Consider the following 112,584-nt stretch of genomic DNA (forward strand, 5'->3'; position numbering starts at 1 on the left):
ACCGCGACACCGAGCCCACGGACAGCATTGTTCAAAGCCGACATGAATTTCCTACTTCCAGAACGACCCCTGCACGGGTCAAAATCACAGCCCGACGCGGACACAGTAAACGAACGAGCCCCCCTCGTTCTCGTCTTTCGCGAAATAGCTACCGCCGGGTTCGACGGGCCCCACTCAACGCTTGCGGACCAGCCGGCGCTCGGCCTCCTCGATTGCCTGACCGGTCGATTCGCCGAGGATCGGCGTGGCCGCGAACATCTCGAGAGAGACGCCCTGACTGTCGAGGCGGTCGGCGTCCCAGTAGTCGAGCACCTCCGGCATGAGGCCGCTCAGATACAAGCGGCCCCCGAGTCGATCGAGCCTGCCCGCATAGTCGGCGACCACCTTGAAGAAGGTGGCACCCAACGTGGTTCGGCCCCGCAGCCGCAGGATGACCTCGGGTGAGCGGGCGTTGCCCGGGTCCGGCAGATGCACCTGCAGCGTCCTCGCGCCCGCGTAGAAGAGGCTGCCGTACACGTCGAGCACGACGACCTCCCCGCTCGCCAGCGTCTTCGGGGCATCAGCCTCCTCGAGCAGCCCGCCATCGGTCGGCCGCAACCGAACGACCTTGAGATCGACGGCCTCCTGGTTGAGCTGCAGCAGGATCGAGAGCGCGACGCCGATCCCGACCGCAGCGGTGACCGGGAGCAGCAGGGTCGCGATGAAGGTGGTCACCAGCGCGATGACCGAGCTGGGTCCGCTGCGCAGGATCGATGCGATCTGTTCGGGGCGGATGGAGCCAACGGCGGCGAAGATCAGCACCGCCGCCAGTGTCGGATCGGGACCTTGCCGACGAGCCCCGAGAACAGCACCAGGATCACGAGCATCCAGATCCCGGAGAAGACCGCGCCCCAGCGGCTGCGCGCGCCTGCGGTGGCGTTCAACGCCGTCTGGCCGACCGATCCGCCGACCGGCATCCCGCCGAACAGTGCGGAACCGATGTTGCCGATGCCCTGCGCAGAGAAATCCTGGTTCGGCAGGGCCCGGGAGCCGTCCCGGTTGGGCGAGGCCTCCGCGACGCCGGCACCTTGCACCAGCACGATCGCGGCCACGGCGAATCCGGCCCCGATCAGCGACGGCGACAGGAGTCCGAGGTCGGGGATCTGCGGTAGCGGGATCCCGGTCGGGATCGCGCCCACGTCCGCCACCCGGGCCACGCTGTCGAGGACGATCACGATCACGATCATGCAGGGCACCACCAGCGCGATCAGGGCGCAAACAACGCCAGCCTGGTGTGCGCGAGGACGATGAGCAGCACGAGGGCCAGCAGCCCGGTCAGCAATGACGGCAGATCGATGTGCGTCGGGTTCGTGACCAGGTCGAAGGCCTTGGCAAGGGCGACGGACCCCGACACGGTCGCCCCGGTCAGGTCGACGAGCTGCCCGAGCACGATGTTGACGGCGATCCCGGTGAGGAAGCCGGTCATCACCGAATGCGAGACGAAGCGGGTGTAGCGCCCCAGCCGGAGCACGGCGGCCGCGACCATCACGGCGCCCGCGATCAGGGTGAGCAGGATCAGGGCACCTGGTCGCTCCGCCTCCGGCACCTGTGCGAGGGCCGAACCGGCGGCGAGCGCCGAGGCGCTGGTCGTGGTGATCACCATCAGCTTGGTGCTGGTCTGCATCCCACCGAACAGCGGTCCGGCGAAACTCGCGTAGAGGCCGTGCACCGGGCTGACCCCGGCCAGCACCCCGGACGCCATCCCGTCCGGGACGCTGCTGATCGCACCGGGGATCGCCGCGACGAGGTCCGCCTTGAGGAACCTGCGCTCGGGGATCCTCGAACGCACCCAACCGCGGACCGCGGACACTGTCGACACCATCCCGCCAGCCTCACGGCCCCGCGATCGACGGGCATCACTCCCGACGGGTGAGATCCTGCGGGATTGCCGAGGCAGGTAGACTCTTCCTCATGCAGCGGGCGCTCCTTCTTCACCGCCGCGACGGGGTCTGATCCAGACTGGCCTCCCGTCGCGGGGTTCAGACGCGCCGGTCGACACCATCGGACCAACAGTCCCCTTCATCTCGGAGAATCGTCAATGTCATCCGCCGACGCTTTTACTTCCGGATCGCGCACCATCACGCCGCCGTCGAAGCCCGCACCTGCCGACCAGCCCGTCTGGAATCAGCAGAAGAACTCCTCCATGCCGACCTACCGGTACCGGCCGTTCGCCGAGGAGGTCGAGCCCATCTCCCTCCCGGACCGCACCTGGCCGGACAAGATCATCGACCGCGCCCCGCTGTGGTGTGCGGTCGATCTGCGTGACGGCAACCAGGCCCTCATCGACCCGATGAGCCCTGCCCGTAAGCGCCGCATGTTCGACCTGTTGGTGCGGATGGGCTACAAGGAGATCGAGGTCGGCTTCCCGTCGGCCAGCCAGACCGATTTCGACTTCGTCCGCGAGATCATCGAGGACGGGGCGATCCCCGACGACGTGACCATCCAGGTCCTCACCCAGTGCCGCGACGAGCTCATCGAGCGCACGTTCGCCGCCTGCGACGGCGCCCGCAGCGTCATCGTGCACTTCTACAACTCCACCTCGATCCTGCAGCGACGGGTGGTGTTCCGGGCCGAGCGCGAGGCGATCAAGAAGATCGCCACCGCGGGCGCCCGCAAGTGCCTGCAGGAAGCGGCGAAATACCCCGACACCAACTGGCGGTACGAGTACTCCCCCGAGTCGTACACCGGCACCGAGCTGGAGTACGCGAAGGAGGTGTGCGACGCCGTCACCGAGGTGATTGCGCCGACCCCCGAGAACCCGATCATCCTGAACCTGCCCGCCACCGTCGAGATGGCGACGCCGAACGTGTACGCCGACTCCATCGAGTGGATGAGCCGTAACCTGGCCCGCCGCGACTCCGTGATCCTGTCGCTGCACCCGCACAACGACCGCGGCACCGGCGTCGCGGCTGCGGAGCTCGGCTTCCAGGCCGGGGCGGATCGCATCGAGGGCTGCCTGTTCGGCAACGGCGAGCGCACCGGCAACGTCTGCCTGGTCACCCTCGGCCTGAACATGTTCACCCGCGGCGTGGACCCGCAGATCGACTTCTCCAGCATCGACGAGATCCGCCGCACCGTGGAGTACTGCAACCAGCTGCCCGTCGCGGAGCGGCACCCGTACGGCGGCGACCTGGTGTACACCGCCTTCTCCGGCAGCCACCAGGACGCCATCAACAAGGGCCTCGACCAGATGAAGATCTCGGCGGACGCGCAGGACGCCGACGTCGACGACATCATCTGGGCGGTCCCCTACCTGCCGATCGACCCCAAGGATGTGGGCCGCAGCTACGAGGCCGTGATCCGGGTGAACTCGCAGTCCGGCAAGGGCGGCGTCGCCTACATCATGAAGGCCGACCACGGCCTGGTGCTGCCGCGCCGCCTGCAGATGGAGTTCTCCTCCGCCGTCCAGAGGATCACCGACGGCGAGGGCGGCGAGGTCTCCCCCAAGGAGATGTGGGACGTCTTCAACGAGGAGTACCTGGCCCCGATCAGCCCGCTGGAGCGGATCCGCCAGAAGGTGACCGCGTCCGAGGAGGACGGCGGCACCGACGCCATCACCGCAGTGGTGAAGGCGAACGGCAAGGAACACGAGATCACCGGCTCTGGCAACGGCCCGCTGGCCGCGTTCGTCGATGCGATCGGGACCATCGGCTTCGACGTCCGGGTGCTGGACTACAGCGAGCACGCCATGTCCGCGGGCGACGACGCGCAGGCCGCGGCCTACGTGGAGTGCGCGGTCACCCGGCCCGACGGCGTCACCAAGACGGTGTGGGGCGTCGGCATCGCGACCTCCATCACCACCGCCTCGCTGCGCGGCGTGGTCTCCGCGGTCAACCGCGCCTACTAGGCGCCGACGCACTTGTGCGCGCGTCGTACCCCGATTGGGGTACGACGCGCGCACACCAGTACCAGCTTCGCGTGCCATGTCCACCCCCGCACACGACTTGTCAGGTTTGCATCCGGTGGGTTGCGGGTATTCGGATCACGGTGCAATTCGCGGCAGTGTTTCTGTTGACTCGCGAGCACTGTGACCGAAGTGAGGCGTACCTGTCATGATCATTCTTGGACTCATCCTGCTGCTTGTCGGCTTTCTTCTCAGCATCCCGATCCTGTGGACGATCGGAATCGTCCTTGTGGTGGTCGGTGCGGTGCTGTACCTACTCGGCTCGATGGGGCACGCCGTAGGTGGACGGGCCCATTACTACTGAGCTGCACCGTGATTTGCGCAGGTCCATGGACAGAAGCCGGTTGGTCGGTTTCGAGATCCGGGACCGGGGTACTCGAACGTCATGACGCATCAGGCGAGTTCGAGGGCGAGGACAGCGGGCGGCCACACCGCAGGCTCTGTCGGCTTCGGCGGCGCTGCCGGTCACCCTCGTGTCTGGCGGCCCCCCGGAGTGTACCGGCCGCAGGAGGACACGTGGATGCTTGCGTCGGCGCTCGCGGCGTCAGTCACCCCGGAGGCAGAGGTTCTCGATTTCTGTTGTGGTAGCGGAGCATTGGCGATGGTTGCTGCCAGAGCAGGGGCCGCAAAGGTCACCGCGGTCGATTGTTCGTCGCTGGCCACCGGGGTGGCATGGGCCAACGCGCGCGGGCGCGGACTGCCGATCAGAGTCAGGCGCGGAGGTCTCACGGTTGCCGTCTCAGAAGGACCCTTCGACGTCGTGGTGTCCAATCCCCCCTACGTACCGAGCCCCCCGATCCGGCTCGTGGGTCCTGCAGGACACTCGCATCGCTGGGACGGCGGCCCGGATGGGCGCGCGGTCCTCGGGCCACTGTGCTCGGCGTCGTTCGAGCTGCTGAGCCCCGGCGGCGCACTGCTCCTCGTACAGTCGGCGGTATCGGGGGTGGAGCTGACGCTGCGTGAATTGACATCGACGGGGCTTCGGGCCGCGGTGGTGCGGCGCGAGCGCATTTCGTTCGGACCGGTGATGCGCAGGCGTTCGAGATACCTGGAGTCCGCGGGATACTGCGGGCGCGGCCAGCACGAGGAGGAGTTGGTGGTCATCCGTGCGGACAGGCCCACCGGTGTCCGGGGGTGAGCAGGGCCTCGACAACGGGGAGCAGCCGCCGGAATGGGACGGCCCCGAATCCGAGTGCCTCCGCCTGGTGCGCGGAGGCCCTGCGCTCGTGCGTGGGCCGGTGCGAATCACCCTGGGCGACGGTCGGGTTGTGATCTCGGATCGGTTCGTCGTGGCGGTGTGCCGCTGCCGACTCAGTGCGCTGTACCCGTTGTGCGATGCCAGCCACCGGAGCCGCGCTGTCCGGCGTCGCGATTCCGGCTAGGGATCCGCCGAAGTACCCCGTGAGACTGCAGGTGCGGTGCGGTTCACTGGGAAATCATGGACGGCCGGTAGGGAACTGGCACCGGCGCGCCAGTGGCGTGTCAGATGGTCGGACAGTCGATTCTCCACGAGTTCGGTGGCCTGGATCCCGAAGACGACGTCGCCGGCGAGATTCGGTTCCTGACCGAGGAGGGCGCCGACCACATCGTGGCGAAGTACCTGCTCGTGAACGGCGTCTGCTTCGATGTGTTCGGCATAGAAATGCACGCACTCGCTGGGCGCATTCATGCGCTTCAGGGCACTGACCATCCGGCGCGCGGCAGGCGGAGTGGTGATCTCCGCTGCCGCGAAGTGGCCGACCAGCGCGCCGCGCAGGTTCCGGTGCAATCCGAAGAGCGACATCAGATTCACGGTCGCCAGCGTCTCCGGTGGGACGTCGTCGAGGTAGCCGAGATACTGGTGGTCGAGTCCGGCGGCCCGGAGTAGATCCTCGAACAGCCTGGCGTGCATCCGTTCCGGTCGGCCCCCGCCGTATTCGTCGTATTCGACAGCGACGAATGCGCATTTCACGCTCCCCTCAAGCCTCGGAATCGCCCAGGCGTGCGGATCGGCCTCCTTGAGGTGATAGATAGATCGGTGAGCCAGGAACTCGCACATCTGGTCCCAGGTGCCGTGCTCGAGAAGGTACTTCGACGCGCCCGCACCGCCGTCCGGCTCATGTGCCGCGGAGGCCAGCGCGCCTTCGGCGTCGGCGCCCCCAGAGACCTCAGCGCGTAGTCGATCGAGGAAGCGGCGTTCCATCGCCCCGCGCGCACGGATGAGGTCCGGATCCCACTCCCACTCGGGATCAACGGCCTCGAACCCGCGGTAGTGCAACTCGTAACAGATCTGGAGGGCGAGTTGGAGGTCGCCTCCGAACGCGTCGGATTGGCCCAGGTGCGGAAATGTGTTGAGGGAACCGCGGCGACCCTGCGACAGGGCGGTCACGAGTGCGTATGAGATCGGACCTCGTGGCAACGGTAGGGCTGCAGTCATGGTGACTGGATACCGCGGCGGCATCCGCTCGAAACCTCCAGCCTGTCGATGCCTGTGCCCGCTTCACATGCTGCGCCGCACCAGGCCGATCTCAGTCGGGAGTGACGATCGCGAAATCCGGGTCGGGCGCATCGAGATAGCCGGCGAGCTCGACCAGCTTCGCGACGTCTCCCTCCGCGACGACGGTGCCGTCGGCGATCGCCTTCGTGATGTCCGCGCCGCCGACCAGCACCCCAAGGAGCACCGGACGGGCGAGTGTGAGAGTGGCATCGGCGCCGGCGGGTTCGCCGTCGAGGTCGAAGTGGACCAGCAGCCCGTTGCTGAGTTGCGTCCGGTGCACCAGGTCCTCGTCGGTGACCCGCCAGTCGATCACGATGCGCGCCGACCAGGCCCGCGGTCCGTCGATCCGCAGGGACACCGCGTCGAAGACCTGCTCGACCGACAGCGCTGCCGCGATGTCCGGGGCGTCGGCCTTGGTCGGTGTTCCCACCGACCCGTTCCGCAGCTCGTAGGCCCCGGTGAGATAGAAGTTCCGCCAGGTTCCGTTCTCGGCGCCGTAACCGAGCTGTTCGAAGGTGTCGGCCTGCAGCGCCTTCGCCTCCGCGTTGTCGGGTTCGGCGAAGATCACGTAGTTGACCACCTGCGCGACCCAACGGAAGTCACCGGCCGCGAACGACTCCCTGGCCTTGCGCAGCACCTCGGCCGAGCCGCCCATGAACTCCACGTGCCTCGTGGCCGACTCCACGGGCGGATGTTCCCAGAGGTGCGCCGGGTTCCCGTCGAACCAGCCCATGTAGCGCTGGTAGATCGCCTTGACGTTGTGGCTGACCGAGCCGTAATAGCCGCGAGTGTGCCAGGCGTCTGCCAGCGCGGGCGGCAGCTCGATCTCCTCCGCGATCTCGATTCCGGTGTGGCCCTGATTGATCCGACGAAGAGTCTGATCGTGCAAGTAGCCGTAGAGGTCCCGCTGCAGCGACAGGAACTCGGTGAGACGCTCGGACCCCCACGTCGGCCAGTGATGTGAGGCGAACAGCACATCGGACTTCGAGGCGTACCGGTTGATCGACTCGGTGAGGTACTTGGACCACACGTGCGGATCCCGCACCAGCGCGCCGCGCAGGGTCAGCAGATTGTGCAGGGTGTGGGTCGCGTTCTCCGCCATGCACAGCGCCCGCAGATCCGGGAAGTAGAAGTTCATCTCGGACGGCGCCTCGGTGCCCGGCGTCATCTGGAACTCGATACGGACCCCGTCGACGGTCTCCACCTGCCCGGTCGCGGAGACGTACAGCGTCGGCATGATCAGGGTCGGCGTGCCGGTGGACGTCGTCTGGCCCAGCCCGGCGCCGACCCCGCCACGGGGTCCCCTTGGCAGCGCAGCGCCGTACATGTAAGCGGCCCGCCGGGCCATCGCAGTGCCCGCGTATACGTTCTCCTCGACGGCGTGTTCCACGAAGCCGACCGGCGCGAGGATCGGGCATCGCCCCGCGGCCACGTCCTCCTCCGTCGTGACGCCCTTGACGCCACCGAAGTGGTCGATGTGCGAGTGCGTGTAGATGACGCCGGTGACGGGCCGATCGCCGCGGTGCTCGTGGTAGAGCGCGAGTCCGGCGGCCGCGGTCTCCCGCGAGATCAGCGGGTCGATCACCACCACGCCGGTCTCGCCCTCGATCAGCGTCATGTTCGACAGGTCGAGACCGCGGACCTGGTACACCCGCTCACGCACCTCGAACAGGCCCTGCTTCGCGACCAGCCCCGACTGGCGCCACAGGCTCGGGTTCACGGTCGGCGGGCAGGTCCCCTCGAGGAACGCGTAGGAATCGTTGTCCCACACCACCGTTCCGTCGGCACCGGTCACCACCCCCGGGTTCAATGCCGCGATGAACCCGCGCTCGGCGTCGGCCAGATCGGTGTCGTCGGCAAACGGGAGGGTGTGAGCGGCCCGCTCGTTGGCCGCCGCGATCGTCGCGGTCGCGTCCTCGGAAGTCGTCATGGAACCGGTGATCCTCTCGTCGATGCCGGCAGAGACCTTGAGCCGTGAGTACTTGTGGCCCGCCTGGGGACCACAAGTACTCACGGGCGGCGAAGCCGCCTAACCGAGCAGCTGGGCCTTCGCGGCGGCAAACTCCTCGTCGGAGAGTGCCCCCGACTCGTGCAGCTGAGCGAGCTGCTGCAGCTTGGTGATGAGGTCGTCACCCGCGGGCGCGGCCTGCGGCGCCTGAACCTGCGGTGCGTACGCGGCCTGAGCCTGGGCCTGCTGCGCGTAGGCGGCCTGCTGCTGCGCCGCCTGCTGGTCTGCATAGGCCTGCTGCTCAGCGGCCTTCTGCTGGGACCGACGGTTCATCGCGTTGGACGTCGCCTGGGCCGTGCCCGCGATGACGGCGGTGCGCGCAACGGTGCCGAGCAATCCTGGACGGCCCCTGCGGCCGGCTCTGAAAACCATGTGACTCTCCTGTGCTGGTGCGGAATTCCTACAGTGCGGCCACGACGGCCGCAACGACGGCATCGCGGGGAATCTGAACGTGCAGGGCGACCTCGCCACCCGCGCCGCGGACGGACGCAGCGATCTGGCGCGCCCACGTCTCCTCATAGACGATCACCGCGGCCGAGGTGCCCGGCTCCAGCGAGTCGCGAACCACGTCGAGGTCCTCGTCGCTGATCAGCGCCTTCGCCTCGATCGACAGGATGGCGAGGCCGACCTCGTCGAGATCCTCGTCAACGTCCACCTGGGTGATGGTCCCGTCGGTGTCCTTCGCGATGTAGACGAGGTCGAGCAGCGTGACGTAGCCCCGTTCGACCACATCCTGGAGCGCAGCGATGGTTCCGGGATCAACTTGCGCCCCGGGAAAGGTCAGCACGACCAGCTCCACCGGGCCGATGTTCAGTGAGTCGCTCATGCCGCCCAGACTGCCCCCTCCCCCCACACGTCGCCTCACCCCGCACGGATGAATCGCAACTCACCTGCAAAGGATGAAGCCCGCGGCACCCCGGCTCTGGGATCCTCAGACGAACAGTCAGATCCTTAGGTGAATGGAGCTTTTGATGAACGACGTGAACTCGTTTTGGGATTTCCTGTGGCTGATCATCATCACCTTCGCCTTCGTGGCGTACCTGATGCTGCTCTTCTCGATCATCGGAGACCTCTTCCGTGACCACAAGCTGTCCGGTTGGTGGAAGGCGGTGTGGGTCTTCTTCCTGATCTTCGTGCCGTTCCTCACGGCTCTGATCTACCTCATCGCCCGCGGTGACAGCATGACCAAGCGGTCCATCGCTCAGGCGCAGCAGTACAAGGAACAGCAGGACGCGTACATCAAGACCGTCGCGGGCGGAAAGTCCCCGGCGGACCAGATCGCGGACGCGAAGGCACTGCTGGACAGCGGCGCCATCACGGAGGCCGAGTTCACGGCACTCAAGAGCAAGGCGCTCTCCTAGCCTTCTCCCGCTTCACCGACGAAACTCCGGGCACCCCTGCGGTGGCCGGAGTTTCGTCGTCTGTGCCTCACCCGTTCACGTGTGCCGCTTCCTCCCGGAAGGCGGCGAGCACCGCCCCGACCGCGGGCCGGTCCGTCGCCGCGGGCCTGGTCGCCAACTCGTAGATTCGGGCCGCCCGGACACCGGCGAGACGCTTGCCCACCAGCCCCGGGTGCGCGAGCGCATATCGCGGCATCAGCGCCACCCCGTGGCCGGCCGCGACCAGCTCCTCTATCACCCGGAAGTCGTTGATGCGCTGGACCACCCGCGGCTGGACCCCGGTGGCGGCGGCCACCGACTGCAACACATCGTCGACGGGGAACCCGCCGCGCACGCTGATCCAACTCTCGTCCGCCAGCTCGTCGAGCCCGACTTCGGACCTGTCGGCCAGCGGATGCCCCGGGCCGAGGAGCAGGTCGATGGGCTCGCGCATCAGCGCCTCCGTCCGCACCCGCGGCGAGATCAGCGAGGGAGCACGCTCGTCGCGGTGGGTGAGAACCACGTCGAAATCGGCCAACAACTGCGGCACCGCCGATGCCGGCTCGTCCACGTCCTGAGCCTCGATCTCCACCCCGAGCTCGGAGATCCGGGCGAGCACGCCCGGCAGCAGCAGCGCTGCCCCGGAGGGGAACAGCGCGACCCGGACCCGCCCGCGCGGTGACCCCCGATAGGAGGCCATCTCCGCACTTGCCCGGTCCAGGGCGGCCAGCACATCCTCCGCGCGCAGGACCAGCGCGTGCCCGGCATCGGTGAGCCGCAGGCGACGGCCGTCCGGTTCCAGGATCGCGACCCCCGCCTCGCGGGCGAGGATCTTGAGTTGCTGGGACACCGCCGACGGGGTCATCGAGAGAGCGGCCGCGGCCGCGGACACCGTGCCCCGGTCGGCCAGCTCACGCAGCACACGGAGGCGTTCGGCGTCCATGCAGGAAAGCTACTCTGTCCGGCAACAACTTCGCCCGCCGCGCACGCGTTGGGGACGCGGACCGGGCCACACCATCAGGGAGCAGCAATGGGCTATGCATCGTTCACGAACTGGCGACTGCTTGAGGGTGACCCTGACGTCATCTGGCACGCCTTCACCCATCCGACGGAATCGGGGCTGTACGAGGAGCACAAGACGGAGACGGTGCTCGGGCCGGACTTCGCGATGGCCGCGGGGCACGGCTGGGACGCCAAGCACGGCGAGGAATGCGACTTCGACGTCGTCCGCTGGACCATCACCCGGCACGAGCCGAACAGGGTGTTCGAGTTCTCCGGTAAGCAACGGGGCATTCGGCAGGATGTGGTGCTCACCATGGAGCCGGCGGACGGCGGCCACATCGTCACCGAGACCATTCGCTTCCGCCCGGCGTTCGCGGGAAAGCCGGGCGCGCAGGTGCTGTCCTGGCTGCTCCTGGCCACCGGCCTGCTGGCCAAGGTGGGCGACGACCACGGCGAGTCGCTCGATCTACTCGAGGAGCACGTTGCGGCCGGATAACTCCGATCGGAGGGCCGGTCATCCCGCCTGTTGGCACGAATCCGCAATGGCGGGCGAACGGCACGGTAACAACGAGTAACCTTCAACAGATTCACATGGCGAGGGCCTGCCTCGGTGGGCCCTCGCTGTGTTGCGTCATCGACCAACCCAGCGGGGGCAGGCATCGGTCGGCCTCTCCTGCCACGATTCAAAGGAGTTCGGCCCCGTGTGTTCGATCCTCGGCATTTTCGGTCTGCAGTCCGGCGACGATCTGGCCGCGCTGCGCGTTCAGGCCGTGGAACTGTCGCGCAGGCAACGGCACCGCGGGCCCGACTGGAGCGGTGTGTTCGTCGGTGACGGCGCGATCCTGGTGCACGAGCGCCTGGCGATCGTGGACCCGGCCAGCGGGTCGCAGCCGCTGCGCTCGCGGGACGGTCACCTCGCGTTGGCGGTCAACGGGGAGATCTACAACCACCGTGAGCTGCGCGAGGCCAGCGACTACGACTTCACCACCGGCTCCGACTGCGAGGTGATCAGCGCCCTCTACCGCGAGGGGGACACCGATTTCGTGAACCGGCTCAACGGCATCTTCGCGTTCGCGTTGTTCGACGCCGAGCAGCAGCGGTTCCTGATCGCCCGCGACCCGATCGGGGTGATCCCGCTGTACTGGGGCCACGACAGTGCCGGCCGCATCCTGGTCGCGTCGGAGATGAAGGCACTGGTCGGGGTGTGCGAGGACGTGGCCGCGTTCCCGCCGGGCCACCTCTACGACAGCGCGACCGGCGAGCTGCGCCGCTACTACGACAAGCCGTGGCGTGAACACTCCGCCACCGTCGGCACCCAGGTGGCGCCGCAGGAGCTGCGGGCCGCGTTCGAGCAGGCGGTGCACCGGCAGATGATGACCGACGTCCCCTACGGCGTGCTGCTCTCCGGTGGTCTCGACTCGTCACTGGTGGCCGCGTGCGCGGCCCGGTTCGCCCGCGACCGCGTCGAGGACGACGACCGCAGCGAGGCGTGGTGGCCGCACCTGCATTCGTTCGCGATCGGGTTGGAGGGCTCGCCGGACCTGGCGGCCGCCCAGCTCGCCGCTGATTCCCTCGGCACCGAGCACCACGGCTTCGTCTACACCTTTGCCGAGGGCCTCGACGCGTTGCCGGAGGTGATCCGGCACATCGAGACCTACGACGTCACCACCATCCGGGCCTCGACCCCGATGTTCCTGCTGGCGCGTCGGATCAAGGCGATGGGCGTGAAGATGGTCCTGTCCGGGGAGGGCGCCGACGAGATGTTCGGCGGTTACCTGTACTTCCACAAGGCGCCGTCCGCGCAGGCCTTCCACGAGGAGACCGTCGCCAAGCTCGACGCCCTGCACAGCTACGACTGCCTGCGCGCGAACAAGTCGATGATGGCCTGGGGTGTGGAGGCGCGGGTGCCGTTCCTGGACCTGGAGTTCCTCGACACCGCGATGAGCATGGACGCCACCCACAAGATGGCAGGCGGCCGCCGGATCGAGAAGGCCGTGATCCGCGAGGCATTCGAGGGTGCGCTGCCCGAGCAGATCCTGTGGCGGCAGAAGGAGCAGTTCAGCGACGGCGTCGGCTACGGCTGGATCGACGGCCTCAAGGACCACGCCGAGGCCGCGGTCACCGACGCCGAACTCGCGTCCGCCGCGCAGCTGTTCCCGCACAACACGCCGGAAACCAAGGAGGCCTACCTCTACCGGCGGATCTTCGCCCAGCACTTCCCCGGCGAGGCCTGCGCGGCCACAGTGCCGGGCGGCAAGTCCATCGCCTGCTCCACCCCCGCCGCACTCGAGTGGGACCCGGAATTCGCCGCGATGGCCGACCCCTCCGGCCGCGCCGTCCAGGGCGTGCACGAACAGGCACTCGCGCGGTAACGAACAGCCGCACCATCGATGGACGGTTGATGTAGAAGATCTACATCAACCGTCCATTTTTATTCGATTGTTCTGATGCTTTCGCTCGCTCACGATTAACGCCATGACCAACCGTGACCGAGCCCTCGGACTGACCGTCGCGCTGCTGTGGGGACTGAACTTCCTCGCGATCCGCGCCGGGCTCGACCACTTCCCGCCGTTCTTCTTCGCGGCCCTGCGGTTCCTGGTCATCGCGATCCCGGTGGTGCTGTTCGTGCCGCGGCCGAATGTGCCGGTGCGCTGGCTGCTGCTGTACGGGTTCGGATTCGGCGTGGCGCAGTTCGGGTTCCTGTTCTGGGCGATGAAGACCGGCATGCCGACCGGACTGGCCTCCCTCGTGCTGCAGGCCTCGGCGCCCTTCACCGTGCTGCTCGGCGCGCTGCTCTTGCGCGAGCACGTGAGCCGCCGCCAACTCCTCGGGATCGCGGTCGCGGTGTGCGGGATGTCGATGATCGGCTGGGATCGCGCCCAGCACGCGGCGCTACTGCCGGTGCTGCTCACCCTGCTCGCCGCTCTCGGCTGGGCCTTCGGCAACCTCGGCAACCGGCTCGCCCGCGCGGACAACCCGCTGCGGCTGACGCTGTGGATGACCGTGGTGGCGCCGCTTCCCATGCTGGCGCTCTCCGCCGCGGTCGAGGGCCCCACGACCGGCTGGTCCGCCCTCGGCGACTCCTTCAGCGCCGACGGCTGGCCCGCGCTCGCCGGACTCGCGTACATCGTCCTGCTCGGCACCATCGCCGGCTCGGGGCTGTGGTCCGCGTTGATGAGCCGCTACCCGGCGGGCGTCGTCGCGCCGTTCTCGCTGCTGGTCCCGGTCGTCGGGATCGGTGCCGCCTGGCTGGTGCTGGGCGAGCGACCCAGCGCCCTGTCGCTGGTCGGCGCGGTGGTGGTGGTCGGCGGGTGCCTCGGCGGCATGGCGCGGGCGGGCGCACCGTCCGCCACGCGTGAGCCCGCGTCGACGATGCAGGCGACGCCCGGTCCAGTGACGATGCCCACCCCGCAACCGGCACGAATCTGACCATGGCCGCGGGTGTGGAAAACTCTGCCCGTGTCTACTCGTCATGATGGGGCCACCCGCCCGGGCAATTCCGGGGCGACCGGCCCGGCCACCCGATTCTCCGTGCGCGGCCGCCTCGCGCTGCGCGCCGCGGCCGCGGCCGCCTGGGCCTCGCAGAAGGCGGGCCGGGGCAAGGGCTCGATGATCGGCGGCCTGATCGCCCTCAAGATCGACCCCACCCTGATGAGCCAGCTCGGCAGCGGCAAGCGCACCGTCGTGATCACCGGGACCAACGGCAAGTCGACGACAACGCGGATGACGGCGGCGGCGCTGGCCACCATCGGCGACGTCGCGACCCAGGCCGACGGCGCGAACATGGACGCGGGCATCGTCGCCGCGCTCAGCTCCCACGTGGACGCGTCGCTGGCCGCCATCGAGGTCGACGAGCTGCACGTCCCGCACGTCAGCGACGCCCTGCAGCCCCAGGCGATCGTGCTGCTCAACCTCAGCCGCGACCAGCTCGACCGGGTCGGCGAGATCAACATGATCGAGCGCAAACTGCGGGCCGGCCTGGCCAGGCATCCCGACGCCGTGGTGATCGCGAACTGCGATGACGTTCTGGTCGCCTCCGCGGCCTACGACGCACCGAACGTCGTGTGGGTCGCGGCGGGCGGCGGCTGGGCGGGCGACTCGGTGAGCTGCCCTCGCAGCGGCGAGCCGATCGTCTGGGAGGAGCGCACGGGCGACGCGACGGGCATCGCCTACAACCACTGGCGCAGCACCGGCACCGACTTCGAGCGGCCGACCCCCGACTGGTGGCTCGACGACGACCACCTCTACGGCCCGGACGGTTCGAAGATCCCGATGTCGCTGACGCTGCCGGGAAAGGCGAACCGCGGCAACGCCGCCCAGGCCGTCGCGGCGGCGGTCACGCTTGGCGCGCGCGCGGAGGACGCCGTCGCCGCGGCCGCCTCGGTCCGCGAGATCGCCGGTCGCTACAGCTCCGTCCAGGTCGGTGCGCACACGCTGCGGATGCTCCTGGCCAAGAATCCGGCCGGCTGGCAGGAGGCGCTGTCGATGATCGACCACGATGTCGACGGGCTGGTCATCGCGGTCAACGGCCAGGTGCCCGACGGTGAGGACCTGTCCTGGCTGTGGGACGTTCGGTTCGAGCATTTCGAGGGCGTCAAGGTGGTGGCGTCCGGCGAGCGGGCGACGGACCTCGCGGTCCGCCTGACCTACGCCGGCGTCGAACACACACTGGAGCCGAACCCGCTGCGCGCCATCGCATCCTGTCCGCCCGGGCGGGTCGAGGTGCTGGCCAACTACACGGCGTTCCGTGACCTGAACACGGCCATCGCGAAGGAGAACAGGGATGCCTGAGTCGACGGTCCGGATCGGACTGGTGCTGCCCGATGTGATGGGGACCTACGGCGACAGCGGCAACGCGCTGATCCTGCGCCAGCGGCTGCGGATGCGTGGCATCGACGCGGAGATCGTCGAGATCACACTGTCCGATCCGGTGCCCGAGTCGTTGGACGTCTACACCCTCGGCGGCGCGGAGGACTCGGCGCAGCGCCTGGCGACCCGGCACCTGGCCCGCTACCCGGGCCTGCAGAAGGCGGCCGGGCGCGGCGCCCCCGTGCTGGCGATCTGCGCGGCCATCCAGGTGCTCGGGCACTGGTACGAGACCTCGGCGGGCGAACGCGTCGAGGGCGTGTCGCTGCTCGACGTCACCACCTCGCCGCAGGCCGAGCGCTCGATCGGCGAGGTCATCACCCGACCCGCGCTCGACGGGCTGACCCAGCCGCTCACCGGGTTCGAGAACCATCGCGGCGGCACCAGCCTCGGCGCGGACGCGATGCCGCTCGGCCGGGTCACGCACGGTGTCGGCAACGGCGTCGGCGACGGCCTGGAGGGCGTGGTGCAGGGCTCGGTGATCAGCACCTACATGCACGGCCCCGCTCTTGCCCGCAACCCGGAGCTGGCGGACCTGCTGCTTGCCCGTGCGCTGGGCGTCGACGCCCTCGAGCCGCTGGAGCTCGAGGAGGTCGACCGGCTGCGCCGGGAACGCCTCGCGGTCGGCCGCTAGACCGCCTCGGTGGGGCGGCGGCTGCAATTACAATCCGTATTTTAACGAAATACCCCTCTCTCGATCCGGCGCGGCGCTAGCCTCGGAGCCATTCGAGCTCGAGCACCATGCCAATGTCACCTCGATCGAAAGAGGAGAACCCTCCGTGTCCCACCGCACCCTCATCCGGACCAAGTCGGCGGCGGCTCTCGCCCTGACCGCCGGCCTCCTGCTCGCTCCCGTCCCGTCGATCGCCGCGGCCGCACCGACAACGGTCGTCGCGCCCGCCGCCGTCGATCACTCGCTGCACCTGACGGGCGCCCCGAACGCCCGCGACCTGGGCGGCTACACCACCACCGACGGGAAGACCGTCCGGTCCGGGCTCGTGCTGCGCAGCGACGCGCTCAACGCCCTCACCGCGGACGACCTGGCCAAGCTCGTGCAGCTCAACGTAAAGACGGTCGAAGACCTGCGGACCGGCTACGAGCAGGCGCTCGAGAAGGACAAGATCCCCGCGGGCGCCACCGTGTACCACCGCGACGTGTTCGGCGGCAGCGGCGACCCGCTCGCCATCGTGGATCTGGGGCGGGCCTACAAGTTCATGGCCAGCGATCCCGCCGCCTACGCCGCGTTCAAGGCCGTCCTGCTGGACATCAAGAACTCCCCCGACCCGGTGCTCTACCACTGCACGAGCGGCAAGGATCGGACCGGCTTCCTGTCGGCTGTGCTGCTCACGATCCTCGGCGTCCCTCGCGAGACCGTGAACGAGGACTTCATGCTCAGCAACGAGTACCTCGCCGGTGAGGGTGGCGGGTCGAGCGTCACCGGGAGCATCCAGTCCAACACCGTGGAGCAGGCCTGGCTCGATTCCGCCTTCGCCACGGCGAACGAGAAGTTCGGCAGCTTCGACAACTACGTGAGCCAGGGGCTCGGTCTGACGAGCCAGGACATCGCCGACCTCAAGGCCAAGCTGCTCAGCTGATCGGGGCCAAGGTCTCGAACCTCCCCCAGACAGGGGTTCGGCCGGGGATGTAGCGATTAATCGCATCCTCGGCCGGATCTCTGCTTCTCAAGTTCCCGACCGTTACCGGCCTCTCTTCTTGATCCGCACTCTTGAGGGTACGCCCGGCTCCGCACCCTCTGCAATAGTTCTGACCTGCGAATCAGGGGTTGTTTCTGCGGCGACGCGACCTGCCGGCGATTGCGAAATCGGGCGGCGAGGACGATCGTCAGAAGTACCGATACGACAGCGTCGGTAGCCGTTCCGGGAGGCACCATGGCAGCACCCAGCCCGTGGCCCACGATTCACGCCGAGCGGTCGGCCCTCGCCGACGACCTCGCCTCGCTCACCGAGGAGCAATGGTCCACCCCGTCGCTGTGCGGGCAGTGGTCGGTGTGGGAGACGCTCGGTCACATGACCGCGACCGCGAAGATGACGCGCCCGCGATTCCTCCGCAAGATGGCGGGGACCGGGTTCCGGTTCGAACCGATGTTCGCGAAGGAGATCGCACGGGAGACCGCGGGCACGCCCGCCGACACCCTTGCCGAGTTTCGCGCCGTCATGGGTGCGTCCACCGGCCCACCCGGCCCGGTCGACACCTGGCTGGGCGAGACGATCGTGCATGCCGAGGACATCCGGCGCCCCCTCGGCATCACGCACGAGTACCCGCCGGACGCACTGATCCGCGTTGCGGACTTCTTCAAGGGCTCGAACCTGCTCATCGGCACGAAGACCCGCATTTCCGGACTCACGCTCCGTGCCGAGGACGCCGACTGGTCGACGGGGTCCGGGCCGGAGGTGACCGGACCGATGCTCTCCCTCGTCCTCGCGATGACGGGACGGCCCGCCGGACTGGTGGACCTTTCCGGTGACGGCCTGGCCACGCTCACCGAACGGGTCTGACCCGGCACGCCGTCCCGACGCCGCTACTGCTCCTGGATCGAGGAGATCTGGAAGTTCGCGCCCAGCGGATCGGCCACCGCCGCCAACCGGCCGAACGGCGTGTCCTCCGCCGGGCGGACGACCGTGCCACCGAGTTCGACCACCTTCTCGAGCGCCAGATCCGTGTCCTGCACCCCGATGTAGAACTGCCAGAACGACGGCACACCCTCGGGCAGGAATCCGGATGCGTCCATCGCGCCAGCCACCATCTCGTCGCCGATCTTGGCCTGGGAGTAGCGGAACTCGTCGCCGTCGCCGATCGCGTCGTACCTCCAGCCGAACACGCTCTCGTAGAACGGCAACGCGGCCGCGTAGTCGCGGGACATCGTCTCGAACCAGACCGGGGCGCCCGCCTCGTCCACCAGACCGAATCCACGGTGCTGATCGGCCTGCCAGACACCGACCACGGCGCCTGCCGGGTCACCGATGATCGCCATCGTGCCCTGGTCCCCGACCACCATCGCGGGCATCATCACCTGACCTCCCGCGGCCGCTGCCTTGTCCGCGGTCGCCGCCGCGTCCTCGGACGCGAGGTAGACGGTCCAGACGTTGCCGTACGGATTGCCCTCCTGCTGCGGCCCGAGGCCCGCGATGGGCTTGCCGTCCTTGCTGAAGATCGAGTAGCCGCCGTACTGCGGGTCCTCGTTGGTGTCGGCCGCCCACCCGAAGAGACCGGAGTAGAAGGGGATGACGCGCTGCGGATCCGAACTGGTCAGGTCCACCCAACAGGGTGCGCCGACGATGGATTTGGGTTCAGGCACTGCTGTCTCCTATGGCCGAGGTATGGCTGCTGACGGTGTGCGGTGCCGAACCTACGCTCCTGCACCGACATCCGCGTGGTCATGCGGGCGGGCACTCGTCCGGCGCGGGTATCCCACGCAACCGCTCGTCGAGCCAATGGACCGCCCCCGAGTAGCCGGTGACCGCGGCGATGAGGTGCTCGCCGAACACCTCCCGGTACACCGCGGGGACGCCGAGCCCGCACTGCTCCGTGTAGAGGGCCCGCGCCCCAACGGCCGGGATCCAGAACTCCTGCCCGCCGTTGTAGATGTACAGCGGGGCGCCGGACGCGATGCCTGCCATCTTCATGTCGCGATAGAGCTCGCGGGCCTGCGGCGAGGCGAACGGGTTGTCGATGTCGGCCATCACCTCCATCGGCAGGAACGTCACACCCGCCGCGCCGAGCGTGACGACGCACTGGTCCTTGAGCGGGGAGGTGGCCAGCTGCTGCGCCAGGTTGTTGGCGAGGCCGAGGATCTCGGTGCGTTCCCTCGCGATCCCCAGGGTCGCGCCGTGGAGCAACCCGGTCGCGAGGTTGCCGTTCATGCTCCGGGTGAGCATCTCGAAGTCGGCGGGAACCCCGCCGAGCGCGGCACCGACGATGTCGCCTGCCAGGTCCGGGGCGTAGGAGTCGATCAGTTTGACCGCGCCGTGGGTGGCGATCGCCCCGCCCGAGTAGCCCGTCATCGCGATCCTGCTCGCGCCGAACTCGTCGGGTAGCGCGCGGCGCAGTCCGCGGATGGTGTCCAGGACCGCGTGGCCGGCGACATACGGCTCGGCGTAGGCCATCCGCGGTCCCTCGTGGTCGGGGATGAGGACCGCGTAGCCGCGGCGGGTCGCCAACGCGGTCGTCGGCGGGACGAAGTCGGCGACGTTGGTCGACAGGCTCAGGCCGTGCGCCAACGTGTAGCCGGGCGTGCAGGCGCGCCCGAGCGCATCGATGGGCAGGTTGTTGACCACCACCGGACGGCCACCGGGTCCGGTCCACGGTGTGGCGGGGATGACCAGCGTCGCGGTCGCGAACGATGGCACGCCCGCGGAGTCGGTCGTCCGGACCTTGAGCTGCCGGACCTCGCGCACCGGCGCACCGACGAAGGGCGCCGCCGCAGCGGTCACGTCTCTCGTCGCGAGCACGTCGCCGTTCGCGCTGTCCCCCATCGAATCCGGCCACTCGTCGAAGAACGGGTCGCCCACGTCCGAGGGCATGACCGCGATCCGCAGATCCTGGATGCCGGCAGGCTCACCCGGCGCTGCCGCTATCGGCGGCACCTCGCGCGGCGGGGGGCCGAGCGCCGGCGGCGGCACTATCGAATCGATGAGTGCCGGGAGCCCGGCGCCGGGAGGCGACGGGACGGCAGACTGCGCACCGGCCGTCCCCTGCCCGGGCGACACCGCGAGCGCGATCGCACAGGAGCACACGAGGAACCCGATGCGGGCGTGCCTCGCTAGGCAGCCTGCGGTCGGGCGTGACCCTGGTCCAAGGACCGGCATACACCCACGCTAACACCGGAATCCGCCGTCACCACGCAGCCGAACTGGGTCGACCCACCGATCGTGTCAGAGGGTACGGCGCCCCGAGAGAGCCCGCCCGAGGGTGAGCTCGTCGGCGAACTCCAGGTCTCCACCCATCGGCAGACCCGAGGCCAGCCGGGAGACCGTCAGGCCGGGGAAGTCGCGCAGCATCCGGACCAGATACGTCGCGGTGGCCTCGCCCTCGGTGTTCGGATCGGTCGCGATGATCACCTCCGAGACGTCGACGCCGTCCTCCTGATTGCCGATGCGCGCCAACAGCTCCCGAATACGGAGCTGGTCCGGGCCGACACCGCTGAGCGGGTCGAGCGCGCCGCCGAGCACGTGGTACCGGCCACGGAACTCCCGCGTCCGCTCCACCGCCTGCACATCCTTGGGCTCCTCGACGACACAGATGACGGTGCGGTCGCGGCGGGCGTCCGCACAGATCCGGCACTTCTCCTTGTCGGACACCGTCCCACACACGACGCAGAACTGCACCCCGTCCCGGACCCGCTGCAGCGCGTTCTGCAGCCGGTCGATGTCCGGCGGCTCCACGCTGAGCAGGTGGAAGGCGATGCGCTGCGCGCTCTTGGGCCCGATGCCCGGCAGCTTGCCGAGCTCGTCGATCAGATCCTGTACCGGACCCTCGTACACCGCGGCCTCTAGAAGGGGAGCCCGGGCAGGCCGCCCGCGAGGGGGCCGAGCTTGCCCGCCGCGATCTCCTGCGCCTTGCCCGATGCGTCCGCGATCGCACCGATCACCAGGTCTTGCAGGGTCTCGACGTCCTCGGGATCGACGACCTTCGGGTCGATCGTCAACGCGACGACCTCGCCGGTCCCCTTGACCGTGGCGGTCACGAGTCCACCGCCGGCCTGGCCGGTGACCTCCGCCTCGGCGATCTCTGCCTGCGCGGCCATCAGTTGCTGCTGCATCTGCTGGGCCTGCGCGAGGAGCTGCTGCATATCGGGTTGTCCACCGGGCTGCACGTCGATGTCCTTTCTGCGTGTTGCCCCGTCAGCGTAGCCGCATCCGGATAGCGTGGGTCGGTGCGTGCGAAGTCGGCCGGGTACCGGAGCGTCCTGCTCACGGCCGCCGCTGCCTCGGCGCTGGCGCTGTCCGGCTGCACGATCCCAACCGAGACCGCCGCGGGCGTGACCGCGGCCCCCACCACCACCGCCGCCGAGCTGGTGCGTTCGGCCTCGCTCCAGGGCAAGACGGTGTTCCTCGATCCCGGCCACAACGGCGTTGGCGGCGCGGGCATGTCCGCGCAGGTCCCGACCGGGCGCGGCGGCACCAAGGAATGTCAGACCACCGGCACCAGCACCGACGGCGGCTTCCCCGAGCACTCCCTCAACTGGGAGGTCGTCGCCCAGATGCGCACCGAGCTCGAGAATCTCGGCGCCCGGGTGCTGCTGAGCCGCGCCGACGACACCTCCGTCGCCGCGTGCGTGGACCGGCGGGCCGCCGAAGCCAACGCATCCGGTGCCGACGTGGTCGTCGCGATCCACGCCGACGGCGCCGCACCGGACCAGCACGGATTCCACGTCTGCTTCTCGGCGCCGCCGCTGAATGCGGTTCAGGCCGGCGCCTCGGTCGCGTTCGCCAAGTCCATGCGCGACGCACTCGAGACGTCCGGCCTCATCCCGTCCACCTATGTCGGCACCGGCGGACTGATGCCCCGCGACGACCTCAGCGGACTCAACCTGTCCGAGCGGCCGTCGATCCTGGTCGAGCTGGGCAACATGCGCAACGCGGACGAGGCGCGCGCCATGACCGGCGAGGAGGGCCGGGCCCGGTACGCGCAGGCGGTGGTGTTCGGCATCGTCCGCTATCTCGACGGCCGCTGACCGAACGCATCGGTCAGCGGCGGCGACGGGGCCTCGTCAGGCCAGTTCGCGGGCAAGGTTCGCCAGCACGGCCGCCTGGATCTTCCGCAGCCCGCCCGGCGCGAAGGTGCGCTCGAAGAAGCCGCCGATGCCGCCCGCGCCCTTCCACTCGGTGGTCGTGGTGACCGTGGATCCCGCGCCGGACGGGGCGACGGTCCAGGTGGTGACGAGAGTGGAGTTGGCATCCTTCTCGGTGACGGTGTTGCCGTCGACGGTCACGGTGGCCTTGATGTCACGCGAACGCTTCTCGGTCGCCTTCAGCGTCCACTGCGCGACCGTGCCCGCACCCTGGCCGCCCTCGAGGACCCGGTAGTCCAGGTACTGCTCGGTGAGGATGCGGGGTCGCACCGTCTCGTAGTCGGTGAGCGCCGCGAGCGCCCGCTCCGGTGCCGCCGCGACCTCGACCGAACTGCTTGCGCTGACCTGTCCCACTGTGGATCTCCTTGGCTCTGCTCGCCGGACCCCGCAGGACCCGTCCGACCTCGACGCTGTGTGTGGCCGACCCCGTCATCGTGCCCGCTCCGAGAACCGACGGGCCAGCCCGCTCGGCCCCGTGTGTGTCGGATCACAGCGGTGCCACGAACCCCGGATCGCGACCGGTTCGCAACATTTGCGTGACGTTTCGCAGGACCGCCTTGCACTTGGGTGGCCGGTGTCGCACCCAGGCGATAGCGTCGGGGGGTGGCTGCCTCTCAGAGTGCGTTGCAACGACTGGGTCGACGAACATCCACGCCGGGTCACACCGGCGCGGCGGCCCATCGTGCCGGTGTCCAGCGTCTGCTCGCCAGTTACCACGCGATCCCGCCCTCCGCGACGGTGCGCCTGGCGAAGAAGACCTCAAACCTGTTCCGGGCGCGGGCAAAGACGAATGCGCCCGGCCTGGACGTGTCCGGGCTCGGTGGGGTGATCTCGGTCGACCCCACCGCCCGCACCGCCGACGTCGCGGGCATGTGCACCTACGAGGACCTGGTCGCCGCGACCCTGCCGTACGGCCTGGCGCCGCTGGTGGTCCCCCAACTCAAGACCATCACCCTCGGCGGCGCGGTCACCGGCCTCGGCATCGAGTCGACCTCGTTCCGGAACGGGCTACCGCACGAGTCGGTGCTCGAGATCGACGTGCTGACCGGCAGCGGAGAGATCATCACCGCCACGCCCGACGGCGAGCACTCGGACCTGTTCTGGGGGTTCCCCAATTCCTACGGAACCCTCGGCTACTCCACCCGGCTCCGCATCGAACTGGAACCGGTGAAACCGTTTGTCGCGCTGCGGCACCTGCGCTTCGACGACCTCACCGACCTGCAGAACGCGATGGACCGCATCGGCACCGATCGAAGCCACGACGGTATCGCGGTGGACTACCTCGACGGCGTGGTGTTCTCCGCGACCGAGTCCTATCTGACCCTCGGCACGCAGACCGACGAGGGCGGTCCGGCCAGCGACTACACGGGCCAGCAGATCTACTACCGCTCGCTGCAGCAGCGCTCCACGGATCGGCTCACGATCGCGGACTACCTGTGGCGCTGGGACACCGACTGGTTCTGGTGCTCGCGGGCGTTCGGCGCGCAGAATCCGCGGATCAGGCGCGTGTGGCCGAAGCGCTACCGGCGCAGCAGTTTCTACTGGAAGCTGATCGCCCTCGACCAGAAGTACGACATCGGCGACCGCCTCGAACGCCGCAAGGGCAATCCGCCGCGCGAGCGGGTCGTGCAGGACGTCGAGGTACCGATCGAGCACACGGCGGACTTCGTGTCCTGGTTCCTGCGCGAGATCCCCATCGAGCCGCTGTGGCTGTGCCCGCTGCGGTTGCGCGAACCCGGGCCCGCGGGCGCGTCCGCCGTGCGGCCGTGGCCGCTGTATCCGCTCGAGCCGAAGCGCACCTACGTCAACGTCGGCTTCTGGTCGTCGGTGCCGATCACGCCGGGCGCCCCCGAGGGAGCGGCGAACCGGCTGATCGAGGACACCGTCGGACGGTTCGAAGGGCACAAGTCCCTGTACTCGGACTCCTACTACGACGCCGACGACTTCGCCCGCCTCTACGGCGGCGACAACTACTCCATCCTGAAGCAGAAGTACGACCCCGATTCGCGACTATTGGACCTGTATTCGAAGGCGGTGCAACGCAAGTGACCACGTTCAAAGACGCCAGTACCCAGACCCGCAACGGCCACCACAAGCTCTCGATCGCCGAGATCCTCGAGACCGTCGCGGACGGTGACATCCCGGTCCGCTTCACCGCCTACGACGGCAGCGCCGCGGGCCCGGAGGATGCCGAGTACGGGCTGACGCTCAAGTCCCCGCGGGGCACCACGTACCTGGCGACCGCGCCCGGCGACCTCGGCATGGCACGCGCCTATGTCGCGGGCGATCTCGAGGCGACCGGCGTCCACCCGGGCGACCCGTACGAGGTCCTCCGGGTGATGGGCGACGACCTGCACTTCCGGCGGCCGTCGGCGCTGACGATCGCGAGCATCACCCGCTCGCTCGGCTGGGACCTGCTGCGGCCCATCGCGCCTCCGCCGCAGGAGGCCCTCCCCCGCTGGCGCAGGCTGGCGGAGGGCATGCGCCACTCCAAGACCCGCGACGCCGAGGTCATCCACCACCACTACGACGTGTCGAACACCTTCTACGAGTACGTGCTCGGCCCCTCGATGACCTACACCTGTGCGGCGTACAAGTCGCCGAACCAGAGCCTCGAGGACGCGCAGGAGAACAAGTACCGGCTGGTGTTCGACAAGCTCGGACTCAAGGCGGGCGACCGACTGCTCGACATCGGCTGCGGCTGGGGCTCGATGGTCCGCTTCGCGGCCCGGCGCGGCGTCAAGGTGATCGGGGTGACACTGTCCGCCGAGCAGGCCGCGTGGGCGCAGAAGGCCATTGCCGACGAGGGCCTCTCGGATCTCGCCGAGGTCCGGCACTCCGACTACCGGGACATCACCGAAACCGGCTTCGACGCGGTGTCCTCGATCGGGCTGACCGAGCACATCGGGGTGCACAACTACCCCGCCTACTTCGGTTTCATCCAGTCCAAGCTGCGCGACGGCGGCCGGCTGCTCAACCACTGCATCACCCGCCCGGACAATCGGCACCAGGCGCGCGCGGGCGGGTTCATCGACCGTTACGTGTTCCCGGACGGCGAGCTGACCGGGTCGGGCCGGATCATCACCGAGATCCAGAACATCGGCCTCGAGGTCCGGCACGAGGAGAACCTGCGCGAGCACTACGCGCTGACCCTCAAGGCCTGGTGCCAGAACCTGGTGGACAACTGGGACGCCTGCGTCGCGGAGGTCGGCGAGGGCACGGCTCGGGTGTGGGGGCTCTACATGGCCGGTTCGCGGCTCGGGTTCGAACGCAATGTGGTGCAGCTTCACCAGGTGCTGGCCGTCAAGCTCGGCCCGAAGGGCCAGGCCGAGGTGCCGCTGCGCCCGTGGTGGAAGGGCTGATCGGCCAGGGACTCTCCTCCACTCACCCTCAGGTGTACGCACACACCTGAGGGTGAGGAATGGCGATATCGCCCCGACGCCGATCTGACCCAAAGCTGACCTACCGAACACTCGGTCAGTTAGTGTGGCTCGCATCACCACCGCGCCGAGGCGCACGGATGCGAGGAGAACTGATGCGTCGACGATCGAGCGGCCTACTGGCGGTGCTGACCGGGCTCGCGCTGCTGGCCGGCGGCCCCGCCGCCGCGCAGGGCAGCGGCGGCAGCGCGGTTGACCTCGGTAGCACCGCGTCCATCGAGACGGTCAACAGCCTGCCCGTCGACTTCCTATGGGGGGTGTCCTCATCTGGGTTCCAGTCGGAGGGCTACTCCCCGGACAGCAATTGGATCCGCTATGAAGCAGCAGGCAAGACCAAGGATCCGGTCGGCACATCGGCGGACTTCCGCCACCGCTACAAGGAGGACATCCAGTACGCGAAGGACCTCGGAGCCAAGGTGTACCGCATGGGCGTCGAGTGGGCGCGTCTCGAGCCCCAGCAGGGCCGCTACGACGAGAGCGCATGGGCGTTCTACGACGACGTGGTGGCCAGCATCCGCGCCGCAGGCATGCAACCGATGATCACCCTCGACCACTGGGTGTATCCCGGTTGGGAGTTCGACCGCGGCGGATGGAACAACGCGGACATGGTCACCGACTGGCTGGCCAATGCCCGCAAGGTGGTCGACCGGTACGCGAGGTACGACCCGTCCTGGATCACCATCAACGAACCGTCGGCGTACCTGTTCCAGGAGATCAGCCACGGTGGCCTCGATCCCGCGAACACCCCCGCCGCCCTCGATCGGTGGGCGGCCGTCCACAACGCGATCTACGACTACATCCACCAGGTGCAGCCGGGCGCGCAGGTGTCCTCGAACGTGGCGTACTTCCAGGTCGTCGAGGCCGCGATCGACACGACCTTCCTCGACCGTGTCGCCCACAAGCTCGACTTCATCGGTCTGGACTACTACTACTCGATGTCCCCCACGGACCTGAGCTACGCCAACGTCTTCTCGGAGCCATGGAAGGCCAGCGCGGCGCCCGACGGCCTCTACTACGCGCTGCGTCACTACGCGAAGCGCTTCCCTGGCAAGCCCCTGTACATCGTCGAGAACGGCATGCCCACCGAGGACGGCAAGCCCCGTCCGGACGGCTACGCCCGCGCCGACCACCTCCGCGATGCCGCCTACTGGTTGCAGCGGGCAAAAGACGACGGCATCAATGTCATCGGATACAACTACTGGGCAACCACGGACAACTACGAATGGGGCAGCTACACACCCCGTTTCGGCCTCTACACGGTGGACGGGAAGAACGATCCGACGCTCGAGCGGAAGCCGACCGAGGCGGTCCCGGCCTACCGGTCGCTCATCGCGCAGGGCGGAGTCCCGGCCGACTACCAGCCGAGCAGACCACCGACCGCGTGCTCGCTGGTGGACGGACTCGACAGCTGCCTGAGCCCGGCCAACTGATCGGCGACGCGGCGCAGGAGCGGTTAGCCCCGACCGCGCCGCGGAGCGTGATGCAGGGGCTGGTCCCGTGTGAGCGTCAGGTCGCGGCGGAGCACCGTCGTGAGCGCTTTCATCGCGCCGACCATGTCGAACGACTCGTCCTGGAGCCACTGCTCCTCCAAACCGGAGATCGCCCCGATGATGACGGAAGCCAGCGCAGTGGGGTCGACATCGGCACGCACCTCGCCCGCCTCGACGCCGTTTTCGATGAGGTCGGCCAGGTTCGTGCGGAACGACCGAATGCGCCCCTGAGCCCACTCCCGCGCGAGCTCGGGAGTGTCGTCGGAGTGGAAGAGGCCGACGTGAGCCAGCCGGGTGAGCTCGCGGTTCCGCTGATTTCGGGCGACGATCTCGTCGACGATGTCCAGTGCGCGCACCAGGGCCGCGCCCTCGTAGTCTCGCCCGATCTCGACCGAGTCGAAGGTCTGACGGTCGAGATCGGCGAGCACCGCGGTGAGCAGAACCTCCTTGCTCGGAAAGTGGTGCAGCAGGCCCGACTTCGTGATCCCTGATTCTCTCGCGACCGCGGCGAGCGAGGTCCCGCGGTATCCGTTGGCCGCAAACAGGGTGATCGCCGAGCTGACGATGTCGGCGCGCCGGGCAGCTCCCACCTGTTCGGCGTCGCGTGTTGTCGCCATCGTGTCCGATCTCCTCACCGTCGATTGACTGCGCACAGCCGGTCCAGCCGGTCAGCCTACGTTCCGAATCAACGTGCATCGACGCAAGTTCCGCGAATCCACGTTATGCAGACTGACCGATCGGTAGGCTACCCCAACCGACCGACCGCCTGGTCGGTTGGCTAGCTTCTACTGATCTACGTGACCGAGGAAGGACCCTGATGTCCAGATTTGATGACAGGCCGGCAGGCCGAACGGCGGTTGTCACCGGCGCGGCGAGTGGGATCGGCGCCGCGCTGGCTGCGGAACTCGGCTCGCGCGGCATGTCCGTCGTCGTAGCCGACATCGATGGCGATGGCGCACAGCGGGTCGCCGAGGGATTGCGCGCCAGAGGCGTGCGCGCGCTCGGCGTGCGGGTCGATGTGGCCGACCCCGAGTCCGTCGAGAATCTGGTGCGGGCCAGCTACGACGCGTTCGGCTCCGTCGAACTTCTCTGCAACAACGCCGGAGTGCTGCTGCTCGGAGATCTCGTCGACTCATCGATCGGCGACTGGCGGTGGCTGTCCGCCGTCAACGTCGAGGGCATGCTGAATTGCCTGTATGCATTCCTGCCCAGGATGCGGCGCCAGACCGGGTGGCGGCACGTGATGAACACGTCGTCGACGCACGCCTTCCTCCCGGACCCCGGGTTCACCGCCCTCTACAGCGCGGCCAAGCACGCCATTCTCGGGTTGACGCTCGGGCTGCGATCCGAGCTCGCCGCCGAGGACATCGGCGTCACCGCGCTCTGCCCGGGCCAGGCCGCGACCCGCATCCTCGACTCGCAGCGCAACCGCCCGACCGAGTTCGGCCGCCCGGCGACGGAGCCCTTCGGCACCGAGATCATCCCGATGGCGATCGAACCCGAGGACGTCGCGCGGCTCGCGGTCGAGGGCATCCTCCGCAACGAACCCATCGTCTTCGCGCTGCCCGAACACAGCCACGACCAGTTCCGGCAGCAGGTCCAGGATCTCTGGCGCCTGGCCGACAACGCCATTGCCGCCCAGAATGTGTCGTGAGGCGTCTGTGAGATGACAGACCCCCTCTCCCCCGCCGCTTCCGTCGAGGCGGACGGCCCCGGAACCGATATGTCACGACACAACACACGGGTCCGCGAACCGCGCTCCTATGTTGCCGCTCTCGCGCTGTCCTACTTCGGCTCCTACCTCGCGCTGATGACCCCGGTGATGTTCGCCCTGGCATTCAAACTGCAGCACATCACCGGAACGACGGAGAGCGCGACGCAGGCGCTCGGACTGGTCGCGGGCAGTGGTGCGATCGTGGGGATGATCGCCCAGCCGGTCGTGGGCCGCCTGTCCGATCGCACGCGCTCCTCGCTCGGCCGACGCAGGCCGTGGCTCCTGGGGGGCACCCTCGTCGGGGCTGCCGCCCTCGGATGCGTGGGGGTCGCCGACACCGTGCCACTGGTCCTTGTCGCCTGGTGTGTCGCCCAGGGCGGATTCGGTGCGGCGCTCATCGCCGCACAGGCGACCATTCCCGACCGGGTGCCCACGCGCAGGCTCGGACTGGTCTCGGGAATCATCGGAATCACCACCCCGCTCGCCATTCTCGTCGGAAGCGCCCTTGTCACAGTGTTGTCAGGCGATCTGGCGAGATTCCTTGTCCCCGGCCTGGCCGCCATCGTGTTGGCGATTCCCCTGCTGGCGCTTCTCGAGGATCCCCCGCTCCAGGGCACACCTCCGCCCTACGGCGTCCGAGAGTTCGTCAGTTCCGTCGCCTTCGACCCACGCGCACACCCCAATTTCTCCTGGGTGATGGCTTCCCGTTTCCTGGTGATGTTCGGCTATGCAGGAATCGGAACGTTCTTCCCCTTCTTTCTCGGCGAGAGGTTCCACCTCGGCGAGACCGATGTCGCGCAGGCGATTCTGGTGGTCAACGTGGTGGCGGTCGTGTGCCTCTCGCTGTCGGCGCCCATCGGGGGCATCGTGTCCGACCGGATCGGGAAGCGGCGGCCCTTCGTCGCTGTGGCGGGGCTGATCATGGCGGCAGGACTGCTGGCCTTGGCCCTCGCCCCCTCACTGGCAGTCGTCGTGGTGGCGCAGGGCATCATCGGCCTCGGCCTCGGTGCGTTCATGGCCGTGGACCAGGCCCTGGCCGTGCAGGTACTGCCGAATCCTGATGACAACGCCAAGGATCTCGGCCTGCTCGCCCTCGCAGGCACCCTCCCCCAATCCGTCGGGCCCGCGATCGCCCCGGTCGTCATCGGCCTCGGCAGCGCCACCTCCCTCGGCGGCTACGCGGCCTGGTACATCCTCGGCGCGCTTGCTTCTCTGGCGGGGGCGCTCGCGATCTATCGGGTCAGGGCGGTCCGCTAGCCCGCTGTCGACGGGCCCCGTCCTGGTCATCGACCACCGAACCAATCCACTGTGAGGACTGGACATTGACAACACTGAGAGACGATTTCCTCTGGGGAGCATCGAGTTCCGCCCATCAAACCGAGGGAAACAACACTGATGCCGACTGGTGGGAGTACGAGAACCTGTCGACCCCGTTCTTCCCCGAACGCAGCGGCGACGCCGTCGACAGCTACCACCGATACCCCGAGGACATGGCGCTGCTCGCCGAGGCCGGTCTCAACGCTTATCGCTTCAGCATCGAGTGGTCGCGGATCGAACCGGAGGATGGGCAGTTCTCCCGCGCCCAGCTGGATCACTACCGTCGGATGATCGAGACCACACGGGAACACGGACTCGAGCCGGTCGTGACGCTGCACCATTTCACCTCACCGCGCTGGTTCACCCGCGCGGGAGGGTGGCGCGATCCGGTAGCCGTCGAACGCTTTTCGCGCTATGTCGATCGGGTCTCGCAGATCCTGAACGGTGTCAACTGGGTCTGCACCATCAACGAGCCCAACATGGTCGCGCTCGGTATTCGGTACTTCGACCTGGCGATCGGCGCGGCTGACGATAACGCGAACGGCAGGCTGGAACCCGACTGCGAGGTCGGCGACGTCCTGGTGCGTGCGCACCGTGAGGCGGTGGAGATCCTCCGCACCGCCACCACCGCCAGGATCGGCTGGACGGTAGCGCAGCAGGCGTTCGAAGGAACACCGGGGAACGAGGGCGCACTCGCGCGGGCGAATCACACCTGGGAGGACAGGTACCTGGAAGGCGCCCGGGGGGACGACTTCTTCGGGGTCCAGGCCTACACCAGTCAACGAGTGGGAGCCGACGGACCGATCCCCCATCCGGCGGACCCCGGCAACACGCTGACGGGCTGGGCGTATCGCCCCGATGCTCTCGGCGCCGCGCTACGCCGGGCCTGGGACATCACCGAGCAGGTGCCACTACTGGTGACGGAGAACGGGATTGCCACCTCCGACGACTCGCGGCGAATCGCGTACACCACCGAGGCGCTCACCCATCTGGAGGCGGCGGTCGCCGATGGCATCGACGTCCGCGGCTACCTGCACTGGAGCGCGCTCGACAATTTCGAATGGGGGCGCTGGGCGCCGACGTTCGGCCTGATCGGCGTCAACCGCGAGACCTTCGCCCGTACACCGAAGCCGAGCCTCGCGTGGCTCGGGCGCGTCGCGCGGAACAACGGGCTCGAGCCTCCCGTGAGCCCGCCTCGATGATGCCTTCCCAGTCGAGGCGTCGATACGCTAACCTACCAACCACTCAGTCAGCTTGCGCAGCGCAGTGCGAGCAAGTCGGAAGGATCCGCATGTCACGGGATTTCAGGTACGGACTGCTCGCGGCGATCTGCGTGTCCGCCTTGGCGGCGACGAGTGTCACCGCCACCGCATGGGCGGGCGCGCCCGGCGCCGGATGCGGTGATCGACACTGGGTCAGCACCTGGTCCGCGAGCCCGACCGATGCGGTCGAGAGCACCGGTCCCGAGACGCCGGGCGGCGAGCAGACCTACCGCGTCGTGGTGACGCCACACCGCGGCGGAGACAGCGTGCGGATCCGGCTCACCAACCGGTTCGGAAGCGAACCCGTCACCTTCACGCGGGTGACCGTCGGACGCCAGACCCAGGGCGCCGCACTCGATCCGGATTCCGTCCGTCCCGTCACCTTCGCCGGCGGCAGCACGTCGACGACGGTCGCGCCGGGAGCGGACGTCGCGAGCGACCCCGTACCGATCACTGTGGAGGGATTCGAACCGCTGTCGATCAGCATCCACACCGACGGCCGGTCAGGTCAGGTCACCGGGCACGCCAGCGGGAACGCGACGAGCTACTACACGCCGCCCGGGCTCGGGGACCACACCGCGGACCTCGCTGGCGACGCCTTCAGCCAGACCACCACGCGCGTGCCGTTCGTGTCCCAGGTGGACATGCTGGCCCCGGCCGGCGTCACGACGGTCGTGGCCTTTGGGGATTCGGCCACCGACGGGCATGTGGGTGCCGACTTCTTCGGCACGCAGCAGGTTGCCGGGGTCGTCGATCAGAACGTGCGCTACCCGGACTTCCTTCAGCGTCGGCTCGACGAGGCAGGCAGCGATGTGGTTGTCACGAATGCCGGAATCGGCGGAAACCGATTGCTCTCCGACGGACTGGTCCCCGCACTCGGGCGGGCGGGCGAGTCCCGGATCGAGGCCGACGTGCTCACCCAGCCCGGTGTCACCGATGTGATCGTCTGGATCGGGATGAACGACCTCGGCATGCCCATCGGCGCACCGTACGAACAACTCGTCACGGGATACACGAGGGTCATCGACCGGCTACACGACGCGGGCCTGCGGGTTCATCTCGGCACCATGATGCCCGCGTCGAACGGGCTCGCCGACGGACTGACCAGCTTCCCGCCTGCCGATCCCGTTCGGGTCCGGGTCAACTCGTGGATCCGGTCCCAGCGACTGTCCGACAGCGTGATCGACTTCGACGCTGCCGTGCGTGACCCGAACAACCCCAGCATCCTCGAGCGCAGGTACGCCAGCGCGGACAACCTCCACCCGACCCCCGACGGATACCGGCTGATCGCCGACACCGTGGACATCACCGAGTTCACAGGGAACGAATGCACCGCCGTGAACGGATCCGATAATTGACTGTGAAGACTGAAAGGAACTGCATGGCTATGGGTTTCAAGTACGGACGTGCCTCCGCGGCCTGTGCGGTCCTGACGACCGCGATCAGCCTGTTCACCGCCGCCGTTGTGAATGCCGGTATACCCGAACCCGCGGCCACGGCCGAATCGGCTCCTGGATCGGTGACCACGGCGGACCTCGAGTACCCGACAGGCCATGGCCCCGGGGCGATGACGGTCTACACCCCAGCCGGCAGGGCATCCCCGGCGCCGGCGATCGTCATGGTGCACGGCGGCGCCTGGGCAAAGGGTTCACGTGCGCTGCTCGACGAGGAAGCCCGCAAGGCCACTGCCGAGGGCTTCGTCGTGTTCAACATCGACTACGAACTGGCAGCGCCTCGAAACCCACGCCAGTACCGGGACGTGATGGCCGCGATCGAGTACATCCACACTCACGCAGACGATTTCGGGGTCGCCGCCGATCGGATCGGCGGACTCGGGACATCGGCGGGCGCACACCTGCTCATGCAGGCCGTGACCGCGGGGCACGCCCCGCTGAAGGCGGTGGTCGGGTGGTCCGGTCCCTACGACCTGACCGTCCAGAGCACCCCGAAGGACACCGCATTCTCGATCGCCGCGGCCGCGGTCCATCTCGGCTGTGTGTCCACCGTCAGCCCGTGCGCCGAGCTGGCTGCCGACGCGTCGCCGATCCGGCACGTCTCGGCGGGGAATCCACCGGTGCTCCTGTTCAATTCGGCCGACGAGTTCATGCCCGTCGAGCAGATGACCGCGTTCGCCGATCGCCTGCGTTCCGTCGGCACCCCGGCGGAAACCCTCGTGATTCCCGGATCGAGGCACGCGGTGGCGTATTCGGACGCCGCGCTCGCCCCGACTCTTGCCTTCCTCCAGCAGCGCCCCTGAGGGGACCGCCCCGAGACGGAGCCCTGCCTAGCCGACGGGATCGCCGGAGGGGGCGGCCTGCCGTACGCCGCGGGCGATCTCGGCGGCGGCGGTCTGCACCGCCGCACTCATCCTGCGGTCCGTGGTGATCCGGCTGAGCGGTCCGCAGATCGAGAGGGCCGCTGGTGTCGGGTGCCCGTGCGCGATCGGCGCGGCGACACACCCGAGGCCGGGCAACGCCTCACCCCGGTCGTAAGCGACCCCCTCGACGGCGACCCGATCGAGCTCGTCCTCCAGCTCGCGCCTGCCGCCGGACCTCTGCACGTCCCGCCGGTTCAGCCGACCGAACACCGGCTGGTCGAGGGCCTCCCGCGGGAGGGAGCTCAGCAGCGCCTTGCCCACCGCCGACCGGTGCGCCGGGTACCGGCCACCGATCCGCGACGGGATCTTGGCGCCGAACGAGCCGGAGATCTTTTCCCAGTAGACGCCGTCGGCCCCGTCGAGGAAGGCCAGGTGGACCACGGCCCCCGTGGATCGGTGCAGCTCCTGCATCGTCGGCAGGGCGGTCCGGTGGAACCAGTGGTTGCGCACCGCCCTCGATCCCAGCTCGAACAATCGGACGCCGATCTCGTACCGCGTCCCGACCCGGGTAAGCCACCGCCTCTGCACCATCTTCTCGAGCAGTCGGTGAGCTGACGACGTCGGGATCCCCGTCAGTCGAGACGTCTCACTGAGCGTGAGGTGCCCGCAGTCGTCGAGTGCCTGCAGAACCAGCTCGATCCTGTCGAACATCGCCATCGATTGCATCTGCTCACGGTCGTTCACCGCCACGACGTTCTCTCTCATCCGAGTCGGCTAGACGCCGAATCCGCCGGACACCGAGATCTGTTGCCCGGTGATGTAATTGGCCTCGTTCGATGCCAGGAACACGCATGCCGCCCCGATGTCGGCGGGCTTGCCCCAGCGCTTGAGCGGCACCAGCTTGTGGACCTCGCGTTCCCACTCCTCGTCGAAGACTCCCTGCGCCTTGAGCTCCAGGAACATGCCGGCCTCGATGACACCGACCAGCACCGAGTTGGCCCGGATGTTGTGCGCGCCTTCCTCCTTCGCGATGCCGCGGATCAGCGATTCGTTCGCTGCCTTCGGGATCACCGACAAGCCGTCGAGCGCCGGGAACCAGTGGTCACCCGCGGACCCGAGGTGGACGAACGAACCCCCGCCATGTGCACGGAAATGCGGCAGCACGGCGTGCGCGGCGGTGAACAGTCCCAAGGCCTCGATCTCGATCGATCGTCGGTACTGCGCGGGTGTCGTCTCGGCGACGGTGATCTGGTCGACGACCGGGCCGGCTCCCCACACCACCGTGTGGATCCGCGAGTGTTCGCCGATCACCTCCCCGAGCACGCGAGAGACGTCCTCGTCGGCGCGGACGTCGACCTGGTGCGCGCTCGCCTTCACCCCGAGCGCCCGCAGCTCGGTCACCGTTTCCTCGGCCACCTCGCGCTTGGAGTTGTAGCAGACCGCGACGGCACTGCCGGCGCGGGCGAACTCCCGGGCGACGCCGCGCCCGATACCGCCGCTACCACCGAACACCAGGGCGGCGCCCTCCGGAAAGCTCAAAGTCAGCATGTTCGTGCCCCGTTCGTATCCGATCCGAATCCCGCGACACCCTCGGACGCCGCGCGCTGTGTGTGACCGGTTGCCGTCTCGGTGTGCTCCAGGCCACACCGGCTGAACGTAGTGTCCGCATCCACCGCCGAACATACGGTTTCCCTCGTCGCGGGAAACACCAGGTCACCGGGCCGGTCGACGCTGTCGACCCGCACCTTCGCCACACACAGGTAGCCCAGGTGATGAGATGACACTGTGAGCCGCGCACAGGAGGAAACCAACCGGCGGATGCTTCGCGCCCGCGACGCGATGGACCGCATGTACGCGGATCCGCTCGACATCCCGACACTCGCCCGAATCGCCCACGTTTCCGAGGCGCACTTCATCCGGACCTTCCGTGCCACCTTCGGGGAAACCCCGCATCGCTATCTTCAACGGCGACGGGTCGAGCGGGCGATGTTCCTGTTGCGTGAGACCGATCGGAGCGTCACCGACATCTGTTTCGAGGTCGGCTTCTCGAGTCTCGGAACGTTCAGTAGAACGTTCCGAGACATTGTCAAGGAACCCGCCACCGACTACCGCAAGCGTAACCACGAGATGCCCGTCCCCACGTGCTTCGTGCGGTCGTGGACGCGACCGAGCAGTTTTGGATAAGCACGCGAATCCGCGTACTGCTTACAGTGATTGGCATGTACAAGGCAATCACGCAATCGCAGATATTCGTCCTCGACCAAGACGAGGCACTCGACTTCTACGTCAACAAGCTGGGCCTCGAATTGCACACGGATCAGGACCTCGGCTTCATGCGCTGGCTGACAGTCAACGTGCCGGGCGATCGGGGCCGCCAGATCCTGCTGGAGAAGCCGGGCCCTCCCGCGATGAACGAGGCCATGGCGGCGCAGGTCCGCGACATGGTGACAAAGGGCGCGATGGGCGGGTGGCTGTGCATCAGCACCGATGATGCCCACAAGACCTACGAGACACTGAAGGCCCGGGGTGTCGAGCTCACCGACGAGCCGACCGAGCGACCGTATGGCGTCGATTTCGGAATCCGTGACCCGTTCGGGAACGCCATCCGCATCGGGCAGATGAATACGCCTGCGTAGCGTAAAACACCTGCCGTCTCATCGAATTCACCATCCAAACCCGCTAGACCAAGACAGGCACGGCAGCCCGCCCGATCGCTGCTAGGCGATCGTGCGGGAATTCGGCGATCCCACACAGCACCTCGATCGGCGTCATCACCGACGACCGGGAACGGCCCTGCATCGAACCAATCAGGAGTGGACGCCATGAAAACGATCACCAGGTCGCTGCACGTTTTGGCCGCCGTTGCTGTTTCCGCCGCGCTCATGACGGGATGCACCACTGGCAACGCGGAGGGCATCGACACCGCGCAAACCACAAGCACCGGCCCTCAAGCACCCGGCGCAGACAGGGCAAGCGACGACGGCGAAGGCCGCTACGCCGCGATCAACGGCCTCGAGTTGTACTACGAGATCCACGGCACCGGCCGACCCCTCGTCCTGATCCACGGGGGCCTGGACACCATCGACTCCGCGTTCGGCACACTACTGCCGGAGCTCGCGAAGACCAGGCAGGTGATCGCCGTCGAGCTCCAGGCCCACGGGCACACGGCCGACATCGATCGCCCGCTGCGCTACGAGCTGATGGCCGACGACATCGCCGGCCTCGTCTCGCACCTCGGACTCGAGAAGGTCGACGTCCTCGGGTATTCGCTTGGCGGCGGCGTCGCCCTGCAGCTGGGAAGCCGAAACCCGGAGCTGGTGAACAAGCTGGTGGTCACCTCGGCCCCCTACAGAAGTGATGGGTGGTACCCCGAGGTTCGGGCCGGAATGGCGGCGATGGACCCAGACGCCATGGTCGGGACCCCCATGCACGAGATCTACGCCCGGACCGCACCGAAACCGAACGAGTGGCCCGCGCTGGTGACCAAGACGAGGCAACTGCTCGGCGAGGACTACGACTGGACGGCTTCCATCGCCTCGATCACGGCGCCCACACTCGTGGTGATCGGCGACGGCGACAGTGTTCGCCTCACCCACGCGGTCGAGCTGTTCGGCCTGCTCGGCGGCGGAAAGGCCGATGGCGCAATGGGCGGCGCCCCGAGCTCCCGGCTGGCAGTCGTCCCCGGTTCGCTGCACTACAACATCCTGAGCCACGGCGACCTGTTGTTGCCGATCATCTCCCCGTTCCTCGACGGGCCCGCCCCGAAGTGACCTCGACCTCGGGCCGAAAATGCCGAAGGCCCCTTTCGTTCGACACTCCGAACGAAAGGGGCCTTCGGGCGATTGGAGCCTAGGCCTTCAGCGAGGCGGGCGGGGTGAAGCGCTCGCCGTACTTGGCGGCGAGCTCCTCCGCGCGCTTGACGAAGCCGGCCTTGCCGCCCTCGTAGCCGAGGACGTACTGGTGCACGCCACCGGTCCAGGCCGGGAAACCGATGCCCATGATCGAGCCGATGTTGGCGTCGGCGCTGGTCATCAGGACGCCCTCGTCGAAGCACTTCTGCGTCTCGATGGCCTCGATGAACAGCATCCGCTCGATGAGGTCCTGGATCGGGGCCTGGTTCGAGCCCGAGTTGAACTGCTCACGCAGTCCCGACCAGAGGCCGGTGCGCTTGCCGTCGACGTAGTCGTAGAAGCCCGCACCGCCGAGGCGGCCCTTGCGGTCGTTGCCCTCGACGAGGAAGTTGATGACGTCGCCTGCCGGATCGGCGGGCAGTTCCTTGCCCTCGGCCAGCGCCGCGGCCTTGGACTCCGCGCGGATCTTCTGCATCAGCGTCAGGTTCAGCTCGTCCGAGAGCTGCAGCGGCGCCGCCGGGTAACCGGCCTGCATGCCCGCCTGCTCGATGGTGGCCGGCTCGATGCCCTCGGCAACCATGCCGATGGCCTCGTTGATGAAGGTGCCGATGACGCGCGAGGTGAAGAAGCCACGCGAGTCGTTGACCACGATCGGGGTCTTGCGGATGGCCTGGACGAAGTCGAACACCCGGGCCAGCGCCTCGTCGGAGGTCTTCTCACCGCGGATGATCTCCACCAGCGGCATCTTGTCGACGGGCGAGAAGAAGTGGATGCCGATGAAGTCTTCCTGGCGCTTGACGCCGGTCGCGAGACCGGTGATCGGCAGCGTCGAGGTGTTGGACCCGAGCAGCGCGTTCGGCTCGACGAGGTCCTCGATCTCCTGGAACACCTTGTGCTTGAGGTCCTGCGACTCGAACACGGCCTCGACGACGAAGTCGACGCCCGCGAAGTCCGCCGCGTCTGCGGACGGGGTGATGCGCGCCAGCAGGGCGTCCGACTTCTCCTGCGTGGTCTTGCCGCGCGAGAGGGCCTTGGCCTCGATCTTCTCGGAGTACGCCTTGCCCTTGGTCGCCGCCTCGATGGTGACGTCCTTGAGCACGACCTCGAAGCCGGCCTTCGCCGAGACGTAGGCGATGCCCGCGCCCATCATGCCGGCGCCGAGCACACCGATCTTCTTGATCTCGGTCTTCGCGACGCCCTCGGGACGCGAGCCGCCGCCGTTGATCGACTGCAGGTCGAAGAAGAACGCCTGGATCATGTTCTTCGCGACCTGGCCGGTGACCAGCGAGGTGAAGTAGCGCGACTCGATGGTCAGCGCGTTGTCGATGTCGACCTGCGAGCCCTCGACGGCCGCGGCCATGATCGCGCGCGGGGCCGGCATGGGCGCACCCTTGAGGGTCTTGCGCAGGTTCGCCGGGAAGGCGGGCAGGTTCGCCGCGAACGCCGGGGTGGCGGGGGTGCCGCCGGGGATCTTGTAGCCCTTGACATCCCACGGCTGCACGCCGGACTCGGGGTTGGCCTTGATCCACGCCTTGGCGGCGGGGACGAGCTCCTCGACGGAGGAGACGACCTCGTCGACCAGGCCGACCTCCTTGGCCTGCACCGGTCCACGCTGCTGGCCCTGCAGCAGCATCTGGGTCAGCGCGGTCATCAGGCCGAACATGCGGACGGTGCGGACGACGCCGCCGCCGCCGGGGAGCAGGCCGAGGGTGACCTCGGGCAGGCCGATCTTGACGCCCTTGACGTCCGCGGCGATGCGGTGGTGGGTGGCCAGCGCGATCTCGAGACCGCCACCGAGCGCGGCACCGTTGATGCAGGTGACGACCGGCTTGCCGAGGGTCTCGAGGCGACGCAGGTCAGCCTTCAGCGTGACGCTGTGGTTGAAGATCTCCTCGGCGTTCTCGGGGCCGACCTTGATCATGTTCTTGAGGTCGCCGCCGGCGAAGAAGGTCTTCTTGCCGGAGGTCAGCACGACGCCGGTGATGGCGTCCTTCTCCGCGTACAGCCGGTCGACCGTGGCCTTCATCGAGGCGATGTAGGCCGCGTTCATGGTGTTCGCGCCCTGGTTGGGGTCGTCGATGGTGAGCACGACGATTCCGTCGGCGTCCTGCTCCCAGTTGATGATGTTCTGCTCGCTCACTGCTTCAGTTCTCCTGGTAGTCCGGGCCGCGTCAGACGCGCTCGATGATGGTGGCCACGCCCATGCCGCCGCCGATGCACAGCGTGATGAGCGCGTAGCGGGCGTTGCGCCGCTCGAGCTCGTCGACCATGGTTCCGGTGATCATGGCGCCGGTGGCGCCGAGCGGGTGGCCCATCGCGATGGCGCCGCCGTTGACGTTGAGCTTCTCGTCGGGGACGTTCATGTCCTTCTGGAACTTGAGCACCACGGACGCGAACGCCTCGTTGATCTCGACGAGGTCCATGTCCTCGATCGTCAGACCCGCGGCGGCCAGCGCCTTCTTGGCGGCAGGCGTCGGGCCGGTCAGCATGATGGTCGAGTCGGCGCCGGAGGTGGCGGTGGCCACGACGCGGGCGCGCGGGGTCAGGCCCATGTCCTTACCGGCCTGCTCGGAGCCGACGAGCACCAGCGCGGCGCCGTCGACGATGCCGGAGCTGTTGCCGCCGTGGTGGACGTGGTTGATCTTCTCGACGAAGTGGTACTTCTGCAGCGAGACGGCGTCGAAGCCGCCCATCTCGCCGACCGTCGCGAACGCGGGGGCGAGGGTGCCGAGCGACTCCGCGGTGGTGCCGGGGCGCATGTGCTCGTCGTTGTCGAGGATGGTGATGCCGTTGAGGTCCTTGACCGGCACGACGGACTTGGCGAAGTAGCCGCCCGCCCACGCCTTGGCGGCCAGGTCCTGCGAGCGCACCGCGTAGGCGTCGACGATGTCGCGGGTGAAGCCCTCGATGGTCGCGATCAGGTCGGCACCCACGCCCTGCGGCACGAAGTAGTTGTCGTAGTTGGTGGCCGGGTCCAGCGCCCACGGGCCGCCGTCGGAGCCCATCGGGACGCGGGACATCGACTCGACGCCGCCGGCGATGACCAGCTCGTCCCAGCCGGAGCGGACCTTCTGCGCGGCGATGTTCACGGCCTCGAGGCCGGAGGCACAGAAACGGTTGAGCTGCACGCCGCCGACGGTGTCGGGCAGGCCGGCATCGTTGACCGCGATGCGCGCAATGTCCATGCCCTGGTCGCCGACCGGGGTGACGACACCGAGGACCAGGTCCGAGATCCGGTTCTCGTCAAGGTCGGGGAAGCGCACGCGCAGCTCGTCGATCAGGCCGGTGACCAGCGAGATCGGCTTGACCGAGTGAAGCGAACCGGTCTTCTTTCCTCGGCCACGTGGGGTTCGGATGGCTTCATAAATGAATGCCTCTGTGGTCACTGTGAGGTGTTCCTTCCTGTGCACGGCTCCGCCGCGTGCGTGGTGTTCGCAATGGCAGTTCAAAACGTCATCGCCGGGCGCCGACTCGAGCGGCGCCTGACCCGAGGCATAGACCTCGACGCAAGCCATACTAGAACTCGTTTCAAAATTGGGTCTAGGACCGAACCGAGCGGGCTCTGTGACCGTTGCGATCCTCGCGATGGGCCGGGGTCGGGCTCGGTTCTAGCGATGTGCACGGTCCAGCCCGCCGGCGGTGCTCAGCCCGGAATTGCGCGCGGACGTCGGTCCGTTCAGGAACCGGACCGCTTCTGGCGCTGACGATAGGCGCGCATGGACACCTGTGAACCGCACCCGGGGCTGCAGAAGCGGGCCGCCCGGTTGCGGGTGCGGTCGACGAAGCCGAAATGGCACGGCGGGTTGCAGCACGCCTTGATCCGCGTCCAGTCACCGCCGCGCGCCACCTCGGTCACCGCGGCGAGGATGGCGCCAAGAGCACCGGGGACACCGGTGGATCCGGCGGCGAGCTGCGCCGACTCCGTGGTGATGACCGTCGTCAGGGGGTAGCGGGTGCCGGCCTGCCGGAGATACCTCTCCGCGTCGGCGATCCGGGCGTCGTCGACCGCGGGGTCACCCGCGTGTGCCAGGAAGACCGTGACCAGCGCATCGCGGAGCTCTCGCGCGGCTGCCGCATCCGAGTCGGTCACGACGGTGTCGGTGGTGAGCAGGTCCTGCTCGACGGCCCAGTCGGCGAATCCCATGGCCGTGCCGAACACCTCGGTGTTCCCCGCGCCGTCGGCCCTCGTGTTCACGAACCGCAACACCAGATCGGGGCGGCTCGGCGTCGGCGACTCATGCACTGCGTCCACCCCCGACACGATACACAGCGGATGCGTCCGTATGGCAAAGGGCCGCAACATCTGAGCTGTTGCCCTCGGGATGTTGCGAGCTAACGTGTTACGGTCGCAACATGACCATTCCAGAGAATTCAGCGAACACCCCAACCGTCTGGTTCGTCACCGGCGCCTCGTCCGGCATCGGGCGCGAGCTCGTGCGCCAGGCACTGGAAGCCGGTGAAGCGGTGGCAGCGGTGGCGCGGCACACCGCGGGCCTCGACCAGCTGGGCGAGCCCGACCTGTTGCTCACGATCGACGCGGACGTGCGCGACGAGGCCGCCGTGCGGAAGGCGGTCGAGCAGACGGTGGCGCGGTTCGGACGTATCGACGTCGTGGCGAACAACGCCGGGTACGGACTCTTCGGCGCGGTCGAGGAGGCGGACGACGCCCAGGCGCGGGCGATCTTCGACACCAACGTCTTCGGCGTGCTGAACGTGCTGCGCGCGACCTTGCCCGTGCTGCGGAGCCAGCGGTCCGGCCACATCCTGCAGGGCTCGTCCTACTACGGTCAGACCGCGGACCCCGGAGTCGGCCTGCTCGCGGCGACGAAATACGCCGTCGAGGGGCTCACCGATGCGCTGGTCGCCGAGGTGGCTCCGCTGGGCATCAAGGTGACTCTCATCCAGCCCGGGCTCACCGCGACCCCATTCCTGGGCAATCTCGACGCGGCCAGCGCGACGCATTCCGACTACGACCAGACGGTCCGCGCGGTGCAGCAGGCAATCGGGGCGCTGCCGGGGTCGGCGTTCTCCGGCGTGGACCGCGTTGCGGCCGGGATCCGCGCCGCCGTGGCACGTGAGAACCCGCCGCTCCGTCTGGCGTTGGGTGTCGCGGGCGCCGATGCCATGCGGTCTGCGCTCACCGCGCGCATCGCCGAACTCGACGAGTGGGCCGCCGTCACGCAGACCGTCGACGCCTGAGCATCCGGTCGGGCACCCGCGACACGGACCGGGCCAACGACGGGCCACGCGTTGACGTGCAACGGCGCGTGGCCCGCCGCCGAATCTGTGGCTTTCCTGGAAGTGTCGCGACTCGCGGTGTTCAATAGGGCCTGGACAACCGCGGGCATCGCCGCGGCCAGGTGCTGGTTCTCGAGGTTCTTCCTTCCCAAGGAGTTCTCATGACCATGACGTTCACCCAGCTCGACCTGCTCAGGGAGCTCGAGCCGACGGTCGAAGCCAATCTCAACCGGCACCTGTCGATGACCAAGAACTGGAATCCGCACGACTACGTGCCATGGGACGAGGGCCGGAACTTCGCGGAAATGGGTGGGGTGGACTGGGACCCGGACCAGTCGCGGCTCTCCGAGCTGGCGAAGATCGCCATGATCACCAACCTGCTGACCGAGGACAACCTGCCCTCGTATCACCGTGAGATCGCCGCCAGCTTCTCCCTCGACGGGGCGTGGGGCACCTGGGTCAACCGGTGGACGGCGGAGGAGAACCGGCACGGGATCGTCATGCGCGACTACCTGGTGGTCACCCGCGCCGTCGACCCCGTCCAGCTCGAGCAGTACCGGATGGAACACCTGACCAACGGCCTCGACTCGCCGCTGAACGCCGCGTTCCTGCCCTCGGTCGCCTACGTGACGTTTCAGGAGCTCGCCACCCGGCTCTCACACCGCAACACCGGACATGCCTGCGCGGACGACGTCGCGGAGCGGATGCTCGACCGGATCGCGGCGGACGAGAACCTGCACATGGTCTTCTACCGAACCCTCGCAGGCGCCGCCATGGACCTCGTGCCCGACGCGGCGCTCGAGGCGATCACCGACGTGCTGCTCAATTTCCAGATGCCCGGCCTGTCCATGCCCGGCTTCCGGCGGAACGCGGTGCTCCTCGCCAAACACGGCATCTACGATCTCCGGCAGCATCTCGACGACGTCGTCATGCCGGTGCTCCGCATCTGGAACGTGTTCGAGCGCAACGACTTCACCGATGCGGGCGAGCGGGCGCGGGACCGGCTGGCGGCGCACCTCGACGATCTCCGCCGCGCAGCCGAGCGGTTCGAGGAATCGCGGGATCGGATGCTCGCCCGCGAGGCCGCGCGCGCGGAATAGTCGTCGCACGCCGGGCGGGCGACGGCAACGCTGGTCGGCGGCACGCCGCCGCCCTATCGTGGTGGAACCGAAAGCCGGCACAAACGAGGGGCAGCAGGCCGATGCAGGGATCAATTGTGTGGCACTGGAACGTCAGTCTTCGAGCACGGCTGGTGTTCTGGTTCGCGAGAATCTTCATCAAACCGCTGTTCACGGTGTGGCCGATGTCCGATCGCGGCATCCTCGCGCTCGGGAAGCTCGATGAGTGGTCCGACCGGACGCCCGCTCCCAAGGGGGTGAGCGTCGAGCCGGTGACCCTGGGTGGGGTGCCGTGCGAGAAGGTCACCCATCCGAGGCGCGCAACCGACGCCCTGCAGGGCGCGACCATCCTCTACTTCCACGGCGGCGGATTCGTCTTCTGCGGGCTGGCCACCCATCGCGCCGCCTGTGGGGCACTCGCGGCCCGCTCGGGAGTCCCGGTGATCTCGGTCGAGTACCGGCAGCTGCCGTACGGCGGCATCGGCACCTCCCTGTTCGACGCGATGGCCGCCTACACCGCGCTGCTGGAGACCTGTGAGGACCCGACCCGGATCATCGTCGCCGGCGATTCCGCGGGCGGCTATCTCGCGATGAAGGTTGCCGAGATCTGCGCGTTGCAGGGCATCACGCCGCCGGCAGCGGTCATCGGGTACTCGCCGCTGCTCAATGTCGACCTCGAGTCACACGACCCGGAGTACATGAAGCGCGACGCCTACCTGCCGATGCGTCAGGTACGCAATCTCAAGGACCGCTGGCTCGCGGGTCCGGACCTGATCGTCGGGGCGCAGTCGCCGGTGGCGGCGGACCCGACTCTGTTCCCGCCGGTGTTCCTCTCCGCCGCCGAGTACGAGCTGATGCGGCCCGACGTCGAGATCATGACCGACCGGCTCGAGCGGGCCGGTCGGCCGGTGGAGACCCACCTGTGGAGCGGTCAGATCCACGCCTTCCCGGTGCTCGGCATCATGCTCGAGGAGAGCAAGACCCTCATCGCGCTCAGCATCGAATTCGCGAGGCGGAACGTGGCGTCGCGCGAGCGTCGTTCGGCCTAGGGCGCGTCTGACAAATGAATCGGCGGCGCTCTGAGAGTCTGGAGCCGTGTCGCGGTTTCAGGTTCTCTCGGATGCCCAGTGGTCGTTGATCGAGGGGATGCTGCCGCGGCCGACGGGGCGCAAGGCGGGGCCGTTCGCGGACGCGCGGTCCATGGTCGAGGGGATCATCTACCGGTGTCGGTGCGGGATCGCGTGGCGTGATCTGCCGGAGGTGTTCGGCCCGTGGGGGCGAGACGAACAGCAGTGGCTGGCACGCAGTGTCGCCGACCGCAAGATCCTCGTCATCGCGATGGAGGAGAGACACGTTAGCGAGTGGGAGGCGTTCAACGCGGCTGGCGACGCGCGGCAGGAGCACTGCGAGGCATTCAGGAATACGCGGCCGGTGACGAGTAAGGGGTCGCCGGCGCGGGTCACGGTCACGGCCGTGAAGCAGAAGGAGACGAAGGCATGACGCACTTTGTGGGAGCCGTCCTCGTCCCGAATGAAGTCACTGATCAGGAGCAGTACCTCGCCGAGGTACTCGAGAAGTTCAGTGAGCATCGCGAAGTCGACCGGTACGTCGAGTACACGCGCGAGCAGTTGATCGCGAAGGAGCGCACCGAGATTGAGGAGTACCGCGACGGCCGGTATGCCATGTACCTCGCCGACCCTGCGGGGTACGCGAAGGAGTGGATGAACCCGCAACACCTCGCATACCTCTCGGCTCCCGAGTCCGACCAGTCGGGTTTCGCATTCAAGCTGACGAAGATCGACGACGCCGAGTGGCTGTACGAAGAGGCAACGAAGTGTTACGACGCCGAGGACATCGGCGAAGACGGAGAGGTGTACTCGACGTACAACCCCGACTCGCGCTGGGACTGGTGGGTCATCGGTGGCCGCTGGGAGGACGTGTACCGGGATAGCCAGTGCGAGCCTGTGGCGGAGCTGGTCACGGTGCTAGCCGAGACGAAGGCGGCACTCGAGCGAGGCGACCAGTTGCGCTCGGCGCCGCAGGAAGGCCACCCGGGGGAGGAGCCCGAGCGGCGGCTGCCGTGGTGGTTCCCGAGCCACCTCGTGACCCTGCGCGGCGACGACGGCGAAGCCGACTGGATCGCGGTCTGCCGTACCGGGTGGTTCGGGTTCCATGACCGCGACATGACCGAGGCCGAGTGGATCGACCACCTCCTGCAGATGCTCGAGGGTGTCGCGGCGCAGGTCGTCTACATCGACTTTCACAACTAGGGCGTGTCTGACAATTGGTCTGGTGGTGCGCCGAGCGGCCGTGAGCTTGAGTTTGTCGGCGAGGCCGGCAGAGCGCCGATCAGTGTTCGGGGCTCTCCCGTGTCGTCTCTGGACGCCCGCTCAAGTCCCACCTGCGCCACCCCGATCGGCGTCGTTCGGAGTGCTGGCAATGCTCTAAAGCGTGAAGGGCCTGTAGGCCAATGCGCGATCAACGATCTCTTCGGGCGTGAGCGTGGACACGGGCCAGTAGATCAGGTCGGACACATTCGGGTCGGGCACGTTGGCCAGCAGTACTTCGAGAAGTCTGTCTTGCTCTTGCTCAGTTCCCTTTGCTTCTTGAAGTTGGCGGACGATACCGACGAGTTCGTCGCGGCCGAGTGCTTCATGATCACCCACGAGCACGATCATAGGACGGTGATGGCACTAACCAGCTGCAGCATCTGATAGGGCCCGGGTCCAGACGATTACGGCGTTGAGGATGACGGCGGCACGGTAGACGACGGCGTGCTTGTCGTATCGAGTCGCGAGGCCTCGCCATTGCTTGATGTGGCTGTAGCGGCGCAGATGACGCTGCGGTTCTTGTAGTCGGCGGTGTCGAGCCCGACAGGTCTGCCGCCACGTGATCCGCGCCGCTTGCGGTGTCCCTTCTGATCGTCGGGTTCAGGGATGACGGCCTTGATACCGCGGCTGCGCAGGTGCGCGCGGATCGCACGCGATGAATACGCCTTGTCGCCACGCACCGCATCGGGCCGGGTCCGTGGTCTGCCGATGTCGCGCCCGACGCGCAGCTGTGACATCAACGGCAGGAACATTGGCGAGTCGTCGGCCTGCCCCGGCGTGATCAGTGTGACCAGCGGGAGCCCGTTGCCGTCGACGAGCTGATGGATCTTCGTCGACAACCCACCGCGAGACCGTCCAATGGCATGGTCAGGCGGCTCTTCCCGCAGATTCGTGTAATTCGATCCAGCCCCCTGTGAGGCGGGTGGTGTTCGTCGCGTGCTGATGCGCGCGGACGATCGTGGAGTCCACCGACAGCGACCAGTCGACAAGCCCCGCCGTGTCGGCCGCGGCAGCATCCCCTCGATCAACGACCACTGGGCATCCGAGAGAACCTGAAACCGCGACACGGCTCCAGACTCTCAGCGCGCCGCCGATTCATTTGTCAGACACGCCCTAGTCCTGTCCGAGAACCCTCGCCGAGCGAATGGGGTGAGTTCAGCCGAGTTTCGCGAGTAGGTCAGCGCGCTGGCGCGAACCCAGGCCGGACACCCGCCGTGTCTCCGCGATCCCGACCGACTCGGCGATGTCGCGAGCCTTGATCTTCCCGAAATGAGGAAGGGACTCGAGCAAGTAGAGCACCTTCGTCTTTCCGACGATCTCGTCCGACTCTGCTCGGTCCAGGATCTCGGTGAAGGTGAGTTCTCCCGACTTGAGGCCCTCACGAAGTTCCGACCGGGCCTTGCGGGACGCCGCTGCCTTCTCCAGGGCCGCGGCACGTTGTTCGGGAGTCAAGGTGGGCAGTGCCATGATGGGCATCCTCTCGCTTGGTTACCGACGAACCCAGGCTAGAACGGTGCCGTCGTTCGGCCGTTCATTGCTGAACCCGCGTGTCGGCGGCGTGTCGATCAGGAGGCGATCAGCTCGTCGATCTGGTTGATCGCCGACGAGGCCCCCTCGATCACACCCATGTCCAACACCTGCTGCAGCGCCTCGGCAGACTCGTAGGTGCTCACATATGTTGCGCGGGTCCCACCATCGCGCTCCGCGAAGGTGAAGACGTTCTTCGATACCGGCAGTTCGGGATTCGAGTTGAAGTCCAGGTCGGCGAAGCCGTCGTCGAACGAGAAGCTCGTCGGCTCGTCAACGGTGGTGATCTGCCAGTACCCGGCGAACTTCTCGCCGTCCGGGCCGGTCATGAAGTAGGTCGTACGGCCCCCGGGCGTGAGGTCGTGGTCGACCACCGTCGCCGGGTAGGTCGGCGGTCCCCACACCTTCTCCAGCTGGCGCGGGTCTTCGTAGACCTGCCAGATCCGCGTAACCGGCGCCGCGAAGTCGGCGGTGATGGTCAGGGTCAGGTTGTCGAGGTCCTGCTGGACGTTGGTCACAGGCATGATTCACTCCTCCTTGGTCGAGTCGGATGCAATGAGTTCATCGATTCGCGCAATGCGGCCGCGCCACACCTGCTCCAACTCGGTGAGCATGGACGCCACCGATCGCACCGCCGCCACGTCGCCGCTGGCCAGCTGCTCCCGACCGCTGCGCCGCTTGGTCAGCAGGCCGGCCTTCTCCAGTACCGCGACGTGCTTCTGTACCGCCGCGAAGCTCATCTGGTACTTCGCCGCGAGCCCGGAAACCGAGTGCTCCCCCGCCAGCACGCGGCGCATGATGTCGCGCCGGGTCCGATCGGCGAGCGCGAAGAACAGGGCGTCCGCCCGGTCCTCATCGTCTCCGTTCACTCACCCAACATACAACTAATCAGTTGTAGGTTGTCAAGACCCGCGACGACGGCGACGTTCCGAGTACGGAGCCCTCCGCCGAGTGTGCACCTGGGGGCACCTCCCTGCACGAAGCGCTTGGGGGAACGGGGCAAAGGCCCAGGACAGGCGACGACAGCTGCACACTCGGCGGGGCGGGCGCGGGAGGGTGAGCGAACGAGACGGGCTTGTCAGCCGTCGATTCGCTTGGCCCCGAGGTGGGTCTCCAGCAACTGGAGCGCGATCTCCTCGGGATCGCGGCGGACGGACGGGTCGGCCGGCTCGGCGGCCTGCGCCATCATCTCTTCCTCGTCCTCCGGGGTGACCGACTCGGGCGTGGCGGGCGGCGGGCCCGGATCGTCCGGATAGTCGGGTTCCTCGGGCGGCGGGATGTCGTCCGCGCCTGGCCCCGACGGCGACTCGGTCCGCGGGGCGGGCGCGGATGCCGCCTGCTCCTGGCTCGGACGCGAGAATCGCGGCGCGCCGGCCGGTTTCGCCTGCTGCTGGCGGGCGGGCTGAGCGCGCGGAGGAGCATCGGCCGGCGCGGCGGTACCGACCTCGCAGTCGATCGCCCAGTCCACGCCGAACACTTCCCGCAGCGCGTCGCGGATCACGTCGGCGTTGCGCGGCTCCACCAGACGCTTGGCCAGCGGCGCGGAGGCATGGATGAGGATGAGGCGACCGTTCTCCACCGCCCGGACCGTGGCGCCCGAGAGCATCACCTCGACGGTGCGGCTCCGGTCTCGCACCTTCGCCCTGACCTCGGACCACACGGCGCGGACCGCGGTGGCGTCGGGCTGACCGGCCGCTGCGGGCGCGGACACCGGCGGCGCGACCGGCTCGGACGGCACCGGCTCGGGTTCCGCGACGGCCGCCGGTTCCGGTTCGCGCGCAGGCGCCGTCTCGACGGGGGGCGCAACAGGTTCGGGTGCAACGGGTTCGGGCGTGACCGCTTCCTGGACAACGGGCTCGGGAACGACGGGCTCGGCGACAACAGGCTCCGAGACCATAGGTGCCGGGGCAAGCGGTTCCTGGGCCGCGAGGGCGGGCTCCGGCGACTGAGGGGCCGGGACCGGTTCCGACGCCACGGCCGGCGCCTCGACCGGAGCTTCGGCGTAATCCGCGGGCTGCGGCGCACTCGGCTCCGGCGCACCACGTTCGGCCGCCGCGGGGGCGACGACCTCCGGCGGGACCGGCTCGGACCGAACCGGCGGGGCCGGTTCCGGCGACGCCGGTTGAACCGGTTCCGGGTGCCGCTGCTGCGCCGCCGCGCGCTGCGACGGACGCTGGTAGATCGGCTCGGGCTCCGGGGCACTCGGCCGCGCCGCGGGCTCCGCGGGCGCGCTCGATCGCGTTCCGGCGACCGGCTCCGCCACCGGCAGGCCACCCTCGGCCCGCCGTTCGAGCCGCTCCAACCGTTGCAGCACAGCCGATTCCGCATCCGTTGCGGACGGCAGGAGCATCCGGGCGCACATGACCTCGAGCAGCAGCCTGGGTGCCGTGGCCCCCCGCATCTCCCCCAGTCCGGCGTGCAGGACCTCGGCGTAGCGGGCCAGGGTCGCGGGACCGATCCGTTCCGCCTCCTCGCGGATCCGCTCGAGCACGTCCCCTGGGGCGTCGACCAGGCCGCGCTCCCCCGCGTCGGGAACCGCCCGCATCAGGATCAGGTCGCGGATCCGCTCGAGCAGATCCACCGCGAACCGTCGCGGATCGTGGCCGGCGTCCATCACCTTGTCCACGGTGCCGAAGAGCGCGGCGCCGTCGCCGGCGGCGAGTGCATCGACCGCGTCGTCGATGAGCGCGACGTCGGTGACACCGAGCAGGGACAGCGCGCGCTGATAGGTGACGCCCTCGTCGCCCGCTCCGGCCAGCAGCTGGTCGAGCACGCTGAGCGAATCGCGCGGCGATCCGCCGCCCGCGCGGATCACCAGCGGATAGACCGGGGCCTCGACGGCAACGTTCTCCTGCGCGCAGATCTTCTCCAGCAATCCGCGCATGGTCGACGGCGCGAGCAGCCGGAACGGGTAGTGGTGGGTGCGCGACCGGATCGTCGGCAGCACCTTCTCCGGCTCGGTGGTCGCGAAGACGAAGATCAGGTGCTCCGGCGGCTCCTCGACGATCTTGAGGAGCGCGTTGAAGCCCGCGGTGGTGACCATGTGGGCCTCGTCCACGATGAAGATGCGGTACCGGGACTCCGCAGGCGCATAGAACGCCCGGTCACGCAGCTCTCGGGTGTCGTCGACGCCGCCGTGGCTGGCGGCGTCCAGCTCGATCACGTCGAGGTTGCCGGGGCCACCGGGGGCGAGCGCCACGCACGACGAGCACACACCGCACGGGGTGGAGGTCGGACCCTCCACACAGTTCAGCGACCGGGCCAGGATCCGGGCGGACGACGTCTTGCCGCAGCCGCGCGGGCCCGAGAACAGATACGCGTGGTTGATGCGTCCGGCGTCGAGGGCGGTGCTCAGGGGGTCGGTGACGTGCTCCTGCCCCACCACCTCGGCGAAGGTTGCCGGTCGATATTTCCGGTAGAGGGCCACGCGGAGAGGGTACCGGCGAAGGGCGACACCGCGTCGGCGGACCGCCGTCCCCCGGCCTCCGGCGCCGGAACCCGCACCTGCGCGGCGGCCCGGGTGAGCGGAATCCGAAACACAGCCGCAACACATTGGCAGCGCAGGCGAAACCACGACAGACCATCGTCACCACTCGCGTGCGGCCGAGGCCCGCACGCGTGAGGAGAAACCGACGTGCCCGAGACCATCGACGCCGGAGCCACCGCATGGCTGCTGGTGAGCACCGCCCTGGTCCTATTGATGACACCGGGGCTGGCCCTGTTCTACGGCGGCATGGTCCGCTCCAAGGGCGTGCTCAACATGATCATGATGAGTTTCGTCTCGATCGCCCTGGTCACCGTGGTCTGGCTGGTCGTCGGTTACAGCCTCGCCTTCGGTGAGGACATCGGCGGCGGCCTGCTCGGCGGACTCGAGCACCTGGGGATGGCGGACATCACCCCGGCCACCGTGCACAGCGGCGTCCCCGAGTTCCTGTTCGCCACCTTCCAGCTGACCTTCGCGATCCTCACAGCCGCTCTGATCAGCGGTGCGATCGCGGACCGCACCAAGTTCTCCGCGTGGATGGTCTTCGTCCCGATCTGGGCGCTGGCCGTCTACGCGCCGGTCGCGCACTGGGTATGGGGTCCGGACGGCTGGATCGCGCAGCTCGGCGCGCTCGACTACGCGGGCGGCCTGGTGGTCGAGATCGTCTCCGGCGCGTCCGGGCTGGCGCTGGCGCTGGTCCTCGGCCCGCGCATCGGCTTCCGTTCCGAGCCCATGCGACCGCACAACCTGCCGCTTGTGCTGCTCGGCGTCGGACTGCTGTGGTTCGGCTGGTTCGGGTTCAACGCCGGTTCCGCGCTCGCGGCGAACGGCACCGCCGCGGCCGTCTTCCTCAACACCCTGGTCGCGGGCTGCGCGGGCATGCTCGGCTGGCTGCTCGTCGAGCAGAAGCGCGACGGGCACCCCACCACCTTCGGCGCGGCCTCCGGCGTGGTGGCGGGCCTGGTCGCGATCACCCCGTCCTGCGGCTGGGTCACGGTCCTCGGCGCAGCCGTGGTCGGCACCCTCGCCGGCGTCGTCTGCTCCTTCGCGGTGGGCCTCAAGTTCCGTTTCGGCTACGACGACTCGCTCGACGTGGTGGGCGTGCACCTGATCGGCGGCATCGTCGGCACGGTTCTGATCGGCCTGCTCGCCGCCGAGGTGATGACCGGTGGTGCCGAGGGGCTGCTGTACGGCGGCGGGCTCGCCCAGCTCGGCAAGCAGACGCTGGCGGTCGTCGTGGTCGGCCTCTACGCCTTCGGGGTCACCTACGCGCTCGGCAAGGCGATCGACCGGTGGATGGGCTTCCGGGTCAGCCGCGAGGACGAGATCGCCGGCGTCGACCTGGCGTTGCACGCCGAGTCCGCCTACGAGCACGCGGTCCTCGCCCACGGCGGGCCGACCGGGCCGCCGCCGGGGATCTTCTCCCGCGAGCACGACGAGCAGCGTCATCGCCCGGCCGAGCCCGACCCGGACGACGTCACCGACTGAACCGGGACGCGCCGCTTCCGGGTTCGATACGATCCGCCCGGTCCGGATAGGTAGGACCGCAGCAGCCGCCCCTCCCACCCGGAGGCGCCCGCGACCGGACCAGGAACGACGATGACGATGACGACGACGCTCCCCCCGGCCGGGTCGCACCCGGCCGACACCCCGAACACCGACGGATTCGCCGATCGCGCACGCCGCTACGGCCGGTCACTGCATCCCGTCGGGCTCGCCGTCGCACTGCTCTTCTTCTGCTGGTCGCTGACGCCCTCCCTGCTGCCACGCCTGTGGTACCTGCAGGGGGTCGCCACCGGCATCAGCATCGCGACGGGTTACGGGATCGGCTGCCTCGCGGCCTGGGCGGTACGCAGATGCGGCATCTCGCCTCGATACTCCGAGCGGACCAAGCGGATCGGACGATGGACCCTGCTCGGGTTCACGGTGGTTCTCGTCCCGGCCTTCGCGATCCTCGGCGCGGTGTCCCAGCAGGTGGTGCGCGATCTCGTCGGCGTCGAGGAGGAACACGAGGCGAACTACCTTCTGGTGCTGATGATCTCGCTGGGCATCGCGGCGTTGCTGCTCTGGATCGCCCGCGCCTCCAGGAGCGCCACCAACCGGATGGCGGCGTTTGGCCGCCGCTACATGCCCGCACCGATTGCCAGGATCGCGAGCCTTGTCGTCGTGGTCGCCGTCGGCCTGATGATCGTCGACGGCATCGTGTACCAGGGACTCATCGGCCTTGCGAACCGGTCGGCGGCCGCGGCCGATCACAGCACCGCAGTCAACGTGGTCCGACCCGAGATGCCCGAACGCTCAGGATCTCCGGCGTCCGCCGAGCCGTGGGAGAGCCTCGGGCGAGAGGGTCGCACCTTCGTCGCGGGCGGCCCGAGCGCCGAGCAGATCACCGCGGCCACCGGCAGGCCCGCGCGGACGCCGATCCGGGTGTACGTGGGCCGCGAGTCCGCGGAGTCGATCACGGACGCCGCCGATCAGGTCGTCGCGGAACTGGTGCGAACCGGGGCCTTCGACCGCGCGGTGCTGGCCGTCGCCACCGGCACCGGCCGCGGCTGGGTCAACGCCTCGGTGGCGGGCGCCCTCGAGTACACGGCCGACGGCGACTCCGCGATCGCGTCCATGCAGTACTCCTTCCTGCCCAGCGCGTTGTCGTTCATCGCCGACCGGGAGTCACCGAAGGAGGCGGGGCGAGCGCTGTTCGAGGCGGTCTACGCGGAATGGGAATCGCGGCCCGCGGAGAGCCGCCCGAAGCTGCTGGCGTTCGGCGAGAGCCTCGGCTCCTTCGGCGGCCAATCCGCGTTCGCGGGCGCCCAGGACATGCTGGCCCGAACCGACGGCGCCCTGTGGGTGGGTACGCCGAACTTCTCCCCGCAGTGGTCGGGCGTCACCGCGGGCCGCGATCCCGGTTCGCCCGAACGACTTCCGGTGATAGACGGCGGTGCCAACGTCCGGTTCGCCTCGGCCGCACAGGATCTCGAACTCGACGGCCCCTGGGGCATACCCCGGATCGTCTACTGGCAGCACGCGAGCGATCCGATCACCTGGTGGTCGTTCGACCTGTTGCTGAACCGACCGGACTGGCTGCGGGAGCCGCTGGGCCCTGACGTCAATCCGGACATGCGCTGGATCCCGTTCGTCACCTTCTGGCAGGTGACCATGGACATGGTCTTCTCGGCGGACGTGCCGGACGGCCACGGGCACACCTTCCAGGCGGACGCCGTGAACATCTGGGCGGACATCCTCGCGCCCGACGGCTGGACGGCAGCGGACACCGAGAAGGTGCGCGCCGCAATGGCCGAGTAGGCGTGCCGCGCCCTACGGGTGCATGGTGATGGTGTAGCCGGCGTTCAGGTTCGGGAAGCCGGTGTCCACGGTGCTCGCGATGCCGTAGTAGACCCCGTCGTTTCCGGTCATCCGGGTACCGTCGAGGCTCGCGTCGCCCTGGTAGTTGTTGGCCATGAACACGGCCTGGGCGTCGCCGGGCAGCCCGTAGGTGACATCGACGCCGATCCCCCGCGGATCGTTGTTCGTCGCGGTGACGATCTCCGAACTCCACGGCGCGAGAACCGCGCGCGGCCCCTGGATCCACTCGCCGTACGGATTGTCCGAGCCCTGCAGCACCATGGGCTGACCGGTGTTGTTGGTGATCGTCATCGCGATCGTCGGGCCGGTCGTGGGGAGCGTCCCGGCGGACGCCGCAGCGCCGGTGAAGCCGACGGTCGCGGCGGCGAAGGCCAGAGCGAGCGGGGGCAGGGTGGCGATGCGGGCGAGGCGACGGCGACGAACGGTGGCGATGCTCATCATGAATGATCCTGTCCGAGTGGGTGTTTGATAACTCGAGCCGGACCGTTCCGGCGCTGAGACAACTATCACCCGTTTCCGCCTCGGGTTCCGTCCACCGGACGGACCCCACAGCGGATGAATCCGTTGTCCCCCGATCGGGGGACAACGCGTTCGGCCCGGCAGGCGTTACGACGCGGCGGGGGCCGTCAGCGCCGGGAACCAGATGTCCGTCAGGACCTCCGCGGCCTCCTCGGCGGAGACATCGATCGTCCCCAGCATCGCCCACCGTGTGAAGAACCGTTCGAGTTGCGTCACAAGGAGTTCGACGCGCAGCCGGGCCTCGTCGCGCCTGTCTTCCGGCCAGCGCGCGAGGTAGCTCGTCATCGAGTTCGGGAGGGCGAGGATCCCATCCCGGGCGACGGCCTGGAAGTCGGACTCCAGGGCAGTCGCCTCGTCCCAGGCCGGGAGCATCTCTTTGTATTGGTGGAACCACTCGATGGCCCGGGTGATCCAGTCCGTGAACTCGGCGCGCGATCCGGTGTCGAGCACGCGGTCCAGGTCTTGATAGAACGCCAGGGCGCTCGGCGCCATGCCGTCCCCTGCCACCGCCAGCAGGATGTCCACCTTGCCGGGGAAGTGCAGGTAAAAGGTCGCCCGGCTGCAGCCGACCTCGGCGGCGATGTCATCGACCGTCACGGCCGCGTAGCCCCTGGCAGCGAAGAGCCCCCGAGCCGATTCCAACAGCCGGGCTCGGGTCGCCCGCTTCTGCTCGGCTCGGAGCGTGCCACGCCTGTTGCCCGTGCTCGTCGCATTGCTCACTGCATCCACCACCAATCGGAGTTTACTCGCGGCCCATTCAGTCGCCGCAGCGCCAGCAAAGCGACCTTACGTCATTCACTTGACACTCCGTCAGTCAACGCTATTCTATGTCGTAGGTCACACCATGTCGTACATACCGCTATCGTCACAGTCGCGATTCCACCGGCGCACAACCGCGCCGGCCGGGAAGGGACGAGACCGCGGCCCCGGCCCCCGGCAGAAAGAGATCTCCATGCACTCCCCGAACTTGCCCCGCGTCTGCGTCATCGGCGCCGGTCCGTCAGGAATCACCACCGCCAAGCGCCTGAAGGATTACGGCATCCCGTACGACTGCTTCGAGGCCTCCGACGAGGTCGGCGGGAACTGGTATTTCAAGAATCCCAACGGGATGTCGGCCTGCTACCAGAGCCTGCACATCGACACCTCGAAGTGGCGCCTGGCCTTCGAGGACTTCCCGGTGCCCGCCGAATGGCCCGACTTCCCGCACCACTCGCAGCTGTTCCAGTACTTCAAGGACTACGTCGACCACTTCGGCCTGCGGGAGACGATCACGTTCAACACCTCCGTCGAACACGCGGAGCGCGACGACGACGGACTGTGGACGGTCACGCTGTCCAACGGCGAGGCGCGCACCTACGACGCGCTGATCGTCTGCAACGGCCACCATTGGGATCCGAACACCCCGGACTACCCCGGAGAGTTCGACGGCACGCTCATCCACAGCCACGCATACAACGACCCGTTCGACCCGATCGACATGCGCGGCAAGAACGTCGTGGTGGTCGGGATGGGCAACTCCGGCCTCGACATCGCCTCCGAGCTCTCGCAGCGCTTCCTCGCCAAGAAGCTCACGGTCTCCGCCCGCCGCGGGGTCTGGGTGCTGCCGAAGTACCTCAAGGGCACGGCAGGCGACAAGATGACGATGCCCGCCTGGATACCGCGCCCGCTCTCCCTGGCGCTCAAACGGCGCTTCCTGAACAAGAACCTCGGCTCCATGGAGGGCTACGGTCTGCCCAAGCCCGACCACCAGCCCTTCGAGGCGCACCCGTCCGCGAGCGGCGAGTTCCTCGGTAAGGCGGGCTCGGGCGATATCTCGTTCAAACCGGCCATCACCGCGCTGGAGGGCAAGCAGGTGCGCTTCGCCGACGGCAGCACCCTTGACGTGGACGTGATCATCTGCGCCACCGGCTACCACATCAGCTTTCCGTTCTTCACCGATCCGAACCTGTTGCCCGACAGCGAGAACCGCTTCCCGCTGTTCAAGCGGATGATGAAGCCCGACATCGACAACCTGTTCTTCATGGGCCTCGCGCAGCCGATGCCGACCCTGGTGAACTTCGCCGAGCAGCAGAGCAAGCTCGTCGCCGCCTACCTCGCGGGCAAGTACCTGCCCCCGGCACCCAGCGAGATGGGCGCCGTCCTTGCCGCCGACGAGGAGTACTACCTCAAGCCGTACTACAAGTCCCCACGGCACACCATCCAGTGCGAGTTCGATCCCTACGTGCGCAACCTGAAGAAGGAAATCGTCAGCGGCGGCAAGCGCGCCCAGGCCGCAGGCAACACGCTGCCCGTGCCTGCCCGCGCCATGCAGAACGCGTGAGGGAGGAGATCGACATGACACTGACACAGGGATTCTGCGCGGCGGGCTTCGAGCCGGTCCGCGATGCCCTCGAACAGCAGCTGGCGACGGGCGAGGAGCTCGGCGCGTCGGTCTGCGTGACCCTCGACGGGCAGCCGGTCGTCGACGTCTGGGGCGGCTACGCCGACGCGGACCGGACGACGCCGTGGGCCGAGGACACGATCGTCAACGTCTTCTCACTCACCAAGACGATGACGGCGCTGTCCGCGCTGCTCCTGGTCGACCGCGGCGAGCTCGACGTCTACCAGAAGGTCGCGCACTACTGGCCCGAGTTCGCTGCGAACGGCAAGGCGGACATCGAGGTTCGGCACCTGCTCTCGCACACCTCCGGCGTGTCCGGCTGGGAGCGGCCGATCGAACTCGAGGACATCTACGACACCGAGGCCGCCAGCGCCCGGCTGGCCACGCAGGCGCCCTGGTGGGAGCCGGGCACCGCGTCGGGCTACCAGGCGCTGAACTACGGGCACCTCGTCGGCGAGGTGATCCGGCGGGTGGACGGCCGCAGCCTTGGCCGCTTCTTCGCCGAGGAGCTGGCCGGGCCGCTTGGCGCGGACTTCCACATCGGCACCGGCCCCGAGCATTTCGGCCGGATCGCACCGATGATCCCGGCGCCGGCCATCAACTTCGACATGTCCACGCTCGACCAGGACAGCATCCTGGTCAAGTCGGTGACCTGCCCGTGGCTCGACCTGGAGAAGGTCAACACCGCCGAGTGGCGGCAGACGGAGCTCGGCGCCATGAACGGTCACGGCAACGCGCGCTCGGTCGCCCGCCTCCAGTCGCTGATCTCCTGCGGCGGCGAACTGGACGGCACGCGCCTGCTCTCCCAGGCCACCATCGACCTGATCTTCGAGCAGCAGGCCGACGGCGTCGACCTGGCCATCCTGACCCCGCTGCGGTTCGGCATCGGCTACGGTCTCCCCCACCCGGACACCGCCCCGCTGGTGCGCGACGGCCGGGTGTGCTGGTGGGCAGGGTTCGGCGGGTCGATGCTCGTCAACGACCTCGACAACCGGCTCACCTTCGCCTACACGATGAACAAGATGGCGCCGGGGCTGATCGGCTCCGACCGCAGCGATGCCTACCTGCACGCCACCAACGAGGCCGTTCGATCGGCACGAAGCGAGGTCTCCCTGTGAGGGCACTACAGCTCACGGATCCGGGTGTCATCGAGATCCGGGAAGTCCCGGTGCCGGAGATCGGCCCGTCCGACCTGCTGATCCGCGTCGGCGCGGCCGGCATCTGCCACTCCGACCTGCACCTGCTGCACTTCCCGGTGAAGATGCGGGAGGAACCGCTCACCATCGGGCACGAGATCGCGGGCACCATCGAGGCCGTCGGCAGCGAGGTCGACGTGCGGCAGGTCGGCGAGCGCGGGCTCGTCTACCTGTGCTGGTCGTGCGGCGTCTGCCGGGAGTGCATCAGCGGCAACGAGAACGTCTGCCTGGCCGCGGGCCGGACCGCCATGCCGCCGTGCCCCGGGCTCGGCCCGGACGGCGGCATGGCCGAGTACGTCCGGATCCCCGCCCGGTCGTTCGTCCCCATCGGAGACCTGGACTTCCTCCAGGCGGCACCGATGGCGGATGCCGCGCTGACCAGCTACCACGCCATTCGGGGTGCCAAGGAGCACCTGCGTCCCGGCTCGACCGCCGTGGTGATCGGCATCGGTGGGCTCGGGCACGTCGCGGTGCAGATCTTGCGCGCGCTCAGCCCGACCCGGATCGTGGCGGTGGACCTCGGCCAGGATCAGCTGGACCTGGCAAAGCGCTGCGGTGCCGACATCACCCTCGAATCCGGTCCCGACACCGCACGCCAGATCCTCGAGCTGACCGACGGCCGCGGCGCGGACGCGGTGTTCGACTTCGTCGGCGTCGACCCCACCGCCACGATGGCGGTCGAGTCCGTGGCGCCCAACGGCGCGTACCGGATGGTCGGGCTCGGCGGCGGTGTCCCCGGAGTGACGGCCGATCCGGCGGGAGGCCCCGGCTGGCCGTGGGGCGCGTCGGTTCGGAAGTCCTACGGCGGCACCAGGAGTGACCTCGTCGACTCCGTCGCCCTCGCCCAGGCCGGGCTGCTCACCGTCGAGGTGGACCGGTTCGACCTCGCCGACGCCCGAGAGGCGTTCGACCGCCTCGAGGCGGGCAAGATCCGCGGACGAGCGGTGCTGGTTCCGTGACCGGGTACGACACGATCCGAAAGGAAATGCAGTGACGAAGTCTGTTGACCCCCAGGCGTACATCGCCTCCGTGATGGCCGGGCTGACGGGCCCCGGCGGGCGCTTCGAGCTCGGCCTCGAGAACGTGCTCGGGGCCGAGATCCCGGTCATGCGCATCCGCGACCGGGCGCTCGGCGACGTCCTGAGGGCCTCGCTCTCCTACGGAGACCGCGACTACCTGGTCACCGAGGACACCCGGATGAGCTACACCCAGCACGGGGCCGCCGTGGCCGCATTGGCCACCGCACTCCGGGACCGGTACGGCGTCGGCAAGGGCGACCGGATCGGCATCCTCGCCGCGAACACCCCCGAGTGGCTGGTCACCTTCTGGGCGGCCCAGGCTCTCGGCGCTATCGCGGTCGGCTTCAACGCCTGGTGGGCGCCGCAGGAGGTCGAGTACGGCATCGGCCACACCACGCCCACCGTCGTGATCGCCGATGCCAAGCGTGCCGCGGTGCTCGCCGGGCTCGGCACCGATACCACCGTGCTCACCATGGAAGAGGACCTGCCCCGACTGTTCACCGAGTTCGCCGGCGCCGAACTGCCGAACACCGCAGTGGCCGAGGACGATCCGGCGGTGATCCTGTACACCAGCGGGACCAGCGGCCGCCCCAAGGGCGCCGTGCATTCGCACCGTAACGTGCTCGCGACCATCGACTATCACCGGTTCAGCGACGCGCTCGCCGCCGCGTTCACCGGCGGCGACCCGAACTCGGACGCACCCAGCGACCGGCGGTACCTGCTCACCTCCCCGCTGTTCCACATCGCCAGCCTGCACAACCTGGCCGTGCCCCGGCTGGCGACGGGTGGCGCGGTGGTGATCTACCAGGGCTCGTTCGACGTGGACCGGATGCTGCGGCTGGTCGAACGCGAGCGCGTGACCAACTGGGCCGCCGTTCCCACCATGGCCAATCGCCTGCTCGATCACGAGGATCTGTCGCGATACGACCTGTCCTCGGTCACCGCCTTCGCGCTGTCGGCGGCGCCGTCCTCGGCGGCGTTCCAGGACCGCCTGCGCGAGAAGGTACCGTTCGCGCGCAACTCCCTGGTCGACAGCTACGGCCAGACCGAGAGTGCCACCGCGATCTCCGTCGCCACCCCCCTCGATCTCGCGCATTTCCCCGGCACCCTCGGCCGGCCCATCATCGGCGTCGCCGTGGAGGTCCGGGACCCGTTCGGGGAGAAGGTCCCCGACGGGGTGGAGGGCGAGATCTGCGCGCGCAGCCCCTACGTGATGCTCGGCTACTGGGACAACCCCGAGGCCACCGCCGCGGCGATCACCGAGGACCGCTGGCTACGCACCGGCGACTTCGGTGTGATCGAGAACGGCATGGTCCGGCTCACCGGACGACGGTCGGACCTGATCCTGCGCGGCGGCGAGAACGTGTACCCGATGGAGATCGAGCAGTGCCTGGACGAGCACCCCGAGATCCTCGAGTGCGTGGTGATCGGCGTCGATCACCCCGACCTCGGCCAGGAGGTGGCCGCCGTGGTCGTCGCGCGGTCGGAGGACGCCGTCACGGAGGAGGAACTGCGGGCCTTCGCCGGCGAACGCCTAGCCTATTTCAAGGTCCCGGCCCGGTGGCGGATCACCACCTCGCCGTTGCCGCGCAACGCGACCGGCAAGACGATGCGCACCCAGGTGGTCGTCTGATGGCGCCCCGGTCTGCAATAGACGTTCGAGAATGGAGTGGTCTGCGATGAGCTACGACGTGATCATCAAGAACGGCCGGTGGTTCGACGGCACCGGCGCACGGTCCGAGACCAGGAACCTCGGCATCCGCGACGGGCGGGTGGCCGCCGTGTCGGTCGACGCACTCGACGAGGCTGACTGCCCGCAGGTGGTCGACGCCGCCGGGAAGTGGGTCATCCCGGGCATGGTCGACATCCACACCCACTACGACGTCGAGGTCATCCTGAGTCCGGGACTCAAGGAGTCGGTGCGGCACGGCGTCACCTCGATCTTCCTGGGGTCGTGCTCGCTGTCGGCGGTCCATGCCGGCCCCTCCGACGCGGGCGACCTGTTCGGCCGGGTCGAGGCCATCCCGCGTAAACACGTGGTCGACACGCTCACCGAGTCCAAGACCTGGACCTCGGCGCACGAGTACGTCGAGGCGATCGAGGCGCTGCCCTTGGGCCCGAACGTGGCCTCCTTCATCGGCCATTCGGACATCCGTGCCGCGCAGATGGGCCTGGACCGGGCGACCCGCAAGGACGTCAAGCCCACCCCAGCCGAGCTCGACGCGATGGCGGCCAAACTCGAGGAGGCGCTCGACGCCGGCTTCATCGGCATGTCCTCGCAGGAACTGCTGTTCGACAAGCTCGACGGCGAGGTCTGCCGGTCCCGGACCCTGCCCTCGACGTACTCGACCCGGCAGGAACGTCGCAGGCTCAGTGGGATCCTGCGGCGCCGGGGCAGGGCATTGCAGGCAGGCCCGGACGTCGGCCGCCCGCAGTCCATGGTCGCGTTGGCGCTGAGCAGCGTGGGGCTCTTCCGTCGCCCCTTGAAGGTGAGCCTGCTCTCGGCCGCCGATGTCAAGGCGATACCGGCTGTGGCGCATGTCTTCCCGGCGATGGCACGGGCCGTCAACGGTATGCGCGGCGACTTCCGGTGGCAGCACCTGCCCGTCCCGTTCGAGGTGTACTCCGACGGCATCGACCTGCCGGTCTTCGAGGAGTTCGGTTCCGGCGCCGCGGCATTGGACCTGTCGAACCAGCTCGAGGCGCGCAGCGCGCTGCTGGCCGACGAGTCCTACCGCCGCCGGTTCCGCAAGGACTACGACAAGAAGTACGGGCCCCGGGTCTGGCACCGCGACTTCTTCGACGCCGAGATCGTCGAGTGCCCGGACGAATCCGTGATCGGCAAGACCTTCGGACAGGTCGGAGTCGACCGGGGCGGAGTGCACCCGGTGGACGCCTTCCTTGACCTGGTGGTCGAGCACGGCACCAAGGTCCGGTGGCGCACCACGATCTCGAACCACCGCCCCGAGGTGCTCAACAAGTTCGCTTCCGATCCCGGTGTCCAGCTTGGCTTCTCCGATGCCGGCGCGCACCTGCGCAACATGGCCTTCTACAACTTCGGCCTCCGCCTGCTGCGTCGCGTCCGCGACGCCGAGCAGGCAGGGACACCGATCATGTCCGTGGAGCAGGCGGTGCACCGGCTCACCGGCGAACTCGCCGACTGGTACCAACTCGACGCCGGACACCTGCGCGAGGGTGACCGGGCCGATGTGGTGGTGATCGACCCGGCGCATCTCGACGCCTCGCTCGACGCCTATGCCGAATGCCCGGTCCCGGAGTACGACGGACTCTCCAGGATGGTCAACCGGAACGACGACGCGGTGTCCGCGGTGTTCGTCGGCGGCGAATGCGTGGTCCGAGAAGGGGAACCGACTCCGGTTCTCGGGACCCGTCGCACGGGGCGGTTCCTGCGAGCGGGCGAAAAATGAGCAACCCAGCGATGAACGGAAGTAGCACGGATGAGTGAGAACCGGTTTGTCGGCAAGACGGCGGCGGTGACCGGCGCGGCGTCCGGCATCGGCGAGGCCATCGCGATCCGCCTGATGGCCGAGGGCGCGAATGTCGTCGGGATCGACCTGGCCGGTGATGCGCTCGGCGCCATGGCCACCGAGTTCGGCAAGGCGTTCCTGCCCGTCACCGCCGACGTGACCAAGGAGGAGGAGGTCGCGGCGGCCCTGGACGCCGCGGTGACCCGGTTCGGGGCGCTGGACCTGGCCTTCAACGTGGCGGGCGCGTCCCGCGTCGGCGCGATCGTCGATCTCGACGAAGCCGACTGGGACTTCACCATCGACCTGGTGCAGAAGGGCGTCTTCCTCTGCACCAAGCACGAGGCGCGGCGCATGAGCGCCGGTGGGCGCGGCGGGGCCATCGTCAACGTCTCCTCGCTGAACGCCCATGTGCCGATGCCAGGGGGCAGCCCGTACGCGACCGGCAAGGCGGGCGTCGAGATGTTCAGCAAGAATGCCGCTCTCGAGCTGGCATCGTCGGGCATCCGGGTCAACTCCGTGCTGCCGGGACTCGTCGACACCCCGCTGGTCGCCCCGGTGCTGGCCTACGAGCCCGCGCAGGCGATGTTCCTCGAACGCATCCCGATGGCGCGGGCGGCGACGCCCGACGAGGTCGCCGGGCCGTGCCTGTACCTGGCCAGCGACGACGCGGGCTACATCACCGGCGCGAGCCTGGTCGTCGACGGCGGCTGGGAACTGTCCAACTTCCCGAACTTCAGCAAGCTCGCTGGTTGAGATCGGGAACGAGCGGCCGCGGTAGCTCGAGATCGAGCGGCGGCTGATCGGACGTGCACTGTTCCCGCCCTCCCCTCCAGGGGCCGGGAACAGTGCACGTCATTTCGCTTTCGCGGCCTTCGCCGCCGCCTTCGCGGACTTCTTGAACTCGCGGACCTCGCCAAGGGTGCGGTCGTCGACGACGTCGGCGATGGACCGGCGCGAGCCGTCGTCGCCGTACGCCCCTGCCGCCTCCCGCCAGCCCTCCGGCGCGACGCCGATCTGCTTGCCCAGCAACGCGAGAAAGATCCTGGCCTTCTGATCCCCGTAGCCGGGCAGCGCCTTGAGCCGCCCCAGCACCTCGCGACCGTCGGGATCACCCTCGGTCCAGATCGCCTCGGTCCTGCCGTCGTAGTGCTCGACGAGGTAGATGCACAGGTCCTGGATTCGCTTGCCCATCGACCCGGGGAACCGGTGCACGGCCGGCGGGGTCGCGCAGAGCGCGAGGAACGCGTCCGGATCCATCTCCGCGATCTTGTGCACGTCCAGGCCGGACAGCCGATCGTCGAGCTTCTTCGGCCCGGCGAAGGCCACTTCCATCGGGATCTGCTGATCGAGCAGCATCCCGATCAGCAGGGCGAGTGGATCCGCGGCGAGCAGCGCATCCGCATCAGCGTCTCCGGCGAGGTGCAGCGTGAGTGCCATGGCCCGATCCTGCCATTTCCGGCGGCGAACTTTCGACCCTCCCGGCGTCCGGGAACATTCTCGCGTCGCCGCCCGTTGAGTTCGGTACACCGTACGGAAGCGAGTTATCCTTGACTGCAACCCCGACCGATATCGAGTTCGACCGCCAGATCGGCGCACTCACCGAGGCGGGCTACCCCGGCCTGACCGGGCTGGCCGACGACGACTTCGCGGCCGCGCTGGAACCGCTCCGCGCGGTGGTGCTCGCGCACCAGGAGAGCGCCGCCGACCAGGGCGAGGATCACATCCCGTTCGTCCTGGTCGTCGCGCGTACCGCGCAGGGCGCCTCCATCGACGCGCACGAGGCGATGTCGCGCACCGCCCTCGGCACCCAACGGGGGTTCGCCGACTTCGAGCCCGCCGAGCTCGCCCGGTTCCTGCCTATCGAATCCGTCGAGGTTCCGGACGGGATCGGCTACGCGCTACTGAACGTCGACACCGGAACGGAGTATCTGAACGTCACACCTGCGACGGCACTGACGTCGCTGACCGAAAGGGGAAGCACCGGGCTCACCGTGGCGGAGGGCGTCGCGCTGATCACCGTGCGCCCCGACATGCTCCGCAAGAACAAGTGCTTCTCGCTGCTGTCGTCACGGTGCGGGGACAAGCGGGTGCCCGCGCTGTGGATCAGCCAGCGCCGACCGAAACTGGGCTGGTGCTGGAACGGAAACCCGCACACCTGGCTGGGGTCGGCGTCGACGGCGGGCCGACTGCCGCTGCCCTGACGGCGGGCAGGCGAGCCGGGGCCCGTCGGGCCCGGCTACGCCTGCTCGAGCGACTTCTCGGTGGCGGCCAGCAACACGCAGGTCGCCACCCCGTCCATCGCCTTCGCGAGGTCGTCGGTGGACGGGAAGCTCGGCGCGAGCCGGATGTTCTTGTCCTCCGGGTCGGTGCCGTACGGGAAGGCCGAGCCGGCGGCGGTCAACGCGATGCCGGCCTCCTTCGCCAGGCCGATGACCCGCTTCGCGGTGCCCTCGACGACGTCGAGGCTGATGAAGTAGCCACCCTTCGGCTCGGTCCAGGACGCCACCTTCGACGACCCGAGCCGATCCTCGAGGATCTGCAGGACCAGCGCGAACTTCGGCGCAAGGATCTCCCGATGCTTGTCCATGTGCGCGCGCACGCCGTCGGCGTCCTTGAAGAACATCAGGTGCCGCAGCTGGTTGACCTTGTCCGGCCCGATGCTCTTCTTGCCCAGGTGCTGCTGGTACCAGGCCAGGTTCTGCGTGGAGCCGCCGACGAAGCTGACGCCCGCGCCCGCGAAGGTGATCTTCGACGTCGACGCGAACACGAACGGCCGGTTCGGGTGTCCCGCCGCCGCCGCGATGCCCAGCACGTCCAGCGGGGCCTCGAACTCCTCGACCAGCGGGTGCACCGCGTACGCGTTGTCCCAGAAGAGCCGGAAGTCGGGGGCCGCGGTCGGCATCGAGGCCAGCGTCCGCACGACCTCCTCCGAGAAGACCGCACCGGTCGGGTTCGAGTAGGTGGGCACCGCCCACATTCCCTTGATCTGCGGATCCTCGGCGACCAGCCGGGCGATTAACGCGACATCCGGGCCGTCGTGCCGCATCGGGACGGGGATCATCTCGATCCCGTACGACTCGGTGATCGCGAAGTGCCGGTCGTAGCCGGGGCTCGGGCACAGGAACTTGATCTTCGGCTCCTGCGACCACGGCCGCACCGAGTCGGGGGTGCCGTGCAGCAGCGCGAACACGATGATGTCGTGCATGATCTCGAGGCTCGCGTTGTTGCCGGCCAACAGGTTCTCGGTCGGGATGCCGAGCAGTTCGCCGAAGATGGCACGCAGCTCCGGCAGTCCGGTGAGGCCGCCGTAGTTGCGGCAGTCCACTCCGTTGCCGTCGCGGTACTCGACTCCTGGCAACGCGAGCAACGCCTGCGAGAGGTCCAGCTGCTCGGGCGACGGCTTCCCGCGGGTCAGGTCGAGGGTGAGCTTCTCCGTCTTGAGCTGCGCGTAATTCGCGGACTGGCGCTCGTGCTCCGAACGGAGTTCCTCATGGCTCATCAACCCAACTTGGGTTTGGGTAGGCATGCCGAAAGACCTTTCACCGGCGCGACTGTCGGAGGTGCGCAAAAATAAAGGGGACCCCGCGCACCCGGCAGAGCCCATTGACCCTTGCTGCCTTCCGGCCCTGGGGGAGTTCACAGGATGCGCGCCGCGCGGGATCCGTCCACGAGTGTAGCCATGCCCGTCCGGGGGCGGACAGGCGGCCGAGCTTTCGCCCCGATCGGGGGGCCGTTTTCATTTCCTGGCGGGTTAGCCGGTATGCTCGCCCACGGAGGATTCGCCTAGTGGCCTATGGCGCTCGCCTGGAACGCGGGTTGGGTTAACGCCCTCAGGGGTTCAAATCCCCTATCCTCCGCCACACGATGGCCCCCGATCTCCGGATCGGGGGCCATCGTTGTATCCGGGGCCAGGACGGATGTCGTGAATCTTCAAGACCGCGTCGTCGCGCAGGTCGCACCATGGAGCCATGACCACCACGACCAGCAACGCCGATCTCTACCGGCGACTCGCCGCCGAACTGACCCGCCGCGTCGAAGCCGTGCCCGCCGACCGCTGGGACAACACCTCCCCCTGCGAGGGCTGGACCGCCAGGGACGTGCTCGGGCATGTCATCGAGACCCAGTCCTACCCGGTCAACGCGGCGGGCATGACGCTGCCTGCGGTCCCCGACGTCGCTGTCGATCCCGTCGGGGCCTGGACACAGACCCGCGACGCCGTGCAGGAGATCCTCGACGATCCCGAGCGCGCCGATCGTGAGTACGAGGGGCAGATGGGCACGGCGAAGGTCTCCGACACCTTCGGCTCCTTCTACACCTTCGACCTGGTGGTACACGGCTGGGACATCGCGAAGGCGACCGGCGCCGACACGGCCATCGATCCCGGGGACCTGGCGATGCTCGCCCGCTTCGCCGAGCGGATGGGTGAGGCCCTGCACGGACCCGGGGTCTGCGGCCCCGTGGTCGCGGTTCCCGCCGAGGCGGACGAGCAGACGCGGGTCCTCGGCCTGCTCGGCAGGAGGGCCTGAGCCACCCCGAGGCGCTGTGACGGTCGACACTGTGTGAAGGACGCCGCCCGGGCCGGAACCCGCGTGACCACGGCGATCGATCCTGCGGCGGACGCCCGCACGCGGTGACCGCTTCGCTCGCACTGCGCGGCGCGGGACCCTTCATTACTGTCCGCGATGCGTCGGCCGTCGGCGCACAGTCCACTCGGGAGGAACCACCATGGCAGACAACGGCAGCTCCGTACTCGACACCGGCGCCGCGACCGCCGTCGACATCGAGGGCATCCTCGGCACCACGATCAAGGCCGTGCTCGACACGTTGAACAACGTGACCATCAGCTGACGTTCGCCCCACCCAAGATAGGCCCCGCCCAACAGTTTTCGGGCGGGGCCCTTTCGTATCCGAGTCCGAAACGATGAACAGTAGTGCCCATCAACTGATTTCATGGTCCGTGACGGTTTGCCGACATTCGCCCCGGACGACGCGGCGGATGCCACCTCCGACTGCCGGCGACCATTCGGACCAGCTTCTACATGAACTGTTCATGTTCCGGAAGGGTTGCAGCACAGGTTGTTTCCCGCAGCTTTGGCCGACGTTAACCGAACAGAAACCCTGCGATTTCAAGGGATGCGCGCCCGCAGAACCTCCGATACAGTCCGCGATGCAGATCGAACGACACAGACTTCCTGGAGGAATCCCATGGCAAACTTCACCCCGATCGCAGACGCAGGCGCCGACACCGGCAGCAGCGGAATCGACGTCATCTCCGAGGTCCTCTCCGGCGCGGGCGGCATCTTCGGCAGCCTGGTCGGTGCCTTCAGCAGCTGAGCCCCCTCAGTTGCGCGGCCTCGGCCCCCGTCCGTCCGGGCGGGGGCCGACGGCGCACCGGGACCCCTCCTGGCGGGCAACCCCACTCGATAGGCTGACGTCATGCCACAGTCGGCCCCGATCGGTGCAGTTTCGAGCGACCTGCAAGCAGTCGCAAGCGGTGCCGTTTCGAGCGACCTGCAAGCAGTCGCAAGCGGTGCCGTTTCGAGCGACCTGCAAGCAGTCGCAAGCGGTGCCGTTTCGAGCGACCTGCAAGCAGTCGCAAGCGGTGCCGTTTCGAGCGACCTGCAAGCAGTCGCAAGCGGTGCCGTTTCGAGCGACCTGCAAGCAGTCGCAAGCGGTGCCGTTTCGAGCGACCTGCAAGCAGTCGCTAGCGGTGCCGTTTCGAGCGACCTGCAAGCAGTCGCTAGCGGTGCCGGACGGTTCGCCCCGAGCCCGTCCGGCGACCTGCACCTCGGTAACCTCCGAACCGCGATGCTGGCGTGGCTGTTCGCCCGCTCCACAGGCCGGAGATTCCTGATGCGAATCGAGGACCTCGACCGGGTGCGGGCGGGTGCCGAAACGCGACAGCTCGACGACCTCGCGGCCCTGGGGCTGGGCTGGGACGGTCCGATCGTCCGGCAGTCGGAACGCCTGGTGCGCTACGACGCCGCCATCGACGAACTCACCGCCGCCGGCCGAACCTACGAATGTTTCTGCACCAGAAGAGAAATCCAGCAGGCCGTCTCGGCGCCGCACGGACCGGACGGCCACTACCCCGGTACCTGCCGCGACCTGAGCGCAGCCGAGATCGCGGCCAAGCACGACTCGGGCAGGCCCCCGGCCATCCGGCTGCGCGCGGAGATCACCGAATTCGCGATCGAGGACGAGCTGCACGGCCGCTACACCGGCGCGATCGACGACGTGGTGCTCCGGCGCGGCGACGGCATCCCGGCCTACAACCTGGCCGTGGTGGTCGACGACGCGGAGCAGGGCGTCGACCAGGTGGTACGCGGGGACGACCTGCTCTCCTCCGCGCCGCGGCAGGCCTACCTGGCCTCGCTGCTCTCGCTGACCGTGCCGCGCTACGCGCATGTCCCGCTGGCACTCAATTCCGACGGTAAGCGGTTGGCCAAACGCGACGGCGCCGTCACGCTGGCCGACCAGCGGGCCCTGGGTCGCACCCCCGACGAGGTGCGGGGAATCCTGGCAACCTCCCTCGGAATGGCCGAGGCAGGCGACAAGCCCGGCCTGGACGAGTTACTTCGAGGTTTCGATCCCGTCGCGCTCCCGCGAACCGCCTGGGTATTCGCGGATCTTTAATGGATGTTTGCGCAATCGAAACGTATTCGGCGAACGGCAGGGTACCGGGCAATGGGGATCGCACGTAGGGTCACTAAGCACTGTGTATGACGAGCACCGTTGAATGGCAGCAATCAGACCGCATCCGAGGGGAAAACATGACCACCGGTGGATTTGATCAGAACCAGAACCAACCAGGCGAGCCGTCCTACCCGACTCCGCCGCAATTCGATGACCAGGTGGCGGGGGGCGCATTCCCAGGCGGCGCCGAACCCGGCAGCCTCGGGGTTCGGTTCGGCGCGCGGCTCGTCGACTACATCCTGGTCGGAGTCGTCACCTGGATCCTGCTGATCGCCTTCGGCGTCGCCGACAACATCGCCATCAGCGGATTGGTCTCGGGCATCCTGACGTTCGCGTATTTTGTGGTCTTCGACATCAGGGGCTGGACCCCGGGCAAGAAGATGCTCGGACTGAGCGTGCGCGGCCCCGGCGGCGGCAACCCGACCCCTCAGCAGGCCTCCATCCGCGAGGCGTTCAACCTGCTCAACATCATCCCGTTCATCGGCGGGCTGCTGAGCCTGATCGCGGTCATCGTGATCGCGGTGACCATCAATTCGAGCCCCACCAAGCAGGGCAAGCACGACGAACTGGCAGGCGGAACCCAGGTCGTCAGGGGCTGATCGATCACCGCACGACCATTTTCACCCGAACCCGCCGTTGTTCGAGTTCGGGACGCACCACAACTCAACCGCACAAAAGAAGGAAGACTGTGAGCGAAAACCCACCGACCGGCCAGCCTGGCAACGAGGGCACCCCGGACAATCCGATTCCGCCGCAGAATCCGCCTGCCGGCGGGTACCCGCCGCCGCCCGGATACCCGCAGCCCGGCGCCACCCCGCCTCCCGGCGGCTACCCGCCGCCCCCCGGTGGCTACCCGCCCCCGCCCGGATACCCGCAGCAGGGCGCACCGCAGCCCGGGTACCCGCAGCAGGGCGCGCCGCAGCCCGGCAGTTACCCGCCCCCGCCCGGATACCAGCAGGGCGGAACCCCGAACATGCCCGGCGGCTACCCGCCGCCCCCCGGATACGGCGCGGGCGAAGGCGGCTATCCCCCGCCGCCCGGGTACGGCGCGGACGCGTTCTCGGCCCCCGGCTTCGGCGGCCCCGGCGGCACCCCGCAGCTCACGGTCGGTGACGCGCTCGGCTACTCCTGGAACAAGTTCAAGGCCAACGCCGGGATCTGGATCGGCATCGTCCTGATCGCCGCCGTCATCGAGGTGGCGCTCAGCCTGATCTTCAACACCGGGAACACCTCGAGCGACTTCTCCTCGGCCTTCACGGTGTGGGGCATCTTCGGCACCATCGTCACCACCGTCGTGGGATACCTCATCCAGGCGGCCATGATCCGCGGCGCCCTGCACGAGGTGGACGGCAACAAGCCGGCGATCGGCTCGTTCTTCCAGTTCAACAACGTCGGCGCGATCATCCTCGCCAGCGTCATCGTCGGTGTGCTGTCCGCGATCGGCTTCGTGCTGCTGATCATCCCGGGCCTGATCATCGTGTTCCTGACCTGGTGGACGCTGCAGTTCGTGATCGACCAGAACCAGGACGCGATCACCGCGATCAAGTCGAGCTTCAGCGCCATCTCGCAGAACGTCGGAGCCCTGCTGCTCCTCGCGCTGGCGCTGGTCGGTATCAACATCGTCGGCGCGCTGCTGTGCGGTCTCGGCCTGCTGGTGACCATCCCGCTGACCGTCATCGCCTCCACGTACGCCTACCGCGTGGTGGTCAGGGGCCCGATCGCCCCCTGATCCGGACAACCGGACAAACCGCGCACCCGCCGCAGGGCGCGAGCTCCTCCCACCAGGGTCGAGGTCGCGCCCTGCGGCGTTGTGATGCTTGGATGGCGTCGTGACAGTGTCAGAGCACGCCGAGAAGAACCCCGAGCACGCGACCTTCGCGCACGTCAGTCGCGGCTACTACCCCACGATCGTGGCGCTCTTCACCGCCGTGTTGCTGATCTCGAATATCTGCGCCACCAAGGGGGTGGCCTTCTTCGCGGGTGCCGAGCTGAGCGTCGGCCCGCTGCAGATCCTGCCGATCATCACCGACGGCGGGTTCTTCCTCTTTCCGATGGCCTACATCCTCGGCGACGTGCTCAGCGAGGTGTACGGCTTCAAGGCCACCCGGCGGGCCATCTACCTGGGCTTCGGGGCCATGATCCTGGCGTCCGCCTGCTTCTGGCTGCTGCTGGAGCTGCCGTCCGCAGACTTCTATGTCAACCAGGCGTCCCTCGAGGCAGTGGTGGGGGTGTACCCCCGGCTGCTGCTGGCAGGCCTGGCCGGGTACCTCGTCGGCCAGTTGCTCAACTCGCTGGTGATGGTGTCCATCAAGGAGCGCACCAAGGAGAAGCACCTGTGGGCCCGGCTCATCGGGTCGACCGTGGTCGGCGAGTTCGCCGACACCCTGATCTTCTGCGCCATCGCGGCGGGCGCGATCGGGATCAGCACGTGGGGCGACTTCTTCAACTACCTGATCGTCGGCTTCCTGTGGAAGACGCTGGTCGAGGTGCTGGTCATGCCGATCACCTACCGCGCGATCGCCTACGTCAAGAAGCACGAACCGACGTACGTGATCGCGAGCTGACCACTCACCGGAAGGCGTCGACGTTTCGCGCCGCCCACTCGGCGAAGGTCCGGGGCGGGCGGCCGAGGATTCCCTCGAGATCCGGACTGACCTGCTGTTCGACCGGCGTCGGAGCGCCCAGGACGTCGAGCGTGCCGTCCACCACCGGCGCCGGCATGAACCGCAGCATCTGTGCCCTCGCCTCGTCGCGGCTCTGCGCGGCGAATCCGACCGGCTCGCCGAGCGCCTGACCGATCGCCGCGGACCGCTGACGCGGCGAGACCGGCGCAGGCCCGGTGAGTACGTAGGTACGGCCGGCGTGGCCCGCCTCGCGCAGCACCACGGCGGCTGCCTCCGCGAGGTCGGCCGGGTCGACGTCCGGCAGTCCGACGTCGCCGAACGGCGCGGCGACCCGACGGTGCGAACGGACCGTCTCGACCCATGCGAACGCGTTGGAGGCAAAGCCGGCAGGCCGCAGGACCGTCCACTCCATGCCCGACCCCTTGACCGCGGTCTCGAATGCCCTGAGTCCCGTGTGCGAGGGCGAGTCCGGCCGGGTCCCGGCGACCTGGGAAGACAACAGGACCACTCGGCGAACCCCGCCCGCACGCGCGACGTCGAGGATCCGGCTCGGGCTGACGTCGGCCGCGAGGACCTCCCCCGAAACGAGGAGGAACAGGGCCTCCGCTCCCTCGACCGCGGCTCCGAGACTGTCCGGTTCGGTGAGATCGGCCTGCCGGTGCCGGACCCCGATGGGGACCGCGTCCGCCGACCCCCGAGAGACCGCGGTGACCTGCTCACCCGCCGCGGCCAGGGCCCCCACCAGCGGCACGCCCACGTTCCCCGTCGCTCCCGTTACCACGATCATGAACAGCTCCCCTTCGTCGTTTCCTGAGGTCACACGCGTCGGACGACGCCCCTCGTGAGTTAGTTAGTTGACTAACTCACTCTGAAGATAGCCGATGGTAACGCGGCTGTCTATAGTTAGTCAGGTGACTGACTCAGCGGAGAGCGTGGGGCCGCGGCGCGGCAAGCGGGAACGCCTGGCGGAGGCCGCCGCCCAGGTCTTTCACGAGCAGGGCGTGGAGAAGACAACCCTCACCGACATCGCGCGCGCGGCCGACGTCCCGGTTGGCAACGTGTACTACTACTTCAAGACCAAGGACGAGCTGGTCGGGGCGGCGATCGGCGCGCACGCGCAGCGCCTCGAGGCGTTGATCGCCGCGCTCGATGCGCACCCCACTCCGCAGGAGCGCCTCAATGCGCTGGTGCGTGGATGGACGGAACAGCGTGAGGTCGCCGCGCGATTCGGCTGCCCGTTCGGGACCCTGTCATCGGAACTCGACAAACGCACCGATGGCCTGGACCGCGACGCCGCCGAGGTCATGCGTCACCTGGTCGACTGGGCCGAGCAGCAGTTCCGGTCGATGGGCCGCGACGACTCCCGTGAGCTCGCGGTCGCCCTGATCGCCGCCTACCAGGGCATTTCCCTGCTCACCAATACGTTCCGGGACCCCGAGCTCATGGCAGCCGAGGGCCTCCGCCTGGAACGCTGGATCGACTCGCTCGCCGGAGCGAGCACGCCGGGCTAGACGCGGCTGGTGGCGTAGAACCGTCCGAGAGTCTCCGACTTCAGATCGTCGAAGTAGCCGCCCTCGATGCTCTCCCGGATCCGGTCCACCAACCGGATGGTGAATCGTTCGTTGTGAATGGTCGCGAGCGTCGACGACAGCATTTCTTTCGATTTGAACAGGTGGTGCAGATACGCCCTCGAATAGTTCTTGCAGGTATAGCAGTCGCACTCGTCGTCGATCGGGTTGTAATCGCGCCGGAAACGGCTCGTGTTGATGTTGAACCGTCCGGTGGTCGTGTAAATCGCGGCATTTCGCGCCACCCGTGACGGATTCACGCAGTCGAAGGTGTCGGCCCCGTTCTCGATGGCGACGAACAGGTCGTCCGGCTCGCTGATGCCCAGCAGGTGCCGCGGCTTGTGTTCGGGCAGCTCCTCGTTGCACCACCGCACGATGGTCCCGAGGTTCTGCTTTTCCAGCGCCCCGCCGATCCCGTAGCCGTCGAAGCCGGTGCCGCTCTCGCCGACGATCGACTCCAGCCCCCGGCAGGCCTGCCTGCGCAGGTCCTCGTACTGCGCGCCCTGCACGACGCCGAACAGCGCCTGGTACGGGCGGTGGCTGCGCTCGGCGGTCAGACGTTCGTGCTCGGCGATGCACCGCACCGCCCACGCCTGCGTGCGTTCGACCGACTCCTCCTGGTAGCCACGGGTGTTGAACAGGGTGGTCAACTCGTCGAACGCGAAGATGATGTCCGCGCCGAGCCGGTGCTGGATGCTCATCGAGATCTCCGGCGTGAACCGGTGCCGGGAGCCGTCCCGGTGCGACTTGAACGTCACCCCGTCGTCGTCGACATGCGCGAGGCGCTCCTTGCCGACGGCGATCACATCGTCGGACTGGACCCCGACGGAGTCCATCGAGAGCACCTTCTTGAAGCCGACGCCCAGCGACATCACCTGGAATCCGCCGCTGTCGGTGAACGTCGGGCCCGGCCAGTTCATGAACCGGCCCAGGCCGCCCGCTCCGTCCACGATGTCCGGCCCAGGCTGTAGGTACAGGTGATACGCATTCGCCAGAACAGCCTGCGTGCCAAGTTCTTTCATCGTCTCCGGCAGCACCGCCTTGACGGTGGCGTTGGTCCCGACCGCGATGAACGCCGGGGTCTGGATCTCACCGTGCGGAGTGTGGATGGTGCCGGTCCGGCCCAGGCGGCCGGGCAGCCGGGTACCGAGGGTGAAGAAGGGTTGGCTCACCGTGTCATCCAATCAGCCCGTTCACACGGCCGCCTCGGCCGGTCCGACGAACTGGCTGTTGTAGAGCTCGAAGTACGCCCCGCGCCGGGCGAGCAGTTCCTCGTGGGTGCCCTGCTCGACGATGTGGCCCTCCTCCATCACCACGATCAGGTGTGCGTCGCGGATGGTCGAGAGTCGGTGCGCGATGACGAAACTCGTCCGGTCGCTGCGCAGCGCCGCGGTGGCGTGCTGGACGAGAAGCTCGGTGCGGGTGTCCACCGAACTGGTGGCCTCGTCGAGGATCAGGATCGACGGTTGCGAGAGGAACGCCCGCGCGATCGTGATGAGCTGCTTCTCGCCCGCGCTGACATTGCCGCCCTCCTCGTCGATGACGGTGTCGTATCCCGCGGGGAGCGAATGCACGAAACGGTCCACGTAACTCATCCGGGCCGCCTCGCGAATCTGCGCCTCGGTGGCGTCGGGGTGGCCGTAGGCGATGTTCTCCCGGATGGTGCCGCCGAACAACCAGGTGTCCTGCAGCACCATCCCGATGCGGGACCGCAGGTCGTCGCGCGACATGGTGGTGATGTCGGTGCCGTCCAACCTGATTCGCCCCGAGTCCACCTCGTAGAACCGCATGATCAGGTTCACCAGGGTGGTCTTGCCTGCCCCGGTCGGACCCACGATCGCCACCATGTGTCCCGGCTCGGCGGTCAGCGACAGGTTCTCGATGAGCGGCTGCTCCTCCTTGTAGCGGAACGACACGTTCTCGAACTCGACGTGACCGCGGCGGACCAGCGGCGTGGCGGGCGACGCGGGGTCCGGCGACTGCTCGTCCTCGTCGAGTAGTGCGAAGACCCGCTCGGCGGACGCGACGCCGGACTGCATCAGGTTGGTCATGGCGCCGATCTGGGTGAGCGGCTGGGTGAACTGACGCGAGTACTGGATGAAGGCCTGCACGTCGCCGAGGCTCATCGACCCGGACGCCACCCGCATGCCGCCAACCACCGCGACGGCCACGTAGTTGAGGTTGCCGAGGAAGTTGATCGCGGGCATCACCATGCCCGAGATGAACTGCGCCTGGAAACCGGACTGGTAGAGCTGCTCGTTCCGCTCGTCGAAGGCGGCCCCGACCTCGCGCTGGCGGCCGAACGCGGTCACCAGCTCGTGCCCGGTGAAGGACTCCTCGATCTGCGCGTTCAGCGCGCCCGTGGTGGTCCACTGCGCCACGAAGTGCTTCTGCGACCGCTTCGCGATCAGCGTGGTCGCCAGCACCGACAGCGGCACGGTCGCCACCGCGACCATCGCCAGCAGCGGCGAGATCCACAGCATCATGGCCAGGATGCCGATCACCGAGAGCACGGACGTCAGCAGCTGGCTGATCGTCTGCTGGACGGTCTGGGCGATGTTGTCGATGTCGTTGGTGACGCGGCTGAGCAGGTCGCCGCGGGGGTTGGTGTCGAAGTAGCGCAACGGCAGCCGGTGGATCTTCTCCTCGACGTCCGCGCGCAGCCGCATGATGGTGCGCTGCACCACGATGTTGAGCACGTAGCCCTGCACCCAGCTGAACAGCGAGGCCGCCAGGTAGATCACGAGCACGACGGCGAGCACCCGGCCGAGCGCGCCGAAGTCGATCCCGGTGCCGGGCACCACGTCCATCGAGGACACCATGTCCGCGAAGGTGTTCTGCCCCTGTGCCCGCAACTCGTCGACGGCCTGGTCCTTGGTGAGGCCCGCGGGCAGCTGCCTGCCGACGACACCGTCGAAGATGATGTTGGTGGCGTGCCCGAGGATCTTCGGGGCCACCACGCTGAGCACCACGCTCATCGCCGCCAGTACGAGCACCAGTCCGACCGCGAACTTGTCCGGGGACAGTCGTTTGAGCAGACGCCTCGCGGACGGACCGAAGTCCATCGGCTTCTTCGACGGCGGGCCCGCGGCGGCCATCGGGCCGCGCATGGCGCTCACGACGCCGCCTGCGCGGCGAGCTGGGACGCGACGATCTCCGCGTAGGTCTGACAACGGTCCACGAGCTCGGCGTGGGTGCCGATCCCCACGATGGCACCGTCCTCGAGCACGATGATCTGGTCGGCCTCGATGATCGTCGAGACCCGCTGCGCGACGATGATCACGCAGGCGTCCCGGGTGACCGGCGCCAACGCGGCCCGCAGCCGGGCGTCGGTGCTCAGGTCCAGCGCGGAGAACGAGTCGTCGAACAGGTAGATCTCCGGTTCCCTGACCAGGGCCCTGGCGATCGCCAGCCGCTGCCGCTGTCCGCCGGAGACGGTGGCGCCGCCCTGCGCGATCGGGGACTCGAGGCCCCCCGGCATGGCCCGGACGAAGTCGGCGGCCTGCGCGATCTCCAGACATCGCCACAGCTGGGCGTCCGTCGCGTCCGGCCTGCCGTACCGCAGGTTGCTGGCCACCGTCCCGGAGAACAGGTACGGCTTCTGCGGGACCAGGCCGATCGAGGAACGCAGCTGGTCGGGGTCGATGACCCGGACGTCCGCGGCCCCGACGCGGACCTCGCCGCCGGTGACGTCTATCAGCCGCGGGATCAGGTTGAGCAGGGTGGACTTGCCGGATCCGGTGCCACCGATGATGGCGGTGGTCATCCCGGGTTCGGCCAGGAAGCTGACGTTCCGCAGCACCGGCGCCTCGGCGCCGGGGAAGGCGAAGGTCGCGCCGCGCATCTCGACGATGCCGCGCTCGCGCCAGCTGGTGAGCGGCTTCGGCGAGGCCTGCACCGACGGCTCGGTGTCGAGGACCTCGGTGAGCCGCTCGGCACACACCGAGGCGCGCGGCAGGATCACGGCGATGACGGTCACCATCATCACCGCCATCAGGATCTGCATGATGTAGGAGAGCACCGCGGTGAGCGAGCCGATCTGCATGGAGCCCTGGTCGATGAGGTGGCCGCCGAGCCAGAGCACCGCGACGCTGGTGATGTTCGCGATGAGCATCACCATCGGGAGCATCAGCGCCATCAGCTTGCCGACCCGCAACGCGGTGCCTGCCAGGTCCTCGTTGGCCGCGCCGAAACGCCGCATCTCGTGCGATTCGCGGACGAACGCCCGGACCACCCGGATGCCGGTGATCTGCTCGCGCAGGACCCGGTTGATGGCGTCGATCCGCGACTGCATCAGCCGGAACTGCGGCACCATCTTCGAGATCACCAGGTACATCGCCAGGCCGAGCAGCGGGACCGCGACGGCGAGCACCCAGGCCAGGCCCTGCGACTGACGGATCGACATGACGATGCCGCCGATGCCCATGATCGGCGCCGCCACCAGGATGGTGCAGCTGATCACCACCACCATCTGAATCTGCTGGACGTCGTTCGTGCTGCGGGTGATCAGGGAGGGCGCCCCGAAGTAGCCGACCTCGCGCGCGGAGAACCGGCCGACCTGGTGCACGACCGCGCCGCGCAGGTCACGACCCATGCCCATCGCGGCGCGGGCGCCGAAGTACACGGCGCCGATGCTGCACGCGACCTGCAGGCACGTGATGAGCAGCATCGTGCCGCCGGTGGAGAGCACCACAGCCGTATCGCCCTTGGCGACGCCGTTGTCGATGATCTCGGCGTTGAGGCTCGGCAGATACAGCGTGGTCAGGGTCGAGATCAACTGGAGCGCAACGACACCCGCCAGGTCACCACCGTATGGGCGCAGGTAGGTGCGCAGCAGTGAGTACAACATAGGCTTCGAGGCTACCAATCGACCGCGTGACTCGGCGGGATACACCGGGCGAACCCGCAGCTCAGCGCCTCCGCCATGCCTCCGGGTCGGCGGTGAGCCGCTCGACGAATCCGGGCAGCCGGCCGCAGGCGATGTCCGCGATACTGACACCCTCCAGGACGGCCCTCAGGTTCACCCGCACCGCGATCCACACGTCGAGCAGCGGGGCGGCGGGCCCGTCGTAGTGGACCTCCTCGGGGCGCTGGCCCCGCACCGACGCCAGCGGGCCCTCCACGGCCCGGATCACGTCGGCGACGGTGATCTCGGCGGCGGGCCGGGCCAGCCAGTACCCGCCGTCCGGGCCCCGCCTGCTGTGCACCATGCCTGCCCGGCGCAGGTCACCGAGGACGGCCTCGAGGAACTTGTGCGGGATCGTCTGCGCGTTCGCGAGGTACTCCGCCTTCGCGAGCGCCTCCCCCGCCGCGGCCAGTTCGACCAGGGTGCGCACGGCGTAGTCCACCTTCGCGGTGATGTGCACGGCAGCCCCCTCGCCTGGCCGGTCCGTCCGGCGGTTGATTCCTACCATCGCGGTATAAAATCGGGCAAGCGCAGTTGACAGGCCACGCACGCCACTGCCAGCCTGGACGCATGTCCGGCAACCCTGCGCTCACGGTGCGACGCCACGTCGACCTCCTGCGCGTTGCCGCCGCGCTCTGTCAGTAGCGATCCGCCCCGCTCCCCCCTCCCACGACCTGGCCCCAACGGCTCGTCGACCGGCGCGCACACGCCCGCCGTACTGACATCTCGGAGCACCCTTCATGAGCATCGACCTGCACTGGTTCCTGCCCACCGCCGGCGACGGCCGCGGCATCGTGGACAACTCGAACTCCTCAACCTCCGATCCCAGGACCGCCGGGAACCGGGCCCCGACCCTCGAGTACCTGACCCAGGTCGCCCGCGCCGCCGAGCAGTCCGGGTTCACCGGCGTGCTCACCCCCACCGGGACGCACTGCGAGGACGCCTGGCTGACCACCGCCGCCCTGATCCCGCTGACCGAGCGGCTCAAGTTCCTCGTCGCGTTCCGGCCCGGGGTCATCTCGCCGACGCTGGCCGCGCAGATGGCCGCCAGCTACCAGCGCCTGTCCGGCGGGCGACTGCTGCTCAACGTGGTGACCGGGGGCGACTCACAGGAGCAGCGGAGTTACGGCGACTGGCTGACCAAGGACCAGCGCTACGCTCGCACCGCCGAGTTCCTGCAGGCCCTGCGCGGGACGTGGGGCGAGGCCCCGTTCGACTTCGACGGCGAGCACTACAAGCTGGTCGGCGCGACCACCTCGGCGCCGCCGAACCCGGTGCCGCCCATCTACTTCGGCGGCTCCTCCGCGGCGGCCCTGCCGGTGGCGGCGGGTCACGCCGACGTGTACCTCACCTGGGGCGAGCCGCCTGCGCAGGTGGCCGCGAAGATCGCCGCGGTCCGCGAGCACGCCGAACGTGCCGGGCGCACCATCCGGTTCGGCATCCGGCTGCACGTGATCACCCGCGACACCTCGAGGCAGGCGTGGGACGTCGCCGACACGATGCTCGCCGGCCTCGACCCGACCGCGGTCGCCGAGGCCAGCGCCCGGTTCGCACGGTCCGAGTCGGAGGGACAGCGGCGGATGGCGGCCCTGCACGGCGGCAGCACCGCGTCGCTGGAGATCTCCCCGAACCTGTGGGCCGGCGTCGGGCTGGTCCGCGGCGGGGCGGGCACCGCGCTGGTCGGCAGCCACGAGGAGGTCGCGGACCGGATCGAGGAGTACCACTCGCTGGGGCTGGACGAATTCGTGCTCTCCGGGTACCCGCACCTGGAGGAGGCGTACTGGTTCGGCGAGGGGGTGCGGCCGATCCTGGCGCGCCGGGGCCTGCTGGCGGGTGAGCGGGCGCTGATCCCGGCGTGAGCCGGGCGGGCGTCTGCGGCCGACCGGATCTACAGCCGCAGCACGCCCATCGCCGCGTCGAGCAGCACCCGCAAGAGCTCCTCGTCGTCGGCCTGCGGCACCGCCGCGTTCGCCGACAGCGCCGTGTTGAGCACCTCCAGCGCCGCGACCGCGCGGATCGTGGACTCCGTGGCGGCGTCCGGGCCCGCCAACCAGATGTTGATCCGCCGGTTGATCTCGATCAGCTCGGGCAGGATCGGGCCGAGGGTGGCGGTCATCGCGGAGGCGTCCCGGACGAACAGCGACCCCTCCGCGCGGTGGTTGAGCAGCCCGATCAGGTAGCGGCGCAACACCTCCCGGATGCCGTCCGCGGTGTGCGGCGCCTGATCGAGCACGTCGGCGACGTCACGCATGACGAACAGGATCGGGGTCACGATGGCCAGCAGCAGGTCGGCCTTGGAGGCGTAGTGGTAGTAGAGCGAGGCCTTGGTGATACCGACCTCGTCGGCGATCTCCCTCAGGCTGGTCTGCTCGACGCCCTTGGCGATGAACTGCCGAAGCGCGGCCTCCCTGATGGCCGACCTGGTATCTCGCGCGCCCATCGTCGACCACCTCTCTTCCTCCGGTCCGGTCCGAACACAACGGCACCCTAAGGCCCCGCGCAGCGCGGCGACGAATCATTCCAGTTGTCGGTGGCCCGAATGGGTGCGTAGTCTACCTACCGCACGGTAGGCAAACTTGCAGAACGCGGTGTGGAGGGGCACATGTTCGGGAAACTTGCTCGATTCGTTGTACACAATCCATGGAAAATCATTGCGGCGTGGATCATCGCCGCCGTCGCGGTCGTGGCGCTCGCGCCCACGCTGACCGACGTGCTCAACAAGGAGCAGTCCGGCTTCCTGCCGGACACCTACGAGTCCATTCAGGCACAGCACCTCGCCGAGGAGCAGTTCGGGAAATCCGAGGACGCCACGGCGACCATCGTGATCAAGCGCGAGGACGGGCAGCCGCTGTCGGCGGAGGACCAGGCCAAGGTTGAGGGCCTGGCCGGTTCGATCAACGCGACCGATATCGATCGGGTCGTCGTCGCCGAGACCGGACCGCAGGCGCTCGCGGAGAACAAGGAAGTCCAGCTGGTCAGCGTCGGACTCCAGGGCATGCCCGACGAGAAGCCGGTCGGCGAGGCGGTCAAGGAGATCCGCAAGATCGGCGGCGAGACGCTCGCGGACAGCGGCCTGCGGATGTCCGTCACCGGTGACGCCGCCCTCATGGTCGACAACGAGGAGGCGTTCAAGAACGCCGAGGCGATCATCGGCATCGTCACGGTCCTGCTGATCATCGGGCTGCTGCTGGTCATCTACCGCAGCCCCGTCGCGGCCCTGCTGCCGATCGTTTCGGTCGGCATCGTCTCATCCATCGCGCCCGGCATCATCGCCCTGGTCGCGAAGGGCACCGGCCTGCAGGTCGACCAGTCGCTGCAGATCATCCTGACCGTCGTGCTGTTCGGCGTCGGCACCGACTACATCCTGTTCCTGTTGTTCCGCTTCCGTGAGCGGCTGCGGGCGGGCGAGGAGAAGACCACCGCGCTGATCCATGCGGTCGAGCGGGTCGGCGAGGTCATCGCCTCCGCGGCGGGCGCGATCATCGTGGCGTTCTGCGCGCTGCTGCTCGCGATCTTCGGCGCGTTCCGCAGCCTCGGCCCCGGCCTGGCCATCGGCGTCGGCATCATGGCGCTCGCGTCGCTGACGCTGATCCCCGCGATCGTGTCGCTGATCGGCACCAAGGTGTTCTGGCCGTCGAAGTCGTGGCAGAAGGAGCCCAAGGGCACCGTCTTCGCCAAGCTCGGCGCGTTCACCGGCCGCCGCCCCGGCGTGGTCGCACTCGTCTCCGGCGGGCTGCTGGTCGTGATGGCGCTTGGCATGTTCGGCTTCAAGACGGACTACGACCAGCTCGGCCAGCTGCCGTCCACCACCGAGTCGGCGCGCGGCATCAAGGACCTGCAGTCCGGGTTCCCGGCGGGCGCACTCAACCCGACGCTGGTGTACCTACACTCCACGGACGGCTCCCCGCTCGACCCGGCCGAGGTGGAGCGGGTGGCGAAGGAACTGACCACCTCCACCGGCATCGGCGGCGCCATGCCCGCGAACGAACAGGGCGACCTCGGACTGATCTCCAAGGACGGCAGCACCGCGCAGATCAACCTGCTGCTGGAGTACAGCCCGCAGTCCAACGAGGCGCTCGACGCGGTCGACCCGCTGCGCGAGGCAGCGCACGCGGCCGCACCGGAGGGCACCGAGGTGCTGGTCGGCGGGCCGACCGCGGCGTTCACGGACATCCGCGACGCGAACAACCGCGACCTGTCGGTGATCTTCCCGGTCGCAGGCGTGCTGATCGCGCTGATCCTGGGTCTGCTGCTGCGTTCGCTGGTGGCGCCGCTCTACCTGATGGCCTCAGTGGTGCTGGTGTTCTTCTCCACCATGGGCGCGACGGCGTTCCTGTTCAGCGTGGTCGGTGATCGTCCCGGCATCTCGTTCTCGCTGCCGATCATGCTGTATCTGTTCGTGGTGGCGATCGGAACGGACTACAACATCCTGATGATCGCCCGACTCCGCGAGGAGGCGAGGGAAGGCCGAAGCCCCAGGGAGGCAGCCCGATTGGCAATCGAGCACGGCGGGCCCTCCGTCGGCGCGGCCGGCATCATCCTCGCAGGCACCTTCGGGTCGATGATGCTGTCCGGCATCGCCATGATGACCGAGATGGGCTTCGCGGTGGCGCTGGGCATCCTGCTCTCGTCGTTTGTGATGTCGATGTTCCTGGTGCCCTCGATCACCGCACTGCTGGGCCACAAGGCCTGGTGGCCGGGCCACGGTGACGCCGTCACCGAACACGGCCGTCCCGAGGAGAACCTGGAGCCCGCGCGGGTCTGACCCCACCGGGCCGAAAACGACAGAGGGCCCGCCCTTTCCGTCATCACGGAAAGGGCGGGCCCTGCTCGTTGTCGAAGGGACTAGCTGGTCCAGGCGGCCCGGTGGCTGTCGGCCGGCTGCGCCGGATCCCAGTTCTCGGCCTGGAAGTTGGTCGTGTGGACGGAGTCTCCGCCGACCTCCGTGACGGTCAGCACCCCGATCATGGAACCGAGCAGAGACGGCTTGGCGGTCACGGCGATCGCGGAGGCGGTGTCCTTGAGCGCGTCGCCGTCGAGGTCGCTCGCGCAGACCCGGACCGTGAGATCCACGGTCGACGGGGTCTGTCCGCTGTTCAGCTTGGTGACGGCACCGTCGACGGTGACGCCGGAGGGCAACGTCGCGGACTTCGCGATCACGGTCGCGGTGGGATCGTCGGCGTTGGCGTCGCCGGGGCAGGTTGCGGTGGGAGCGGCGGAGGCCTCAGCCGCGGACGAGGTGTCCTCGGAGCTGCAGCCGGCAAGAAGGAGAGTGGCCCCGAGTGCGAGGGCGGTCACAGTGCGTTTCACCCGGTCATTGTGGATGCAAATGTCGGCTCCCGCATCACGGGGGGTGAACATCCGGTGACAGCGTCCCGTATCGCAGGTCACACTGCTCTACATGTGGGAATCCCTGCCGGAATGGTGGAACTCGCTGCCGGCGCCGCTGCGCGACCCGGTCGCGTTCGCCATTCCCTTCTTCGTCCTGTTCCTCGCCCTGGAATGGGCGGCGGCGCGGTACCTCGCCGCGCCCGAACTCGGCGCGGACGGGCGGGCCCATCCCCCGCGCGGCGGCTACGACGCCGTGGACGCGCAGACCAGCATCTCGATGGGCGCGGTGTCCGTGCTGACCAGCGCGGCGTGGAAGGCGCTCGCCCTGGTCGGGTATACGGCCATCTACGCGTACCTGGCGCCGTGGCACCTGCCGGTAGACGCCTGGTACACCTGGGTGATCCTGATCGTGGGCGTCGACCTGTTGTTCTACTGGTACCACCGGATCGCCCACCGCACCCGGATCGTGTGGGCAACCCACCAGGCGCACCATTCCAGTGAGTACTTCAACTTCGCCACCGCGCTGCGACAGAAGTGGAACAACAGCGGCGAGATCCTGATGTGGATCCCGTTGCCGCTCATCGGGATCCCGCCGTGGATGGTGTTCGTCGGGTTCTCGATCAACCTGGTGTACCAGTTCTTCGTGCACACCGAGCGGGTGGACCGGCTGCCCCGGCCGTTCGAGTTGGTGTTCAACACGCCGTCGCACCACCGGGTGCATCACGGCTGCGACCCCGAGTACCTCGACAAGAACTACGCGGGCATCCTCATCGTCTGGGACCGCATGTTCGGCACCTTCACTCCCGAGACGCATCGCCCCACCTACGGGCTGACCACGCCGGTGCGCACCCACAACATCGTCACCCTGCAGGGACACGAGTACGCCGCCATCGGCCGCGACGTTCGGGCCGCCGGGTCGTGGCGGGAGCGGTTCGGGTATGTGTTCGGCCCGCCGGGATGGGCGCCATGACCGCACCGCCAGGAGGATGGCCCGCGTCACACTTCACGTGTTAACTTACTCAAAAGTAAGAATGTGGCGACGGGGGGAACCGATGGCAATCCGAGATCGAGGTCTGCGGGCGGGCATGGCGCTGATCGGCCTCCTGGCCGCCGTCACAGCCGGGACCGGCGCCGCGGCGGCCGAACCGGCGAGCGGTCCGCTCCCCGTCCCCTTCGACCTCGGTGCCGGGCTCCGAGCCCTGCCCTTCCCCGAGGTGGTGCCGCCAGGCGCGAACGACCCGTCCTGCCGCCCGTCCGCCGCCCACCCGAACCCGGTGGTGCTGGTGAACCCGACCTTCGCGACGCAGGCGACCGCGTGGCAGGCAGGCGCGCCCTACCTGCGCAACAACGGGTACTGCGTCTACACGTTCAACTTCGGCAACCCCGTCTGGGTGTCGGAGATCCCCGTCCAGGCGCTCGGCGACATCCGCGAATCGGCGCGGGTGCTGTCCGGCACCGTCGATCGGGTGCTCGCGGCCACCGGCGCAGCGAAGGTGGACCTCGTCGGCCACTCCCAGGGCGGCGGTGTGCTCTCGCACTACTACCTCACCGCCCTCGGCGGAGATCGGAAGGTGGACAAGCAGATCGGGATCTCGCCGAGCGCCCACGGCACCACGCTCAGCGGGGGCGTCTATGTCCGCAGCCTCGTCCCGCCGGTGGGCCGCACCCTCTACGACGTGGTCACCGGGCTCACCCCGGCCCTCACCCAGCAGGCATTGGGTTCCGACCTGATGGCGCAGACCTACGGCAACGGTGACACCAGGCCCGGTGTCCGGTACACGACGATCGTGACCGAGTACGACGAGGTGGTCACCCCCTACACCGAGCAGTTCCTCACGGGCGCGAACGTCACGAACGTCCTGCTGCAGGACGGCTGCGAGGCGGACAGGTCCGAACACCTCTCGTCGCTCTACAGCGAAAGGGCCTGGCGGTTCGTGCTCAATGCCCTCGATCCGGATCACCAGACGCCGGTGCCCTGTTTCCCCGTCGACCCGTTCTTCCCGAACGTGAAGTAGGAGGTTCAGCTGCCGCCCTCGACCGCGATCGCGGCCCCGCCGCTCAGCAGCGTGGTCGCGGTCAGACCGAACATCCGATGGAAGGCGTCGCTGAAATGGGAGGGGCTCGCGAAGCCGGCGTCGACGGCGGCGCGGGTGAGGTCCGAGCCCTTCGACACCGCCGTCGCGACGTGCAGCATCCGGGCCCACAGCCGGTAGCGGCGGAAGCTGGTCCCGGTCTCCGTGGCGAACAGCCGGAGGAAGTACGGCGTCGACAGGTGCGTGTCGCGGGCGAACTCCGCCGCGGTGACCGGCGCGCCCGGCTGCGCGCGGATCGTCCGGATCACCCCGCCGATCCGCTCGTCGTCCGGCCCGTGGACCGGGCCGGACGCCGCGTCCAGGATGCGGCCTGCGTCGAGGACCGGGCCGGAGCAGAGGCCGATCAACTCCGCTTCGGCCCGGTGCCCGATCCCGAAGACGCCCTCCGCCGCCGCCATCCGCTCGAGGCACCCGCCCGCCCGCGCCGAGCCGGGATCGAAGTAGCAGAACAACATTCGCTCCCCCGTCGCGACGATCTGGTGCCTCGTCCGCGGCGGTACGAGCACCGATCGGTGCATCACGTCGGCGCTCCCGTCCACCCGCAGGATCAGCGGCGCGTCCACGCCGACCGCCAGGCAGTACACCGCCGTCGAGTGCGGGTCCAGCCGCAGCGAGGGCCCGAGATAGACGGCGTGCCCGTAGCCGACCCACAGCGCGGGCGCCGCGGTGACAGCGCACGTTTCTGGAAGCGGCGACCGGTCCACAACCGCCATGCTGACACAACAACCACCACGAAAGGGGCAACCATGTGGGCCGATCGGATCGCACGGGCATTGTTGGTCGGCGTCGGACTGGTCAACCTGGCACCCGGCGCCGCGGCGCTCTCGGCGTCACGGGTCGAGTCCCTCTACGGCGTGCGGGTGGGCGACGCCGACCTGGAACTGCTGCTGCGCCACCGCGCTGCGCTGCTGGCGATCGTCGGCGGCGGACTGCTGGCGGGCACGTTCGTGCCGTCGATCCGGGTCCCCACCGTCGCCGCCGCCGCGACGAGCATGGGCAGCTACATCGCGCTGACCGCGGCGGTGGGACCGACGAACCCGCAGTCGTCGCGGGTGCGGGCCGTGGACGTGGGCGCGCTGGCGGCGCTGGCCGTCGCGGTTGGCCTCGGGTCCCGTTCGCTCAGGCCCGCCGCAGGCTGACCAGGAAGTCGACGGTCCCGGACCCGTCGACCGTGACGAAGCCCAGCGACGGGGGCTGCACACCGAAATCGGTCCACGTGACCGGGATGCTGCCGGAGGCCACCAGCGCATCGCCCGACCGGAGCACCTCGACGTCGGCGGTGACCGGCCGCGCCTCCCCCTTGATCGTGAGGGTTCCGGTCGCGGTGACCGTTCCGCTGGTGCCGTCGACCGGCAGGCCGGACAGGTCAACGGGTCCGTCGAGGACGAAGGTGGCGGTGGGGAATTCGTCGGCCGACATCACCCTGCCGTCGAACTGCCCGTCGCGCCGAGAGTCGTCGGTGGCGATGGACGCGACCTGCACGGTGATCTCGCCTGCCGTCAGCTTCTCGGCCTCGACGGTCGCCGAGCCGCTCACCTCCCCGGTGGAGCCGACCACCGTGACGCTGGCGCCGTTGAGGATCTCGTGCACCGTGTAGCCGGCCGCGGTCTCGTTCGGCGGGAGGCCTGCGTAGACCACCCACTGCCCGTTCACCTCCCCCGTCGCGGGCTCGGTGCCGGAGGTCGACACCGAGGCGGCGGGCGCATCGTCCTCGGCGATCCAGGTGCCGTACACCCACGGCCCCACGACGAGGGCGAGCACCGCGACGACCGCGATCCCCCCGAGTACCCACCAGCGTCTGCTCATGTCGGGGACAGTACTGACCTCCCACGCGCTCCGCAGGGTGTCAGTTCACCGCGCCGAAGTGCTTGCGGGTGTCCCGGGCGAAGCTCGCGAACAGCGCCTTGTTCACCGGCAGCGCGAGCCGGACCGGGACCCCGAAGCCGCGGCGCGCGGTGAAGGCGAAGGTCCAGACGAATCGGCAACCCGTCGGCGTCGGCTCGACCCGGTAGTCCTCGGCGAACGATCGGAACAGCGGGACGTTGGCCTGTTCCACGTAGAACGCGTGCCGCCGTTGCTCCTTGTCCCAGACGAAGAACTGCTCGCGCAGCTGCATGAAGCCGCCCGCCACCTTGGCGACCCTGGTCGTCGCCGTGCTGTGCGGGGCCACCGAGGTGTAGTGCACGTCGAGCAGCCGGCACCACGACAGCGGCTCGGCGCCGGTCAGGCCCCGCCACACCTCGTCCGCCCCCGCACGCAGATCCATGCCGTAGGTGTAGACGAAATCCGCGGTCTCGAAGTAGGAGTCGTCGATCGGGTCGAGATCGAACCAGTACATGGTCGCTCGCTTTCGCTCGAGGGCCCGCCGATTGTGTCGCGCGACATGTCTCGAGGGCCGACAGTACCGAACTATGCTGACCGACATAGGCAGCAAGGGAGAACGAGCACGTGACACAACGCCCCACCGCCCGCGACCGGATGCTCACGAGCGCCATCGCCCTCTTCCGTGAGCGGGGCATCGACGCGACCTCCTTCGCCGACGTCATCGAGCGCGCCGAGGCCCCGCGCGGGTCGATCTACCACCACTTCCCCGGCGGGAAGACCCAGCTGGCCGAGGAGGCCACCCGCACGGCGGGCGGCCTGATGGAGACGCTGATCGAGTCGAGCCTCGCGCAGGGCGGACCGTCCGAGACCCTGGCGCGGCTCATCGGCATGTTCCGCCGGCAGCTGCTGGACTCGGATTTCCGGTCGGGCTGCCCGGTGGCCGCGGGCGCGCTGGAGAGCGGGGACTTCGCGGCCGTGCGGGAGATCGCAGGCGAGAGCTTCACCGCCTGGGAGGAGGCCATCGCGACGGCCCTCGCCCAGCGGGGTGTGCCCGCGGCCCGCGCCGAGTCCCTTGCGACCACCGCCGTCACCGCCATCGAGGGGGCACTGCTCGTGGCGAGGGCGCAGCGCAGCGTGCAGGCACTCGACCGCGTCGGCGCCGAGCTGTCCGGGCTGATCGACACGGCGGTGGACGCGGCCCGGCGGTGACCGCAGCGAGAACCCGCTAGCTGGAGCCCTGCCCGTTCCCGTTCTTGACCGGGAACAGACTTCGTGCGATGACCAGCAGGATGCCGATGACCTCCACGACCGAGGCGGTCAGCCACGCGATCATCACCTGGGAATCGGGGTTCTCCCGGTTTACGAAGAGATACACCCCGAAGAACACGTTCGACATGAGGAGTTGCGCTCCGACAAAGATGGTCGACCAGAGTGCGAGGCGCTTGCGAAGCTTGATGTCCTGCTCGCGGTTCTTCGCCTTCAGAGTCCGTATGCGCAGCTCTGCCGCGAGGAGAGCACTGTTCGAGTCCTCATCTCGCTCCGATTGCTCTCCAGATTCCGAGCCACCATCGGATTCAGCGGGCGCATTCGCCGCATCAGTGTCGCCGGCACGGGCGCCTGAAGGCTCCTCTACAGCTACCTGTCGCTTGTGGAGCTCTTCCAACCTGGTCGCGCGCGCCAATTTGGCGCCGACCTGACTTTGATCGACGGCAGTTCCATCCCCGGTCACCGTCCGAGCAATCCCAGGCCGGCCAGGCGATTGTTCATCGCGGGAGTCGACACGTTGAACTTCCGTCGCAGATCACCGATCGACAAGCCCTCAGCCCACCATTTCTTCACGATCGCCGCAGGCATCAACAATTCGGCGGCGAACTGGTTTGCCCAGATCTCCTCGGAGTCTGTTCCTGATGAGGCGAGCTCGGCCCGCTCGTCGACGAACCCCATCGGCTCGGGGTCGTCTTGGTGCCGAATGTAGTGGCCGATCTCGTGCGCGAGGGTAAACCGTTGACGTACCGGGTGATCGGATTCGTTCACATAGATCTCGGTCGGGCCGTCTGCCTGCTCCCGGACAATGAATCCAGCCAGGTTGTTGTCCAGCATCGCGGGCCGAACCGCGATACCGAGGCGCTCGGCAATCTCCCAGGGATCGATCGGGAAGGCAATGTTGCCCATGCCGTCGTTCCAGTACTGCATTCGCAGTTTGCGGGCAGCGTCCTTCGCAGTCGCGGTTGCCATGTCCACCTCCGATCGCTGGGTTCGCTCGCGCCAAGGGGCGGGTATCCATGACCTGGCCTGCCGGGCAGGTTGGACTGTACCCACCATCCATGACGCGTGAACTCGTGCCCTCGGGCCGCTCGGCGTGTGTCGCACGTGGCGACGCCTCTGATGGCAAAAAGGACCCTCACCTGCGTGAGCAGGTGAGGGTCCTTGGCGGTGGCGGAGGGATTTGAACCCTCGGACGGGGGTTACCCGTCACACGCTTTCGAGGCGTGCTCCTTAGGCCGCTCGGACACGCCACCGCCGGTGACTTTACCCGACTCCGGGCCTGGCGCTAAATCGGCCGCTGACCGGGACCTCCGCGCGATCAGCGCTGCTCGCGGAAGAAGCCCTCCAGCAGCGCCGCGCACTCGTCCTCCAGCACGCCGCCGCGCACCTGTGGGCGATGGGTGAGCCTGCGGTCGCGGACCACGTCCCACAGCGACCCGACGGCCCCGGTCTTGGGCTCCCACGCCCCGAACACGACCTTCTCGATCCGGGCCAGCACCAGCGCCCCCGCGCACATCGTGCACGGTTCCAGGGTCACCGCCAGGGTCGCGCCCTCCAGCCGCCAGCCGTCGCCATGCACCAGGGCGGCCGCGCGCAGCGCCAGGATCTCGGCGTGCGCGGTCGGGTCGGCATTGGCCTCGCGGGCGTTCGCGGCCCTGGCCAGCTCGACGCCGTTCGCGTCGAAGACCACGGCGCCGACCGGGACATCCGCGGAGTCCGCGGCGGAGGCTGCGGCGATCGCGGCCCGGATCATCGCCTCGTCGCGGTCCCTCGCCCCGCTGGGCAGCGACATCTACCGGGGCAGGGTGTCGAGCACCGAGGAGAGTTCGGTGGCGAAGCCGAGCCGCTGCGCGATCATGCCCAGCTGCTCGTCGGGGTACAGCTCGGTCTCGGCGAGGATCACCCCGAGCACCGGCTCCGGCAGGCCGAGGTCCGCGAGCAGGCTGAGGTCGCCCTCCTCCCACGGGTCGACGTCGTCGAGCTCGTCGGGGTCGAGGTCAGGGGTCTCGATGTTGAGCGCGTCGAGCACATCGGAGGCGATGTCGTAGTCGAGCGCGGCGGTGGCGTCCGAGAGCAGCAGCCGGGTGCCCGACGGCGCAGGCCGGAGGATGACGAAGAACTCGTCGTCGATGTCGAGCAGGCCGAACACGGCGCCGGAGCTCCGCATCTCGCGCAGCTCGGTCTCCGCGGCCTCGAGACTGTTCAGTGCGGCCGAGGTCAGCGCCGTGCACTTCCACTTGCCGTCGTCGAGGACAACCGCGACGCCGAAGCCATCGAGATCCTCGAACTGGTCCGAGGGGGCGCTGTTGTCACGCGCGCGCTGAGCTGCCATGCCGTCACCGTAGTCCGCCGGGCGCCGGTAACTGAAGTCCGCTGGCAAATGTGCCAACCTATCCGGGTGTCTGATGAAGCGACTGACCCGCCGGTGTGCGTTCTCGGGCTCGGACTGATCGGCGGTTCGGTGCTGCGGGCCGCCGTCGCCGCGGGTCGGACGGCGTGGGGCTACAACCGCTCCGCCGGCGCCGTCGAGGACGCCCGCGCCGACGGATACGACGCCGACACCGACATCGAGGCGGTGCTGCACCGGGCCGAGCGGTCCGGCGCGCTGATCGTCGTCGCGGTGCCCGTCCCGGCCCTCGACGCCGTGCTCGGCGCGGTCGCCGCACACGCCCCCGACTGCGCGCTCACCGACGTGGTCAGCGTGAAGCGGGCGGTCCTCGACGCGGTGCGTGGGCACGGCCTCGGCGCCAGGTTCGTCGGGGGGCACCCGATGGCGGGGACCTCGCAGTCGGGCTGGGCGGCGGGCGACGTCGCCCTGTTCCGCGACGCGGTGTGGGTGGTCGGCACCGACGACGGCGTCGACCCCGTGGTGTGGGGCCAGGTGGCCGCGCTGGCCGTGGACTGCGGCTCGGTGGTGGTGCCGGCCGCCGCCGACGAGCACGACGCGGCGGCCGCCCGCATCTCGCACCTGCCGCACCTGCTGGCGGAGGCGCTGGCGGTGACCGCGGCGGCAGGCGGCGACCTGGCGCTCGGGCTGGCGGCGGGCTCGTTCCGGGACGGCACCCGGGTCGCGGGCACCGCGCCGGAGCTGGTGCGCGCGATGTGCGAGGCGAACTCGGGCGCGCTGATCGTCGCGCTGGACGAGGCACTGCGGCTGCTGACCGACGCCCGCGACGCCCTCGCGGACACCGGCAGCACGGAGACCCTGGTGACGGCGGGCCACGCCGCGCGCCTGCGCTACGAGAACCTGGACCGCTGGGAGATCACCGACGTCGCGGTCGGCGCGGACGGCTGGGTGGAACGGATGCGCGACGCCGGCCGCCGGGGTGGGGCGCTGCGCGCCCGTGCGCGCTTCGTGAGTGCAGGGACTCGGTAACCACGCACAGGCGGCGTAGCCGCCTCAGATCCGCTCGGCCAGGCCCTGGTAGTCGAGGATGAAGCCGTCGCGGTCGATGGTGACCGAGGAGCTCGACACCGGCGAGAGCACGTGGATGCCGTCCGAGCCGCTGCTGTAGGTCAGGCTCGCCTCCTGCACGCTCAGGTCGGGCAGGTACACGTACACGACCGGGACCTGGATGTCCTCGGAGTCGGTGTGCATGCCCAGCCGCCGGATCGGCAGGGTGTTGAAGAACGGGCTGAGCACCACGTCGACGTCCAGCGCGCCGCCGAAGGTGGATCGCTTGGGGTTGGTCCCGTTCTCGACCATCCAGTTGCCCTCCGAGTCCCGGCTGATCGAGACCTGCCGCTCACCCGACGCCAGGCTGGTCCGCAGCGAGAGCCTGCGGGTCACCCCGTTCTCGTCGGTGACCAGGTCGTAGGACGCGCTGAACGCCGGGTGCTCGGCGCACTGACCACCGATGATCCGGCCGGCCGCCTTGATCCGGTTACCGACGAGCTGCACACGAACCGACTCCATCCGAGGAGCGGTGTGGGCCCGCCACGTGAGGACCGCCGGCCAGACCGATTCGGTGGCCGCGGCGCCCTGAGCTGGATTGGTCACCTGACTACGGTAAGCGACGTGGGGCCTTCGGGCAGCGGTGGCGCGGAACCTCGCGGGTCGCGGATGTGCCGACCGCTCACGCCGCCTCGGCCGCGCGGCGCTCGAGCACCGCGATCCTGGCCGACAGCACCGCCAGCGCGAACAACCCGACCACCACGTTGAGCAACGCCCCGAACTCCTGCGCGACGAAGTCGAACACCTGGGTCAACAGCACCGTGACCAGCGCCGCGGCCCGCAGGAACTGCAGCGGCCACAGCTTGCCGTTGCGGAGCCTCACGACGCCGACCCAGCTCAGCACGCACGCGACGGCGGTGCCTGCGAGCTGACCGAGGGTGGTGATGGTCCCGGCCGCGCCCTCGAGATCGGAGGACAGCGTGACGATGGCGTTGATCAGCCCGGACGTCGAGAAGAGCACAAGGACGAAGGCCGCCACGCCGACCGCGGTGCGACTGCTCAGCGCGGACGGGATCCGCCGCGATTCCCACGCCCGCACTCCCCCGAACCGGCCGGGCTCCCGCGGATCGCAGCGCGCGAGCAGGTCACCGATGTCCGCGATCGCGGCCACGTCGGCGCCCGCCACCTGCGCCCGGTGCAGTTGCGCCTGCGCGAGCGCCCGGCGCTCCGGCGGCAGTCCCCGGATCAGGCCGTCCACCGCGATGGCGGCGGCGTTGCTGATGTCCTCGGCGACGCTCGGCGGCCGGGAGTCGTGCAGCCAGCGGTTGAGCAGCAGCAGGACCACCACGACGACGTACATGATCGCGACGGCGGGACGGTAGAAGTAGTCGTTGGTCTTGGTGACGAACTTGCCGACCTCGTCGAGGAAGAGCCCGAATCCGATGCCGCCCAGCACCACCGCGAGGAGTCGCGGCCGCAGGCCGAGGAACGAGAACACCACGACCAGGGCCGCCACCATCAGCAGCCCGCCCCACAGCACGTGTGCGACGTGCAGTGTGGACCCGCCGACCTGTGGGTACCCGGTCAGATGCAGGTAGGCACGGGTGACCAGGATCGTCAGCACCCCGATGATGACGAACGCCTCGACGAGGGAACTGGCCTGCGCGTCCCGCAGCAGCAGCGGCCTGCGCCGGGCGCGCCCGGTCTCGGTCCGACCGATCAGCGCGGACGCCAGTGTCATGGCTGCTGTCCTTCCGTGGCCCTGGGTTCCCCAGTGTCCCCCAACCGGGCGGCCGTCGTGCCCGTCACCGATCCCGCGACTTGTCCACAGCTGTGGACAAATCCTGTTAACACCCGGCGCCAGACTGTGGACAGTGTGGACGAATCTGTGGATTACATCGATGTAATTAGCCTGTACCTGCGGCTTTGCCATCCACAGGCCTGTGGATAACGGGATGACGCGGAGGCGACGGACTGTTGATCCCCAGCCCGACCGGAGGCCCGTCCACAGGCGGCACACAGATGGCGAGGAGAAATCCGGCAATTCGCGGCACCGCCGCGCCTGATCATCGATGCGAAAAGCCCCGCCGATCACGTGGATCGGCGGGGCCCGCATGCCGCCCCAGGTCGGGGAACCGGGCGGCACGTTTGGTGCGGGCCCATGCCTTCGAGCTGGCTGGCTCCATCGGCCCGCGACAACCACCTTAGCGGTAATCGAACGTGCGTGCTAGTCGCGCCACCACCGGTCGCGCGGCCGAAAGCCGCTGCGTCCGACGGGAGTTCAACCGGAGGCCCACGAGAAAACCCCTCACCGGCATTGCTGCCGGCGAGGGGCTCCTCACTGTGCGCCCGAAGGGATTCGAACCCCTAACCTCTTGATCCGTAGTCAAGTGCTCTATCCGTTGAGCTACGGGCGCATGTCTTCAGTTGTGCTGGCCTACGAGCACCAGCGTGGCGGAAGCGAGAGGATTTGAACCTCCGGTCCCCTTTGAGGAGGACAACTCATTAGCAGTGAGTCCCATTCGGCCGCTCTGGCACGCTTCCTAGGCTCAGGTCCTTTCGGAACCGCCGGATGGAAAGATTACACAGGCACGGCGTGGGGCGCAAAACGGCCGGTCACAGCGATTTCTAGCGAAGATTGCCATCGAACCAGTCGAAGATCCGGCGCTGCGCATCCATCATCGCCTGCGCGGCCGGATCGTTGTCGTCGCCGTCCACCGGGAACTCCGGCGGCTCGTCCGCGCGGTGCGCGAGACCGCTGTAGCTGACCACCAGGGTCGCCACGTCGGCGCGCGCGATCGCGTCCCGCAGTCGTTCGACCTCCTCGCGCGGGGTACCCGGGTCGTCCTCGCCGTACAGCCCCAGCCACGGAGCCTGCAGCCTCGGGGCCGCCTCCACCAGAGCCGGGGCACCCTCCGCGAGTGGGTGGACGATGCCGCGCGCGGACACGCTGACCGCGGCGCCCACCGGCCTCGACGTCGCGACGAGCAGGGCGGCCGTGCCCGCGTCGTCGAAGCCGAGCACCCCGACACAGTCCGGGTACACCCCGCGCGCGGTGAGCCAGTCGAAGGCCGCGTCGAAGTCGTCGAACAGGTTGTCCCCGAACACCTCCGCGGTGCTGTGCAGGGGCTCCCGATGGAAAAGGTGCGGCGCCACCGTCAGCCAGCCCTCGGCCGCGAGCGAGCGCATGAGAGCGAGCAGGTTGTCGGTGAACTCCCGCGATTCGTGCAGGACCACGATGCCGCCGCGGGCGGGTCCGTCCGGTTCGACGGCCGTCAGGGGGACGCGAACGGGGGGCTCGTCCGGATGCTCCCCCAGGGCGCGCAGCACCGCGCTGTCCGTGAAGATTCCCGACATACGTATACCTTGGCACGCTCACGGCCCACCCGTTCAAGATTCTTTTCGGGGTCACCGGGTTCTTTTTCGCCGCACCCGCCACGCCCGATCGGAAGCGGCGCATAATGTCGATCCATGACCGTGCGCACCCGCCCCGACCTCTCGAGAATCGCCCCCTACGTGCCGGGACGCAGCTTTCCCGGCGCGATCAAACTGGCCAGTAACGAGACCACCGCCGGTCCGCTGCCCAGCGTGATGGAGGCGATCGCCGAGGCCGCGGCGGGCGCCAATCGCTACCCGGACAACGGCTCGGTCGCCGTGCGCGACGCGCTGGCCGCCAAGCTCGGTGTGAGCGCGGACCGGATCACCACCGGCTGCGGATCGGTCGGCATCTGCCTCGAACTGGTGCAGGCGACCTCCGGGCCGGGCGACGAGGTGATCTACGCGTGGCGCTCGTTCGAGGCCTATCCCGTGGTGGTCAAGGTCGCGGGCGCCACCCCCGTCGAGGTCCCGCTGACCGCCGACTACGAGCACGACCTCGACGCCATGCTCGCGGCCATCACCGACCGCACCCGGCTGATCTTCATCTGCAACCCGAACAACCCGACCGGGACCGTGGTCGCCGCCGAGGCCCTCGCGCGGTTCCTCGACGCGGTCCCCCCGCACATCCTGGTCGCGCTGGACGAGGCCTACTACGAGTACGTGCGACCCGACGCCGGCGCCGAGGCCGCACCCGACGGCATCGCCCTGGCCGAAGGCCGGCCGAATGTCGTTGTACTGCGGACCTTCTCGAAGGCCTACGGCCTGGCCGGACTGAGGATCGGGTACGCGATTGGCGACCCGGAGATCATCGCCGCCCTGTTCAAGGTGCACCTGCCGTTCGCGGTCACCAGCGTCGCCCAGGCCGCCGCGGTCGCCTCGCTCGCCGCCGACGCGGAACTGCTCGCCCGTACCGACGGGGTGGTCGCCGAGCGGACGCGGGTGCGGGACGCGCTGATCGCGGGCGGATACGACGTGCCGCCGACCTCCGCCAACTTCCTCTGGCTTCCGCTCGGCGACCAGGCGGCGGCCTTCGGCGAGGCGGGCGTCGCCGCGAAGGTGCTCATGCGACCGTTCGCGGGGGACGGCGTGCGCGTGACCATCGGCGATCCCGACGAGAACGACACCTTCCTGGCGTTCGCCCTCGGGGCCGGCCTGCCCATCTGGAAGGCCTCCCAGCAGGGCTGAGGACTCCGTACCACGCAGAACGGCTCCGACCAGGACACGCCCGGTCGGAGCCGTTCAGTTTGGCGGAAGCGGAGGGATTTGAACCCCCGGTGGGTTTAACGCCACGCTCGCTTTCAAGGCGAGTGCATTCGGCCGCTCTGCCACGCTTCCACCGCAGATCCTAACGGCACCCCCGGCGCCCGGCGGAATCCACCGCGCCGGGTCAGCCCGCCGATCGCTCGCCGATGGCGGCGTTCACCTTCGTGAACACCCTCTCGACGCTCGTCAGCTCGTCCGCGTCCAGCAGATCGACGAGATAGCGACGCACCCCGCTGACGTGCGTCGGGGCCGCCTCCTCGAGCCGTCGGCGCCCCTCCTCGGTGAGGATCGCCAGCACCCCGCGGCCGTCGTCGAGGCAGGTGTTCCTGGTGACCATCCCGTCCGCCTCCATCCGACGGATCTGATGGGTCAGCTTGCTGCGCGAGGAGATCACGCCGTCCGCGAGATCGCTCATCCGGACCGACCCGTCCGGCGATTCGGACAGCATCACGAGAATTCGATAGTCGGCCGTGCTGAGCCCGTGCCGATCCTGTAACTCGCGGTTGAGTAATCCCATCAGCCGCTGGGAGCCGTCGATGAAGGCGCGCCATGCGGCCATCTCCGCGTCGTCGAGCCAGCGGGGGGTCTCGTCCTCAGAACCGTCGATCTGTGTTGTCACGCAACCATTCTAGTTGCCTGCGCTCATGATTCATACCGCTCGGTCTGAAAGTCCGGCGTTGCATCAGCCGGACACCGCGCGCAACGCGGAGGTGTCGATCTCGGCGAGTTTCGCAAACCCGGCCAATCCGAGCGTCAGATCGAAATCCGCCAGCAGGATTCGCAGCGCGTGCCGGGCGCCCGCCTTGCCCGCGAGGCCGAGCCCGTACACCCACGGCCTGCCGTAGAGCACCGCGTCCGCACCGAGCGCCAATGCCGTGAGCACGTCCGCCCCGCACCGAATTCCCGAGTCCAGCAACACATCCGCGTGGCTGCCCACCGCAGCGGCCACTGGCGCGAGGGCGTCAAGCGCGGCGATCGCACCGTCCACCTGCCTGCCGCCGTGATTACTCACCACCACGCCCGCCGCGCCCGCGTCGACCACCGCGCGTGCGTCGTCCGGGTGCAGGATGCCCTTGACCGCGATCGGCAGGTCCGTCCACTCCCTCAGTCGGGTCACGTCGGCCGGACGCAGGGTGTGGTTCCCGAACATCGACACCCAGGTCAGCACGGCCATCTGCATCGCCTCGGCGCTCTCCTCGGGCGCACTGGCGAGCCGGGAACGGAAGACGGGGTCGGTGAGATAGTTCGCGATCCCCTTGCCCTGCAGGAACGGAAGGTGACCGAGCTCGAGATCTCTTGGGCGCCAGCCCATTCCCGGCGTGTCCGCGGTGAGCACGATCGCCTTCGCGCCCGCGGCCTCGGCCCGGCGCACCAGCGACTGCGCCACCTCGTCGTCGGCGGGCCAGTAGAGCTGATACCACCAGTTCTCGCCGGACACCGCCCCGACCTGCTCGATGGGGGTGGACGACGCCGTGGACAGCACCGAGCCGATCCCGAGCTCGTCGGCGGCCTCGCCGACCGCCAGCTCCGCGTTCGGGTGCACCAGTTCGAGGACCCCGACGGGCGCGGTCAGCACCGGCGCGGCCAGCCGGGTACCCAGCACCTCCACACTGAGGTCCCGCGCGCCAGGGGCCGCGGTCCCGCGCAGCATCCGGGGCACGATCGAGTGCCGCTCGAAGGCCGCCAGGTTCGCGGCGGCGGTCCGCTCGCTCGACGCGCTGCCCGCGATGTAGGCGAAGGCCTCCGGCGACAGCGTGGTCGCGGCCAGCTCCTCGAGCCCGGCCGCGGTCATCGGCAGATCGGGCCTGGCGCCGCCGACCCCGGACAGGTAGATCTCGTTCTGCATGTTGCCGAAGTAGGTCACCCGCGTGACGGTAGCGGGTCCCGGCCCCGGACGGGAGGGGTCGGCGCACCGGTTCGGCCGCTCCCGCGACAGCGGGACGGGCGCGGGCTAGCGTCGACATCATGCGCGCCATCACCGTGACCGGCCCCGGCGGACCCGAGGTGCTCGAGTGGGCCGAGGTCCCCGATCCGCGGCCGGGGCAGGGGCAGGTCCTCATCGACGTCGCGGCCACCGCGATCAACCGCGCCGACCTGTTGCAGCGGGAGGGCCTGTACCCCCCGCCGCCGGGAGCCAGCGAGATCCTCGGGCTCGAATGTTCGGGCACCATCGCCGAGCTCGGCGACGGCGTGCGCGGCTGGGCGGTCGGCGACCCGGTGTGCGCGCTGCTCTCCGGCGGCGGCTACGCCCAGCGGGTGACGGTCCCGGCGACCCAGCTCCTGCCGGTGCCCGAGGGCCTGGACCTGATCGCGGCGGCCGCGCTGCCCGAGGTGGCCTGCACGGTGTGGTCGAACCTGGTGATGATCGCCGGCCTGCAGGCGGGCCAGGTGGTGTTGATCCACGGCGGCGGGGGCGGCATCGGCACCCACGCGATCCAGGTGGCGGCCGCGCTCGGCGCCACCGTCGCCGCGACGGCAGGCTCCGAGCACAAGCTGGCGGTGTGCCGTCGGCTGGGCGCGTCGATCGCCGTCAACTATCGCGAGGACGACTTCGTGGCCGCGCTGTCCGCGACCCCCCGCGGCGGCGCCGACCTGATCCTCGACAACATGGGCGGCGCCTACCTCGGCCGGAACATCGACGCCCTGGCCAAGGACGGGCAGCTCTGCGTGATCGGCATGCAGGGCGGCCGGGTCGGCGAGCTGGACCTGGGCAAGCTGCTCGCCAAGCGGGGCCGGGTGTTCGCGACGGGCCTGCGCGGCAGGCCGGAGACCGGGCGCTCGAGCAAGGCCGCCATCGTCGCCGCGGTGACCGAGCGACTCTGGCCGATGGTCGCGGACGGCGCCGTCCGGCCGGTCGTGCACGCCGAGCTGCCGATCACCGAGGCCGCGCGAGCCCATGCCCTGTTGGATGCGCCCGAGACCGTCGGCAAGGTGGTGCTGACGCTCGAGTGAGGCCGATCAGCCGAGGGCGGCGACAGCGCGCACGAGCTGATCGATCTCGTACCGGGTGGTGTAGGGCGCCAGGCCGATCGTCACGGCACCGCCCTCGTCACTGACCCCGAGCGAGTCCAGCAGCCTGCTGCCGCCGCGCTCGCCGACGAGAGTCCCGATCCGGCGCTCGGCGAAGTGCAGCGACACCTTCTCCGCGGGCACCCCGGCGACCGTGAAGCTGATGGTCGGCACGCGGCTGTGCGAGGTGCCGATCAGCATCACCTGGGGCAGCCGCCGCAGCGACGCCATCAGGTAGTCGAAGATCCGGTCGTGGTAGTCCTGCAGCGAACTGATCGAGGTCTCCAGGCGCTCCCTGCGGCTGCCGCGGGCGGTCTCGTCCAGTCCGGCGAGGTAGTCGATCGAGGCGGTCAGCCCGGCGAGCAGGGCGTACTGGTGCCCGCCCATCTCCAGCCGCTCCGGTCCGGTGGCGTACGGGTTCAACGAGATCGCGGGGATCTTGTCGAGCAGCGCGGGCTCGCGGAAGATCAGGGCGCCGATCTGCGGACCGCCCCAACTCGGCGCGTTCACCGCGAGCACGTCGGCACCCATCTCGTGGATGTCCACGTGCGCGTAGGGCGCGGCCGCGATGGCGTCGGCGACCAGCAGGCCACCGACCTCGTGGATCCGGTCCGCGGCCACCCGCACGTCCGGCGCCGAACCGACGATCGGGGAGGCCGCGGTCAGCGCGACCAGTCGCGTCGTGGCCCCGATCAGCTCGGCGAACTGCCAGCTCGGCAGGTCGCAGGTGTCGATCTCGACCTCGGCCCAACGAACCTGCGCACCATAGCGATTCGCCACCCGCAACCAGGGCGCGACGTTGGCTTCCTCGTCGAGCCGGGAGAGCACGACGCCGGTGCCGAGGCCGAGCCTCGAGCTGAGTGCCTCGGCCAGCCAGGCCAACAGCACGGCCCGGTCCTGGCCGAGCACCACGCCCGCCGGGTCGCCGCCCACGAGATCGGCGACCGCCTCGCGGGCCGCCTCCAGCGTCGCGGCGCTGCGCCGCGACGAGACGTGCCTGCCGGTGTGGGAGGCCGCGGAGCCACGGAACGCGGTCGACACCGCGGTGGACACCGAATCCGGATGCTGCATGCCGGCCTGGGGATCGAGATGGATCCAACCGTCTCCGAGCGAAGGGATAAGTCCCCGCACCCGGGCGACGTCGTATGCCATGCCCGACAGCCTAGGACCTAATTTCGAATCGGTGCGATGCGGATGGCCGGATTGTGAGGCATCACAGTATCTGTAACTGCATACAACACAAATTTTTCCGGGTTCCGCGCCGCGCGCCGAAACCCGTGCATGGTTCGCCGTCGGTCGATGCGCGGGCTGCTCTCCTGATACAAGATGGAGCCATGACGCAACCGGACAATGAGCAGGTGGTCGTGATCGGACCCGACGGGCAACCCATGATGGTCGCCGCCGCAGGCCTCCCCGGCGTCGGATCGGGTCCGGGCGACACCGGCTTCGCGGGCGCGGGCCGCCCCGAGGGAGAGAACGGCGAGAATCTCGCGGAAATGGTCGAACAGCCGGCCAAGGTGATGCGAATCGGCACCATGATCAAGCAACTCCTCGAGGAAGTCCGCGCGGCACCGCTCGACGACGCCAGCCGGAACCGGCTCAAGGAGATCCACAAATCCTCGATCCGGGAGCTCGAGCAGGGCCTGGCCCCCGAACTCCGCGACGAACTCGAACGACTGACCCTGCCGTTCACCGACGACACGGTCCCCTCCGACGCCGAACTGCGGATCGCGCAGGCGCAGCTCGTCGGCTGGCTCGAGGGCCTGTTCCACGGCATCCAGACCGCGCTGTTCGCCCAGCAGATGGCGGCCCGGTCCCAGCTCGAGCAGATTCGCCAGGGTGCGCTGCCACCAGGCATGGGCGCAGGCCACGGGCACCAGAATCCGCAGCAGGGCTCGGGTACCGGCCAGTACCTGTAGCCGTGCGCCTGGTCGGCCCCGCGCGGCCGACCAGTAGGCTCGGTCACCGTGTCAGCATCCGCCCCAGAATCCGAGGCATTGGCCACCGATGTCCCCCCGGTCTCCGACTCGCAGACCCTCCGTCGCGGGTTCAAGGACCTGAGGGACGGATTCACGCAGCGCGAACTGTGGCTGAGCCTCGGTTGGCAGGACATCAAGCAGCGCTACCGCCGCTCGGTGATCGGCCCGTTCTGGATCACCATCGCCACCGGCGTGCAGGCCACCGCCATCGGCATCCTCTACGCGGCGCTGCTGGACATGCCGCTGAACGAGTTCCTGCCCTACGTGACCGTCGGCCTGATCGTCTGGAACCTGATCAACGCCTCGATCATCGAGGGGTCCGAGGTTTTCATCGCCAACGAGGGCCTGATCAAACAGCTGCCCTCGGCCTTGAGCGTGCACATCTACCGCCTGGTGTGGCGACAGCTGCTGTTCTTCGCGCACAACCTGGTCATCTACGTGATCATGGTCGTCGCATTCGCGGTATGGCGGGACCTGAGCTGGGCATCGCTCGCGGCGATCCCCGCGGTGGCATTGCTCGTGCTCAACGCGGTGTGGGTGTCGATCGTCTTCGGCATCTTCGCCACCCGCTACCGCGACATCGCCCCCATCCTGTCGTCGATGACGCTGCTGCTCTTCGTGCTGACGCCGATCATGTGGACCACCCAGAGCCTCGTCGCGCAGGGCGGCGCGGTCGCCGAACGCGCGAGGATCGCCGAGCTCAACCCGCTCTACCACTACCTCGAGATCGTCCGCGCGCCGATGATCGGGCAGCCGCAGGCGCTGTACCACTGGTACATCGTGCTGGGGATCACCGTGGCCGGCTGGGCGCTGGCGCTCGTGGCACTGCGCAAGTACCGGGCCCGCGTGCCCTACTGGGTCTAGGAAGAGCGGTCAACAGATGACGAAGCACGTCAGTATCGACACGCACAACGCGTGCGTCGACTTCCCGATCTTCGACGCAAAGTCGCGGTCGCTGAAGAAGGCCTTCCTCGGCAAGGCCGGCGGCGCGATCGGCCGCAACGACTCCGACGTCGTGGTGGTCGAGGCCCTGCGCGACATCACCCTCTCGCTCAAGGAGGGCGACCGGATCGGGCTGGTCGGCCACAACGGCGCGGGCAAGTCGACGCTGCTGCGGCTGCTGTCCGGCATCTACGAGCCGTCCCGTGGCAGCGCCAAGATCCGCGGGCGCGTGGCGCCGGTGTTCGATCTCGGCGTCGGCATGGACCCCGAGATCTCCGGCTACGAGAACATCATCATCCGCGGCCTCTTCCTCGGCCAGACCCGCAAGCAGATGCTGGCGAAGATGGACGAGATCGCCGAGTTCACCGAACTGGGCGAATACCTGTCGATGCCGCTGCGCACGTACTCGACGGGCATGCGGGTTCGGGTCGCGATGGGCGTGGTTACCAGCATCGACCCGGAGATCCTGCTCCTCGACGAGGGCATCGGCGCGGTCGATGCGGAATTCATGAAGAAGGCCCGGATCCGGCTGCAGGCGCTGGTCGAGCGCTCCGGCATCCTGGTCTTCGCGAGCCACTCCAACGAGTTCCTCGCCCAGCTCTGCGACAGCGCGATGTGGGTCGACCACGGCCAGATCCGCATGCGGGGCGAGATCGAGGACGTCGTGCGCGCCTACGAGGGCGACGACGCCGCCGACCACGTGCGGCACGTCATCGCCGAGATGAAGCGCGAACAGGACCAGCCGGGGACCGCCCTGTGACCGAACGGATCATCGGCGTGGTGGTCACCCACAAGCGCCGCGAGCTGCTCGCCGAGTCGCTGAAGGTGCTCTCCACCCAGTCCCGGCCGCTGGACCACCTCGTGGTGGTCGACAACGCCGACGAGGCCGAGGTGCGCGCGCTCGTCGAGGGCTCGGACGTGCCGACCACCTACCTCGGCTCCAAGCACAACCTCGGCGGCGCGGGCGGGTTCGCGCTCGGCATGCTGTACGCGCTGTCCCTCGGCGCCGACTGGCTCTGGCTGGCCGACGACGACGGCCGCCCCGAGGGGCCCGAGGTACTCGCCACCCTGCTCGACTGCGCCACCCGGCACGGGCTCGCGGAGGTGTCCCCGGTGGTGTGCGACATCGACGACCCCGACCGGCTGGCGTTTCCGCTGCGCCGCGGCGTCGAGTGGCGGCGACTGCGCTCCGAACTCGGAACCGAGGATCTGCTCCCGGGAATCGCCTCCCTGTTCAACGGGGCGCTGTTCTCCGCCGCCGCGGTCGACGCGGTCGGGGTCCCGGATCTGCGCCTGTTCGTCCGCGGCGACGAGGTGGAGGTGCACCGCCGCCTGGTCCGCTCCGGCCTGCCGTTCGGCACCTGCCTGCAGACCGCGTACGTGCATCCCAACGGGGCCGAGGAGTTCAAGCCGATCCTGGGCGGGCGGATGCACACCCAGTACCCGGACAACGAGACGAAGCGGTTCTACACCTACCGCAACCGCGGGTACCTGCTCTCGCAGCCGGGCATGCGACGACTGATCCCGCAGGAGTGGCTGCGCTTCGGCTGGTTCTTCCTGATCAACCGCCGCGACCCGGCCGGTCTGCGCGACTGGGTGCGGCTGCGCAAGATGGGCAGGCAGGAACGGTTCGAGCGGAACTGACCGCCGCACCGGCCCCGATCAAGGCGTCCCCGTGCGGTCCGACCGCACGGGGACGACCTCCGGCCGCCGCCTACTGCTCGTAGAGGCGTTCCCAGTTCTCGCGACTCGTCAGCTGCGGGGCCGCGTCACGGTACTGGCGGGAAACGGCGGCGCCGTCCTCGCGTAGGCGCCGCAGCACCCGGACCGTTCGCCGCAGCAGGTCGACCGCCTTGCCCTTGTCGCGCTGACGGATCCGCACCCCGGACTGCGAGGCGTCGGTGACCACCACGTGGTCGAACAGCGAGATGTGCCACCAGTGCGCATCCTCGCGCGGAACGCTGACCAGGCCGTGCTGGGTGCGGCCGAACCACTGGTCGATGGCCCGCTTGATCAGGATCAGACGCATCGCGCTCGGCTCGCCGCCCGAGCGCCGGGTGGTGAGGTCCGCGGACCGCACCGGGGCGGTGGCCGCGTCGTGCTTGACCGTCTCCTGGTACTCGGCCCGCTCCGCGCGGATCGCGGCCATCGCCGCGATACCGCCGTCCTGCAACACCTTCGGGCCCTCGAGGAAATCCTCGATACCGCGCAGCGTGGTCGCCGCCAGCCCGTACTGCATGCCGACGAGGTACTCGCTGATCTGCCGGAAGAACTGCCGCCCCAGCCGCTTGGTGTCCAGGTCGCTGTGCAGCGCGCCGACGATCAGGGAGTTGCGGGTGCTGAAGTAGCGCGCCCAGTCGTCGAAGTCCTTCCAGTAGAAGTCCGCATGCCAGACCGCCGCGTTCGGCAGGGTGACCGTGACGAACCCCGCCTCGCGGGCGCGGACCCCGTACTCGACGTCGTCCCACTGGAAGAAGATCGGGACGGGGAGGCCGACCTTCGCGACCACCTCGGCCGGGATCAGGCACGTCCACCAGGCGTTGTATCCGGCGTCGACCCGGCGCTCCTGGTTCTTCTTCAGCATGCTGGTGTTGCGCAGCGCCTTCGGCACCTTCTGCCCGTGCTGCAGGGTGCCGAGATCGACATCCTCCGCGCCCACGTTCAGGTAGTCCGGGTTGAGCAGGAACAGCATCTGGGCACCGACGAGGGTCGGCTCGACGGTCACGTTCGCGAAGGCGTTCAGTCGCAGGACGGTCTCCGGCTCGCACAGGATGTCGTCGTCCATCAGGATCACGTCGGCGTGCCCGTCGGCCGCGGAGACCTCGTAGAGACCGCGGGTGAAGCCGCCCGCGCCGCCGAGGTTGGGCTGCCGCAGGTAGTGCAGCTTGTCGCCGAACCTGGGCGCGACCTCGCCGTACAGCTCACGGTCCCGGACCAGGTCGGTCCCCTGGTCGACCACGTAGACGGAATCGATGACCTCGAGCACGCGATCGTCGGAGGCCAGCGCCGCGACTGTCTTCGCGCAGTCGTCGGCGCGGTTGAACGTGCAGATCGCGATCGCGACGGGGCGGACGGTCTCGGGCGCGGCCGCGGTCCACTCGAGGCGGTCCACGGTCAGCGGGGCGTCCAGCGCGTCGATCTCCACCCAGAGGGCGCCGCCGTCGACGAACTTGTCCAGCGGCGAGGAGAGTTCGACGGTCTCGTCGCCCGAGCCCGCGACGGCACCCACGATTCGGCGGTGCCCCGCGATGTCGGAGGCCACCAGGCGGACCCGGAAACGGCCGGAGCCGGCCGCCCGCAGGCTGACCCGCACCTCGGTGACCGTGGTCCAGCGCTGCCAGTAGCTGGCCGCGAACCGTCCGAAGTAGGTGTTGGTGTGGGCGCGCGCACCCGCGTCCAGGCGGAGCGTGTGACGTTCCCGGTCGCCGGAACCCTTGCGGAACGCGACATAGAGGTCGTCGTTGACGATCGGCGACATGCCGACGAAGACGCCGCGCTGCACGAGCAACCGCGCCGCGACCTCGGCCGCCGGGGCCCCGGACTCAAGGAATTCGGGCTTGTTCATCCAACCGCCAACTCTCGATCGTGTCGCCAATGTCCACCCGCAGGGTATCCCGACGTGCAGTTGACCGACGAAACCACCGAGCCCGACCTCGGTTAATGTCACTGGCACCCGACCGCGCTATCTGGAGTTCTCGTGACATTCGAACCGCCCGCATCCACCCGGAGCACCCGATGGGCATGGGGGGCCGTGGTCGCGGGTGTGATCTGCCTCGGGTTCCTCCTCATCCTCAGCGTGGACCCCCGGTACTTCTACGTCGACGACACCGAGTCGGGCGCGGTCGGCAACTGGATCCAGCTCGGCCACCTGATGCGCGAGGGTCAGTGGTTCCCGACGCTGGTTCTCGACCAGTGGATGGCGGGTAACTACCCGGTCGAGGGCCAGGGCGGCCTGTGGAATCCCGTCCAGATGGCGATCAACTACGCCGCCCCGTCGGTGGACAACCTCGCCCTGCTGGCGACGGCGGTCAAGCTCGGGTTCTCGATCGTCCTCGGCTGGGGCGTCTACCGGGTGGCGATGGAGTACGGCGCCCGCCCGGCCTGGGCCGCGGTCGCGGGCGCGGCCGCCCCGTTCGGCGGTTTCACCCTGTACTTCGAGGACCCGTCCTGGGTCACCTCGCTGATCGGCATGGCGTGGGTGGTGCAGGCCTGGGCCAGCGGGGTCCGGTACGCGCGCGGCCGGTCCGGACCGCTGCCCCTGTTCGCGTTCCTCTATCTGGCGATCAGCGTCGGCTACGCGCATTCCGCGCTGATGGCCGGCGTGCTGATCGGCTGCCTGATGATCGGCGAATACCTGTACCAGCGACGCTGGCGACCGTCCCTGCTGCTCGGCGGGGCCGGCGTGGCCGCAGCGGCGTGTGGCGCCATCACCTTCCTGCCCGGGATGCTGTCCTCGTCGGTGACCTGGCGCACCGGCGAGGAGGGCGCGCTCAACGACAACTTCCTCACCGCGCCGTGGTCGGAGACGTTCACCGCGAGCATCCCGTCGTCGGTGTCGAGCATCGAGTCGTGGACCGGGGAGACGACCACCGCGCCGATCACCTACATCGCCTGGTTCGCGATCCCGGCGCTCGCGTTCATCGCGTGGCGCAAGGCCCAGCCCGCGCTGCGGGAGTTCTCCGCCCCGCTGCTGCTGCTCGGTTTCATCCTGCTGTTCACCTCCGGTCCCAGCGATATCGGCCAGATCCGGTGGCCGGCACGGCTGCTGCCGTTCGTGGCCGTGATCTCCCTGGTGCTGCTGGCGGCCCTGCTCAGCCGCTACGGCACCACCCGCCCGCTGCGCCCACGGTTGGTGGCGGCAGGCCTGCTGGTCCTGGTGCTGGTGCTGCGCGCGAGCTCGTCGGGACCGCAGTACTTCGGGCGCCATGTGATGTGGGGCGCCCTGATCGCGGTCTTCGGTGTCCTGGCCCTGTACCTGGCCCGGCGGTTCGGCGATCGTGCCGTCGCGGCGCTGCTGATCGCGACCAGCCTGCCGATCCTCTTCTACCAGGTCTCGACCTACTCGCCCGTCCTGAGCACCTGGCACCTTCCGTCGAGCCAATCCGAGGCCAAGTCCGAGTTCCCTCGCTGGGAGGGCACCACCCTGCAACTGGGTACCAGGAGCCTGACGGAGGATGCACCCGACAGCCCGAACCTGCCGTGGCATTCGCAGGTGTACGGAAACTACGCGAAGGTGCTGGACCTCGATTACGTCAACGCCTACACCCCGATCGGACACCAGGGCTTCGGGGATCTGCTCTGCATCAAGTACGAGGGGTCGACCTGCAAAGACGCCTTCCGCAACGTGTTCGCGATCGATCGGTACACGGGAAAGACCTTCGCCGACCTGATGCTCCTCGACCGTGTCGTGGTGCAGAAGGCGCAGCACCCTGGCCTCGATCGGAAACCAGCGCCCGAGGGTTGGCAGTGGGTGACGCCGCCGGAGACCTCTGCCCCGCGCCCTGCCTCGGACCAGATCTATGTACTCGAACGGATCGATGGGCGCGTCTCTGACCAGCCGGGCCGGGTCTCCGCGACGGTCGGTGCCGACGCGGTCCCGGAATCGGCGAGTGTCAATTCCGAACGCGTGCGCGTGACCTCGCCCAACGGAGGAAGTGTGATCTTCGCCCGGCTGGCGTGGCCCGGCTACCGGGCGACGCTCGACGGTCAGCCGCTGCAGACCAAGGGACTCGGCGACACGTTCCTCTACGTCGATGTCCCGCCGGGCACCGACAACGCCGAGCTCGAGATCACGTTCCGTCCGCCGGGGCAGCGACTGGGTTTCGCGGCCGCCGGGTTCGGGATCGTGGTGATCGTCATACTCACAGGGCTGTACTACCGCGGCCGTCGCACCTCCCGCGCCGACGCCCCGGTGGATGCGAACACCAGCGAGGCGTGAGCGGGCGGACCGGAAAGGTTGTCGATGAGTCGAACGCCCTCACCCGACGTCATGGCGACGACCGGGAGCGACTCGCTGCCCGCGGGTGAAGGCGCGGCGTCGCGCAGGAGCCGGCTCGCCTGGGTGCTGCTCGCCGCGGCGGGGCTGCTCGGGGTGCTCGTCCCGCTGACCCTGTCCGCGGCGACCGGCGGCCTGTCCATCCCGCACAACGACGCGTGGTCGTACAGCCGGATCGCGCAGACCTTCGGGAGCACCGGGGGCATCGAACTGCTCGGCTGGAACCGTTCGGCGCTGTTCGGGCTATTCATCGTGCTGGGGCCGCTCGCCCGCTGGCTGGTCGCCCAGCACCTCTTCGTGGCCCTGCTCGGCGTGGTCGCGCTCGCGGCGGTGTACGACCTGGTCGCGCCGTCGGTGGGTCGGGCGCGCGCCGCCCTCGCCGTGCTGATCGTCGCGATCTGGCCGGGATTCGGCCTGCTGACCACCAGCTTCATGCTCGACGTGCCCGCGATGGCGGCGATCATGGTCTGCCTCGCCGTCGGCCGAAGGGCACTGCGGAGCGGGTCGCTGGTGCTGCTGGCGGTGTCGATGGCCGTCGGATTCTGGGGTTTCACGATCCGCGAGCAGGCGCTCGCCGCACCGGCCGCGGTGTTGGCGGTCGCCACGGTGACCGCATGGCGCTCGCGGCGCAGGCGTGACTGGATCGCCGTGGCGGGTGCCGGCGCGATATTGCTCACCGCGGTCGTCGGGTTCGAACTGTGGCGCCAGTCCTTCGGCGCAGGCGACCCGCCGGTGCTGGCCGTGCCGGAGAGCCTGGCGAAGGTCGGCGGACGCATCCTGGTCCAGGGCTATTTCGTCCTGGCACTGGGTGCGGCGCCCGCGGTGCTGCTGGTGGCTCGCCCGTGGCGCTGGGGCCGCGGCGCGCTCCTCGCCTCCGCCGCGGCCGCGGGGGTCGCGCTGTGGACGGTGTACCGCTACGGCACCAAGAACTTCTTCGTCGGCAACTACCTCGACCCCGCCGGGCCGTACTGGGCAGCGGGCCACGGCCGCCCCGCCGCGATCTTCCCCAGCGTGCTGTGGTGGCTCATCGTGGCGCTCGCGTGCGGTTCCGGGGTGCTGCTCGCCGGCGTGCTCACGCGACAACTCCGCCGGGTCGACCCGGTGCTCGGCACGTTCGGGGCGCTGATGGTGCTCGGCAATCTCGCGACCGCGTTGACCGGGCAGAACCTGTTCGACCGCTACTGGCTGCTGCTGCTGCCGACGCTGCTGGCGATCGTCCTGTCCGAACGGACCGGACTCCCGTCGACGCCGCCGCGGCACCCGACCCTCGCCCGCGTCGCCGAGCGACTGCCCGCCGCGGCCGCGCTCGCCGGGCTGGCGGTCGTCTCGCTGATGATCACCGCCGCCGGTCTCGCCTACGACTCCGCCCGGTGGAACGCGGCCGAACACCTGGTGGCGACGGGCGTCCCGGCCGTCGACGTCGACGCCGGGCTGGAATGGAACGGCTATCACTCGGCCGTCGGCATGTCGCCGCCCGGTTCGTGGATCTTCCCCGGCAACCGCTCCTGCTACCTGGTGAGCGTCGCGGAGCGCCCTGGCGAGGACGCCGCGATGGTCTGGACCTACCGGCCCCTCCTGGTCGCGGGCAATGCCCGGCTATGGGTCTACGGCGACGATTGCCCGTAGGCCGACAACGCGGCAGACATCACACGGTGGCGGCGAACACACGACGTGGGCGTTCGACCGCCGTCGGCCCGAGTAAACTCCCAGCCCGTGACCTCCGATGACGCCCGACCCACGGTGGCTCCGCACCGGATCTCCGTCGTGGTGCCGGTGTACCAGGGCGCTCAGACGCTGCGCGCGCTGATCGACGAGATCCTGCCGTGGACGACGCCCCGCTTCACCCCCGCAGGCCGACCGATGCTGGTCGAGGAGGTCCTGCTCGTCTTCGACCACGGCCCCGACGACTCGGCCGAGGTCATCCGGCAGCTGGCATCCGAACACTCCTTCGTCAGGCCGATCTGGCTGAGTCGGAACTTCGGACAGCACCCCGCGACCCTGGCAGGTATGGCCTCGAGCGGGGGCGAGTGGATCGTCACCATGGACGAGGACGGTCAGCACGACCCCGCCGCGATCGGCGGACTGCTCGACACCGCACTCGACGAGCAGGCCACCGTCGTCTACGCGAGCCCGACGAACGCCGCGCCGCACGGGATGCTGCGCAACGCCGCCTCCAGGGGCTCGAAGTGGCTCATCGCGCGCGCTCTGTCCGGCGACAACACCCGCAGCTTCCAGAGCTTCCGGCTGGTCCTCGGCGAGGTCGGCCGCTCGGTGGCCGCATATGCCGGGTCCGAGGCCTACCTTGACGTCGCGCTCGGCTGGATCGCGGGCGACGTGACGACCAGCCCGGTGGCGCTGCGCGCCGAGCACGGCCGCCGCTCCGGCTACCACCTGCGCAGCCTGCTCTCCCACTTCTGGCGCATGGTGCTCTCCAGCGGGACCAAGGGCCTGCGCATGGTCAGCTTCATCGGGGTGCTGTTCGCCGCCCTCGGCCTGGCGCTGGTGCTGTACGTGCTGGTGTCGTACCTGTTCTTCGATGTCCACAGCGAGGTTCGGGGCTGGGCCTCGACGATGGTGATCCTGCTGTTCGGCATGGGTGCGATCCTGTTCTCCCTCGGGGTGATCGCCGAGTACGTCGGGGTCAACGTGAAGACCGCGATGGGCAAGCCGCCCTACCTGATCGTCGGCGATCCGGCGGCGGGCCCGCTCGGACGGGCCGAGCCGGTGCCGCACGAACACCGAACCGACCCGGCGGAAGCCTGACTTGAACACCCCGAC

General features: G+C 68.8%; 115 protein-coding genes, 5 tRNA genes, 1 other RNA gene and 1 pseudogene (2 of these 122 only partly in view). 66 read left to right on the top strand and 56 right to left on the bottom strand.

Annotated features, from left to right (window positions below; genetic code table 11):
* From C8K38_RS19290 to C8K38_RS27805, 4 genes are all read right to left on the bottom strand, one after another.
* Positions 1 to 44 carry the start of a pentapeptide repeat-containing protein gene (locus tag C8K38_RS19290; RefSeq protein ID WP_179800632.1) on the bottom strand. It extends 628 nt beyond the left edge of the window, so 44 of the gene's 672 nt are visible here — the first part of the coding sequence; it begins with the start codon at positions 42 to 44; its stop codon lies beyond the left edge, outside the window.
* A 130-nt stretch (positions 45 to 174) separates the two neighbouring features.
* Entirely contained in the window at positions 175 to 801 is a 627-nt protein-coding gene (locus tag C8K38_RS27795) for a hypothetical protein (protein ID WP_245221066.1), read from the bottom strand.
* Positions 795 to 1,226 carry a SulP family inorganic anion transporter gene (locus tag C8K38_RS27800; RefSeq protein ID WP_257017597.1) on the bottom strand — a complete coding sequence of 144 codons (432 nt, stop codon included), beginning with the start codon at positions 1,224 to 1,226 and terminating at the stop codon, positions 795 to 797. The genes C8K38_RS27795 and C8K38_RS27800 overlap by 7 nt, the downstream gene beginning before the upstream one ends.
* A 20-nt stretch (positions 1,227 to 1,246) precedes the next feature.
* On the bottom strand, positions 1,247 to 1,861 hold the full coding sequence (locus C8K38_RS27805; protein ID WP_257017598.1) for a SulP family inorganic anion transporter: 615 nt from the start codon (positions 1,859 to 1,861) through the stop codon (positions 1,247 to 1,249).
* A gap of 216 nt (positions 1,862 to 2,077) precedes the next feature.
* Here C8K38_RS27805 and leuA point away from each other — a divergent pair, with 216 nt between their 5' ends.
* The 5 genes and pseudogenes from leuA (at position 2,078) to C8K38_RS19310 (ending at position 5,325) form a co-directional block, all read left to right on the top strand.
* Positions 2,078 to 3,886 carry a 2-isopropylmalate synthase gene (leuA, locus tag C8K38_RS19300; protein ID WP_097213040.1) on the top strand — a complete coding sequence of 603 codons (1,809 nt, stop codon included), beginning with the start codon at positions 2,078 to 2,080 and terminating at the stop codon, positions 3,884 to 3,886.
* 205 nt (positions 3,887 to 4,091) lie between these two features.
* Entirely contained in the window at positions 4,092 to 4,247 is a 156-nt protein-coding gene (locus tag C8K38_RS27250; protein ID WP_097213041.1) for a DUF6131 family protein, read from the top strand.
* 216 nt (positions 4,248 to 4,463) lie between these two features.
* A pseudogene (locus C8K38_RS28000) lies at positions 4,464 to 4,715 on the top strand (50S ribosomal protein L11 methyltransferase); the annotation flags it as partial.
* Between the two features lie 33 nt (positions 4,716 to 4,748).
* Positions 4,749 to 5,081, top strand: a complete 333-nt coding sequence (locus tag C8K38_RS28005) for a hypothetical protein (protein WP_306455749.1) — start codon at positions 4,749 to 4,751, stop codon at positions 5,079 to 5,081.
* A gap of 88 nt (positions 5,082 to 5,169) precedes the next feature.
* Positions 5,170 to 5,325: a CDGSH iron-sulfur domain-containing protein gene (locus C8K38_RS19310; protein ID WP_373560277.1), complete on the top strand. Its 156-nt coding sequence runs from the start codon at positions 5,170 to 5,172 to the stop codon at positions 5,323 to 5,325.
* On the opposite strand, the gene C8K38_RS19315 is transcribed toward C8K38_RS19310, so the two are convergent.
* The 4 genes from C8K38_RS19315 to C8K38_RS19330 form a co-directional block, all read right to left on the bottom strand.
* Positions 5,322 to 6,311, bottom strand: coding sequence for an iron-containing redox enzyme family protein (locus C8K38_RS19315; protein ID WP_257017601.1), 990 nt, complete (start codon positions 6,309 to 6,311; stop codon positions 5,322 to 5,324). The two genes, C8K38_RS19310 and C8K38_RS19315, sit on opposite strands and share 4 nt — an antisense overlap.
* A 139-nt stretch (positions 6,312 to 6,450) precedes the next feature.
* Entirely contained in the window at positions 6,451 to 8,349 is a 1,899-nt protein-coding gene (locus C8K38_RS19320; protein WP_097213045.1) for an alkyl/aryl-sulfatase, read from the bottom strand.
* 99 nt (positions 8,350 to 8,448) lie between these two features.
* Complete coding sequence (locus C8K38_RS19325; RefSeq protein ID WP_097213046.1) at positions 8,449 to 8,799, bottom strand: SHOCT domain-containing protein; 351 nt, start codon at positions 8,797 to 8,799, stop codon at positions 8,449 to 8,451.
* Positions 8,800 to 8,827: 28 nt separating this feature from the next.
* The gene (locus C8K38_RS19330) at positions 8,828 to 9,253 is read right to left on the bottom strand and encodes a DUF6325 family protein (RefSeq protein ID WP_097213047.1); all 426 of its coding nucleotides are present in this window, start codon (positions 9,251 to 9,253) and stop codon (positions 8,828 to 8,830) included.
* Between the two features lie 154 nt (positions 9,254 to 9,407).
* Between C8K38_RS19330 and C8K38_RS19335 the strand changes: the two genes are divergently transcribed.
* Entirely contained in the window at positions 9,408 to 9,788 is a 381-nt protein-coding gene (locus C8K38_RS19335) for an SHOCT domain-containing protein (RefSeq protein WP_179800639.1), read from the top strand.
* A gap of 67 nt (positions 9,789 to 9,855) precedes the next feature.
* On the opposite strand, the gene C8K38_RS19340 is transcribed toward C8K38_RS19335, so the two are convergent.
* Positions 9,856 to 10,749, bottom strand: a complete 894-nt coding sequence (locus C8K38_RS19340; protein WP_097213049.1) for a LysR family transcriptional regulator — start codon at positions 10,747 to 10,749, stop codon at positions 9,856 to 9,858.
* Between the two features lie 87 nt (positions 10,750 to 10,836).
* Between C8K38_RS19340 and C8K38_RS19345 the strand changes: the two genes are divergently transcribed.
* The 7 genes from C8K38_RS19345 (at position 10,837) to C8K38_RS19375 (ending at position 18,190) form a co-directional block, all read left to right on the top strand.
* Positions 10,837 to 11,304 carry a hypothetical protein gene (locus C8K38_RS19345; protein ID WP_097213050.1) on the top strand — a complete coding sequence of 156 codons (468 nt, stop codon included), beginning with the start codon at positions 10,837 to 10,839 and terminating at the stop codon, positions 11,302 to 11,304.
* A 205-nt stretch (positions 11,305 to 11,509) separates the two neighbouring features.
* Positions 11,510 to 13,180 carry an asparagine synthase B gene (gene asnB, locus C8K38_RS19350; RefSeq protein WP_097213051.1) on the top strand — a complete coding sequence of 557 codons (1,671 nt, stop codon included), beginning with the start codon at positions 11,510 to 11,512 and terminating at the stop codon, positions 13,178 to 13,180.
* A gap of 103 nt (positions 13,181 to 13,283) precedes the next feature.
* Entirely contained in the window at positions 13,284 to 14,237 is a 954-nt protein-coding gene (locus C8K38_RS19355) for an EamA family transporter (RefSeq protein WP_097213052.1), read from the top strand.
* A gap of 102 nt (positions 14,238 to 14,339) precedes the next feature.
* Complete coding sequence (locus C8K38_RS19360; protein ID WP_097213053.1) at positions 14,340 to 15,599, top strand: MurT ligase domain-containing protein; 1,260 nt, start codon at positions 14,340 to 14,342, stop codon at positions 15,597 to 15,599.
* Positions 15,592 to 16,308: a type 1 glutamine amidotransferase gene (locus tag C8K38_RS19365; protein WP_097213054.1), complete on the top strand. Its 717-nt coding sequence runs from the start codon at positions 15,592 to 15,594 to the stop codon at positions 16,306 to 16,308. Before C8K38_RS19360 ends, C8K38_RS19365 begins: the two co-directional genes overlap by 8 nt.
* Before the next feature lie 145 nt (positions 16,309 to 16,453).
* Positions 16,454 to 17,269, top strand: coding sequence for a tyrosine-protein phosphatase (locus tag C8K38_RS19370; RefSeq protein WP_097213055.1), 816 nt, complete (start codon positions 16,454 to 16,456; stop codon positions 17,267 to 17,269).
* A gap of 294 nt (positions 17,270 to 17,563) precedes the next feature.
* Positions 17,564 to 18,190, top strand: a complete 627-nt coding sequence (locus tag C8K38_RS19375; protein WP_097213056.1) for a maleylpyruvate isomerase family mycothiol-dependent enzyme — start codon at positions 17,564 to 17,566, stop codon at positions 18,188 to 18,190.
* A 23-nt stretch (positions 18,191 to 18,213) separates the two neighbouring features.
* On the opposite strand, the gene C8K38_RS19380 is transcribed toward C8K38_RS19375, so the two are convergent.
* The 4 genes from C8K38_RS19380 to C8K38_RS19395 all read right to left on the bottom strand — a co-directional run bounded on the left by C8K38_RS19380 (position 18,214) and on the right by C8K38_RS19395 (position 21,483).
* Positions 18,214 to 18,990 (bottom strand): VOC family protein, encoded by a 777-nt coding sequence (locus tag C8K38_RS19380; protein ID WP_097213057.1) that lies wholly within the window; start codon positions 18,988 to 18,990, stop codon positions 18,214 to 18,216.
* A gap of 79 nt (positions 18,991 to 19,069) precedes the next feature.
* Complete coding sequence (locus C8K38_RS19385) at positions 19,070 to 20,215, bottom strand: lipase family protein (RefSeq protein WP_245221068.1); 1,146 nt, start codon at positions 20,213 to 20,215, stop codon at positions 19,070 to 19,072.
* A gap of 351 nt (positions 20,216 to 20,566) precedes the next feature.
* On the bottom strand, positions 20,567 to 21,175 hold the full coding sequence (recR, locus tag C8K38_RS19390; RefSeq protein WP_027501651.1) for a recombination mediator RecR: 609 nt from the start codon (positions 21,173 to 21,175) through the stop codon (positions 20,567 to 20,569).
* An 8-nt stretch (positions 21,176 to 21,183) separates the two neighbouring features.
* Positions 21,184 to 21,483 carry a YbaB/EbfC family nucleoid-associated protein gene (locus C8K38_RS19395; RefSeq protein WP_245221069.1) on the bottom strand — a complete coding sequence of 100 codons (300 nt, stop codon included), beginning with the start codon at positions 21,481 to 21,483 and terminating at the stop codon, positions 21,184 to 21,186.
* An 84-nt stretch (positions 21,484 to 21,567) separates the two neighbouring features.
* On the opposite strand from C8K38_RS19395, the gene C8K38_RS19400 reads away from it, so the two are divergent.
* Positions 21,568 to 22,368: an Rv3717 family N-acetylmuramoyl-L-alanine amidase gene (locus C8K38_RS19400; RefSeq protein WP_179800633.1), complete on the top strand. Its 801-nt coding sequence runs from the start codon at positions 21,568 to 21,570 to the stop codon at positions 22,366 to 22,368.
* A gap of 36 nt (positions 22,369 to 22,404) precedes the next feature.
* Here the strand turns inward: C8K38_RS19400 and C8K38_RS19405 are convergent, their stop codons facing one another.
* Complete coding sequence (locus C8K38_RS19405) at positions 22,405 to 22,839, bottom strand: SRPBCC family protein (protein WP_077043132.1); 435 nt, start codon at positions 22,837 to 22,839, stop codon at positions 22,405 to 22,407.
* A 279-nt stretch (positions 22,840 to 23,118) separates the two neighbouring features.
* Here C8K38_RS19405 and C8K38_RS19410 point away from each other — a divergent pair, with 279 nt between their 5' ends.
* The 3 genes from C8K38_RS19410 to C8K38_RS19420 all read left to right on the top strand — a co-directional run bounded on the left by C8K38_RS19410 (position 23,119) and on the right by C8K38_RS19420 (position 27,355).
* Positions 23,119 to 24,534: an FAD-binding oxidoreductase gene (locus C8K38_RS19410; protein WP_097213143.1), complete on the top strand. Its 1,416-nt coding sequence runs from the start codon at positions 23,119 to 23,121 to the stop codon at positions 24,532 to 24,534.
* Entirely contained in the window at positions 24,531 to 25,847 is a 1,317-nt protein-coding gene (locus C8K38_RS19415; protein WP_097213059.1) for a class I SAM-dependent methyltransferase, read from the top strand. Before C8K38_RS19410 ends, C8K38_RS19415 begins: the two co-directional genes overlap by 4 nt.
* Positions 25,848 to 26,020: 173 nt before the next feature.
* Positions 26,021 to 27,355, top strand: coding sequence for a family 1 glycosylhydrolase (locus tag C8K38_RS19420; RefSeq protein ID WP_245221070.1), 1,335 nt, complete (start codon positions 26,021 to 26,023; stop codon positions 27,353 to 27,355).
* Between the two features lie 23 nt (positions 27,356 to 27,378).
* Here C8K38_RS19420 and C8K38_RS19425 read toward each other — a convergent pair whose 3' ends face one another.
* Positions 27,379 to 28,032: a TetR/AcrR family transcriptional regulator gene (locus C8K38_RS19425; protein ID WP_097213061.1), complete on the bottom strand. Its 654-nt coding sequence runs from the start codon at positions 28,030 to 28,032 to the stop codon at positions 27,379 to 27,381.
* Positions 28,033 to 28,232: 200 nt separating this feature from the next.
* Here C8K38_RS19425 and C8K38_RS19430 point away from each other — a divergent pair, with 200 nt between their 5' ends.
* From C8K38_RS19430 to C8K38_RS19450, 5 genes are all read left to right on the top strand, one after another.
* On the top strand, positions 28,233 to 29,069 hold the full coding sequence (locus C8K38_RS19430) for an SDR family NAD(P)-dependent oxidoreductase (protein ID WP_097213062.1): 837 nt from the start codon (positions 28,233 to 28,235) through the stop codon (positions 29,067 to 29,069).
* A gap of 12 nt (positions 29,070 to 29,081) precedes the next feature.
* The gene (locus C8K38_RS19435; RefSeq protein WP_097213063.1) at positions 29,082 to 30,386 is read left to right on the top strand and encodes an MFS transporter; all 1,305 of its coding nucleotides are present in this window, start codon (positions 29,082 to 29,084) and stop codon (positions 30,384 to 30,386) included.
* A gap of 65 nt (positions 30,387 to 30,451) precedes the next feature.
* Positions 30,452 to 31,648 carry a glycoside hydrolase family 1 protein gene (locus C8K38_RS19440; RefSeq protein WP_209927841.1) on the top strand — a complete coding sequence of 399 codons (1,197 nt, stop codon included), beginning with the start codon at positions 30,452 to 30,454 and terminating at the stop codon, positions 31,646 to 31,648.
* An 89-nt stretch (positions 31,649 to 31,737) separates the two neighbouring features.
* A complete protein-coding gene (locus tag C8K38_RS19445) occupies positions 31,738 to 33,066 on the top strand; it encodes a GDSL-type esterase/lipase family protein (protein WP_097213064.1) in 1,329 nt (442 codons plus the stop codon).
* Between the two features lie 23 nt (positions 33,067 to 33,089).
* A complete protein-coding gene (locus C8K38_RS19450; RefSeq protein WP_097213065.1) occupies positions 33,090 to 33,965 on the top strand; it encodes an alpha/beta hydrolase in 876 nt (291 codons plus the stop codon).
* A 27-nt stretch (positions 33,966 to 33,992) separates the two neighbouring features.
* Here C8K38_RS19450 and C8K38_RS19455 read toward each other — a convergent pair whose 3' ends face one another.
* Positions 33,993 to 34,790, bottom strand: coding sequence for an IclR family transcriptional regulator (locus C8K38_RS19455; RefSeq protein ID WP_097213066.1), 798 nt, complete (start codon positions 34,788 to 34,790; stop codon positions 33,993 to 33,995).
* Positions 34,791 to 34,799: 9 nt separating this feature from the next.
* Entirely contained in the window at positions 34,800 to 35,573 is a 774-nt protein-coding gene (locus C8K38_RS19460; protein WP_097213067.1) for an SDR family NAD(P)-dependent oxidoreductase, read from the bottom strand.
* 237 nt (positions 35,574 to 35,810) lie between these two features.
* On the opposite strand from C8K38_RS19460, the gene C8K38_RS19465 reads away from it, so the two are divergent.
* From C8K38_RS19465 to C8K38_RS19475, 3 genes are all read left to right on the top strand, one after another.
* Positions 35,811 to 36,209 carry a helix-turn-helix domain-containing protein gene (locus C8K38_RS19465; RefSeq protein WP_179800635.1) on the top strand — a complete coding sequence of 133 codons (399 nt, stop codon included), beginning with the start codon at positions 35,811 to 35,813 and terminating at the stop codon, positions 36,207 to 36,209.
* A gap of 35 nt (positions 36,210 to 36,244) precedes the next feature.
* A complete protein-coding gene (locus C8K38_RS19470; RefSeq protein ID WP_097213068.1) occupies positions 36,245 to 36,661 on the top strand; it encodes a VOC family protein in 417 nt (138 codons plus the stop codon).
* A gap of 186 nt (positions 36,662 to 36,847) precedes the next feature.
* Positions 36,848 to 37,795 carry an alpha/beta fold hydrolase gene (locus C8K38_RS19475; RefSeq protein ID WP_209927843.1) on the top strand — a complete coding sequence of 316 codons (948 nt, stop codon included), beginning with the start codon at positions 36,848 to 36,850 and terminating at the stop codon, positions 37,793 to 37,795.
* A 79-nt stretch (positions 37,796 to 37,874) separates the two neighbouring features.
* Here C8K38_RS19475 and C8K38_RS19480 read toward each other — a convergent pair whose 3' ends face one another.
* From C8K38_RS19480 to C8K38_RS19490, 3 genes are all read right to left on the bottom strand, one after another.
* Positions 37,875 to 40,016 carry a 3-hydroxyacyl-CoA dehydrogenase NAD-binding domain-containing protein gene (locus C8K38_RS19480; RefSeq protein ID WP_097213069.1) on the bottom strand — a complete coding sequence of 714 codons (2,142 nt, stop codon included), beginning with the start codon at positions 40,014 to 40,016 and terminating at the stop codon, positions 37,875 to 37,877.
* Positions 40,017 to 40,047: 31 nt separating this feature from the next.
* The gene (locus C8K38_RS19485) at positions 40,048 to 41,262 is read right to left on the bottom strand and encodes an acetyl-CoA C-acetyltransferase (RefSeq protein WP_077043968.1); all 1,215 of its coding nucleotides are present in this window, start codon (positions 41,260 to 41,262) and stop codon (positions 40,048 to 40,050) included.
* Between the two features lie 290 nt (positions 41,263 to 41,552).
* Positions 41,553 to 42,128, bottom strand: coding sequence for a CGNR zinc finger domain-containing protein (locus C8K38_RS19490; protein ID WP_257017612.1), 576 nt, complete (start codon positions 42,126 to 42,128; stop codon positions 41,553 to 41,555).
* Between the two features lie 101 nt (positions 42,129 to 42,229).
* Here C8K38_RS19490 and C8K38_RS19495 point away from each other — a divergent pair, with 101 nt between their 5' ends.
* The 5 genes from C8K38_RS19495 (at position 42,230) to C8K38_RS19515 (ending at position 46,502) form a co-directional block, all read left to right on the top strand.
* On the top strand, positions 42,230 to 43,075 hold the full coding sequence (locus C8K38_RS19495) for an SDR family NAD(P)-dependent oxidoreductase (protein ID WP_097213071.1): 846 nt from the start codon (positions 42,230 to 42,232) through the stop codon (positions 43,073 to 43,075).
* A gap of 200 nt (positions 43,076 to 43,275) precedes the next feature.
* Complete coding sequence (locus tag C8K38_RS19500; RefSeq protein WP_097213072.1) at positions 43,276 to 44,214, top strand: acyl-ACP desaturase; 939 nt, start codon at positions 43,276 to 43,278, stop codon at positions 44,212 to 44,214.
* Between the two features lie 101 nt (positions 44,215 to 44,315).
* The gene (locus C8K38_RS19505; RefSeq protein ID WP_097213073.1) at positions 44,316 to 45,281 is read left to right on the top strand and encodes an alpha/beta hydrolase; all 966 of its coding nucleotides are present in this window, start codon (positions 44,316 to 44,318) and stop codon (positions 45,279 to 45,281) included.
* Positions 45,282 to 45,327: 46 nt separating this feature from the next.
* On the top strand, positions 45,328 to 45,732 hold the full coding sequence (locus tag C8K38_RS27400) for a transposase (protein ID WP_209927846.1): 405 nt from the start codon (positions 45,328 to 45,330) through the stop codon (positions 45,730 to 45,732).
* An 8-nt stretch (positions 45,733 to 45,740) separates the two neighbouring features.
* A complete protein-coding gene (locus C8K38_RS19515) occupies positions 45,741 to 46,502 on the top strand; it encodes a hypothetical protein (RefSeq protein ID WP_143548493.1) in 762 nt (253 codons plus the stop codon).
* Positions 46,503 to 46,676: 174 nt separating this feature from the next.
* On the opposite strand, the gene C8K38_RS19520 is transcribed toward C8K38_RS19515, so the two are convergent.
* From C8K38_RS19520 to C8K38_RS19545, 6 genes are all read right to left on the bottom strand, one after another.
* Positions 46,677 to 46,898 carry a bacteriocin immunity protein gene (locus tag C8K38_RS19520; protein ID WP_209927850.1) on the bottom strand — a complete coding sequence of 74 codons (222 nt, stop codon included), beginning with the start codon at positions 46,896 to 46,898 and terminating at the stop codon, positions 46,677 to 46,679.
* A gap of 68 nt (positions 46,899 to 46,966) precedes the next feature.
* Positions 46,967 to 47,578 carry a transposase gene (locus tag C8K38_RS27405; protein ID WP_257017629.1) on the bottom strand — a complete coding sequence of 204 codons (612 nt, stop codon included), beginning with the start codon at positions 47,576 to 47,578 and terminating at the stop codon, positions 46,967 to 46,969.
* A gap of 139 nt (positions 47,579 to 47,717) precedes the next feature.
* Complete coding sequence (mihF, locus tag C8K38_RS19530; protein ID WP_097213147.1) at positions 47,718 to 48,029, bottom strand: integration host factor, actinobacterial type; 312 nt, start codon at positions 48,027 to 48,029, stop codon at positions 47,718 to 47,720.
* A gap of 98 nt (positions 48,030 to 48,127) precedes the next feature.
* Positions 48,128 to 48,613 (bottom strand): SRPBCC family protein, encoded by a 486-nt coding sequence (locus C8K38_RS19535; protein WP_097213076.1) that lies wholly within the window; start codon positions 48,611 to 48,613, stop codon positions 48,128 to 48,130.
* A 3-nt stretch (positions 48,614 to 48,616) separates the two neighbouring features.
* Positions 48,617 to 48,958, bottom strand: a complete 342-nt coding sequence (locus C8K38_RS19540; RefSeq protein WP_077043144.1) for an ArsR/SmtB family transcription factor — start codon at positions 48,956 to 48,958, stop codon at positions 48,617 to 48,619.
* 209 nt (positions 48,959 to 49,167) lie between these two features.
* Positions 49,168 to 51,516 carry a DNA polymerase III subunits gamma/tau gene (locus tag C8K38_RS19545; protein ID WP_097213077.1) on the bottom strand — a complete coding sequence of 783 codons (2,349 nt, stop codon included), beginning with the start codon at positions 51,514 to 51,516 and terminating at the stop codon, positions 49,168 to 49,170.
* A 207-nt stretch (positions 51,517 to 51,723) separates the two neighbouring features.
* On the opposite strand from C8K38_RS19545, the gene C8K38_RS19550 reads away from it, so the two are divergent.
* The gene (locus tag C8K38_RS19550; protein WP_097213078.1) at positions 51,724 to 53,061 is read left to right on the top strand and encodes an ammonium transporter; all 1,338 of its coding nucleotides are present in this window, start codon (positions 51,724 to 51,726) and stop codon (positions 53,059 to 53,061) included.
* Positions 53,062 to 53,178: 117 nt separating this feature from the next.
* Positions 53,179 to 54,876: an alpha/beta hydrolase gene (locus tag C8K38_RS19555; protein WP_179800641.1), complete on the top strand. Its 1,698-nt coding sequence runs from the start codon at positions 53,179 to 53,181 to the stop codon at positions 54,874 to 54,876.
* 12 nt (positions 54,877 to 54,888) lie between these two features.
* Here C8K38_RS19555 and C8K38_RS19560 read toward each other — a convergent pair whose 3' ends face one another.
* Both C8K38_RS19560 and C8K38_RS19565 read right to left on the bottom strand, forming a co-directional pair.
* Positions 54,889 to 55,374, bottom strand: a complete 486-nt coding sequence (locus C8K38_RS19560) for a hypothetical protein (RefSeq protein WP_097213149.1) — start codon at positions 55,372 to 55,374, stop codon at positions 54,889 to 54,891.
* 168 nt (positions 55,375 to 55,542) lie between these two features.
* Positions 55,543 to 56,187: a TetR/AcrR family transcriptional regulator gene (locus C8K38_RS19565; protein WP_257017615.1), complete on the bottom strand. Its 645-nt coding sequence runs from the start codon at positions 56,185 to 56,187 to the stop codon at positions 55,543 to 55,545.
* A gap of 220 nt (positions 56,188 to 56,407) precedes the next feature.
* Between C8K38_RS19565 and C8K38_RS19570 the strand changes: the two genes are divergently transcribed.
* The 6 genes from C8K38_RS19570 to C8K38_RS19595 are packed head-to-tail and all read left to right on the top strand — an operon-like array spanning position 56,408 to position 64,291.
* The gene (locus C8K38_RS19570; protein WP_097213080.1) at positions 56,408 to 57,775 is read left to right on the top strand and encodes a flavin-containing monooxygenase; all 1,368 of its coding nucleotides are present in this window, start codon (positions 56,408 to 56,410) and stop codon (positions 57,773 to 57,775) included.
* Positions 57,776 to 57,789: 14 nt separating this feature from the next.
* Complete coding sequence (locus tag C8K38_RS19575) at positions 57,790 to 58,953, top strand: serine hydrolase domain-containing protein (protein ID WP_097213081.1); 1,164 nt, start codon at positions 57,790 to 57,792, stop codon at positions 58,951 to 58,953.
* Complete coding sequence (locus C8K38_RS19580; protein WP_097213082.1) at positions 58,950 to 59,990, top strand: NAD(P)-dependent alcohol dehydrogenase; 1,041 nt, start codon at positions 58,950 to 58,952, stop codon at positions 59,988 to 59,990. Before C8K38_RS19575 ends, C8K38_RS19580 begins: the two co-directional genes overlap by 4 nt.
* Before the next feature lie 31 nt (positions 59,991 to 60,021).
* Entirely contained in the window at positions 60,022 to 61,683 is a 1,662-nt protein-coding gene (locus C8K38_RS19585; protein ID WP_097213083.1) for a class I adenylate-forming enzyme family protein, read from the top strand.
* Between the two features lie 46 nt (positions 61,684 to 61,729).
* Positions 61,730 to 63,478, top strand: a complete 1,749-nt coding sequence (locus C8K38_RS19590; RefSeq protein ID WP_097213084.1) for an N-acyl-D-amino-acid deacylase family protein — start codon at positions 61,730 to 61,732, stop codon at positions 63,476 to 63,478.
* Positions 63,479 to 63,508: 30 nt separating this feature from the next.
* A complete protein-coding gene (locus tag C8K38_RS19595) occupies positions 63,509 to 64,291 on the top strand; it encodes an SDR family NAD(P)-dependent oxidoreductase (protein ID WP_097213085.1) in 783 nt (260 codons plus the stop codon).
* 99 nt (positions 64,292 to 64,390) lie between these two features.
* Here the strand turns inward: C8K38_RS19595 and C8K38_RS19600 are convergent, their stop codons facing one another.
* Positions 64,391 to 64,975, bottom strand: coding sequence for an HhH-GPD-type base excision DNA repair protein (locus tag C8K38_RS19600; RefSeq protein WP_097213086.1), 585 nt, complete (start codon positions 64,973 to 64,975; stop codon positions 64,391 to 64,393).
* 110 nt (positions 64,976 to 65,085) lie between these two features.
* Between C8K38_RS19600 and C8K38_RS19605 the strand changes: the two genes are divergently transcribed.
* Entirely contained in the window at positions 65,086 to 65,739 is a 654-nt protein-coding gene (locus C8K38_RS19605; protein WP_097213087.1) for a DUF5701 family protein, read from the top strand.
* Positions 65,740 to 65,774: 35 nt separating this feature from the next.
* Here the strand turns inward: C8K38_RS19605 and C8K38_RS19610 are convergent, their stop codons facing one another.
* Entirely contained in the window at positions 65,775 to 67,064 is a 1,290-nt protein-coding gene (locus tag C8K38_RS19610) for an aminotransferase class I/II-fold pyridoxal phosphate-dependent enzyme (protein WP_097213088.1), read from the bottom strand.
* A gap of 45 nt (positions 67,065 to 67,109) precedes the next feature.
* Positions 67,110 to 67,204, bottom strand: an RNA gene (ffs, locus tag C8K38_RS19615) — signal recognition particle sRNA small type.
* 106 nt (positions 67,205 to 67,310) lie between these two features.
* On the opposite strand from ffs, the gene C8K38_RS19620 reads away from it, so the two are divergent.
* The 8 genes from C8K38_RS19620 (at position 67,311) to C8K38_RS19645 (ending at position 72,798) form a co-directional block, all read left to right on the top strand.
* Positions 67,311 to 67,398 (top strand) — tRNA-Ser (locus C8K38_RS19620).
* 108 nt (positions 67,399 to 67,506) lie between these two features.
* On the top strand, positions 67,507 to 68,064 hold the full coding sequence (locus C8K38_RS19625; RefSeq protein ID WP_097213089.1) for a TIGR03086 family metal-binding protein: 558 nt from the start codon (positions 67,507 to 67,509) through the stop codon (positions 68,062 to 68,064).
* A gap of 199 nt (positions 68,065 to 68,263) precedes the next feature.
* Positions 68,264 to 68,386: a hypothetical protein gene (locus C8K38_RS27810; protein ID WP_257017616.1), complete on the top strand. Its 123-nt coding sequence runs from the start codon at positions 68,264 to 68,266 to the stop codon at positions 68,384 to 68,386.
* A 357-nt stretch (positions 68,387 to 68,743) separates the two neighbouring features.
* Positions 68,744 to 68,872 (top strand): hypothetical protein, encoded by a 129-nt coding sequence (locus tag C8K38_RS27815; RefSeq protein WP_257017617.1) that lies wholly within the window; start codon positions 68,744 to 68,746, stop codon positions 68,870 to 68,872.
* 357 nt (positions 68,873 to 69,229) lie between these two features.
* A complete protein-coding gene (gene gluQRS, locus C8K38_RS19630; protein ID WP_373560278.1) occupies positions 69,230 to 70,174 on the top strand; it encodes a tRNA glutamyl-Q(34) synthetase GluQRS in 945 nt (314 codons plus the stop codon).
* A 137-nt stretch (positions 70,175 to 70,311) separates the two neighbouring features.
* Positions 70,312 to 70,833 carry an RDD family protein gene (locus tag C8K38_RS19635; RefSeq protein WP_097213091.1) on the top strand — a complete coding sequence of 174 codons (522 nt, stop codon included), beginning with the start codon at positions 70,312 to 70,314 and terminating at the stop codon, positions 70,831 to 70,833.
* 89 nt (positions 70,834 to 70,922) lie between these two features.
* Complete coding sequence (locus C8K38_RS19640) at positions 70,923 to 71,963, top strand: hypothetical protein (RefSeq protein ID WP_097213092.1); 1,041 nt, start codon at positions 70,923 to 70,925, stop codon at positions 71,961 to 71,963.
* Positions 71,964 to 72,063: 100 nt separating this feature from the next.
* A complete protein-coding gene (locus tag C8K38_RS19645; protein WP_306455745.1) occupies positions 72,064 to 72,798 on the top strand; it encodes a queuosine precursor transporter in 735 nt (244 codons plus the stop codon).
* Positions 72,799 to 72,802: 4 nt separating this feature from the next.
* On the opposite strand, the gene C8K38_RS19650 is transcribed toward C8K38_RS19645, so the two are convergent.
* Complete coding sequence (locus tag C8K38_RS19650; RefSeq protein ID WP_097213150.1) at positions 72,803 to 73,645, bottom strand: NAD(P)H-binding protein; 843 nt, start codon at positions 73,643 to 73,645, stop codon at positions 72,803 to 72,805.
* A gap of 124 nt (positions 73,646 to 73,769) precedes the next feature.
* On the opposite strand from C8K38_RS19650, the gene C8K38_RS19655 reads away from it, so the two are divergent.
* A complete protein-coding gene (locus C8K38_RS19655) occupies positions 73,770 to 74,369 on the top strand; it encodes a TetR/AcrR family transcriptional regulator (protein WP_257017619.1) in 600 nt (199 codons plus the stop codon).
* On the opposite strand, the gene tgt is transcribed toward C8K38_RS19655, so the two are convergent.
* The 4 genes from tgt to C8K38_RS19675 all read right to left on the bottom strand — a co-directional run bounded on the left by tgt (position 74,366) and on the right by C8K38_RS19675 (position 79,792).
* Complete coding sequence (gene tgt, locus C8K38_RS19660; RefSeq protein ID WP_097213095.1) at positions 74,366 to 75,610, bottom strand: tRNA guanosine(34) transglycosylase Tgt; 1,245 nt, start codon at positions 75,608 to 75,610, stop codon at positions 74,366 to 74,368. The two genes, C8K38_RS19655 and tgt, sit on opposite strands and share 4 nt — an antisense overlap.
* A 9-nt stretch (positions 75,611 to 75,619) precedes the next feature.
* Positions 75,620 to 77,536: an ABC transporter ATP-binding protein gene (locus C8K38_RS19665; RefSeq protein WP_097213151.1), complete on the bottom strand. Its 1,917-nt coding sequence runs from the start codon at positions 77,534 to 77,536 to the stop codon at positions 75,620 to 75,622.
* 5 nt (positions 77,537 to 77,541) lie between these two features.
* Positions 77,542 to 79,275 carry an ABC transporter ATP-binding protein gene (locus tag C8K38_RS19670; RefSeq protein ID WP_097213096.1) on the bottom strand — a complete coding sequence of 578 codons (1,734 nt, stop codon included), beginning with the start codon at positions 79,273 to 79,275 and terminating at the stop codon, positions 77,542 to 77,544.
* 61 nt (positions 79,276 to 79,336) lie between these two features.
* The gene (locus C8K38_RS19675) at positions 79,337 to 79,792 is read right to left on the bottom strand and encodes an RrF2 family transcriptional regulator (protein ID WP_097213152.1); all 456 of its coding nucleotides are present in this window, start codon (positions 79,790 to 79,792) and stop codon (positions 79,337 to 79,339) included.
* Positions 79,793 to 79,902: 110 nt separating this feature from the next.
* Between C8K38_RS19675 and C8K38_RS28130 the strand changes: the two genes are divergently transcribed.
* Complete coding sequence (locus C8K38_RS28130; RefSeq protein WP_354578830.1) at positions 79,903 to 79,977, top strand: putative leader peptide; 75 nt, start codon at positions 79,903 to 79,905, stop codon at positions 79,975 to 79,977.
* A gap of 95 nt (positions 79,978 to 80,072) precedes the next feature.
* Positions 80,073 to 81,191, top strand: coding sequence for an LLM class flavin-dependent oxidoreductase (locus C8K38_RS19680; RefSeq protein ID WP_097213097.1), 1,119 nt, complete (start codon positions 80,073 to 80,075; stop codon positions 81,189 to 81,191).
* Positions 81,192 to 81,220: 29 nt separating this feature from the next.
* On the opposite strand, the gene C8K38_RS19685 is transcribed toward C8K38_RS19680, so the two are convergent.
* Positions 81,221 to 81,772: a TetR/AcrR family transcriptional regulator gene (locus C8K38_RS19685; protein ID WP_097213098.1), complete on the bottom strand. Its 552-nt coding sequence runs from the start codon at positions 81,770 to 81,772 to the stop codon at positions 81,221 to 81,223.
* Between the two features lie 162 nt (positions 81,773 to 81,934).
* On the opposite strand from C8K38_RS19685, the gene C8K38_RS19690 reads away from it, so the two are divergent.
* Positions 81,935 to 84,097 (top strand): MMPL family transporter, encoded by a 2,163-nt coding sequence (locus C8K38_RS19690; RefSeq protein WP_097213099.1) that lies wholly within the window; start codon positions 81,935 to 81,937, stop codon positions 84,095 to 84,097.
* 80 nt (positions 84,098 to 84,177) lie between these two features.
* Here the strand turns inward: C8K38_RS19690 and C8K38_RS19695 are convergent, their stop codons facing one another.
* Positions 84,178 to 84,642 carry a hypothetical protein gene (locus C8K38_RS19695; RefSeq protein ID WP_143548494.1) on the bottom strand — a complete coding sequence of 155 codons (465 nt, stop codon included), beginning with the start codon at positions 84,640 to 84,642 and terminating at the stop codon, positions 84,178 to 84,180.
* Positions 84,643 to 84,733: 91 nt separating this feature from the next.
* Between C8K38_RS19695 and C8K38_RS19700 the strand changes: the two genes are divergently transcribed.
* Together C8K38_RS19700 and C8K38_RS19705 are read left to right on the top strand one after the other, a co-directional pair.
* Positions 84,734 to 85,633: a sterol desaturase family protein gene (locus C8K38_RS19700; RefSeq protein WP_097213101.1), complete on the top strand. Its 900-nt coding sequence runs from the start codon at positions 84,734 to 84,736 to the stop codon at positions 85,631 to 85,633.
* A gap of 82 nt (positions 85,634 to 85,715) precedes the next feature.
* The gene (locus tag C8K38_RS19705) at positions 85,716 to 86,678 is read left to right on the top strand and encodes an esterase/lipase family protein (RefSeq protein ID WP_257017620.1); all 963 of its coding nucleotides are present in this window, start codon (positions 85,716 to 85,718) and stop codon (positions 86,676 to 86,678) included.
* Positions 86,679 to 86,683: 5 nt separating this feature from the next.
* Here the strand turns inward: C8K38_RS19705 and C8K38_RS19710 are convergent, their stop codons facing one another.
* Positions 86,684 to 87,469, bottom strand: coding sequence for an AraC family transcriptional regulator (locus tag C8K38_RS19710; protein ID WP_257017621.1), 786 nt, complete (start codon positions 87,467 to 87,469; stop codon positions 86,684 to 86,686).
* A 33-nt stretch (positions 87,470 to 87,502) separates the two neighbouring features.
* On the opposite strand from C8K38_RS19710, the gene C8K38_RS19715 reads away from it, so the two are divergent.
* On the top strand, positions 87,503 to 87,895 hold the full coding sequence (locus C8K38_RS19715) for a hypothetical protein (protein WP_097213103.1): 393 nt from the start codon (positions 87,503 to 87,505) through the stop codon (positions 87,893 to 87,895).
* Here C8K38_RS19715 and C8K38_RS19720 read toward each other — a convergent pair.
* Both C8K38_RS19720 and C8K38_RS19725 read right to left on the bottom strand, forming a co-directional pair.
* Positions 87,876 to 88,562: a YceI family protein gene (locus C8K38_RS19720; protein WP_097213104.1), complete on the bottom strand. Its 687-nt coding sequence runs from the start codon at positions 88,560 to 88,562 to the stop codon at positions 87,876 to 87,878. The genes C8K38_RS19715 and C8K38_RS19720 overlap by 20 nt on opposite strands.
* Positions 88,563 to 88,602: 40 nt before the next feature.
* Positions 88,603 to 89,094, bottom strand: coding sequence for an SRPBCC family protein (locus C8K38_RS19725; RefSeq protein ID WP_097213105.1), 492 nt, complete (start codon positions 89,092 to 89,094; stop codon positions 88,603 to 88,605).
* A gap of 110 nt (positions 89,095 to 89,204) precedes the next feature.
* On the opposite strand from C8K38_RS19725, the gene C8K38_RS19730 reads away from it, so the two are divergent.
* Positions 89,205 to 89,789, top strand: a complete 585-nt coding sequence (locus C8K38_RS19730) for a TetR/AcrR family transcriptional regulator (RefSeq protein WP_257017622.1) — start codon at positions 89,205 to 89,207, stop codon at positions 89,787 to 89,789.
* A gap of 16 nt (positions 89,790 to 89,805) precedes the next feature.
* Here the strand turns inward: C8K38_RS19730 and C8K38_RS26930 are convergent, their stop codons facing one another.
* From C8K38_RS26930 to C8K38_RS19750, 5 genes are all read right to left on the bottom strand, one after another.
* On the bottom strand, positions 89,806 to 90,309 hold the full coding sequence (locus C8K38_RS26930) for a hypothetical protein (protein ID WP_143548495.1): 504 nt from the start codon (positions 90,307 to 90,309) through the stop codon (positions 89,806 to 89,808).
* Positions 90,306 to 90,815 (bottom strand): ImmA/IrrE family metallo-endopeptidase, encoded by a 510-nt coding sequence (locus C8K38_RS19735; RefSeq protein WP_179800637.1) that lies wholly within the window; start codon positions 90,813 to 90,815, stop codon positions 90,306 to 90,308. The genes C8K38_RS26930 and C8K38_RS19735 overlap by 4 nt, the downstream gene beginning before the upstream one ends.
* Positions 90,816 to 91,008: 193 nt before the next feature.
* A tRNA-Ser gene (locus tag C8K38_RS19740) sits at positions 91,009 to 91,099 on the bottom strand.
* A 65-nt stretch (positions 91,100 to 91,164) separates the two neighbouring features.
* Positions 91,165 to 91,638, bottom strand: coding sequence for a nucleoside deaminase (locus tag C8K38_RS19745; RefSeq protein ID WP_257017623.1), 474 nt, complete (start codon positions 91,636 to 91,638; stop codon positions 91,165 to 91,167).
* The gene (locus tag C8K38_RS19750) at positions 91,639 to 92,178 is read right to left on the bottom strand and encodes a tRNA adenosine deaminase-associated protein (RefSeq protein WP_077043983.1); all 540 of its coding nucleotides are present in this window, start codon (positions 92,176 to 92,178) and stop codon (positions 91,639 to 91,641) included.
* A gap of 48 nt (positions 92,179 to 92,226) precedes the next feature.
* On the opposite strand from C8K38_RS19750, the gene C8K38_RS19755 reads away from it, so the two are divergent.
* Positions 92,227 to 93,222: a prephenate dehydrogenase gene (locus tag C8K38_RS19755; protein ID WP_097213108.1), complete on the top strand. Its 996-nt coding sequence runs from the start codon at positions 92,227 to 92,229 to the stop codon at positions 93,220 to 93,222.
* Between the two features lie 24 nt (positions 93,223 to 93,246).
* Here the strand turns inward: C8K38_RS19755 and C8K38_RS19760 are convergent, their stop codons facing one another.
* The 5 genes from C8K38_RS19760 to C8K38_RS19780 form a co-directional block, all read right to left on the bottom strand.
* Positions 93,247 to 93,846, bottom strand: a complete 600-nt coding sequence (locus C8K38_RS19760) for a putative glycolipid-binding domain-containing protein (RefSeq protein ID WP_077043172.1) — start codon at positions 93,844 to 93,846, stop codon at positions 93,247 to 93,249.
* A gap of 76 nt (positions 93,847 to 93,922) precedes the next feature.
* Entirely contained in the window at positions 93,923 to 94,981 is a 1,059-nt protein-coding gene (locus C8K38_RS19765; protein ID WP_257017624.1) for a hypothetical protein, read from the bottom strand.
* Positions 94,982 to 95,584: 603 nt separating this feature from the next.
* Positions 95,585 to 95,657: transfer RNA gene (locus C8K38_RS19770), tRNA-Arg, on the bottom strand.
* Between the two features lie 35 nt (positions 95,658 to 95,692).
* Positions 95,693 to 95,784 (bottom strand) — tRNA-Ser (locus C8K38_RS19775).
* An 84-nt stretch (positions 95,785 to 95,868) separates the two neighbouring features.
* Positions 95,869 to 96,597, bottom strand: coding sequence for a dienelactone hydrolase family protein (locus tag C8K38_RS19780; protein WP_097213109.1), 729 nt, complete (start codon positions 96,595 to 96,597; stop codon positions 95,869 to 95,871).
* Between the two features lie 114 nt (positions 96,598 to 96,711).
* Here C8K38_RS19780 and hisC point away from each other — a divergent pair, with 114 nt between their 5' ends.
* Positions 96,712 to 97,803: a histidinol-phosphate transaminase gene (hisC, locus tag C8K38_RS19785; RefSeq protein WP_097213110.1), complete on the top strand. Its 1,092-nt coding sequence runs from the start codon at positions 96,712 to 96,714 to the stop codon at positions 97,801 to 97,803.
* A 60-nt stretch (positions 97,804 to 97,863) separates the two neighbouring features.
* Here the strand turns inward: hisC and C8K38_RS19790 are convergent.
* The 3 genes from C8K38_RS19790 to C8K38_RS19800 form a co-directional block, all read right to left on the bottom strand.
* Positions 97,864 to 97,953 (bottom strand) — tRNA-Ser (locus C8K38_RS19790).
* A gap of 52 nt (positions 97,954 to 98,005) precedes the next feature.
* Entirely contained in the window at positions 98,006 to 98,440 is a 435-nt protein-coding gene (locus C8K38_RS19795) for a MarR family winged helix-turn-helix transcriptional regulator (protein ID WP_097213156.1), read from the bottom strand.
* Between the two features lie 123 nt (positions 98,441 to 98,563).
* Positions 98,564 to 99,727 carry an alpha-hydroxy-acid oxidizing protein gene (locus C8K38_RS19800; protein ID WP_097213157.1) on the bottom strand — a complete coding sequence of 388 codons (1,164 nt, stop codon included), beginning with the start codon at positions 99,725 to 99,727 and terminating at the stop codon, positions 98,564 to 98,566.
* Between the two features lie 119 nt (positions 99,728 to 99,846).
* Here C8K38_RS19800 and C8K38_RS19805 point away from each other — a divergent pair, with 119 nt between their 5' ends.
* Positions 99,847 to 100,833, top strand: coding sequence for an NAD(P)H-quinone oxidoreductase (locus tag C8K38_RS19805; protein ID WP_097213111.1), 987 nt, complete (start codon positions 99,847 to 99,849; stop codon positions 100,831 to 100,833).
* A gap of 6 nt (positions 100,834 to 100,839) precedes the next feature.
* Here the strand turns inward: C8K38_RS19805 and C8K38_RS19810 are convergent, their stop codons facing one another.
* Positions 100,840 to 102,042, bottom strand: coding sequence for a cysteine desulfurase-like protein (locus C8K38_RS19810; RefSeq protein WP_097213112.1), 1,203 nt, complete (start codon positions 102,040 to 102,042; stop codon positions 100,840 to 100,842).
* Between the two features lie 182 nt (positions 102,043 to 102,224).
* On the opposite strand from C8K38_RS19810, the gene C8K38_RS19815 reads away from it, so the two are divergent.
* The 4 genes from C8K38_RS19815 to glfT1 are packed head-to-tail and all read left to right on the top strand — an operon-like array spanning position 102,225 to position 105,455.
* Entirely contained in the window at positions 102,225 to 102,809 is a 585-nt protein-coding gene (locus tag C8K38_RS19815) for a bacterial proteasome activator family protein (RefSeq protein ID WP_097213113.1), read from the top strand.
* A gap of 48 nt (positions 102,810 to 102,857) precedes the next feature.
* Positions 102,858 to 103,733, top strand: a complete 876-nt coding sequence (gene wzm, locus C8K38_RS19820; RefSeq protein WP_097213114.1) for a galactan export ABC transporter permease subunit Wzm/RfbD — start codon at positions 102,858 to 102,860, stop codon at positions 103,731 to 103,733.
* Positions 103,734 to 103,749: 16 nt separating this feature from the next.
* Entirely contained in the window at positions 103,750 to 104,571 is an 822-nt protein-coding gene (gene wzt / locus C8K38_RS19825; RefSeq protein WP_097213115.1) for a galactan export ABC transporter ATP-binding subunit Wzt/RfbE, read from the top strand.
* Entirely contained in the window at positions 104,568 to 105,455 is an 888-nt protein-coding gene (gene glfT1, locus C8K38_RS19830) for a galactofuranosyltransferase GlfT1 (protein WP_097213116.1), read from the top strand. Before wzt ends, glfT1 begins: the two co-directional genes overlap by 4 nt.
* Before the next feature lie 70 nt (positions 105,456 to 105,525).
* On the opposite strand, the gene C8K38_RS19835 is transcribed toward glfT1, so the two are convergent.
* The gene (locus tag C8K38_RS19835; RefSeq protein ID WP_097213117.1) at positions 105,526 to 107,376 is read right to left on the bottom strand and encodes a glycosyltransferase; all 1,851 of its coding nucleotides are present in this window, start codon (positions 107,374 to 107,376) and stop codon (positions 105,526 to 105,528) included.
* A gap of 132 nt (positions 107,377 to 107,508) precedes the next feature.
* Between C8K38_RS19835 and C8K38_RS19840 the strand changes: the two genes are divergently transcribed.
* The 4 genes from C8K38_RS19840 to C8K38_RS19855 all read left to right on the top strand — a co-directional run.
* A complete protein-coding gene (locus C8K38_RS19840) occupies positions 107,509 to 109,749 on the top strand; it encodes a hypothetical protein (protein ID WP_097213118.1) in 2,241 nt (746 codons plus the stop codon).
* A 24-nt stretch (positions 109,750 to 109,773) separates the two neighbouring features.
* The gene (locus C8K38_RS28010; RefSeq protein WP_097213119.1) at positions 109,774 to 111,432 is read left to right on the top strand and encodes a glycosyltransferase family 39 protein; all 1,659 of its coding nucleotides are present in this window, start codon (positions 109,774 to 109,776) and stop codon (positions 111,430 to 111,432) included.
* A 129-nt stretch (positions 111,433 to 111,561) separates the two neighbouring features.
* A complete protein-coding gene (locus C8K38_RS19850) occupies positions 111,562 to 112,569 on the top strand; it encodes a glycosyltransferase (RefSeq protein ID WP_097213158.1) in 1,008 nt (335 codons plus the stop codon).
* Between the two features lies 1 nt (position 112,570).
* Positions 112,571 to 112,584, top strand: the beginning of a protein-coding gene (locus C8K38_RS19855; protein WP_097213120.1) for an NAD-dependent epimerase/dehydratase family protein. It continues 919 nt past the right edge of the window; 14 of the gene's 933 nt are visible here — the first part of the coding sequence; it begins with the start codon at positions 112,571 to 112,573; its stop codon lies off the right edge, out of view.

The organism is Rhodococcus sp. OK611, assembly GCF_003050885.1.
Lineage (GTDB): Bacteria > Actinomycetota > Actinomycetes > Mycobacteriales > Mycobacteriaceae > Rhodococcus_G > Rhodococcus_G oryzae.

Bases quoted from the DNA above. Each gene is read 5' to 3' on its own strand.
- C8K38_RS19320 (WP_097213045.1), bottom strand. From the start codon at position 8,349: ATGACGACTTCCGAGGACGCGACCGCGACGATCGCGGCGGCCAACGAG.
- C8K38_RS19395 (WP_245221069.1), bottom strand. From the start codon at position 21,483: ATGCAGCAGCTCCTCGCGCAGGCCCAGCAGATGCAGCAGCAACTGATG.
- C8K38_RS19815 (WP_097213113.1), top strand. From the start codon at position 102,225: ATGACGCAACCGGACAATGAGCAGGTGGTCGTGATCGGACCCGACGGG.
- C8K38_RS19600 (WP_097213086.1), bottom strand. From the start codon at position 64,975: ATGGCACTCACGCTGCACCTCGCCGGAGACGCTGATGCGGATGCGCTG.
- C8K38_RS19780 (WP_097213109.1), bottom strand. From the start codon at position 96,597: ATGTCGGGAATCTTCACGGACAGCGCGGTGCTGCGCGCCCTGGGGGAG.
- C8K38_RS19535 (WP_097213076.1), bottom strand. From the start codon at position 48,613: ATGCCTGTGACCAACGTCCAGCAGGACCTCGACAACCTGACCCTGACC.
- C8K38_RS19595 (WP_097213085.1), top strand. From the start codon at position 63,509: ATGAGTGAGAACCGGTTTGTCGGCAAGACGGCGGCGGTGACCGGCGCG.
- C8K38_RS28010 (WP_097213119.1), top strand. From the start codon at position 109,774: ATGAGTCGAACGCCCTCACCCGACGTCATGGCGACGACCGGGAGCGAC.
- C8K38_RS19470 (WP_097213068.1), top strand. From the start codon at position 36,245: ATGTACAAGGCAATCACGCAATCGCAGATATTCGTCCTCGACCAAGAC.
- C8K38_RS19445 (WP_097213064.1), top strand. From the start codon at position 31,738: ATGTCACGGGATTTCAGGTACGGACTGCTCGCGGCGATCTGCGTGTCC.
- C8K38_RS19710 (WP_257017621.1), bottom strand. From the start codon at position 87,469: ATGGCGGTTGTGGACCGGTCGCCGCTTCCAGAAACGTGCGCTGTCACC.
- C8K38_RS19375 (WP_097213056.1), top strand. From the start codon at position 17,564: ATGGCAGCACCCAGCCCGTGGCCCACGATTCACGCCGAGCGGTCGGCC.
- C8K38_RS19805 (WP_097213111.1), top strand. From the start codon at position 99,847: ATGCGCGCCATCACCGTGACCGGCCCCGGCGGACCCGAGGTGCTCGAG.
- C8K38_RS19715 (WP_097213103.1), top strand. From the start codon at position 87,503: ATGTGGGCCGATCGGATCGCACGGGCATTGTTGGTCGGCGTCGGACTG.
- C8K38_RS19685 (WP_097213098.1), bottom strand. From the start codon at position 81,772: ATGGGCGCGCGAGATACCAGGTCGGCCATCAGGGAGGCCGCGCTTCGG.
- C8K38_RS19750 (WP_077043983.1), bottom strand. From the start codon at position 92,178: ATGGCAGCTCAGCGCGCGCGTGACAACAGCGCCCCCTCGGACCAGTTC.
- C8K38_RS19430 (WP_097213062.1), top strand. From the start codon at position 28,233: ATGTCCAGATTTGATGACAGGCCGGCAGGCCGAACGGCGGTTGTCACC.
- C8K38_RS19795 (WP_097213156.1), bottom strand. From the start codon at position 98,440: ATGGCCGCATGGCGCGCCTTCATCGACGGCTCCCAGCGGCTGATGGGA.
- C8K38_RS27250 (WP_097213041.1), top strand. From the start codon at position 4,092: ATGATCATTCTTGGACTCATCCTGCTGCTTGTCGGCTTTCTTCTCAGC.
- C8K38_RS19735 (WP_179800637.1), bottom strand. From the start codon at position 90,815: ATGGCAACCGCGACTGCGAAGGACGCTGCCCGCAAACTGCGAATGCAG.
- C8K38_RS19450 (WP_097213065.1), top strand. From the start codon at position 33,090: ATGGCTATGGGTTTCAAGTACGGACGTGCCTCCGCGGCCTGTGCGGTC.
- C8K38_RS19700 (WP_097213101.1), top strand. From the start codon at position 84,734: ATGTGGGAATCCCTGCCGGAATGGTGGAACTCGCTGCCGGCGCCGCTG.
- C8K38_RS19420 (WP_245221070.1), top strand. From the start codon at position 26,021: ATGCGTCGACGATCGAGCGGCCTACTGGCGGTGCTGACCGGGCTCGCG.
- C8K38_RS19635 (WP_097213091.1), top strand. From the start codon at position 70,312: ATGACCACCGGTGGATTTGATCAGAACCAGAACCAACCAGGCGAGCCG.
- C8K38_RS19385 (WP_245221068.1), bottom strand. From the start codon at position 20,215: ATGCCCTCGGACGTGGGCGACCCGTTCTTCGACGAGTGGCCGGATTCG.
- C8K38_RS19505 (WP_097213073.1), top strand. From the start codon at position 44,316: ATGCAGGGATCAATTGTGTGGCACTGGAACGTCAGTCTTCGAGCACGG.
- C8K38_RS19800 (WP_097213157.1), bottom strand. From the start codon at position 99,727: ATGCAGAACGAGATCTACCTGTCCGGGGTCGGCGGCGCCAGGCCCGAT.
- C8K38_RS27405 (WP_257017629.1), bottom strand. From the start codon at position 47,578: ATGCTGCCGCGGCCGACACGGCGGGGCTTGTCGACTGGTCGCTGTCGG.
- C8K38_RS19460 (WP_097213067.1), bottom strand. From the start codon at position 35,573: ATGCTGACTTTGAGCTTTCCGGAGGGCGCCGCCCTGGTGTTCGGTGGT.
- C8K38_RS19365 (WP_097213054.1), top strand. From the start codon at position 15,592: ATGCCTGAGTCGACGGTCCGGATCGGACTGGTGCTGCCCGATGTGATG.
- mihF (WP_097213147.1), bottom strand. From the start codon at position 48,029: ATGGCACTGCCCACCTTGACTCCCGAACAACGTGCCGCGGCCCTGGAG.
- wzt (WP_097213115.1), top strand. From the start codon at position 103,750: ATGACGAAGCACGTCAGTATCGACACGCACAACGCGTGCGTCGACTTC.
- C8K38_RS19455 (WP_097213066.1), bottom strand. From the start codon at position 34,790: ATGAGAGAGAACGTCGTGGCGGTGAACGACCGTGAGCAGATGCAATCG.
- C8K38_RS19610 (WP_097213088.1), bottom strand. From the start codon at position 67,064: ATGCCTACCCAAACCCAAGTTGGGTTGATGAGCCATGAGGAACTCCGT.
- C8K38_RS19475 (WP_209927843.1), top strand. From the start codon at position 36,848: ATGAAAACGATCACCAGGTCGCTGCACGTTTTGGCCGCCGTTGCTGTT.
- C8K38_RS19690 (WP_097213099.1), top strand. From the start codon at position 81,935: ATGTTCGGGAAACTTGCTCGATTCGTTGTACACAATCCATGGAAAATC.
- C8K38_RS19575 (WP_097213081.1), top strand. From the start codon at position 57,790: ATGACACTGACACAGGGATTCTGCGCGGCGGGCTTCGAGCCGGTCCGC.
- C8K38_RS19590 (WP_097213084.1), top strand. From the start codon at position 61,730: ATGAGCTACGACGTGATCATCAAGAACGGCCGGTGGTTCGACGGCACC.
- C8K38_RS19560 (WP_097213149.1), bottom strand. From the start codon at position 55,374: ATGAGCATCGCCACCGTTCGTCGCCGTCGCCTCGCCCGCATCGCCACC.
- C8K38_RS19720 (WP_097213104.1), bottom strand. From the start codon at position 88,562: ATGAGCAGACGCTGGTGGGTACTCGGGGGGATCGCGGTCGTCGCGGTG.
- C8K38_RS19330 (WP_097213047.1), bottom strand. From the start codon at position 9,253: ATGAGCGACTCACTGAACATCGGCCCGGTGGAGCTGGTCGTGCTGACC.
- C8K38_RS19355 (WP_097213052.1), top strand. From the start codon at position 13,284: ATGACCAACCGTGACCGAGCCCTCGGACTGACCGTCGCGCTGCTGTGG.
- C8K38_RS19345 (WP_097213050.1), top strand. From the start codon at position 10,837: ATGGGCTATGCATCGTTCACGAACTGGCGACTGCTTGAGGGTGACCCT.
- C8K38_RS19745 (WP_257017623.1), bottom strand. From the start codon at position 91,638: ATGTCGCTGCCCAGCGGGGCGAGGGACCGCGACGAGGCGATGATCCGG.
- C8K38_RS27805 (WP_257017598.1), bottom strand. From the start codon at position 1,861: ATGGTGTCGACAGTGTCCGCGGTCCGCGGTTGGGTGCGTTCGAGGATC.
- C8K38_RS19835 (WP_097213117.1), bottom strand. From the start codon at position 107,376: ATGAACAAGCCCGAATTCCTTGAGTCCGGGGCCCCGGCGGCCGAGGTC.
- C8K38_RS19425 (WP_097213061.1), bottom strand. From the start codon at position 28,032: ATGGCGACAACACGCGACGCCGAACAGGTGGGAGCTGCCCGGCGCGCC.
- C8K38_RS19340 (WP_097213049.1), bottom strand. From the start codon at position 10,749: ATGGACGCCGAACGCCTCCGTGTGCTGCGTGAGCTGGCCGACCGGGGC.
- C8K38_RS19755 (WP_097213108.1), top strand. From the start codon at position 92,227: ATGTGCCAACCTATCCGGGTGTCTGATGAAGCGACTGACCCGCCGGTG.
- C8K38_RS27810 (WP_257017616.1), top strand. From the start codon at position 68,264: ATGGCAGACAACGGCAGCTCCGTACTCGACACCGGCGCCGCGACCGCC.
- C8K38_RS27815 (WP_257017617.1), top strand. From the start codon at position 68,744: ATGGCAAACTTCACCCCGATCGCAGACGCAGGCGCCGACACCGGCAGC.
- C8K38_RS19670 (WP_097213096.1), bottom strand. From the start codon at position 79,275: ATGTTGTACTCACTGCTGCGCACCTACCTGCGCCCATACGGTGGTGAC.
- C8K38_RS19495 (WP_097213071.1), top strand. From the start codon at position 42,230: ATGACCATTCCAGAGAATTCAGCGAACACCCCAACCGTCTGGTTCGTC.
- C8K38_RS19435 (WP_097213063.1), top strand. From the start codon at position 29,082: ATGACAGACCCCCTCTCCCCCGCCGCTTCCGTCGAGGCGGACGGCCCC.
- C8K38_RS19500 (WP_097213072.1), top strand. From the start codon at position 43,276: ATGACCATGACGTTCACCCAGCTCGACCTGCTCAGGGAGCTCGAGCCG.
- leuA (WP_097213040.1), top strand. From the start codon at position 2,078: ATGTCATCCGCCGACGCTTTTACTTCCGGATCGCGCACCATCACGCCG.
- C8K38_RS19810 (WP_097213112.1), bottom strand. From the start codon at position 102,042: ATGGCATACGACGTCGCCCGGGTGCGGGGACTTATCCCTTCGCTCGGA.
- C8K38_RS19725 (WP_097213105.1), bottom strand. From the start codon at position 89,094: ATGTACTGGTTCGATCTCGACCCGATCGACGACTCCTACTTCGAGACC.
- C8K38_RS27800 (WP_257017597.1), bottom strand. From the start codon at position 1,226: ATGATCGTGATCGTGATCGTCCTCGACAGCGTGGCCCGGGTGGCGGAC.
- hisC (WP_097213110.1), top strand. From the start codon at position 96,712: ATGACCGTGCGCACCCGCCCCGACCTCTCGAGAATCGCCCCCTACGTG.
- C8K38_RS19765 (WP_257017624.1), bottom strand. From the start codon at position 94,981: ATGACACTGGCGTCCGCGCTGATCGGTCGGACCGAGACCGGGCGCGCC.
- C8K38_RS19705 (WP_257017620.1), top strand. From the start codon at position 85,716: ATGGCAATCCGAGATCGAGGTCTGCGGGCGGGCATGGCGCTGATCGGC.
- C8K38_RS19650 (WP_097213150.1), bottom strand. From the start codon at position 73,645: ATGATCGTGGTAACGGGAGCGACGGGGAACGTGGGCGTGCCGCTGGTG.
- C8K38_RS19680 (WP_097213097.1), top strand. From the start codon at position 80,073: ATGAGCATCGACCTGCACTGGTTCCTGCCCACCGCCGGCGACGGCCGC.
- C8K38_RS19570 (WP_097213080.1), top strand. From the start codon at position 56,408: ATGCACTCCCCGAACTTGCCCCGCGTCTGCGTCATCGGCGCCGGTCCG.
- C8K38_RS19625 (WP_097213089.1), top strand. From the start codon at position 67,507: ATGACCACCACGACCAGCAACGCCGATCTCTACCGGCGACTCGCCGCC.
- C8K38_RS19665 (WP_097213151.1), bottom strand. From the start codon at position 77,536: ATGCGCGGCCCGATGGCCGCCGCGGGCCCGCCGTCGAAGAAGCCGATG.
- C8K38_RS19555 (WP_179800641.1), top strand. From the start codon at position 53,179: ATGACGACGACGCTCCCCCCGGCCGGGTCGCACCCGGCCGACACCCCG.
- C8K38_RS19325 (WP_097213046.1), bottom strand. From the start codon at position 8,799: ATGGTTTTCAGAGCCGGCCGCAGGGGCCGTCCAGGATTGCTCGGCACC.